Origin of the sequence: Pseudonocardia alni (assembly GCF_002813375.1) — a bacterium.
Lineage (GTDB): Bacteria > Actinomycetota > Actinomycetes > Mycobacteriales > Pseudonocardiaceae > Pseudonocardia > Pseudonocardia alni.
This window is the reverse complement of the sequence record NZ_PHUJ01000003.1, coordinates 5519353-5634695: the sequence shown is the minus strand read 5'-3', so window position 1 is coordinate 5634695 and position 115343 is coordinate 5519353. Positions and strand designations below refer to the sequence as shown.

The window sequence follows — 115343 nt, the reverse complement described above, 5'->3', positions numbered from 1 at the left end:
GTCGAAGCCCTGGTGCCCGGCGATCGACGCGGCGCTGACGATCTTGCCGCCGGTCCCCCGGTCGATCATCACGCGGGCGGCGGCCTGCAGGCAGTAGACGACGCCGAACACGTTGACGTCGAAGATGGTGCGCAGATCGTCGGGTGTCACCTCGAGCAGCGGCTTGACCTGGGCGATACCGGCGTTCGCGACCATCACGTCCAGACCGCCGAGCTCCTCGGCGACCTGGCCGACCATCGCGGTGACCGCGCCGGGGTCGGTGACGTCGGCCGGGTAGGCCACCGCGGTCCCGCCCGCCGCGCGGATCTCCTCGGCGACGGCGGTGGCGCCGTGGGCGTCCCGGTCGTTGACCGCGACGGCGTGCCCGTCCCGTGACAGGCGCAGGGCGATGCCCCGCCCGATCCCGCGTCCGGCTCCGGTCACCACGGCGACACCCATGTCGGCCTCCCAGTTCGCTCGCGCGGGCCGCCGGGGGCGGCGTCCCTGCCGCGGCGGGACGTTCCCGCGACCCCAAGTCCAGCCGGTGACGCGGGTCACGGACAGCGTTGCAGCCGGGTTGCAGCGACGGGGTCGCTCAGTCGCGACGCAGGACGGCCACGCCCGGCGCGGTCGACTCCCGCACGACCCGGCTACCGGCCAGCCCCGTCAGGTCCAGCTCGATCTCGGGGGCGATCCGGTAGGGGCGTGCCAGCAGGATCCCGCCCAGGTTCCGGCGCAGCCGCGACATCTCGGCGCGGACGGTGACCAGGTGCGCCCGGTCGCCGTAGAGCCCCTGGGACAGCGTGGCGGCGTCCAGCCCGCTCGCCCCCGCACGGGCGAGCAGCACCAGGACCTCGGCGTGCCGGGTCGACAGCGGGTGCACCCAGCGGGTCGTGCCCTCGATGACGGCCTGCGGCGGACGGCCGTCCAGGTCCAGGCGCAGCCGCATCCGCCTGCTCCCGCCGGACGCCGGGCGCAGCAGCCAGCCGCCGGGCACCGGCTCGGGCAGGCAGGGCCCCAGCCCGTGGACGGCGATCAGGCGCTCCGGTACCGGTGCGGCGACCCGTTCGACACCGGGCAGCCCGGACGCGGCGGCGACCCAGCCGTGGTCGTCGACCACCAGGCCCGGCCCGGTGTCGCCGGCGAGCATCGGGGCGCCGATGGTGCGCAGCGCGTCGAGGCGGGCCTCGTGACGCTGCCACAGCCCGGCCTCGGCGAGCCGCACCGCAGTGTCGACGAGCGCGACGGTCGTCGGGTGGATGGTCTCGGCGGGCCCGGACAGGTCGACGACGCCGAGCAGCTCGCCGCTGCGCGGGTCGTGCACGGGGGCCGCGGTGCAGGTCCAGCCGTGGTGGCTGCGCACGAAGTGCTCGGCGGAGAAGATCTGCACCGGCCCTCCCTCGGCGAGCGCGGTCCCGATCGCGTTGGTGCCGACCGACTGCTCGGACCACTCCGCGCCCTCGGTGAACCCGAGCGCGTCGGCGCGGCGGCGGACCGCGGTCGAGCCCTCCCGCCACAGCAGGACCCCGTCGGCGTCGCAGACGACCATCACGTGCCGGGCGTCCTCGGCGACCGAGGTCAGCGCGGCACGCAACGCGGGCAGCACCGGCACCAGCGGTGAGGTCGCGCGGCGCTGCTCGACGACGGCGGCGTCCAGCGGGCCGGGCGGCTCACCGGCGTCGGGGTCCACGCCCTGGGCCCGGACCCGGTCCCAGGAGCGGGTGACCAGCCGACGTCCGCGCGCCGTGTCGTCGGGGCGTGCGTCGCCGGACAGCACCGCGTCGTGCAGCCGGGACAGCATCCGGGCGTGCCGACCGAGGTCGGTCCCCGGGCGGACGGCGCACACACCTGCCCGGTTCCGGTCGTCGTCGACTGGCTCCACCGGCACCTCCGGCTCCCACAGTAGGCGGGTGCCCGTGACCCGCGCCATAGTCGCGGGCGGTCGTGCCCGGGCGGCCCCCGCCGGAGGGTCAGGAGCCGACGCGACGCCGTTCGGCGTGCGGGGCCCGCGGACCGCCGGGACGGCCCGGGCCCCGGGTGACGTACCAGCAGCACAGTCCGAGGGTCAGCGCGGCGGGGATGACGTAGCTGGCCCCGAGGAACTGTTCCCAGAGGCTCCACTTCATCTCGACGCCCCACACGTTGGGCATCCACCGGAACGGCGCGATGTAGAAGATCGCGGCGATCACCGCGCCGACCGCGGCCCACCCGGCGCTGCGGTACCGCAGCGCGTGCGCACCGATCCCGATCAGCGCGGGCACCACCCACACCCAGTGGTGCGACCAGGCGGTCGGGGTCGCCATCAGCACGACGGCGGCCGTCGCCGACATCGCGATCACCGGCTCGGAGCGCCGGATGACCGGCACGGCCAGCGCCAGCAGGACGGCGACGATGCCCAGCCACAGGATGTGGAACCAGGGGTCGGGGACCTCCTGGCGGGCGAGCACGGCCTGCACGGTCTCGTTGGAGAAGAACGTCGAGCCGCTGACCCCGGCCGCCGGTCCCCCGACGAACCAGTACCGCACCGAGGAGTCGAGGTCGACGACGAACCCGATGCCGGTCGCGAGGATGCCGGTGACGACGGCGACGCCCGCCGCCTTCCAGTCCCGCCGCACCAGGAAGTACAGGACGAACCCGCCCGGGGTCAGCTTGATCGCCGCGGCCAGGCCGAGCAGCAGCCCGCGCGGCCACCAGGTCCGCGGGGCGAGCAGGTCGACCAGCACGAGCAGCATCAGCACGAGGTTGATCTGGCCGAAGGCGAAGGTCTGCGCGACCGGCTCCGTGAGCAGCGCCGCGGCCAGCACCGGCACGCCCAGCACGAACGGGGCCCGCCGCCCGCCCGCGGGCCACGCGACGCGGATCGTGAGCGCGATGCAGACCGCCAGCGACAGCACCGAGGCGATGAACTGGGCGGTGAACGCGACGGCGTAGGGCACCACGGTCAGCGGCACCATCGTGATCGCCGCGAAGGTCGGGTAGATGAAGGGCAGCTCGGGCCCGTGCAGGGGCAGCGGGAGCCGACCGTACATGTCACCGCCGTCCAGCCAGACCTGCACGCCGATCCGGTAGACGTCGAGGTCGAGTGCGTAGTCGCGCAGCCGGAACCAGGACCAGTACAGCGCCGCGGCCAGCAGCGGCACCGTGACCACGAGTGTCCAGGGGGTGAGCGCCGCCGTCCGCAGCCGTCCGACGAGGACCGCGGCGGCCCCGCCGCGAGCGGCGGGCACGTCGGGGTCGTGCGGGGTGCGGGTGACGGTCACGCGGGCTCCTCCGTGTGCGGCCGGGCCGGACGGGTACGGGCCGCGCGACGGGCGGAGCCCGGCGGCCGCTCGGGGACGACGGTGGACCACGGTAGCGGGGCGCGACCTCGCGCCCCGCCGCGGGACCCGCCTACGACACCCCGGCCGCGTCCATCCCCCGCAGCTCCTTCTTGAGGTCGGCGATCTCGTCACGGAGCCGGGCCGCCAGCTCGAACTGGAGGTCCCGTGCGGCGGTGAGCATCTGGTCGTTCATCTGCTGGATGAGGTCGGCCAGCTCGGCACGCGGCATGCCCGCCGTGTCCTTCGCCGCCACCCCGGAGCTGCCCGCCGCGGCCGGACGGCCCTTCTCCCCCGCCGCCCGCTTGCCGCGCGAGGCGTTGCGGCCCGACCCGCCGACAGGGACGGCCTCGGTGTCCTCGGCCTCGCGGTAGACCTGGTCGAGGATGTCGGCGATCTTCTTGCGCAGCGGCTGCGGGTCGATGCCGTGCTCGGTGTTGTAGGCGACCTGCTTGGCGCGGCGCCGGTCGGTCTCGTCGATGGCGTACCGCATCGAGTCGGTGATCCGGTCGGCGTACATGTGGACCTGGCCGGAGACGTTGCGCGCCGCGCGGCCGATGGTCTGGATCAGTGACGTGCCGGAGCGGAGGAAACCCTCCTTGTCCGCGTCGAGGATCGCCACCAGCGACACCTCGGGCAGGTCGAGGCCCTCGCGGAGCAGGTTGATGCCGACCAGCACGTCGTACTCGCCGGACCGCAGCTGCCGCAGCAGCTCCACCCGGCGCAGGGTGTCGACCTCGGAGTGCAGGTACCGGACCTTGATCCCGAGCTCGAGCAGATAGTCGGTGAGGTCCTCGGCCATCTTCTTGGTCAGCGTGGTGACCAGGACCCGCTCGTCCTTGTCCGTCCGCTCCCGGATCTCGGCGACCAGGTCGTCGATCTGGCCCTTGGTCGGCTTCACGACGACCTCGGGGTCGACCAGGCCGGTGGGGCGGATGACCTGCTCGACGAACTCGCCGCCGGTGCGGTTGAGCTCGTAGGGGCCCGGGGTCGCGGACAGGTAGACGGTCTGGCCGATCCGGTCGGCGAACTCCTCCCAGGTGAGCGGCCGGTTGTCGACCGCCGAGGGGAGGCGGAAGCCGTACTCGACGAGGTTGCGCTTGCGGGACATGTCGCCCTCGTACATGCCGCCGATCTGCGGCACGGTCACGTGCGACTCGTCGATGACCAGCAGGAAGTCGTCCGGGAAGTAGTCGATCAGGGTGGCCGGCGCGGTGCCGGCGCCGCGGCCGTCGATGTGGCGCGAGTAGTTCTCGATGCCCGAGCAGAACCCGACCTGGCGGATCATCTCGATGTCGTACTGGGTCCGCATCCGCAGTCGCTGGGCCTCGAGCAGCTTGCCCTGGTTCTCCAGCTGCGCGAGGCGCTCCTCCAGCTCGGCCTCGATGGCGCGCACGGCGCGTTCCATCGCCTCCGGGCCCGCGACGTAGTGCGTCGCCGGGAAGACCTTGATCTCGTCGACCTGCTCGACCTCCTCCCCTGTCAGCGGGTTGAGGTAGTACAGCGCCTCGATCTCGTCGCCGAAGAACTCGATCCGCAGCGCCAGCTCCTGGTAGGCGGGGATGATCTCGACGGTGTCACCGCGGACCCGGAACGTACCGCGGGTGAAGGACATGTCGTTGCGGGTGTACTGCACGTCGACCAGCAGCCGCAGCAGGCGGTCCCGCTCGACCTCCTCCCCGACCCGCAGCGAGACGGACCGGTCGAGGTAGGACTGCGGGGTGCCGAGGCCGTAGATGCACGACACCGAGGCGACCACGACGACGTCGCGCCGGGACAGCAGGTTCATCGTCGCCGAGTGCCGCAGCCGCTCGACGTCGTCGTTGATCGAGCTGTCCTTCTCGATGTAGGTGTCGGTCTGCGCGATGTAGGCCTCGGGCTGGTAGTAGTCGTAGTACGAGACGAAGTACTCGACCGCGTTGTTCGGGAGCATCTCCCGCAGCTCGTTCGCCAGCTGTGCGGCCAGGGTCTTGTTCGGCGCCATCACCAGCGTCGGGCGCTGCTGCTGCTCGATCAGCCACGCGGTGGTGGCCGACTTGCCGGTGCCGGTGGCGCCCAGCAGGACGACGTCCTGCTCGCCGGCACGGAGGCGCCGGTCCAGCTCGGCGATCGCGGTCGGCTGATCACCGGCCGGGACGTGCTCGCTGACCACCCGGAACGGGGCCGTGCTCCGCTCGACCGCACCCACCGGGCGGTGCTCGGAGTGCGCGCGCGGGGTGTCCGTCGGGGTGGTGCCCGCGTCCGGGTGTGCAGCGTCCTCCCGGGCACGGGAGTCCGCCGCGCTGCCCGGGACCTCGGTCGCGAATGCCATGACACCAGGGTACGAGCGACCCCCGACACTTTCCCCCCGTGCGCCCCGCCGGATCCTCCGGAGGAGGCAGGATGGGCGACCGTGCACCCGCCCAAGACGCAGACCTTCGACCCCGAACGGGGCGTCCAGGTCGACACCAAGGGGACCCACCGCGAGATCGCCACACTGCGCGAGGAGACCTGGGGGCTGTACCTGTCACGGCCCGTCGTCGCCCGGCCGAACGCCTGGTGGATCGAGACCTGGGTGCTCCCGGAGCTGGGCGTGTGCCTGTCGGACTGGCGGTGGCGGCCGGGGCACGAACGCGACCAGGACGTGTACGTCGACGTCGCCGCGATCACCCGCGAGGGCAGGCGGCTGCACATGACCGACCTCTACCTGGACCTCGTGGTGCGCCGCGGCCGCGGGACCGACGTCATCGACGTCGACGAGTTCGTCGCCGCCGTGGCGCAGGGGCTGGTCGGGACCGACCTGGCCGAATACGCCCTGGAGCGGTCGCACGCCGTGCTCGACGGGCTGGTCCGGCACGACCACGACCACGTGGCCTGGCTGGCGTCCCTGGGGATCGACCTGGGGCCGCGGGACCGGCCGGAGGACGCTCGCGACTGACCGTCGCCACCGACCGGCGACGCGGCCGGTCCGTACGGCGCGCCCGGGGCACCGACCGGCCGCGGCCGGGCCGGCCCGGGTGGGTCAGAGCGCGGAGGACTGCGCCGGGCCCAGGCCGACGGCACTGGTCGAGGTCTCCGGCGGCGTGGTCCCGGTGGTGGTCGTCGGGTCGGGCGAGGTGGTGGTCGGCGCGGCCGAGTTGGTCGTCGTCGGGACCGGGTCGGTCGTCGGCTCCGGGGTGCCCTCGTCGGTCGGCTTCGGCGTCGAGGTCTCCGGCGGCGGAGTCGTCGTCACCGGCGGCTTCGTCGTGGTCGGCGGCGCCGTCGTGGTGGGCGGCGGAGGCGTCGTCGGCTCGGGCGAACCCTCGTCGGTCGGCCGCGGCGGGGTCGTGTGCGACGGCGGGGACGGCTGACCGCCGCCGGTGGGCGGCGGCGGGACCACCGGCGCGCCGGGGGTGCCGGGCGCGGGGGCCGGACCGGGCGCGGGGGCGGCGGGCGAGCCGCCACCACCGGGCAGCGCGCCGCCCTGGGTCGCCGCGACGGTGGGGTCGAACGCCGGCGGGAGCCCGCCCTGACCACCGGAGGCCGCGCCACCGGCGTCGCCGGTCCGGACCGGGTCCGGGGCCGGGCCGCTCTCCTGCGGCGCGGCGATGGCGAACGGCGGGCCGACGAAGCTGCCGCCGGGGGCGGCCGCGGTCGCGACAGCGGTGATCCCGCCCAGCGACCCGACGGTGAGCACCGCCGCGGCCGCGGCCGAGGTGGCCCGGCGCGCACCGGCGGCGCGGGAGATCACGTCGTCGACGGCGGGCAGCGGCACCGCCGCGGCCAGGACGTCGTCGAGCCGGTGGAACTCCCGGTCGATGTCGGCGAACCCGTTCATACCCGTCCCCCCTCGGTGGCGGGTGGGTACCCGCCACGCAGGTCGTACTGCGGCGCCCCGTGACCCGGCGGCGGTCCCCCGACCGCGCCACCCGCCGGTCCGATGATCTCCTCCAGCACCTCGGCCATGCCCTCGGTCACGACCTCGCGACCGCGGACGAGCCGGCGCCGCACCTCGTGCTCGGTGACCCGCTCGAGCTCGGCGACCGCGCCGGTCGACAGGCCTGCCATGTGGTGCAGCACCACTGCCCGGCGGTCGACGGGTGCGAGCCTCCCGAGCGCCTCCAGGAGCGCCCCGGTGCGCGGGTCGGTCTCCTCCGGCGACGGCCTGCGACGGCGGCGCAGGATCCGCCCCCGCATCGACGTCCGGATCGCGACCCGCCGGACCCAGCCGACGGCCGCGTCCTCGTGGTCCGGGACCGCGGGCTCGGCGCGCAGCGCGGCCCAGCGTCGCCAGGCCCGCGAGTAGGCGTCCTGCACGGCGTCGTGCGCGTCGTGCGGGTTGAGCGTGATCGCGTAGAGCTGCGCGACCAGCCGCGGGTAGTGCGTCTCGAGGTGTGCGCCGAAGTCCGCACGCAGCTCACCGTGCGGGAGCGTGCGGTGCTGCTGGACGACCGCGCCGCTGATCGGCGGGGCCTCGTACTCGGCGCCGGTCCACGCGTCGTGGTCGATCGCACCCGGCTCGCCCGGCTCCGGCGCACCGCGGTACTCGTCCGTGTGGGGGAACGCGGGCGCGCGCTCGGGCTCGGCGAACTCGCCGTCCGCCCCGAAACGCTGGGCCACTGTGCTCAACCCCGTGTCCTCTCGTCGCCGTCACCGGACCCTCCGGTCCGGTGCCGATCACCCCGGTGACCGGCCCGATCGACGGGTACCCGCAGGTACCGCGGCCGATCCGGGCAGGAGCACCCTCTGCCCCGCCTGATCGACCAACGAGCGTGCGGCGTTACAGAAACGGGTCCGGCGCGACCCGATCGTCACGTTCCGCGTGATCTGCGTCCCGCGACGCTCAACCGTTCGGGTCGGATCGCCACTCCGCCGTGCACGCACGGTAGTCGCGCGGGTCCGGGTCATCGGCGTGCCGTTCCGCCGCCGCACGCTTGTGCGCGGCGTAGCCGGCACGGGCGGTCGCGTCGGCACGCAGCCGGTCCCGCAGCTCGATCGCCTGCCGCCAGGCGGGCGAGCCGTGCACCCGCACGGCCAGCACGGCGGCCCGCCCCGGGTCGGCCGAGCGGTGCACCCGCACCGTGCCCGTGGTCTCCTCCGGGGCGGCGGTGTCGACCGGGAACCCGGCCGCGACCAGGGCTTCGGTGACCGTGCCGGCGTCGGCGGGCGACTCCACGGCGAGCTGCAGATCGAGTACGTCGCGGGCGGGGAGCCCCGGGACGGCCGTCGACCCGACGTGGCCCACCCCGCGGCCGGAACCGCCCGCAGCGACCGCGACCCGCTCGGCGAGCCGGTGGGCCTGCGCCTCCCAGTCCGGGTCGTGCTCGACGAGCAGGGGCGGCCCGTCCGCGGCCGGGCGGCCCGTGCGCAGGTTCTCCTCGAACCCGGCGAGCCGTCCGTCCCACAGCGCGTCCACCCGGCGTCGGGTGTCGTCCGGTTCCCCCGAGTTGTCCAGCCAGACGTCGGCGACGGCGCGGCGCTGCTCGTCACCGGCCTGGGCGGCGATCCGGGCCCGGGCGTCCTGCTCGCTCATCCCGCGCGCGGACACCAGCCGCCGGACCCGCTCCTCGGCGTCCACCCCGACCACGACGACCAGCGGGAACGTCGGAGCCATGCCGCCCTCGACGAGCAGCGGGATGTCCTGCACGACGATCGCGTCCGCCGGGGCGGCGGCGACGATCGCGTCGGACCGGGCCCGCACCAGCGGGTGCACGATGCCGTCGAGGGTGCGCCGTGCCCCGGCGTCGGAGAAGACGACGGCGGCGAGGGCGGGCCGGTCGAGCCGGCCGCCGGCGTCGAGGACGTCCCTGCCGAAGGCCTCGACGATCGCCGCCAGCCCCGCGGTGCCCGGTTCGACGACCTCACGGGCGATCACGTCGGAATCGACCAGCACCGCCCCGCGTTCGACCAGTCGCGTCGCGACCGTCGACTTGCCCGCACCGATTCCGCCGGTCAGCCCTGTCCGCAGCACGTGATCACCGTAGCGGGCCGTGCCGGGGCGCCCCGGCCGCGCTCAGGTGGTGCCGCGTGCGTTGCCCGCGGCACCGGTGCCGGCCTGCGGGGCGGGCGCCGTCGGCGGTGCGGCGGGCGTCGGCCGCGCGGACGGCGGCTGCGTCGGCGTCAGCGCCGGGATGATGCGCTGGGCCAGGTCGGGCAGGGTCTCGGCCGCGGACCGGGTCTGCCCGGGAGCGGCCACCGGCAGGATGAACGTCAGCGTGTCGACGCCGTAGACCAGGGCGAGGGTGGTCTCGTCCGGCCGCTCGACGAGGACGCCGGGGACCGAGCCGACGGTGATGTCACGCGAGGCGGTGGCCGAGCCGCGCTCGGCGTTGGTGTTGAGCTGCCACTGACGGGTCGCGGACGCGGTGTCGCCGTAGCGGCCGATGTTGAGCTGGAACAGCACCGGGCCGGAGTTGCGCGCCCCGCCGAAGGCCTGGGCCTGGCCGCCGGCGCGGTAGGTGCAGGCGGTGCGCTCGGTGCGGTTCACCGACGCCTCGGGGACGCCGCGGACCGACTGGACCGACACCGACCCCAGGACCTGCCCGAACAGCGCTCCGGCCTGCTCGGGGTCCATCAGCTGCACACAGTCGGTGGGCAGCGCGATCGGGATCGGTTCCCGCCCTGCCTGGGCGGCGCCGGACTGCTCGGCCGGGAACGTCGGGACCGCGATCCCGGTGTCCCCGGACGCCGTGCCGCATCCGGCGAGAACCGCGGCGAGCAGGACGCCCGCGAGTGCGGACCGCCCGCGACGCAGGAACGTGCGGTCGTGGGACAGGGACTCGCCGGAACGCGTCCGGCGGACGGTACGGCCGGCCATGCACCCAATCTAGGCCGACCCGAAGATCGACTCCGGACGGCTGCGCGCGCCGTGACCAACCGCAGCCGAACCGTGATCTGCACCTGGCGTGTCCGCTCTGACACGCCGGGCGACGTGAACGGGCGTCGACCGGGGCCCGTAGGGCCCCGGAAACGGGCCGGGCCCCGGTGACCGTGACGGTCACCGGGGCCCGGTGTGGTGCTGGTGGCCGGTCCGCACGGGACCGGCCGGGGGTGATCAGGCCCCGCCGGAGAGCTTCTCCCGCAGCGCGGCGAGCTGCTCGTCGCTGGCGAGCGAACCACCCGACTCGGCCTGGCCACCGCCACCGCCGCCGGTCGACCGGTCCTCGTCACCGCCGGAGGAGTAGTTCGCCGGCGCGATGTCGTTGCCGCCCTCCGCCTCGGCCTCGGCGGCCTTGCGGATCTGCGCCATGTGCTGGTCGTAGCGGGCCTGCGCCTCGGCGTACTGCTTCTCCCAGGCCGCGCGGGCCTCGTCGAAGCCTTCCTTCCAGTCGCCGGAGTCGACGTCGAAGCCCTCGGGGTAGATGTAGTTCCCCTGGTCGTCGTACTCGGCGGCCATGCCGTAGCGGGTCGGGTCGAACTCGGTGTCGACCGTCATGCCCTCGTTGGCCTGCTTCAGCGACAGCGAGATGCGACGGCGGTCGAGGTCGATGTCGATGACCTTGACCATCGCGTCGTCGCCGACCTGGACGACCTGCTCCGGGATCTCGACGTGGCGCTCGGCCAGCTCGGAGATGTGGACCAGGCCCTCGATGCCCTCCTCGACGCGGACGAACGCGCCGAACGGGACGAGCTTGGTGACCTTGCCCGGCACGATCTGACCGATCGCGTGGGTCCGGGCGTACAGGCGCCACGGGTCCTCCTGGGTCGCCTTCAGCGACAGGGAGACGCGCTCGCGGTCCAGGTCGACGTCGAGGACCTCGACGGTGACCTCCTGGCCGACCTCGACGACCTCGCTCGGGTGGTCGATGTGCTTCCAGGACAGCTCGGAGACGTGCACCAGACCGTCGACCCCGCCCAGGTCGACGAACGCACCGAAGTTGACCACCGAGGAGACGACACCCTTGCGGACCTGACCGCGCTGCAGCTGGTTGAGGAACTCGCTGCGGACCTCGGACTGGGTCTGCTCGAGCCAGGCGCGGCGGGACAGGACCACGTTGTTGCGGTTCTTGTCCAGCTCGATGATCTTGGCCTCGATCTTGCGACCGACGTAGGGCTGCAGGTCCCGCACGCGGCGCATCTCGACCAGCGAGGCCGGGAGGAAGCCACGGAGCCCGATGTCCAGGATCAGGCCGCCCTTGACGACCTCGATGACGGTGCCCTCGACCGGCTCGTCGGCCTCCTTGAGCGCCTCGATCGTGCCCCAGGCGCGCTCGTACTGCGCGCGCTTCTTGGACAGGATCAGCCGGCCCTCCTTGTCCTCCTTCTGGAGGACGAGGGCCTCGACGAACTCGCCGACCTCGACGACCTCGGCGGGGTCGACGTCGTGCTTGATCGACAGCTCACGCGAGGGGATGACGCCCTCGGTCTTGTAGCCGATGTCGAGCAGGACCTCGTCACGGTCGACCTTGACGATGGTGCCCTCGACGATGTCGCCATCGTTGAAGTACTTGATCGTCTGGTCGATGGCGGCGAGGAAGTCCTCCTCCGACCCGATGTCGTTGATAGCGACCTGCGGCGTGGTCGGGGCGGCGGTGGTGTCGGTGGACATGTAGTGAGGTGCTCCGATGGATTTCTCTGGCATGGTCGGCCCGGTCGGCTCTGCTGCAGCAGCGCGCCCCGGTTCTGGTACGTGTAGCTGTGACGTTGTAACAGTCACCCTCTGGCGTCGATTCCCGTGGTCGGGAACATCGGTGCACGGACATCCGCGAGATCGGCGCTGGAGTGGCGCCGCGCGGTCGGCCGACACGTTGACCACGGTGCGGGAAGAATGCTACGCGGCCCGCAAACCCCCCGGCAATGCGGGTCCGCCATCCGCGGGAGCGCATGCGCTTGCGACGATCGGGTGGTCATGAGCAGCCGCGACGAGTACTTCTCCGCCGAGGACACCGTGGGGACCGCCGGTGTCGCCCGGCGCCGCGTCGGCAGCGCCGAGTCCGAGGCGGCCGGGCGCCGCTGGTGGGACGCCGACGCCGACGACTACCTGGCCGAGCACGGTTCCGACATCGGCGACGAGGCGTTCGTCTGGTGCCCGGAGAACCTGCACGAGGACGAGGCGGGCCTGCTCGGCCCGCCCGCGGACCTGGTCGGGAAGCGGGTGCTGGAGGTGGGCGCCGGCTCCGCCCCGTGCAGCCGGTGGCTGGCCCGCCGCGGGGCGCACCCGGTCGCGCTCGACGTCTCCGGCGGGATGCTGCGCCACGCGGCCCGGCTGAACGACGCGCTCGGGCTGCCGGTGCCGCTCGTGCAGGCCGGCGCCGAGCACCTGCCGTTCGCCGACGCCACGTTCGACCACGCCTGCTCGGCGTTCGGGGCGATCCCCTTCGTCGCCGACCCGGGTCGGGTCATGCGCGAGGTGCACCGGGTGCTGCGTCCCGGCGGGCGCTGGGTGTTCGCGGTGAACCACCCGATGCGCTGGGTCTTCCCCGACGACCCCGGCGAGCAGGGGCTCACCGTCGTCCAGTCCTACTTCGACCGGACCCCGTACCTGGAGGTCGACGGCGACGGCCGGGCCACCTACGTCGAGCACCACCGCACGCTCGGCGACCGGGTGCGCGATGTCGTCGCCGCCGGCCTGGTGCTCGACGACCTGGTCGAGCCGGAGTGGCCGGAGGGCCACGAGCGGGTGTGGGGACAGTGGTCGCCGCTGCGCGGCGCGCTGTTCCCCGGCACCGCGATCCTCGTGACCCACCGGCCGGGCTGAGCCGTCAGACCTCGAGGACCGCGCCGGTCTCCAGGTCGTAGCGGGCACCGATGATCGTGAGGTGGTTGTTGCAGACCGCCCCCGACAGCGACGGGTCGGACGTCAGCTGCGCGACGACCCGGCGGACGTTGGCGTCGACCGCGCCGGCCACGGCGCCCTCGCCCTCGCCCTCGCACACCGGGACGATGTCGCCGACCAGCGCACCCAGCGTCGACGGCGCCGGCGCGGGCTGCCCGGCGGCGACCGACACGGCCGCCTTCACCGCACCGCACTGGGAGTGGCCGAGCACCACCAGCAGCGGGATGCCCAGCGCCCCGGCGCCGAACGCCAGCGTGCCGAGCACCGCGTCGTCGACGACCTGACCGGCCGTCCGCACCACGAACAGGTCTCCCAGCCCCAGGTCGAACACCAGCTCCGCCGGGACGCGGGAGTCCGAGCAGGACAGGATCATCGCGGCCGGGGTCTGCCCCGCCACGGCGGCGGCGCGCTCCTCGGCGGACCGTCGCGGATCCTCGCGCTCGTCGCGCTGCCAGCGCCCGTTGCCCTCCAGCATCATCTGCCACGCCTGGGCCGCGGTTGGCCTGCTGTCGTTCGCCATAGGGTCTCCCTCGGTCGGCTTTCCACCGACCAAGATCGGCGAACGGGTCCGTGCGGGCAAGCATGCACGCCGCCGCACCCCTCCCGTGTGACGAGACCCGCACGGCCGGCGGCCCGGACCGTCTCGAGCCACTCCGCCCGGCCGGCGGCCGGGTCGTGGCGGGCACCGGCGACCGGGACCACGGGGCGCCACGTCGTCCCGGGCGGCGGCGCGTCGTAGGGTCGGCGGGTGCCGATCACCCCCGACCAGCTGCCGGAGCTGAGCTCCGAGCACGCCGACGAGCAGCTCACCGACCGGATGGGCATCGAGATCCTCGAGGCCGACCTCGACGAGGTCGTCGGCCGAATGCCCGTCGCGGGCAACCGCCAGCCCTACGGGCTGCTCCACGGCGGCGCCAGCGGCGTCCTCGCCGAGACCCTCGGGTCGACCCTGTCCGCGCTGCACGCGCTGCCCGAGCGGTTCCCGGTCGGGCTGGAGCTGGCCTGCACCCACCACCGTTCCGCCACGTCGGGCTGGGTCACCGGGACCGCGCGGCCGATCCATGTCGGACGGTCCACGTCGACCACCGAGATCGTCCTCGTCGACGACGACGGCCGTCGCGTCTGCACCGCGAAGCTGACCTGTCTGCACCGCGACACACGACCGCCGGTGACCTGACGCTCGCCCTGCGGCACCGTCGCGTTACGTCTCGGCTACGTCCTGGTCCGAGACGTCCGTACCAGTTCTCTCCTCGGCTACGTTCGCCCCCATCACCCATCAGGGTGTCGCACAGAGTCGTGTCCGACGACCCCACCGAGGACGAACGTTGTCACCACCCCCGCTCCCGCGCCGACCGCGCGCCGACCGCGCGGCCACCCCGCCCGTCGGTGCGTCCCGGCCCTCCCCGATCCCCACGACCGCACGGTGGCTGGTGGGCCTGCTCATCACCCTGCTGGGCGCGCTCGTCCTGTCCGGGACGGCCGCCGCGGCCACCGCCCCCGCCGGCCCCGTACCGGCCTCCCCCGGTGCCGTCGCCCCGTTCCAGCAGGCGGACGGCATCGACGTCAGCGGCACGCTGCGGAACCAGGACGGTCAGCCGCTGCCGGACGTACGCATCACCGCCGAGCGCGACGGTGCGCCGGCCGGTGAGACCCGCTCGGAGGCCAACGGCCGCTGGACCCTGACGGTCCCCGGCGCGGGCTCGTACCTGTTCCGGCTCGACGAGGCCTCGCTGCCGCCCGGCACCGAGGTCCTGCAGGGCGAGACCACCCGCGAGGTGACCGCCGGATCGCTGAACACCGTGGTGTTCCGCTTCGGCGCCGAGGTCGAGGGCACCGACACCGGCGGGTTCGCGACCTTCCTGCGGCTGCTCGTCGACGGGATCCGGTTCGGCCTGGTCATCGGCATCTCGGCGGTCGGCCTGTCGCTGATCTTCGGCACCACCGGCCTGACGAACTTCGCGCACGGCGAGATGGTCACCATCGGCGCCGTCATCGCCTGGTTCATCAACGTCGGCGGCGGCGTGCAGCTGATCCCCGCGACGATCGTCGCGATGCTCATCGGCGCCCTGCTGGGCGCCGCGAACGAGCTCGGCATCTGGCGGCGGCTGCGCCGGCGGGGCGCCGGGCTGATCGCCCAGCTCGTCGTCTCCATCGGCCTGTCGATCGCGCTGCGCTACCTCGTACTGATCATCTTCGGTGGCCGGTCGGAGTCCTTCGCCGACTACACCGGGCAGACCGTCCGGAACTACGGCCCGGTCGCGCTGACCGACAAGGACCTGTCGGCCATCGTCATCGCGATCGTCGTCCTCGTCGCGGTCGCGCTGCTGCTCCAGAAGACCCGCATCGGCAAGGCCATGCGCGCGGTGTCCGACAACCGGGACCTCGCCGCGTCGTCGGGCATCGACGTCGACCGCGTGGTGCTGTTCGTCTGGATGCTGGGCGGGGCGCTGGCCACCCTCGGCGGCGTGCTGTTCGCGCTGTCGGAGCTGTCCTCCACCGTCCAGTACGAGATGGGCTTCCGTCTGCTGCTGCTCATGTTCGCCGGCGTCATCCTCGGCGGCCTCGGCACCGCCTACGGCGCACTGCTCGGCTGCCTGATCGTCGGCATCCTGGTGCAGCTCTCGACGCTGGTGCTGCCGCTGGATCTCAAGTACCTGGGCGGGCTGGCCGTGCTGATCGTGATCCTCGTGTTCCGGCCGCAGGGCCTGCTCGGGTCCCGGGCACGGATCGGCTGAGGGGGCGGACATGATCGACTTCGGACAGCTCCTCACGGTCGGGCTCTCGCAGCTGATCGGCCCCTCGGCCATCTTCTTCGCGCTGCTGGCCCTCGGCCTCAACATCCACTTCGGCTACACCGGGCTGCTCAACTTCGGCCAGATCGGCTTCGCGCTGGTCGGCGCCTACGGCATGGGCATCTCGGTCGCGAACTACGGCGCCCCGCTCTGGCTGGGCGTCCTCATCGGCATGGCCTGCGGGGTCGCGCTCGCCCTGGTGCTCGGCATCCCGACGCTGCGGCTGCGCGCGGACTACCTGGCGATCGTGACGATCGCGGCGTCGGAGATCCTGCGCCTGATCACCCGGTCGACCTCGCAGACCGGGTTCACCGGCGGCACCCAGGGCCTCACCGGGTTCGCCGACTCCTTCGCCCGCGCCAACCCGTTCGGCACCGGCACCTACGACTTCGGGGTGCTGTCGCTGCGGGGGCCGGACCTCTGGTCGATCCTGGTCGGCTGGACGGTCGTCGGGCTGTGCGTGCTCCTCACCTGGCTGCTCGTGCGCAGCCCGTGGGGCCGCGTGCTCAAGGCGATCCGGGAGGACGAGGACGCCGCCCGCGCGCTGGGCAAGAACGTCTTCGCCTACAAGATGCAGGCGCTCGCCCTCGGCGGGGTGTTCGGCGCGCTGGGCGGCATCGTGTTCGCCCTGGCGACCCAGTCGCTGACGCCGGACTTCTACTCGCCGCCGCAGACCTTCTTCGCCTACGCCGCGCTCATCCTGGGCGGCGCGGGACGGGTCTTCGGCCCGGTGGTCGGCGCGATGGCGTTCTGGTTCCTGCTGTCGGTCGCCGACGCGTTCCTGCGCCAGGCGACGGCCGGGGAGTCGCCGCTGCTGCCGTTCATCTCCTCCCAGGACGTCGGCGCGATCCGCTTCGTGCTCGTCGGCCTGTTCCTGGGCCTCATGATGGTGTTCCGACCACAGGGCATCTTCGGACGCCGCAGGGAGGTGCTGGGCGATGGCCGCTGAGGACACGACCCCCGACCCGACCGTGACCGACCCGGCCCGCACGCTCACCGGCGTCGCCCCGGAGCCGGGCGTCGCCAAACCGGACCCGGTGCTCACCGTGGACGGCGTGACCCGCACGTTCGGCGGCCTGAAGGCCGTCGACGTCGCCCACCTGGAGTTCGAGCGCGGCGCCATCACCGGCCTCATCGGCCCCAACGGCGCCGGGAAGACGACCCTGTTCAACCTGCTGACCGGGTTCGACCGGGCCGACACGGGCTCCTGGATCTACGAGGGCAACCCCCTGCAGAAGCTGCCGCCGCACCGGGTGGCCCGCAAGGGCGTCGTCCGCACGTTCCAGCTCACCAAGGCCCTCGCGGGCATGACGGTGCTGGAGAACATGAAGCTCGGCGCGGTCGGGCAGCGCGGCGAGACCTTCCTCGGCGCGCTGTTCACCGGCTGGGGGGCGCAGGAACGGCGGATCACCGAGCAGGCCCGCGAGCTGCTGGCCCGCTTCAAGCTCGACACCAAGGCCGAGGACCTGGCCGGGTCACTGTCCGGCGGGCAGCGCAAGCTGCTCGAGATGGCGCGGGCCCTGATGATGGACCCGAAGGTCGTCATGCTCGACGAGCCGATGGCCGGGGTGAACCCGGCGCTCACCCAGAGCCTGCTGGGGCACGTGAAGTCGCTGCGCGACGAGGGCATGAGCGTCGTGTTCGTCGAGCACGACATGGACGTCATCCGGGACATCTCCGACTGGGTCGTCGTCATGGCCCAGGGGCAGGTGATCGCGGAGGGGCCGCCCTCGGCGCTGTCGTCGAACCAGGCCGTCGTCGACGCCTACCTCGGTTCGCACCACGACCAGGTCCTCGAGTTCGACGAGCACGGCAACCCGGTCGGGCAGACCGCGGAGATCGTCGCCGAGATGGAGGCCGCCGAGATCGAGGGCTCCCTCGCCGACGACGGCACCGGCACGGCCCACCCGGATCAGGAGGGGAAGCGCACATGAGCGAGCAGGCACCCGGCGCCGACCGGGCCATGACACCGGAGCAGGCCGCCACCCCGGAGGTCCACCGCGAGCTCGCCGAGGGCGCCGTGCTGCGGGTCGACACCCTCGTCGCCGGGTACGTGCCGGGCGTCGACATCCTGACCGGCAGCGACTTCTTCCTCCGCGACGGCGAGATCGTCGGCATCATCGGGCCCAACGGCGCCGGCAAGTCGACGCTGCTCAAGGCCATGTTCGGGCTGATCCCCGTGCGCAGCGGCACGGTCCGGCTGCGCGACGCCGAGATCACCGGGGCCAAGGCGCACGCCCTGGTCACCAAGGGGCTCGGCTACGTCCCGCAGCGCGACAACGTGTTCCCCTCGCTCTCGATCGAGGAGAACATGCAGATGGGTGTGTTCCTCCGGCCGAAGACGTTCGCGACCCGCTTCGACGTCGTCGCGGACCTGTTCCCGATGCTGGGGCAGCGCCGGAAGATCAAGGCGGGGTCGCTGTCCGGCGGCGAGCGCCAGATGGTCGCGATGGGACGGGCCCTGATGATGGAACCGTCGGTGCTGCTGCTCGACGAGCCGTCGGCGGGCCTGTCCCCGATGCTCCAGGACGAGGTGTTCGTCCGCTGCAAGCGCATCAACGCGGCCGGGGTCTCGGTCATCATGGTGGAGCAGAACGCCCGTCGCTGCCTGCAGATCTGCGACCGCGGCTACGTGCTCGACCAGGGCCGCGCGGCCTACACCGCGGGCGGCCGCGACCTGCTGAACGACCCGAAGGTCATCGAGCTGTACCTGGGGACGCTGGCCGGCAGCAGCGAGAAGAAATGACCTGACGCGCCGGTCCCGCGACGGCCCCGTTCCCCCAGCCACGGGGGGCGGGGCCGTCGTGTTCCCGGCGCCGGTCCACCGGGACCACCGGGCCGGTGCGCACCGGGTGCCGCCCGGGCGTGGTGCCCTGCGTCGCGCCGGGTGGCGGGCCGGGGCATCGTCCCGCCGGTGGGGCCCGGCCGGTCCCGAGCACGACGAGGGGGCGGGCCGTGGCGGCCCGCCCCCTCGTGTCGGTGCGTGTGGTGCGGTGTGTCAGCCCTGGGCGCCGACCCGGACGTAGGTGGTCGCCGCCTCGTCGATCTGGTTCTGGCCGTTGAAGGTCTGGACCCCGTACGACCCGGAGCCCGGCTCACCGGCGTCGGTGAAGTCGAGCGTGCCGGTGGCGCCGTCGTAGTCGACGTCACCGCCCCGGTCGAGGATCGCCTTGCAGCCGGCGAAGTCGGTGCACTTCTCGCCGTCCTTGGTGATCCCGTTGATCTGGGTCGCGATGTCCGCACCGTTGGTCGACTTCGCGGCCTCGGCGGCCAGCGCCGAGACCAGGACGGCGTCGTAGGACTCCGCCGCGTAGTTGAAGTCGGTCAGGCTCGGGTCCTGCGCGGTGAGCCGCTGCCGGAAGTCGCCCGACAGCTCGGTGAGCGGCAGAGTGCCCTTCATCCCGTTCAGCAGGCCCGCGGGCAGTCCCTCGCCCAGGGCGTTGCCCATGTTGCCGTCGGTGCCGTACACGGCCTTCTGGGCCGGTCCGATCTGCACCTCGCTCATGCGCGACAGGATCCGCTTGGACTCGTCGAAGCCGATGACCGCGACGGAGTCCGGGTTGAACTGGGCGACCTGGTCGATCTCGGGGTTGAACGACGCCGCGTTCGGGTCGTAGATGATCTTGGTGATCTGGTCCTGCGGGATGCCGGCGGAGACCAGGTTGCGCTCGGCGCTGTCCGCCAGGCCCGAGCCGTACGGGTCGTTGCGGGCGAGCAGCGCGACCCGCTGGCCACCGTCGGAGGTGATCAGCTGCGCGAGCGCCTGCCCCTGCAGGACGTCCGGCGGCGCGGTCCGGAAGTACAGGCCGCGGTCCTGCCAGCAGGTGAACTCGTCGGAGGTGTTGGCCGGCGAGAACTGGACGACACCCGCACCGGTGATCTTGTCGATGACCAGCTTCGACACACCCGACGCGGCCGCACCGACGATGACCTGCGTCCCGGCGCTGAGCTGCCGGTCGACGGTCTGGTTCGCGATGTCGGTGGTGTCGTCACCCGAGTCACCGCGCAGGTGCTGGACCGGGTTGCCGAGGACTCCCCCGGCAGCATTGATCTCCTCGACCGCCACGTCCACCCCCGCGAACTCGGGCGGACCGAGGAACGCCAGGCTCCCGGTCTCCGGCAGCAGGGAGCCGATCTTCAGCGGCGCGGTGCCGGGATTGCCGGTGGCCTGTGCCTGCGGCGGGGTGCATGCCTGCCCCGCGGCGGCGGGCTCCTCCGAGCCGCCGGTGGCCCCGCCGGAACCGGTGTCCCCGCCACCGCATCCGGCCAGTACCAGCGACGCCGCCCCGGCGAGGGCGGCGAGTCGCCACGTCGTTCGCGTCATTCGAATCCCCTTCGGTTCTCCGCCCGCCCGAAGCAGCGCGGGAGGATGGCGGAAAAGTAGTACGCCCGAACCAGGAAAGGGGACACCGTCACCACTCGTGACAGGAATGTGATCCGCCGACACCAGCGTGACACAAGTGGATCTTTTCCGGTGCCCGGACGGGCACATTCGGTAACCGGAATGGTCTCGTGATGCATCGGAACGGTGGCACCGGCCCCGTCGACGGACCGTCGGCCGGCGGGGCCCGGCAGGGTGGCCCGCCGGCCGGCACGGACGACGCCGGCCCCGCCGCGCGGTGCGCGACGGGGCCGGAACGACGGTGCCGGGCGGCGGTGGTCGACCACCGCCTGTGTCTCAGGAGGACTTGGCCGGAGCCAGCCCCTCGACGACCGCCTCGGCGACGGCCTTCATGGTCGTCCGGCGGTCCATCGCGGTGCGCTGGATCCAGCGGAAGGCCTCCGGCTCGGACATCTTCTGTGCGGTCATGAGCAGGCCCTTGGCCCGGTCGACGACCTTGCGGGTCTCGAACCGCTCGTTGAGCGAGGCGACCTCGTCCTCGAGCGCCTTCTTCTCGGCGAACCGGGAGACGGCGAGCTCGATGGCCGGGACCAGCTCGTGCCGGGCGAACGGCTTGACCAGGTAGGCCATGGCGCCGGCGTCGCGGGCGCGCTCGATCAGCTCGCGCTGGCTGAACGCGGTCAGCATGACGACCGGCGCGATCTTCTCCTCGACGATGGTCGACGCCGCCTCGATGCCGTCCTTCTTGGGCATCTTGACGTCCATGATCACCAGGTCGGGCTTCAGCTCGCGGGCCTGGATGATGGCGGCCTCGCCGTCACCGGCCTCACCGGCGATGCGGTAGCCCTCCTCGGAGAGCATCTCGGCCAGGTCCATGCGGATCAGCGCCTCGTCCTCGACGACCAGCACCCGCCACCCGGGCTGCGGGCCGTCCTCGGCCGGCGTCTCTGCGGGAACGTTGTCGGTCACCGGAGAACTCCTTCATCGGTCAGTGGGGTGTCCGGATCGCCCAGGCTACCGGCGGTACGGGTGCACAGCCGAACCACTTCGGCCTTTCGTGTGCGGAAACACGCTCCGCCGGCCGCATTACCCGTCCGATCGGGCAGGGGCGGCGGTGCTCACGCCGCCGGGCCGAGCGCGGCGTCCGGCGCGGCGACGGCGTCACGTCGCGCGACCGACGGCGAGGTCGCGTGCGCCGGCCGGTGCGCGCTCCCCACCCGGTCCGGGGCCGCCTCGGCGAGCGGCATGACGGTCGTCGGAGGTGGTGCCGAGGAACCGGCGCGGAGTGGCGTACTCGCGCACGGAACCGTCGGACGGGCGGGCCCGGACACCGTTCGTGGCGCGGCAGCCGCCGGAAGGGGGCGGGTCGCGCAGGACGCGGTCGGGGCGGGCGCCGACGATGTGGCGCCGCCATTGCCGAGCAGGATCGGGCGGGTGTGCCCCAGCCCGTCCACCCGGAGGAACATGCAGGCCAGGAGGTGGGGGCACCCCGGGACGCGGGGCCCGCAGCCGTGGGCCGACACGTCTCTCAGATCGACGAATGGTGCCCCCGGTGGGATTCGAACCCACACTGTACGGTGTTTGAGACCGCTTTCTCTGCCAGTTGGAATACGAGGGCGAAAGCAATTCGCTGCATTCTGTTGTGAACCGATCCTAGCGGGTTCCGGGCAACCCGCGGCAGCCGACCCGCCTCACACCGGCCAGCTCAGGAACCGGCTGCGCGGCGGCCCGTCCCCGAGCACGTGCAGCACCCCACCCGGTGCCGGGACGGGGTCGCTCCCCCCGGTCCCGGGCACGTCCGGCCAGCGCAGGGCGGGCGCCACCGACGGGGCGACGACGAGCGGGTGCCCGGCGAACGTCGCCGCCAGCGGGGTGTGGACGTGCCCGCACACCACCAGCGTCGGGTCGCTGCGCGCGGCGAGCAGGGCCTCGAACACACCGGCCTCGAGCAGCCGCATCCCGTCGAGGACCGGGTGCCCGACCGCGACCGGCGGGTGGTGCAGGGCGACCAGCAGCGGCGCGGGATCCCGGACGGCCTCGGCGAGCAGGGCGACCGCGGCGTCGGACAGCGCGCCGTGCGGCGCCCCGGGGACGAGGGTGTCGAGCAGCGCGACGGTGGTCCCGCCGGTGCGGTGCAGCCGGTCGCCCACCGGTCCGACGGCGTCGGCCATCGCGGCGCGGTCGTCGTGGTTGCCGGGCACGTGCAGCGCGCCGAGGCCGTCGAGCAGCCGTGCGGCGGAGGAGTAGGCCTCGGGGGCGCCGTCGTCGGCGAGGTCGCCGGTGACGAGCACGACGTCCGGCGCCGGGTCCAGCGCCCGGACCCCCGCGACGGCGCGGGCGGCCCGGCCGTCGGTGTCCGGGTGGCCGAGGTGCAGGTCCGAGAGCTGGACGACGGTGGTCACCGCGGGATCCGCTCCAGCAGGGCGGCCGCCTCCATGTGGTGGGTCATCGGGAACGCGTCGAACGCCCGCAGCGCGGCGGTGCGGTACCCGGCGGCGGCGAACAGGGACAGGTCGCGGGCCAGCGCGGCCGGGTCGCAGGCGATGTGCACGATCCGCTGCGGGGCGCGGGCGGCGAGGTCGCGCACCGCGGCCTTCCCGAGCCCGGCGCGCGGCGGGTCGGTGACCACGACGTCGGGGTCGGGGCCGAGCCGGCTGATCTCGCGCTCGGCGCGGCCGCGGACGAACTGGACCTGCGGCAGGTCGGCGAGCGCGGAGGCGCCGTCGGCGACCGCGGACGCGGCGGACTCGACGACCAGCACGGTCCCCGACTCCCCCACCTGGTCGGCGAGGACCGAGCCGAGCAGCCCGACGCCGCCGTAGAGGTCCCAGGCGACGCCACCGGTGGGGGCGTCGGCCCAGTCGCGCACGACGGACGCGAGGGTGTCCGGCAGTGCCGGGTGGACCTGCCAGAACGTGCCGGCCGACAGCTCCCAGGTGCGGTCCGCGGCGTGCACGGTCGCGCCGGAGCCGACCCGGGCGGCGCCGTCGCCGACGACGGTGACGTCGAGCTCGGAGTCGGGCCGGAAGCGGCGCTCCAGCACCGGCGGCAGCGCACCCGCCGGGACGAGCGGGCAGTCTCCGATCTCGCACACGTCGTGGCTGCGGTGGGCGCGCAGGCCGGGGACGCCGTCGTCGTCGACGGCCAGCCGCACCCGGGTGCGCCAGCCGAGCGGACCGCCGGGGAGCTCCTCGACCTCGACGGCCGCGAGGTCGGCGGTGGCGACGACCGCGGCGCCGGCGCCGAGTCGCTCCAGCTGCTCGCGCAGGACCGTCGTCTTCAGGGCGCGCTGGGTGGCGTGGTCGGTGTGCTGGAAGTCGCAGCCGCCGCAGCCCCCGGGCCCGGCCCACGGGCAGGCGGGCTCGACCCGGTCCGGGGACGCCTCCAGCACGGCGACGGCGTCGGCGCGGCAGAACGCCCCGCCCGGGTCGTCGGTGACCACCGCGCGGACCAGCTCACCGGGCAGTGCGTGCCGGACGAACACGACCCGGCCACCGTCCCCGTCGCGGGCCACGCAGTGGCCGCCGTGCGCGACGGGGCCGACCCGCAGCTCCAGCATGCGGTCGGTCCAGTCGGTCGCCGTGTCGGCGTTCACCGGTTCTCCTTCTTCGTCACCCGGGGCGCGGACGGGGTGCCGCCACCCGTCCCGACGCCCGCGCCGTCGCGGCGTTCGCCGGGTAGCTGCTCCATGCCCGGGTAGCCGCGCCGGGACGCCCCCGGCGCCTGCAGCGGCGACAGCGCCCGTGTGCGCGACGACGACGGCAGCTGCCACGGCACGCTGGTCACCATCACCCCCGGCTGGAACAGCAGCCTCGACTTGAGCCGCAGCGCGCTCTGGTTGTGCAGCACCTGCTCCCACCAGTGTCCGACGACGTACTCCGGGATGTAGACGGTGACGACGTTGCGCGGGGAGTCGCTGCGGATGCGCTTGACGTAGTCCAGCACGGGCCGGGTGATCTCCCGGTAGGGCGACTCGACGACCTTCAGCGGGACCGGCAGGCTCCGCTTGTGCCACTGCTCGACGAGCTTCTTGGTCTCGGAGTCGTCGACGTTGACGGTGACCGCCTCGAGGATGTCCGGGCGGGTCGCGCGGGCGTAGGCCAGCGCCCGCAGGGTCGGCTTGTGCAGCGTCGAGACCAGGACGACGGCGTGGTTGCGCGAGGGCAGGACGTCGTCGGACTCGTCGGCGACCAGCGCGGCGGCGACCCGGTCGTAGTGGAGCTGGATCATCCGCATCAGCACGAAGAACCCGCCCATCGCGACGATCGCGATCCAGGCGCCGAGGGCGAACTTCGTGACGAGCACCGTGACCAGCACGACGCCGGTCATGCAGGCGCCGAACCCGTTGATCGACTGGGCGCGGCGCATCCGGCGGCGTTCGGACGCCGAGGGGTCCAGCGCGAGCTCCCGGTTCCAGTGCCGGACCATCCCGGCCTGGGACAGCGTGAACGACACGAACACGCCGACGGTGTAGAGCGGGATGAGCCGGGTGACCTCGGCCTGGAAGCCGACGACCAGCAGGATCGCGAACAGCGCGAGCGCGACGATGCCGTTGGAGAACGCGAGCCGGTCGCCCCGGGTGTGCAGCTGACGGGGCAGGTAGCGGTCCTGGGACAGGATCGAGCCCAGCACCGGGAAGCCGTTGAACGCGGTGTTCGCGGCGAGGACCAGGATCAGCGCCGTCATCACGATGACGAAGAAGTAGCCCGGCGGGAAGTTGTCGAACACGGCGTCGGCGAGCTGGGCGATCATGGTGTGCTGCTCGTAGCCGGGCGGCGCGTCGGGGAACTGGCGGGCCGGGTCCTCGGCGATCTGGACGTGGGTGAGCTGGGCCAGGGCGATCAGCCCCATGAACAGCGACACCGACATCACGCCGAGCAGCAGCAGCGTGGTGGCCGCGTTCCTCGACTTCGGCTTGCGGAAGGCGGGCACCCCGTTGGAGATCGCCTCGACACCGGTCAGCGCGGCGGCGCCCTGGGTGAAGCTGCGCAGCACGAGCAGCACGAGCGCCAGGCCGGTGAACGCGTCGCCCTCGGCGACCAGGCGCAGGTCGGCACTCTCCGCCCGCACGGAGTCGCCGAGGATCAGCACCCGGGTCAGGCCCCAGATGATCATCGTCGCGACGCCGATGACGAAGGCGTAGACCGGGATCGCGAAGGCCGCGCCGGACTCGCGGATGCCGCGCAGGTTGATCGCGGTCAGCACGACGATCGCCGACACCGCGAACAGCACCTTGTGCTCGGCGACGAACGGCACCAGCGCACCGATGTTGGCCGCGGCCGCGGAGATCGAGACGGCGACGGTGAGGGTGTAGTCGACGAGCAGGGCGCTGGCGACGGTCAGTCCGGCGTTCTTGCCGAGGTTCACCGTCGCGACCTCGTAGTCGCCCCCGCCGGAGGGATAGGCGCGGACGTTCTGCCGGTAGCTGGCCACGACCGTCAGCAGGACGACGACGACCGCGAGACCGATCCACGGCGACATCGCGTACGAGGCGACACCGGCGACCGACAGGGTCAGGAAGATCTCCTCGGGGGCGTAGGCGACCGACGACATGGCGTCGGAGGCGAACACGGGGAGGGCGATCCGCTTGGGGAGCAGGGTGCTGGTCAGGCGGTCGCTGCGCTGCGGTCGTCCGACCACGAGCCGCTTGAGAGCGACGGCGAGCTTGGACACGGGGCGCAGCCTATGCCCCCGCTCCGCTGCGCTTCGCGATAGCGTTCACTCCGCGTCGTCGGCGTCCGCGTCGCCGCGTACAGAAGGAACGAATCGTACATCCCGGGCCCCCCACCCGGCGGAAGGACCCCTGACGCCATGCACGTCGTGATCATGGGATGTGGCCGCGTCGGCGCGTCCCTGGCCTCGGGCCTGGAGCGGCTCGGCCACGAGGTCGCGGTGATCGACCGCGACCCGCAGGCCTTCCGCAGGCTCGGCCCGGACTTCCGCGGGCGCCAGGTCGTCGGTTTCGGCTTCCACCGCAGCGTCCTCGACGAGGCCGGGCTGGAGTCCGCCGACGCGTTCGCCGCCGTCTCCTCCGGGGACAACTCCAACATCATCGCCGCCCGGGTGGCGCGCGAGAGCTACGGCGTCGGCAAGGTCGTCGCCCGGATCTACGACGCCAAGCGCGCCGCGGTGTACGAGCGTCTGGGCATCCCGACGGTCGCGACCGTCCCGTGGACGACCGACCGGCTGCTGCGCATGCTCCTGCCCGACGGCGTCGCCACCGCCTGGCGCGAGCCGACCGGCACCGTGGCCGTCCTGCCGCTGCCGCTGCACGAGGACTGGGTGGGGCGCCCGATCCGGGACCTGGAGCGGGCGACGAACTCGCGGGTCGCGTTCATCGTGCGGTTCGGCACCGGGGTGCTGCCGACCAAGGACACCACCGTGCAGCACGAGGACACCGTCTACGTGGCGGCGGTCTCGGGCACGGTCAGCGACGTGACGGCGGCCGCCGCGGCGCCGCCCGAGGAGGACTGATGCGGGTCGCGATCGCGGGGGCGGGCGCCGTCGGGCGGTCCATCGCGCTGGAGCTGGTCGAGTCCGACCACCGGGTCATGCTGATCGAGCGCGAGCTGACCCACATCGACCCGAACGCCGTCCCCGAGGCCGAGTGGGTGCACGCCGACGCCTGCGAGCTGTCCTCGCTGGAGGACGCCGGCATCGAGGGCTGCGACGTCGTGATCGCCGCGACCGGCGACGACAAGGTCAATCTGGTGGTCTCGCTGCTGGCGAAGACCGAGTTCGGGGTCCGCCGGGTGGTGGCACGGGTGAACGACCCGCGCAACGAGTGGCTGTTCGGGGAGAACTGGGGCGTCGACGTCGCGGTGTCGACGCCGCGGCTGCTGGCGGCGCTGGTCGAGGAGGCCGTCGCCGTGGGTGACCTGGTGCGGTTGCTGACGTTGCGCCAGGGGCAGGCGAACCTCGTCGAGGTGACGCTGCCCGAGGACACCCCGCTGGCCGGGCGGCCGGTGCGGGTGCTGGAGCTGCCGACGGACTCGGCGCTGGTGACGATCCTGCGCGGCGGCCGGGTGATCGTGCCCCAGCCCGACGACGCCCTGGAGGGCGGCGACGAGCTGCTGTTCGTGGCGACGACGGCGGTCGAGGAGGACATCCGCGCCGCCCTCATGTGACCCTGCCCGGCACCGGCGCGCGGACGTCGCGCGCCGGTGCGGGTCAGGCGGTCGCGGTGCGGGCGCGCTCGGCGCGCCGCACGATGAGGATCGTGGCCAGGATCGCGACCCCGGTGAGCGGGTAGCCCATCGCGAGCCGCGCGACGCCCAGCCAGGTCTCGGAGTCGGCCAGGTACAGCCCGCCCTGCACGACGACCTTCGCGAGGAAGGTCGTCGCCCACACCGCGGTGGCCCAGCCGTAGGCGCGGACCAGGTGGGGGTCCCGGCGCCACTCGGTGCCGTGTCCGTTGATGCTGTGCCAGATCACCCCGGCCAGCGGCCAGCGGACGATGATCGAGACCAGTGCGACGATCCCGAGGGCGCCGCTGTAGAGCAGACCGGGCAGGTAGAAGCCGCGGGCCTCGCCGGTCCGGCTCGCGACGAGCGCGCACACCCCGACGCCGAGCAGGCCGGAGATCGCCGGCATCACCGGGTCGCGCCGGACGAGGCGCCATAGCAGCACCAGCGCCCCGGCGCCGATCGCGGCGTACAGCGCGGTCCGCAGGTCGCCGAGGATGTTGGCGACGACGAACACCACGACCGGGATCGTCGAGGCGACGATCCCGGTGACCCCGCCCATCTGCTCGAGCAGGGTGGGGGTCGGAGCCTCGCCGCCCGCGTCCGTCGCCGGTGGCCCCGCGGGGCCGGTCCGGTCCGGGCCGGGCCCGGCGGCGTGTTCCGGTGCCGCCACCGGCCTGCCGAGTGGCGCGGTCCGGTCCTGCGGGTCCACGTCGGGGACACGCGGGATCCGGGTGGTCGGGGCGTCGTGGTGGTGGTCGTTCAAGCCGGTCCGATCCGTCGGCTCAGGAGCAGACCGCGAGGGTCCCGCGGGTCACTGCGCCTGGCAGATCTCGTAGTACGGGTTGTAGAGCACCTTGCGACCGTCGCGGACCGAGATCCGGCCACGGACCCGCATGGTGCGCCCGGCCTCGATACCGGGGATGCTGCGCCGGCCCATCCAGACCAGGGTGACACCGTCGGTGCCGTCGAACAGCTCGGCCTTCAGCGTGGCGTCGGCGCTCTGCGGACAGAGGTCGACGCTGCGGATCCGGCCGAGCATCGTGACCTCCTCGCCGCAGGCGCAGTCGCGGGCCGGGCGTGCCCCGGTCTCCTCGACGTCCTCGGCGAGATCGCGCGCGTCGAGCTCGTCGACGTCGCTGGTGAGTTTGCGGAGCATCCGGCGGAACGCTCCGCCATCCGTGCTGCCCATGTCTCTCCTCGGCCCGCATCCGGTACCGGCCCGGGGTCACCGGACCCTCCGGTGACCCGCACTCGCGTGGCGACCCGACAGGGTGTCGTGGTGGCCCCGAGAGCCTAACGCGCGGACGCTCCGGTTTGTGCCCGTGGCGGCCCTGACCTCCCGGTCACCGCCCCGCCGACCGGTTCCCGGGCCGCGCCCGGTGGTCGGCGGGCAGGCGCGGGCCGGGCGTACCGGACACCCGCGCCCACCGCGCTGCCGCTCAGTCCCGGCGGTGCCGTCCGAGGTCGCGGGGACCGGTGCCGCCCGCGCGCCGACCGGACGACCACTGGCCGGTGAGCCCGGACCCGCCCGCGGCACGGCCGGCGTCGAGCGCGTCGGGGACCTCGTCGGTGTCGTCGTCCGCGGTGCCGGTGCGGGCCGGGTCCGCGTCCGCGGGGTCCTCGGCGGCGCGGGCCGCGGCCCGTCCGGCGGCGGCCCGGCTGGCCCGGTAGTCGGCCAGGCCGGTGACGCCGCCGTGCCCGTTGGCACGGTCGGCCCCCCGCCCGTCGGCGTCGGGTCCGCGGTCGGCCGACGCGCTGCGGAGCAGGTCCTGCAGGGCGCTGCGTGCCTCGTCGGCCGAGGTGGGACCGCCTCCGTGCCAGGGGCGGCCCGCGTCGCCCGCGGCCCGGAACAGGTCGTCCCCGCCCGGGCCCGGCACGGCCCGGCCGTTCGTGCCCGATTCCGCCCGGTCGTCCGTTCCACGGTCGGACGGGCCCGGCGATGCGGGGCCCGTCACCGTGGGGTTCGGCGACGCGGGATTCGGCGACGCAGAGCTGGGTGATGCAGGGGCCGCTTCGGTGCGGTGTCCCACACCGGTCCTCCGGTCCTCGTCGGCGTCCGCGCCGAGCGGTGCGGAACCGGCGAGCGCGGAACCGGCGAGTGCGGGACCCGCGGGCGCGGGACCCGCGGTGCCGCTCCCGGCGTCGGGGACGGCGTCGGGTTCGCGGCGTCGTCCCCCGCCCGCGGGGGCGTCGAGGGCGACGGCGGCGAGCAGGTCGGCCACCGAGGTGCCCGCCCCCGCTCCGTGCCGGCCGGAGCGGCGGCTGGCGGCGATCTCGGCGGACAGCCAGCCGTCGTCGTCCGGGGTGGGGTCGGCGGGTGCCGTGTGGCCGGGCGCGTCCGCGGTGGGGCGGGCGCCCCGCCGACGACGGGTCGCCGCGGGCGCGGCGGGCTCCGGCGGGGCCGGGAGCCGGTCGAGCGTGGCCTCCATCAGCGGCACGTCCGACAGCGGAATGTCCTCGATGGCCCCGGTGGGCTGCGCCGCCGGTTCGGGGGTGGCGGCCGGGGTGTCCCGGGTGCGCCCGGCGAGCAGGTCCGCGGCGTCGACACGGGTGGCGTCGGCCGCGCGGTCACGCCGGGAGCGCCGGCCCGCCCCACCGGTGCCCGGTACGGCCGTGCCCGCGGCACCGCCGGCGGTGGTCGCGCTGCCACGGGTCTCGCGCCCGTCCGCGGCGTCACCGTCCCCGAGGCCGGTACCGGTCCCGATGTCGGTACTGCCGCCGAGGGCCGGGCCGACACCGGGAGCCGTGCCGGGGTCGAGAGCCGTACGGCCGTCGAGGGCGGTGCCGGACAGGGGGGCGCCGTCGTCGAGGGCGGGGGCCGGCACGGGGGTGCCGGTGTCCAGGATGTCGCCGGCCGACGCGCCCCGGCCGAAACCGGCGAGCGGGGTCGCGGACCGGTCCTCCTCGGCGCCCGCGAGCAGGTCGGCGACCGACAGCGTGGTCACCGCCGGGTCCCGGCGGGCCGGGGGCTCCACCGGCTCGGGCTCGACGGCCCGGACCGGGGCGGCTGCGGACGGCGCCGGGTCCGGTGCGTGCAGCGGCGCCGGGGCGTGGGTCGACGCGCGGCCGGGCAGCGGGCGCGCACCGGTGTCGGCCCCGGGCCGGACCGGGCCGGCCGCGGGCGCGACGCCACCCGCCGTCGGGATCGCGCCGGTCGGGCTCGCGCTGCCGGGGACGCCCCCGGCCGGGGCGGCACCGGCCGGGGCGCCGCCGAGCCGGTTCGCGCCGGTCCGGTCGGGCCGGGCCGGACGTCCGCGACGGCGGCCGGGCCGCGCCTCGGGCCCGGGGGTGACCAGCGGGCCGCCGGTCAGCGCGGTGCGCTCGGCGGGCGACTCGTCGGCGCGGACGGCGGGGGTGAGCTCCGTGCGCTCCGCGGGCAGCTCTGCCGGAGCCGCCGCGGCTGGGCGGCGGACCTGCGGCAACGCGCGGGTGCGCGGGTCGGCGTCCTCGACCGACGGGCGGGGCCCCCTCGGCCCCGCGGCGGGCTGCGTGGCCGGTGCCGGGGAGGCGGCGGCGGGCGCGGCGCGGCGCGGACGTGCCGGTCGGGCGGGCTCGACCGGCGTCGCCGGTTCCGCGGAGGCGGCGGCCGGCACCGGGCGGGCGCCGGTCGCCGGGCCGGACGGCACCGGGGTCGCGCCGGTGGTTCCCGACGGCACCGGGGTCGCCCCCGTCGCGCCGGTGGGGGCCGGGACGGAGACGGTGATGCTGGGCTTCTGGGGCCCGACCTCGGGCTGCTGCTCGCGCAGGTGCTCGGGCAGCTCCAGCGGCAGGACCGTCCGCGGCGGGTACGGCGACTTCCCGCGGACGACGATGATCCCCCGCAGCACGCGGCGGAGCTCCACGTCGAGGGCCTCGACGGTCTCCAGCGACGCCGTCGCCACGCCGTAGACCATCCAGCGCGGGCCGTCGCAGCCGACGAACACCGAGGCGGCGTTCTCGGTGCGGGCATGGAGTTCGCGGCCCCAGTCGCCGCGGGCGTTGCGCACCCGGGCGCCGCCCTTGCGCAGGGACTGCTCGATCTCCGCGGACAGGTCCGCCCACAGACCGGACGACCGTGGCGCGGCCAGCGCGCTCACCGCGATCCGGCCCTCGGCCAGCAGCAGGTGCACGGCCTGGGGGCGCTCGGCACCCGCGGGCTCCAGCTTCAGCTCGGCGCCGTAGGGCACCGGGACCTGCAGGGCACCGAGGTCGACGCGGGCGAGCGCGTCGGTCATCGACGGGTCGAGCTCCTCGACGTCGGCCGGGCCCAGTGGGCGGCCGCCGCTGCCGGGCGGCGGGACCGAGAGCGGGGCGTCGCCGACTCCGTACTCGTCCTCGTCGTACTCGTCCTCGTCGTCGTAGTCGTAGTCGTCGTCCTCCTCGTCGTCGAGGTCGTCGGAGGGCGGCGCGGAGCGGCGCCGGCCCCAGGACGGGTCGTCGGGGTCGCCGCCGTCGAAGCCCTGCGGGGTGCGGTCGCGGGCGTAGGCGAGCTCGTCGTCCTCGGCCCGGTGCGACAGCAGCGGCGGCTCCTCGTCGTCCCAGCGGCCGTCGGGGGCGACCCGGTCGTCGTGCCCGGCGGGTGCGGGGCCGGGCAGGCGCCCGGAGGCGCCGGGGGCCGGGGGACCGCCGGTGGTGTCGCGACCGACCGCGCGCACCGCCGTCGTCGCCGCGGCGGAGCCGTCGGGGGCGGGGACGGCACCGGTCCGCGGGCCGGCCGGGCGGCCGTTCCCCGGTACCGGGCGGCCGGCGGCGGGTACGGGGCCGTTGCGCCCCGGCGCGGGCGGCCTGCCGTTCGGCGCACCGGGTCCGGAGCCGTTGCGCGGGGCCGCGCCGTTCACCGGCGGCGCCCCGCGACGGACGTCCTGCTCGGCGTAGTGGTCGGCGTAGTCGTCGAAGTCGTCGATGTCGGAGTCGCCGTAGCCGGGATAGCCCGGATAGGCACCCGTCCCGGTGTCCTCGACCCCGTCCTCGGGACGGATGTCGAACATCCGACCGCGTGCGCGTCCCGGCATCTACTGGTCCCCTCCCCCGGCGACGAGCGCGGCGTTCCCGCCGGTCGAGCCGTGACCGGCGGCGCCGCGTACCGACGCGGGCAGCGCGGTGACCTCCACGAACCGGGCCGTCTCGACCCGCTGCACCACCAGCTGCGCGATGCGGTCCCCCCGGCGCAGCTCCACCGGCGTGTCCGGGTCGGTGTTGACCAGGCACACCGTGATCTCGCCCCGGTACCCGGCGTCCACGGTGCCGGGCGCGTTGACGATCGACAACCCGCAGCGGGCCGCGAGGCCGGACCGCGGGTGCACGAACCCGGCGTAGCCCTCGGGCAGCGCGATCGCCACCCCGGTCCCGACGAGCGCCCGGCGCCCGGGCAGGAGGACCACGTCGGTGGTCGTCACGAGGTCGGCCCCGGCGTCCCCGGGCCGCGCGTACGCGGGGTGGGGGACGTCGGGGTCGAGCCGCGTCAGCAGGACGTCGACGGACGCTGCTGCCGGCGGCTGGTCCGGGGGAGCGGGCACGGAACCGGGCACGGCGGGCGACGCTACCCTGGGCCTCGTGAGCGAACGGGTTCCGGAGACCGACTCTGCGACGGCTGGCCCTGCTGCGTTCGACGAGCGGTTGTCCGTCCCGGTGTGGTGGTACCTGCTCGCCGTCGGGCTCGGTGTCCTGATGGGCGCGCAGATCCACATGGGCTATCCCGGCCTGCGGGCGTGGCTGGGCTATCTGGTCATGGTGCCGCTGTGCGTCGGCGTCCTGTGGTGGATGGGCCGCAGCCGCACCACCGTCCGCGACGGCGTGCTGATCTCGAACGGCCGGGAGCTGCCGCTGTCCGCGGCCGGGGTCACCGACACCGTCGCGCGCGCCGACAAGCAGCAGGCGATGGGCCCCGACCTCGACCCGCAGGCCTACGTGCTGCACCGGGCGTGGGTGGGGCCGCTGGTGCGGGTCCAGGCGACCGGCCGCGACGAGCCCTACTGGGTGCTCAGCACGCGCCGTCCCGACGCGCTGCGGGCGGCGATCGCCGCGCAGGCGCCGCACCCCCAGCAGAGCTGACCCCGCGGACACACGACGGGCCCCGGCGGAATCCGCCGGGGCCCGTCGTCGTGGTCCCGCAGTGCGGGCCCGGTCAGGCCGCGCAGTCGCGGCAGAGGAACTGCCCGCCCGAGGTGCTGGCGAGACGGCTCCGGTGGTGCACCAGGAAGCAGCTCGCACAGGTGAACTCGTCCGCCTGCTTCGGCAGGACGTTCACCGTCAGCTCCTCGCCCGACAGGTCCGCGCCCGGGAGCTCGTAGCTCTCCGCGGTGTCGGTCTCCTCGACGTCGACGACCGCGGACTGCGCCTCGTTGCGGCGCTGCTTGAGCTCGTCGAGCGAGTCCTCGGCCATCTCGTCGGCCTCATTGCGACGTGGGGCGTCGTAGTCGGTCGCCATCAGGTCTCACCCTTGCCTTACGTCCGTGCTGCTCGATTCGGCCCTCGAACAGCGGTACTTCGCATCGGTTGGTCGTCGCGTGCCGCTGAGGAACGTCGCGGGAAGCGGGTTTGTGCCCGGCTCCCGGAGTGACGCCGGTCTCACCTTCCCCGCAGGTCCGGGTGGCTCGTCCGTCGCGCGTCCTGTCGCGGCCGGTCCGGCACCGGCGGCGGGGAGGGTAGCCCAGCGTCCGGCGGGCGTCGCGGCGAGTCCCCCGATCACGCCGGGTGTCGCCCGGGCGCGGGCGCCGCCGGGCGCACTAGTGTCGCCCGGTGTGACGACGAGCGCCCGCACGCCCACGCCCGGTGCCGACCCCGCCACCGTCGGCGCGTGGCTGTCCACGGCCCTCGGCGACGAACGGTGGCGCGAGGCGCAGCTCACCTCGATCGGCGCCGGGCGGTCCAACCTGACCTACCGGGTCTCCTCCCCCGCCGGCGCCGTCGTGCTGCGTCGTCCGCCGGTCGGCGAGGTCGCCGCGACCGCCCACGACATGGGCCGCGAGCAGCGCGTGATCTCCGCTCTCGGGCCGAGCGCCGTGCCCGTCCCCGCGGTGCTGGCCGCCGACGACGGCGACGTGCTCGGCGCCCCCTGCTTCGTGATGGAGCTCGTCGACGGCGTCGTGCCGCTCGACGACCTGCCCGAGGGCTGGGCGTCCACCGAGGCGCAGCGCCGCGCCGCGGGCGACGCGCTGGTGGACGTGCTGGCCGCGCTGCACGCCGTCGACCCGGCCGCGGCGGGGCTGGGTGACTTCGGTCGCCCGGACGGCTTCATGGAGCGCCAGATCCGGCGCTGGGGCACGCAGTGGGCCGCCGCCCGCGACGGCGACGACCCCGTCCCCGTCGACGCCGACGAGGAGTCCGAGCTCACCCGGCTGTCCGAGCGGCTGGCCGCCGACGTCCCCGCCGCGCAGCGGCACACCGTCGTGCACGGTGACTACCGGCTCGACAACTGCGTGTTCGACGCCGAGGACCCCGGCCGTATCCGCGCGGTGCTGGACTGGGAGATGTCCACCCTCGGCGACCCGCTGGCCGACCTCGGGCTGCTGCTCGTCTACTGGAAGCAGGACGGCGACGACGCCGTCTGGTCCGCGGCCCAGCCGCTGCCGAGCCCGACCGGCCTGCCCGGCTTCCCGACGCGGCGCGAGCTCGTCGGGGGCTACACCGCGCGCACCGGCCTCGACGCCGGCCCGCTGCCCTGGTACGTCGGGTTCGGCGCGTTCAAGCTGGCCGTCGTGCTCGCCGGGATCCTGGCCCGGGTCCGGGCCGGGTCGGTGCCCGAGGAGATGGCCGAGGGCCTCGACGGGTCGGTCGGCCCGCTCGTCGCGCTGGGGCACCACGTCCTGGACGGAGGGTCGTTCTGATGCTTCCCACCCGTACCCGCGGCGACCGTCCCTACGAGCGGCGCCGGTCCCGCCCCATCCTGGTCACCACCGCGCTGCTGGCCGTGCTGGCCGTGGCCACGTGGGCGGTCGTGCTGGGCACCGCCTCGGACGGCTCGGCGTCGACGAACTGCCCGGCGCCGTCGTCGGGGACCCTGGCGGGCTCCGAGATCGATCGGGCCGAGCTCGACTCCGCCGCCCCCACCGCCCCGGACGACGTCCGTTTCCAGGTCCTCAACGCCGGCGGGCAGCGCGGGCAGGCGAACCTGGTCTCGGCCGAGCTGAAGGACCTGCAGTTCGGCGAGGCCGGTACGCCGGGCAACGACCCCGCGTTCCCGGAGGGGGACCTGGACTGCATCGGGCAGGTGCGCTTCGGTCCGGCCGGTACGGCGTCGGCGTCGACGCTGGCGCTCGCGCTGCCGTGCGTCGAGCTGATCCGCGACGACCGGCAGGGCGCGGTGGTCGACGTCGTCGTCGGGTCGGCGTTCACCGACGTCGCACCGGGCCGCGCGGCCCGCGACGTGCTGGACCAGCTGTCCGCGCCGGGGACCGAGGGCGGTCCGCGCGCGGACCCGGGCCTGCTGGCCCAGGCCCGCGCCGCGGTCTGCTGAGCCGCGACCGTCCGGGCGGGGGGTCCGGACCGCTCAGACGGTGTCGGCGCCGCTGCGGCGGGCCAGCGCGGCCAGGTCGGCGGCGACCCCGGGCGCGGCGGCGAGGGTGACGTCGGCACCGAGGGCGTCGCCGTCGACGGGACCGCGGACGCCGGGGCTGCCCGCGACGTGCACGACGGCACCGGCCTCGGTCGCGATCAGCGCACCGGCCGCCCAGTCCCACCAGTTGCAGCCGTGCTCGAGGTAGCCGTCGAGCCAGCCGGCCGCGACCGCGCACAGGTCCAGCGACGCCGCGCCGGCCCGGCGCACGTCGCGGACCTCGGGGAGCATCGCGGCGACCATCCGGGCCTGGCGGGCGCGCCGCTCGGCGCGGTAGGCGAACCCGGTACCGACCAGGGACTGGCCCAGCTCGGTCGTCGCCGCGGCGCGCAGGGGGCGCCCGTCGAGGGTCGCGCCGAGACCGCGTCCGGCCGACCAGAGACGCCCGGAGGCGGGCTCGGACACGGCACCGGCGACGCCCTGCCCGTCGAGGACGGCGGCGATCGAGATCCCGTACCAGGGCAACCCGTAGAGGTAGTTCACGGTGCCGTCGATCGGGTCGACCACCCAACGCGCGGCGGCGGCGTCGCCCGCGCCCTCCTCCCCGTACACCGGCTCGCCGGGGCGCAGCTGCGCGAGCCGGTCACGGACGAAGCGCTCCACCGACGCGTCGGAGGCGGTGACGACGTCGGTCGGCGAGGACTTCGTCGTGACGCCGTCGTCGTGCGGTGCGGGCAGGCCGCGCAGGTGCTCCGCGGCCTCGGCCGCGACCTGCTCGGCGACGGCGCGCAGGGTGGCGGGATCGCTGCTCTCGTGCGGGCTCACCACCCCATCCGACCACGTGCGGAGCCACCCGGACGCGCGGGGCGGCGTGAGGTGCGTCCCCCCGGCCGGTACGCAGTTACAATGGAACGCGTACCCCGTCTCCGGGACGCGCGGCGACCACCATCGACGCCGGCGACCGAGGCGGTGGCAGGACAGGACATCCCGGCCGTCGTGGCCTCGTCTCCCCCGACGAGCGCGCCGCGACCGGGCCGCGTAACGACTCCAGCGCACGTAGCGAGAGGGCCCAGGTGGCAGCCGCAGACTCCGCAGCACGCAGCGACTCGACCGTCGAACCGACGTCGGGTACCGCATCCCGCAGCCGCCGTACTTCCGGCACCACGAGCACCGCGTCGGCGACGACCGGCACCGCCAAGAAGCCGGCCGCACGCACCCGCAAGCCCGCCGCGGCGGGTGGCACGGCGACCAAGGCCGCGCCGAAGACCGGCCCGCGCAAGGCCGCCCCGAAGAAGGCCTCCACCAAGAAGGCCGACGGCGACGAGCCGGACGCCGACGGCGACGAGGTCGTCCTCGAGGACTCCGAGATCGACGCCTCGGACATCGAGGCCGACCTCGCCGAGGCCGCGAAGGAGGAGACCGCCGACGAGTCGTCCGACGACGATGACGACGACTCCGACGACGAGACCAACACCGGCAAGAACCGGGTGGCACCGACCACCCGGGCGTCGCAGCAGAAGTCGGCGGACTTCGTCTGGGACGAGGAGGAGTCCGAGGCCCTGCGCCAGGCGCGCAAGGACGCCGAGCTCACCGCCTCGGCCGACTCGGTCCGCGCGTACCTGAAGCAGATCGGCAAGGTCGCGCTCCTCAACGCCGAGGAGGAGGTCGAGCTCGCGAAGCGCATCGAGGCCGGCCTCTACGGCGCCGAGCGCATCCGCAAGGTCTTCGAGTCCAACGAGAAGCTGTCCCCGCAGCTGCGGCGCGACCTGCGCTGGATCGTGCGGGACGGCGAGCGCGCCAAGAACCACCTGCTCGAGGCGAACCTCCGGCTCGTGGTCTCGCTGGCCAAGCGCTACACCGGCCGCGGCATGGCGTTCCTGGACCTGATCCAGGAGGGCAACCTCGGCCTCATCCGTGCGGTCGAGAAGTTCGACTACACCAAGGGCTACAAGTTCTCGACCTACGCCACGTGGTGGATCCGGCAGGCCATCACCCGCGCGATGGCCGACCAGGCCCGCACCATCCGCATCCCGGTGCACATGGTGGAGGTCATCAACAAGCTCGGCCGCATACAGCGTGAGCTGCTCCAGGATCTCGGGCGTGAGCCCACTCCCGAGGAGCTCGCCAAGGAAATGGACATCACCCCGGAGAAGGTGCTGGAGATCCAGCAGTACGCCCGGGAACCCATCTCCCTGGACCAGACCATCGGCGACGAGGGCGACTCGCAGCTCGGTGACTTCATCGAGGACTCCGAGGCCGTCGTCGCGGTCGACGCGGTGAGCTTCACCCTGCTGCAGGACCAGCTGCAGTCGGTGCTGGCGACGCTGTCCGAGCGTGAGGCGGGCGTCGTCCGGCTGCGCTTCGGTCTCACCGACGGCCAGCCGCGCACCCTCGACGAGATCGGCCAGGTCTACGGCGTGACCCGCGAGCGGATCCGCCAGATCGAGTCGAAGACGATGTCGAAGCTGCGGCACCCGTCGCGGTCCCAGGTGCTGCGCGACTACCTGGACTGAGCACCACCCGTTCCACGACGAGGGCCCCGCCGGACGATCCGGCGGGGCCCTCGTCGTCCGCGGTCAGAACAGGTCCGGCGTCGCGGGTGCGACGTCGTCGAGGAACGCGGTGATCGCCGGGACGAGGGTGGCCGTCTCCCCCACCAGGCCGATGTGCGAGGTCGCGGGCAGCACCACCAGGCGCGCACGGGGGACCTCCTGCAGCATCCCGGTCGCCGCGGCCCGTTCGTCACCGCCGCCGAGCAGGCGGAACATCTCCACCGCGTGCTCGGGCCGCACGCCGTCGGCGTCGCCGACGATCACCATGGACCGGGCCGTGATCGCACGCATCCGGTCGTCGGGGATCTCCTGGTCCTCGGCGTTGAGGACCTTCACCTTCTCCACCCAGGCCGCGAACGCGACGGGGTCCGGCGTGTGCTCCAGGAACGCGGACTCGACGGGCGAGCCGGCCAGTGTCGTCGCGTCCATCCCGGTGATCGCGGCGTGCACGGCGGGGTACCAGCCGTCGCGGCGGAACGTCGCGGCCATCACGACCAGCCTGCCGACGAGGTCCGGGTGCCGGAGCGCGAGCTGCAGCGCCACGCCGCCGCCCTGCGAGTAGCCCATCACGTCCGCCCGGTCGACGCCCAGGCCGCGGAGCAGCGCCGCGGCGTCGTCGGCGAACTGCTCGTAGGACAGCGCACGGGGCGCGTCCGGTGTCCGGCCCTGGCCCTGCATGTCGGCGACGACCACGGTGCGGTCGTCGGCGAGCCCATCCGCCCAGGCCGCCATCGAGCCGGCGGCCATGAACGCGCCCGGGAGCAGGAGCAGCGGTGGCGACGTCCCGAGCTCGCCGTACATCTCGTGGTACAGGTCCAGTCCGTTGACCGGCAGGTGCCCGCTCGAGGTCGGCGACGGGGTGGTGGTGGCCGCTCCGGTCATGGTGTCTCCCGCGGTGGGTCGAGGGTCCGTCCCTCTACCGACCGTGCCGGGGCCGCGGACTCATCGGCCCCGGCAGCGCCGTCAGCCCGTCTTGGACAGCTGCCCGCGCACCGCGCCGGTCCGGTACTGCTCGGTGTGGGTGTCGACGAACCAGGCCGCCGGGTTGGCCTCCAGGTCCTTGACCGTGAACCCGGTGCCGGTGTCGACGCCGCCGACGACCACGCCGGTGGTGAACGGCCCCTGCAGGCAGCCCGTGCTGGTCATCGGGCCACCGGGCGGGCCCTGCGGGTCCGGGAAGACCATCCGCGGGTTGCCGGACTCGTTCGGCTGCCCCTCCTGCAGGTGCGTGGCGGTCCGCGCGGGGCTGCTGAACGGCGGGGTGACCCCGGTCATCCGGATGTCGTAGCAGACGATGTCCTGCTGGCTGTTCAGGCGCAGGGTGAACTGTCCGCTCGCGCCCTGCTGGCCGGGCACCGGTGCGCCGTCGTCGGCGCGGACCGCGTCCGGGGTCAGGGTCGCGGTGAGCGTGCTGGTGAACGTGGGGGGCTCCGGTACGGGTGCGTCCTCGGCCAGCGCCGGTGACGCGGTGAATGCCAGTGCCGCCACCGCGCAGAGCGCGCCCCCGGCCCACCTGGTCGACCACGGTCCCATCGGTTCCCCCTCGTGTTCCACGCGTCGCTGCGGGCCAAGCATGCGGACACCGGGGGCCCGGCCGCGCCCCCTCGGGGCGTTGTCGACCGCTTCGTATGGGGCGCCGCCCGATCCGGTTTCGACCGGCCGATCGGGGGCAGGGCCGCCGAAAACCGGGCGATTCTGTCGGGGGTCGCGGTTAACGTCGATCATCGACGGCGCCGGAGATCCCGTAGCGCGGTCTCGTCGGGGGGGTCGGGGGTGCGCGCGCTGTCCTGGCGTCGGCTGGGTGGACCGGTGTCGGTCGTGGCGGTGGGCGCCGCGGTGGTGGCCGCAGTGGCGGAGGCGACGGCGGCGACCGTGGTGGGGGCGGTGGTGAGCGGGCCGACGGCCACCCTGGTCGCCGTGCTGGCCGCGCTGCTGCTGGGCGCCGCCCTGCTGGACACCCTGGGCCGGGTCCTGTTCTCCGGGGTGGTCGGGCGCGCGGAGGGGAGGCTCCGGTCGGACCTCGTGGGGTCCGCGCTGGCGCAGCCGCTGCCCGCGCTGGAGGACCAGGCGGTCGGTGAGCTCCTCGACCGGGTCGACGACGACTGCCGCCAGCTCGCCCAGCTCATCCGGCGGATCGGCTGGGAGACCGGCCGCTCGCTGCTGCGCTCGGTCGTCGCGTGGATCGTCGCCGGGCTGGTGTTCTGGCCGGCGTTCGTCGTGTTCCCGCTGGTCGCCGCCGTGATCGTGCTGGTGGCGCGGCCGTTGACGCCGCAGATCGCGCGGGCCAAGGTCGCCGAGGAGACGGCCTGGTCGGACCACGCGGCGCAGCTGGAGGAGGCGGTTGCCGGGCAGGACGACGTGCGCACCTCGCTGGGCCAGCCGCACGTGGTGGCCGGGTTCGCCCGCCGGGCGGCGACGGTCGTCGCGCGCACCCACGAGGTGTGCCGGATCGCGACCCGGCTCGGGCTGCGGACGGGCACCGTCGCGCACGCGCTGCTCGGGGCGCTCGCGCTCGGCGGGGTGTGGCTGGTCGCCGGCGACCCGGGCGGGATCGCCGCGCTGGTCACGCTGTGGCTGCTGGTCACCGCGTTCGTCGGGCAGATCGACGCGGTCGTCGACCGGATGCCCGACATCCAGGCCGGTCTGGGTGCGCTCACCCGGGTGTCGTCGCTGCTGGAGACCGAGCGGGAGCCCGTGGGCGGCCGTCCGCTGCCGCCGGGGTCCGCGTCGGTGGAGCTGCGCGGGCTGACCGCCGGATACGACGACGGGTTCCGCCTGGGCGGGATCGACCTGACCGTGCCGGCCGGCACGACGTGCGCGCTGCTCGGCCGCACCGGCTCGGGGAAGTCGACGGTCACCAAGGTGCTCTCGCGCGCCGTGGAGCCGCCGCGCGGGCAGGTGTTCCTGGCCGGGGTCGACGTGCGCGACCTGGACCTGGACGGGCTGCGCCGCGGGGTCGGCGTGGTCACCCAGCGCACCGAGATCCTGGCGGCGACGCTCGCGGAGAACGTCACACTGTTCGACCCCGCCGTCCCGCGCGGCGCGGTCGAGGCCGCGACGGCCGCGCTGGGTCTCGACGAGTGGGTCGAGGCCCTGCCCCACGGCCTGGACACCCGCCTCGGCACCGGCGGGATCGCACTGTCCTCCGGCGAGGAGCAGCTGGTGGCCTTCGCCCGGCTGCTGGTGCGCGACGTCGCCGTCGTCGTGCTGGACGAGGCCACCGCGCGGATGGACCCGCGCACCGAGGAGCGGGTGACCCGCGCGTCGCGGGCGCTGCTCGCGGGCCGCACCGGGATCGTCGTGGCGCACCGGCTGTCGACGATCCGCCGCGCCGACGCCGTCGCGGTGCTGTCCGACGGCCGCCTGGTCCAGCACGGTGCGCGGGAGCAGCTGGCCGCCGAGCCGGGCCGCTACGCCGACCTGCTCGCCGCGGACCGGTCCCTGCCCGGGTCCACGGGCGCCACCGGGGCCGTACTGACCGGGCCCGCGGGGGCGCGGCGCGACGGTGCGGTCGCCGACCCGGGGTCGCCGCTGCTGCACCGGGCGGTCCGGCGCGCGGTGCCGCCCGTGGACCCGGTGCCCGCTCCCCCGTTGTGGCGGGTCGTGCTGCGGCTGGCGCTGGCCCACCCGCGCTGGGGGCTGGCCGGCGGGTCGATGTTCACCCTCGCCATCCTGGGCTCGGCCACGGGTGTGCTCACCGGCTGGCTGTGGGGGCTCGTCGTCGCGGGGCTGGAGGGCGGCGGCACGCCGTGGGGGCCCGCCGCCGCGCTGACAATGGTGCTGATGCTGTTCCCGGTGTGGATCGCCGTCGCGTTCCGCACCTACCCGCGCTGGTGGTCCGCGACGACGCTGCGGCTGCGGCTCGGGGTGCTGCGCGGGCAGACCATGCAGCGGCGTGGTCCGCGCTCCCCCGCGGGCGAGGTCGTGGCGCGGGCGCTGGACTCGGATCGGATGATCCTCTACGTGGACCGCTGGGTCGACGTCACCAACTCGGTGGTCGTCGTCGTGGTGGCCGGGCTGGTGGCGGCCGACGTGCGCGCGGCCGGCGTCATCGGCGGGTTCCTGCTGGTCTGCGCGGGCGTCGCGGCGATCGGGGCGCCGTTCGCGGGGCGGTCCGGGCGGATCGCGGCCGATGCACGGGCCCGGTTCGGCACCGCGCTGGGATCGGTCCTGGAGTCGGTGCGCACGGTGAAGCTCGCCGCCGCGACCGGAGCCCTGCGGGCCCACCTCGCCGCCGTCGACGGCGACCGGGTCCGGGCCACGGTCCGCGAGTACCGGGTGCGCACCCTGCTCGACGGTGTCCCCGGCGTGCTGCTGCAGGGCGCGGTGGTGCTCACCTGGTCGCTGTACCTGGCCGGGACCTGGCCGCTGGCGACGGCGCTGCTGGTGTCGACCACGCTGAACGGGGCCGGGTTCCTCGGGCAGGTGTGCGCGGCCGCGGTCACCGAGGCCCCGATCGCACGGCGCTGGCTACGAGCCGTCGCCCCGTTCGCGGGTCCTGCGGACCTGACCCGGCTGCCGCCGGGGGTCGACCTGGCCACCGGGGCCGCGCCGGCCCCGGAGCCGGCGGAGCGCGAGCCGCTGCAGCGGCTGAGCCTGGAGAAGGTCACCGCCGTGCACGACGACGGCACCGTCGGCGTCGAGGGTGTGGACCTCGACATCGACGCGGGCTCGCTGGTGCTGGTCACCGGCCAGGTCGGGTCGGGCAAGTCCAGCCTGCTCGCGGGCCTGGCCGGGCTGGTCGGGCACGAGGGCGTCATCCGGTGGAACGGGCGCGCGGTCGACGATCCGCAGACGTTCCTGCGTCCCGGGCAGGTCGCCTACGTCGGGCAGGTCCCCCGGGTGCTCTCGGGCACGTTCGGCGACAACATCGCCCTCGGGCACGACCGGCCGGTGCAGGACGCGGTCGGCGACGCCCGGCTCGACCGGGACGTGGCCACGGCAGGCGGGCCGGACGCCGTCGTCGGACACCGGGGCATCCGGCTGTCCGGCGGGCAGGTGCAGCGGGTCGCGATGGCCCGGGCGCTGGCGACCGGCGCCGAGCTCATCGTCGCCGACGACGTGTCCTCCGCGCTGGACGTCCGCACCGAGATCGAGCTGTGGGCGGCGCTGCGCCGCCGCGGCAGCACCGTGGTCGGTGCGAGCACGAAGCGGGCGGCGCTGGCCCGGGCCGACCGGGTGGTCGTGCTGGACCGCGGGCGGGTCGCCGACGAGGGCACCTGGGACGAGCTGTCGGCCCGCTGGTCGCACCTGGCGGGCTAGGACCGGTCGCACCTCGTGCCGGGGGCCGGGCACCGGCCCGCGGTGGGTCGCCGCGGCCGACGGCCGGGCCCGCCTGCTGGTCCGGCCGGAGCCCGCCGACGTGGGTGCCGGGTCCGCCGGTCAGCGCAGGGGGTGACGTGCGAGGAAGGTGAGGACCGCGGCGGTCGCACGACCGTCGAGGAAGCAGGCGTGCCGGGCGCCGGGCAGCACGAGCAGCTCTGCCCCGGGGATCCGCGCGGCCAGGCGCCGTCCGTTCCCCGGCGGCGTGAACTCGTCGTCGGCACCGTGCAGGACCAGGGTCGGCGCGGTGATCGTCGCGATCGCGTCCCCGGCGTCGTGGCGGGCGCTCGCCCGGCGGTGCCCCGCCCGGGCCGCCGGGCTCATGGTGTCGTCGCCGAGCACGGTCAGCGGGCCGGTCGTCTCCGGACCGACCATCAGCCGTCGCAGCTCGGCGGCGTTGTCCGCCGGGTCGGCGAGGCGACGCAGAACCTCCGGGGCGGGAGGGACCGCGTCGGGTCCGCCCGCGGTGGTGCACGCGAGGACGAGCGCACCCACCCGGTCCGGGTGGTCGGCGGCGACCCACTGCGCGACCCGGCCGCCCATCGACGTCCCGTAGAGGTGGGCACGGTCGATCCCGGCCGCGTCCAGCACGGCGACGACATCGCGGGCGAGCCGGCGTGTGCTCCAGTCGCGGTCGACGACGTCGTCGCTGCACCCCGTGCCTGCGGTGTCCACGGCGACGGTGCGGTGCCCGACGAGATCCGCACGCACGGTGCTCCACCAGTGCCGCGAGTTCGCCTGTCCGGGCAGCAGCACCAGCGGGTCGCCGGTGCCCCGGACGTCGAAAGCGATGCCGGCGCCGTCCGGCGCGACGGCGCGCGCGGTCACTCCCCCGGCCGCGGCACGGTCACCGGCGACGCCCGCGCCGCGGTCACGCGGGCTCGCCCCCTCGGGCGTGGACGGGCCGGACGCGTGCTCCACGCCCGGAGGCTACCCATGGCGGCCCCGCGGACCATCGGGCGTCTCAGCCGCAGTGGTTCTCGTGCCCGGTGTGCGCTGCGTGCTCGACCTGCAGGGTGGAGTGGTCGAGGCCGAACCGCTCGCGCAGCATGTGCCCGGCCCGGTCGAGGACCGAGGTGTCCCCGCAGTGCGCGGACACCTCCTCGTCGACGACGACGTGCGCCGACATGGCCGGGGTGCGGTCGTTGATCGCCCACACGTGGAGGTCGTGGACGTCGGCCACCCCGTCGACGGCCAGCAGCGCCGCCTTGACCTCCTGGGCGTCGACCCCCTTGGGTGCCCCCTCCAGCAGGACGTGCGCGGCCTCGCGCAGCAGCGCCACGGCACGCGGGAGGATGAGCGCGACGATGAAGAGCGAGGCGATCGTGTCCGCGTAGGGCCAGCCGGTCGTCATCAGGACGACGGCGGCGGCGAGCACGCCCACCGAGCCGAGGGCGTCGCCGAGGACGTGCAGCATGGCACCGCGCAGGTTCATGTTCCCGCGGTCGCCGCCTGCCAGGACGGCGAGCGACACCAGGTTGCCGATCAGGCCGAGCACGCCGATGACCAGCAGCGGCAGGCCCGGGATCTCGGCGGGCACGAACAGCCGCTGCACCGCCTCGATCCCCACCCACACCACGACCGCGACGAGGGTCAGCGCGTTCAGCGCCGCCACGAGCACCTCGGCCCGGCCCATCCCGTAGGTCCGCGACGTCGTCGCCGGTCGGGTGGCGAGCACGCTGGCGATCAGCGCCGCGACCAGCGCCCCTGCGTCGGTGAGCAGGTGGCCGAGGTCGGCCAGCAGCGCGAGCGAGCCGGTGTACACCGCGCCCGCGGCGCCGAGGACCGCCGTGATCAGGGTGACGCCGAGTGCCGTCGCGAGCCGGCGGCGGTCGGTGCCCGCGCCGGCGTGCCCGTGGCCCGACCCGCCGCCGTGTCCGTGTCCGTGCCCCATGCGGCCACCATACATGCACACATTCGCATGTGAACCCCGCGAGGTCGGGTTCAGCCGGTGGGGACCGCCACCGCCTCGATGCTCAACGCCCCGTCCTCGACGCCGACCCGGGCGGTGCGGCCCGCGCCGATCCGCCCGTCGAGCAGCATCGACGACAGCGGGTTGTCGAGCTCGCGGCGGATGGTGCGGCGCAGCGGACGCGCCCCGAACTCGGGGGCGTGCCCGTGCTCGGCGAGCAGCGCGACGGCGTCGTCGCTGATCTCGAAGCCGATGTCCATCCGGCCGAGCCGGTCGCGGGTGTCGTCGAGCAGCAGCCGGGTGATCCGGGTGAGCTGCTCGGCCTCGAGCCGGCGGAAGACGATGGTCTCGTCGATCCGGTTCAGGAACTCGGGCCGGAAGACCTCCCGCAGCCGCGGCATCAGCCGGTCGCGCAGCACCGCGTCCTCCCGCTCGGCGGGGGTGGTGTCCGGGCCGGCGGCCGGGCCGAAGCCGAGCGTGGTCCCGTGCCCGGTGATCAGCTCCGACCCCACGTTCGAGGTCATGATGATCACCGTGTGCCGGAAGTCGACGGTACGGCCCTGACCGTCGGTCAGCCGGCCGTCGTCGAGGACCTGCAGCAGCGTGTTGAACACGTCCGGGTGCGCCTTCTCGATCTCGTCGAGCAGCAGCACCGAGTACGGCCGCCGGCGCACCGCCTCGGTCAGCTCGCCGGACTCGCCGTAGCCGACGTAGCCGGGCGGGGCGCCGACCATCCGCGCGACGGTGTGCTTCTCGCCGTACTCGCTCATGTCCAGGCGGACCATGCGGTCCTCCTCGCCGAACAGCGCGACGGCCAGGGCGCGGGCCAGCTCGGTCTTGCCGACCCCGGTGGGGCCGAGGAACAGGAAGCTGCCCACCGGGCGGTTCTCGTCGCCGAGCCCGGAGCGCGAGCGGCGGATGGCCTCGGCCACGGCGGTGACCGCGGCGTCCTGCCCGATGACGCGCTGGTGCAGCTCGTCCTCCAGCTTGAGCAGCCGGTCCCGTTCGGCCTCGGTGAGCTGGGCGACCGGGATGCCGGTGGAGCGCGCGACGACCTCGGCGATCTCCTCGACGCCGACGACGGGTGCGCGACCGTCGGGGTCGGTGGGGTCGGCGGTCAGCTCCTCGCGGGCAGCGGTGATCTCGTCGCGCAGCTGGGAGGCCTTCTCGTAGTCCTCGTGCGCGACGGCCTGGTCCTTGTCGCGCTGCAGCGCGTCGAGACGCTGCTCGACGGCCCGCCGGTCCACGGTGGGGGTGCGGGTACGCAACCGGACCCGGGCGCCGGCCTGGTCGAGCAGGTCGATCGCCTTGTCCGGCAGGAACCGGTCGGTGACGTAGCGGTCGGACAGCTCCACCGCCGCGCGCAGCGCGTCCGGGGTGTAGCGGACCTGGTGGTGGGCCTCGTAGCGGTCGGCGAGGCCGCGCAGGATCGTGACGGCGTCCTCCACCGACGGCTCGGGCACCAGCACCGGCTGGAAGCGGCGGGCCAGCGCGCTGTCGGACTCGATGTGGCGGCGGTACTCGTCGAGCGTGGTGGCGCCGATGACGTGCAGCTCGCCGCGGGCCAGCGCGGGCTTGAGCAGGTTCCCGGCGTCCATCGCACCGCCGCCGTCCCCTCCCCCGGTGCCCGCGCCGACCATCGTGTGCAGCTCGTCGATGAACACGATCAGCGCGTCGCTGTGCGACCGGATCTCCTCGATCAGCGTGCGCATGCGTTCCTCGAAGTCGCCGCGGTACTTGGTGCCGGCGACGACACCGGCCAGATCCAGCTGCACGACGCGGCGCCCGCGCAGGGTGTCGGGCACCTCGCCGTCGGCGATGCGCTGGGCGATCCCCTCGACGACGGCGGTCTTCCCGACCCCGGCCTCCCCGATCAGCACCGGGTTGTTCTTGGTCCGGCGGGACAGGACCTCGACGGTCTGCTCGATCTCGTCGGCGCGGCCGATGACCGGGTCCAACCCGCCGCCGCGGGCGGCCTCCGTGAGGTCCTGACCGTACTGGTCCAGGGTCGGGGTGCCGGTGTCCGCGACCGCGCCCGGGTCCGGGGTGCCCGTCGCGCCCGGCCCGGCGGGGGCCTGCGGGGTCATCGCGCCGGGGCTGAACCGGGAGCGGGCGAGCAGCCGGCCCGCGGCGGAGTCCTCGTTGGCGGCGAGCGCGAGCAGCAGGTGCTCGGGCCCGATGTAGCTCGACCCGAGCGAGCGGGAGATCTGGTGCGCGTCGAGCAGCGCGCGCTTGGCCGACGGCGTCAGCGACGGCGGCCGCCCCGCGTCGTGGCCACCGCCGGGGCGTGGCAGGCGCTCCTCCAGGATGCGGGCGATCGTGTCCGGGTCGCCGCCGGCCCGGGCGATCCAGCCGCGGGTGGTGTCGGTGCGGGCGCAGGCCAGCAGGATGTGCGTGGCGTCGAGGTCGGTGTCACCGCGTTCCGCGGCCTCCTGGGCGGCCCGGGCCATGATCTCGCGGGCACCGCCGCTCAGCAGCCGGGTCAGGTCGATCCGGTGCACCGGGCCGCGGGGGTCGCCGGGGCCGAAGAAGCCGGTCATCGTCCACCTCTCGTCGGGTCGGGGCGATCGATCGCATTCCCGGTGCCGGACCCGTCGAAACCGTCCGCCTCAGGACGCGGCGAGCACGTCCGCGGCGACGTCGCGGCAGACCTGCCAGCCGTGCTCGACGCCGAGCCCGCCCGGATAGGTGGTGAGGACGGCCAGCGCGCGGTCCTCCCAGGCCAGCACGCAGTGCACGTTCCAGCCGTCCGCGCCGTGCAGGGTCCAGCCGTTCTTCTCCGCGACGGCGCCGGGGAGCACGGGCCGGATCCCGGACCGCCCGTCCGGGGTGACGGCGTCGAGGTCGGCGAGCAGTGCGGGTCCGCCGGGCAGGCCGGGGGCGCGCTCGCGCACGCAGGCGAGGACGCGGGCGGCGTCGAGCGCGCTGACCTGCGTGTAGGACCACCACCCGGGCCGCGACGTCGACACCGCCACCCCGCACTCCGGTCCGAGCCGGGCGGTGCTCGCGTCGCCGCCGAGCGCGCGGTAGAGCCGTTCGGCCGCGCCGTCGTCGGAGGCGCGGACGGCGGCGGCGATGTCGGCACGTACGGCGGGCGGGACCGGGCGGCCCCGCTGCGCGGCGGCCCGCAGGGTGTCCAGGGCCAGCCAGGCCTTGATCGTCGACTCGGCCTCGCTGCGGCGGGTCGCGGCGTCCGCGGAGCCGGTCCAGCGGCCGTCGTCGGTGTCGAGCAGCGCCCAGGACACGGCGAGCCCTTCCTCCCCCTCCCGGTCGACGGCGAGCGTGCCGGGCGCGAGGTCGAGCGGGTCGGCCGTCGCCGACCCGGTGATCGCCGCGAGGAGCTCGCGCAGGGTGCCGGGCGGCTCCGCGTCGGCCGCGGGGGCGTGCTGCAGCCGGGCGGCGGGTGGGGGTGGCACGGCAGGGCCGGCCAGGGCCGTCGGCACCGGCCCGGCCGCCCCGGCGGCCCCGGCGGCCAGCACGAGCGCGGCGACGACGGCGAGCCCCGCCCCCCGGGCCGCCCGGGACCGTCGGCGTCCCGGCCTGCGCTCCGCCACGGCTCCTCCGGTCGCGGGCACCCGGTCGGTTGCCCACGACCGACATCGTGCCCCGATCGTGGCCGACTCGGACAGGGAGAACAGAACGTTCACACGGGATTATCAGGATCGTCGTCGCACCTCGTGCGGCGCGTCGTCACCCGGCGTCATACCGTCACGCAACGACCGGTCGACCGACGACGAGTGGGGGTGGCGGAGTGGGCTGGACGCGCACGATGCCGGTGGAACGGATCCTGGCCCGGAGCGAGCACGGCGACGGGGGTGCCGACGGACACGGGACACCCCTCAAGCGCACGCTGAAGGCCCGCGACCTGGTCGGATTCGGTGTCGGCATCATCATCGGCACCGGCATCTTCACCCTCGCCGGGGTCGAGGCCCAGCAGCACGCGGGCCCCGCCGTCACGCTGTCGTTCCTCATCGGCGCGGTCGTCGCCGGGCTCGCCGCCGTCTGCTACGCCGAGCTGGCCTCCTCGGTACCGACGGCGGGCTCGGCCTACACCTACGCCTTCGCCACCCTCGGCGAGGTCTTCGCCTGGATCATCGGCTGGGACCTGCTGCTGGAGTTCGGCCTCGGCCTCGCCGTCGTCTCGCGCAGCTGGTCCGGCTACCTGGCGTCACTGTTCGGGCTGCCGACGGCGTGGTTCGGGGAGGACGCGACGGTCAACATCGGCGCGGTGCTGATCATCGCGGTGCTGACGGTCGTCGCGGTCGCGGGCATCCAGCAGTCGGCGCGGCTGACGAACCTGCTGGTCCTGGTGAAGCTCGCGGTCTGCGTGCTGATCCTGGCCGTGGGCGTGTTCTACATCGACCCGGCCAACCTGCAGCCGTTCATCCCGCCGGCGCAGGCGCCCGAGGACGGCGGCTCGGTGTTCACCCAGCCGATCATCTCCGGGGTGTTCGGGCTCGCGCCGACCGTGTTCGGCGTGGGCGGCATGCTCACCGCGGCCGCGGTGGTGTTCTTCGCCTACACCGGGTTCGAGGCGCTGGCCAACCTCGGCGAGGAGGCGGAGCGTCCCGACCGCGACCTGAAGATCGGCCTGCTCGGCGCGCTCGCCATCTGCGCGGTGCTCTACGTCGGCGTCTCGATCGTGCTCACCGGGATGGTCCCCTACACCGAGATCGACACCGGCGCCCCGCTGGCGTCGGCGTTCGCCGGGGTCGGGCTGCCGTGGGTGGGCGCGCTGATCGCGCTCGGCGCGGTCACCGGGCTGACCTCGGTGATGATGGTGGAGCTCGTGACGATCGGCCGGATCGGCTTCGCGATGGGTCGCGACGGCCTGCTGCCGAAGGCCATCGGCACCGCGCACCCGACGTGGGGTACCCCGCACCGGATGACGATCGTCGGTGGTGTCGTCTGCGCGGTGATCGCGGCGTTCACCCCGATCACCGCACTGGCCGACATGGTGTCGATCGGCGCGCTCTCGGCGATGATCATCGTGGCGATCGCGGTGCCGGTGCTGCGCCGGACCCGCCCCGACCTCGACCGGCCGTTCACGGTGCCGTTCTCGCCGGTGGTGCCGGCGATCACCGCGATCGCGTGCCTCTACCTGATGCTGAACCTGAACCTGGACACGTGGATCCGGTTCGTCGGCTGGCTGCTGCTCGGCCTGGTCGTCTACGCCGTCTACGGGCGGAAGCACTCGTTCCTCGCACGCGAGGAACGGGAGGGTTCCGGGGCCGGGCGGGGCCGGGACTGAGCCGGCCCCGCCGGGCCGCGGGTCAGCGCTGCAGGGCCTCGCGGGGGGTGATCTCGCCGCGGGCCAGCGCCCGGCGGACCCGGCGGGCCGCGGTCAGCCTGCGACGGACCTGACGGACCGGCTCCACCTGCGTCGCGCGGTGCAGACGCTCGTTGAGCCGGCCCTGGTCGTGCCGGCGGTCGAGCAGCGACCAGGAGAAGGCCAGCGCGTCGTCGGCGCCCTCGAGGCTCTCCGGGACGGTCTCGAACCACTCCATGCTGGCCCGGGCCATCCGCTGGATGGGCGCCATCGCGGCGCGGCGACGCGCGTCGTACCCGGCGAGGGCGGCCTCGACGTCGTCGGTGCCGCGGGTCCCACGCGGGTACAGCTCCTCGGCCAGCGCGATCGAATCGGCGACCGCGAGCACGGTGCCCGAGCCGATGGCGAAGTGCGTGGTGTGCGCCGCGTCGCCGGCGAGAACGATGTTGCCGTCGCGCCAGGACATGTTCCGGACCTCGCGGAACTGCAGCCAGGGCGAGGACCCCATGCCGGGCGGGGCGATCAGCGAGTGCCCGTCGAGCGAGCGGGCGAAGACGCCCTCGAGCATCCGCATGGCCTCGTCGGGCGCCATCGTGTCGAGCCCCAGGCCCGTCCACGTCTCCGGCGTGCACTCCACGATGCAGGTGCTGACGCAGTCCGCCGCAGGGTAGGCGTGGAACCAGATCCAGCCGGCGTGGGTCTTCTCGAACGCGAAGGTGAACGGCCGGAACGGCTTGCTCGTCCCGAACCACACGTAGCGGTTCGCGCCGTGGGCGACCCGGGTGCCGAAGACGTCGGCCCGGGCGGCGCGGATCGCGGACCCGACCCCGTCCGCCGCGACGACGACGTCCGCGTCCGCGGTCAGCGGGTCGCGTGCGGTGTCACCGTCGGCGGCGACGGCGGTGTCGAACATGAGCTTCACGCCGACCTGGCGGGCCCGCTCCGCCAGCACCTCCAGCAGTCGCGCACGGCCGATGGAGTAGCCGTAGCGCCCGCCGAGGTGCACCGGGCGCCCGGACACCTCCACGACCTGGGAGTCCCACACGTGCGCCGCGGCCCGCACCTTCTCGGCACCGAGGGGGTCGGTGCGGAAGAGCTCGTCGAGGATGTCCTCACCGAGTGTGACCGCGAAGCCGGAGGCCGTGCCGGGACCGTTGCGCTCCGCGAGGACGACCTCGTCCTGACCGCCCGACCGCAGCCGGGCCAGGATCGAGAAGTACAGACCGGCCGGTCCACCACCGACGACCACGATCTTCACACCGGACCTCCATCGGATGTCATCGATCTGGGACGCGACGACCCTACGAACGTGGCGGGCCTGTGTGGACACCGGGTCCGACCACGATCGGTGACGGCGCCGACACCATCGGCGAACGGTGTCGGCCCGGAACGTCAGTCGTGCCGGCCGCGTAGGGCGGACCTCCGGACGCGCCGGGCGGTGGTCAGACCGCGCCGCACCTGACGCAGCGCGGGCACCTGGGTGGCGCGGTGCAGGGTGCGGTGGATGCGGCCCATGTCGCCCCGGCGGTCGGTGAGCGACCACGCGAACTCGACGGGGTCGGTGACCTGTTCGAGCTGGCGTCCGGCCTGCTCGAACCACTGCATGTTGCGCCGGGCGGCGTCCTGGATCGGGCCGATCTCGGCACGCCGGCGGGCGTCGTAGGCCGACAGCGCGGCGCCGCGGCCGTTCGGGCAGGTCAGGTCGGCCGCAGCCGTCTGACCGGCGACGCCGTAGAGGGCGTCGACCAGACCCATCGAGTCCTGCATGGCCAGCACGGTGCCCGAGCCGATCCCGAAGTGCGTGGTGTGCGCGGCGTCGCCGGCCAGCACGAGGTCGCCGTCGCGCCAGGTCCGGTTGCGGACCTCGCGGAAGCGCAGCCACGGCTTGTCCCCGAGCCCGCCGAGGGGCTCGATGAGCCGGCGGCCGGCCAGCGTGCGGTGGAAGACCGACTCGACGAGCCGGACGGCCTCGGCCCCGGACATGTGGTCCAGGCCCAGCGCCTCCCAGGTGTCGGGCTCGCACTCGACGATGCAGGTGCTGACCCCGTTCGACGAGGGGTAGAGGTGGATCCACATCCAGCCCGCGTCGGTCGGCTGGAAGTCCCAGACGAAGGTGTCGGAGTCACTGTCGGCGCCGAGCCAGACGTAGGGGTTCGTCCCCTCGTCGACGGTGGTGCCGAAGTGCTCGGCGCGCGCGGTGCGGATCCGGCTGCCGACGCCGTCGGAGGCGACGACCAGGTCGGCGTCGAGGTCCGCGCGGTCCACCGGGGAGCCGTACTCGATCGTCACGCCCAGCTGCTCGGCCCGGCGCGCCAGCACGTCGAGCAGGTCGACGCGGGCGATCGCGTAGCCGTACTTGCCGCCGACGTGCACCGGGCGGTGGTCGCCGACCCGGATCTCCTGTGCGTTCCACAGCCGGGACGCACGGCGCAGCGCCTCGCCTCCCGCCGGATCGTTGCGGAACGCGTCGTCGAGCATGTCCTCGCCGTAGGTGACGGCGAACCCGTGGGTCCGCCCCGCCTCGTTGCGTTCGTGCACGACGACCTCGTCGCGTCCACCGGACCGGAGCCTGGCGAGGACCGCCAGATACAGACCGGCCGGCCCCCCACCCGCGCAGGCGATACGCACGCGAGCCCCCTTCGGTTCATCAGGTCACCGGAAAGGATGCACCGTAGCGCAGCGATTGCGCGCCACGACGGGGTGTGTATGTCCGGGAGGTCCGACCCCGGCCGGTGACGGGCCGTCCGGGGCCCCTCCCCCTGGCACCCGGGTGGTCGACACCTGGTTAGCGTGGTGGTGTGCACGCACTCAGCGGGACGTCCCGCGCCGCCGTCCGGTGGTGCGCGCGATGAGCGTCGGGGAGATGGTCGCCGGCCGGGTCCGATCGGTCCGCCGCGAGATGGGCAACCCGCTCTACCGCAACGCCTACGCCCTGATGCTCAACACCGTCGTCAACTCCGGCTTCGGGTTGCTCTACTGGGTCTTCGCCGCCCGCGTGTTCAGCACCGAGGACGTCGGCCGTGGCAACGCCATGGTCAACCTGATGATGCTGATATCGGTCCTGACCTCGCTCAACTTCGGTCAGGCCCTCATCCGCTTCCTCCCGACGGCCGGACGCGACTCACGGTCGCTGGTGCGGCTCGCGTACGGGATCAGCGCCGCCATGGCGGTCGTCGGCTCGGCCGCGGTCATGACCTACTGCCACGTCGCCTACGCCCCCGGCGACCCGCTGCACGTCTCCCCCGGCTTCGCCGCGTGGTTCGTGGTCTCGACCGCCGCGTGGTCCATCTTCAACCTGCAGGACCAGGTCCTGACCGGGCTGCGCTCGGCGATGTGGGTGGTGCTGGAGAACGGCGTCTACGGCGTCGTGAAGCTCGGGCTGCTCGTGGTCGTCGCGTTCACCTCGGTGTCCGACGGCGTGTTCACCTCCTGGAGCGCGCCGGTCATCGCGCTGCTGGTGCCGTTCACCCTCCTGATCTCGCGGCGGCTGCTCCCCCGGCACACCGCCGAGACCGCGGACCGCGACGACGCGGGCGCCCCGGACCGCGCCACGCTCGCCCGCTACATGGGCGGCGACTACCTCGGCCAGGTGTTCAACCAGGCCATGTCGTCATTCCTGCCGGTGCTGGTGGTCATGACGATCAGCCAGGCGGCCAGTGCCTACCTGCTGCCGGCCCAGACGGTCTTCCTCGCGATGAGCATGCTGTCGATGGCGATCACCTCGGCGCTGGTCGTGGAGGGCTCCCGGAACCCGGCGCACGCGCACGTGTTCGCCCGGGCGGTGCTGCGGCGGATCTGCCTGCTGGTGTGGCCCGCCTCGCTGGTCATCGCGCTCGCCGCCCCGCTGCTGCTGTGGTTCTACGGGCCGCAGTACGTCGAGAACTCCACGACGCTGCTGCAGCTGCTGATGGTGTCCATGTTCCCGCGCGTGATCGTGACGATGTGGATGACCAAGTCCCGGCTCGCGAACCGCACCTTCCCCCTGGCCGTGCAGCAGCTCGTGCACTGCGTGATCGTGCTCGGCGGGATCCCGCTGCTCGCCCCGATGCTCGGGGTCGACGCCGTCGGCTGGATGTGGCTCGCGGGCGAGCTGGTCCTGGCGATCGTCTTCCTGCCGTCGGTGGTGCGCTGGCTGCGTCAGCCGGTCCCGCCGCACCCGCCCGGCGACGGCGGCACCGCCGGCCCGGACGGCCCGCACGGCCCGGACGGCCCGGACGGCCCGGATCCCCTCGCCCGGGACGACGACACCCGGCCCATCGGTGGGCCGGAGGCACGGACCCACGAGTTCCCCCGCGTCCGCGACTGATCCGCGGTCCTGCCGGCTCCGGCGCTCCCTCCGGCTCAGGGGGCTCGGAGCCTCGGGGCTCCGGAGGTCCCGGGGCACGGATCCACCGAGCTCCGGGGCTCCGATTCACCCGACCTTCCGGCTTCCGGAGGTCCGGTCCAGCGAACTCCGGGCTTCCGGGCGACAGACCGGCCCACGGTCCGCCGGCCACCCGAGGCAATGGCCACCAGCGCTTCTACTCGCGGGCGACCACAGCTGCGAGGCCGCGCCGCGGCACAGCACGGCACGCCGGCCCCCGGCCCACACCTGCCCCCGGCCCGGCGGTCCTGTCGCACCTCGGACGAGGTCGTCGCACCCGCCGCACGGGGTGCGACGACCTCGTCCGAGGTGCGACAGGTCGCGTGGGGGACCTCGTCGGCTGCAGCGATGCGGCCGTGCGCCCTGCCGAACCCCGCAGTCGTCCGCACCCCACGGAATCGCACCCCGCGCGACGAGGGTGGTCCTCGCCCACGCGCCGAGGAGCGCCCCACCGGACGACGTGCGAGACAGACCTGTCGATCAGTACGTGAGCGCTGTCCGACCAGGCGTCGGCAACGCTCAGGTACTGATCGATCGGCGGCGGGCGCCGTCCTCGCACGCTCTCCGCGGCCCGCATACCGGTTCCGCTCCGACGACCGCCAGGAAGGCACCTCGGGACCGGCGTGGGCGGCACACCGTCCCGACGCCACACCCCGTCGCGGGCGACCACACCTGTTGCCGAGGGTGTGGCCGCCCGCGACGGGGTGTGGATGGGGGCGGCGACCCGCGACGACGCACGGCGGCCGTCGCGTGGGGTGCCGCGGCCGGCGGCGGGTCGCCACGGGGTCGTCGGGGCTCGGCGCGGCGGACAGGTCGGGCGGAGGGTGTGCGGCGGCGAGGGCGGCGCAGGACGAGGGGCTGCGCGAGAGCTCGATGAGTGGACGAGCCGGGTGCATGGACGAGGCCGGTCCGCGCACGCCCGGCGGGTGCGGGGACCCGGCGCAGGGATGGACCCGGGTGGGTGCGCGCCCGGTGGAACGCACGGGCCGGGACGCACGCGAGGCCCGGCGGGTGCACGAGTCCGGGCGTACGCGGAGCCCGGTGGGCGCGCGGGCCCTCCGGGTGCACCGGCCCGGGGATACGCGCGAAGGCCCCGGTGGAGGCGAAGTCCGGGGCCCGTACGAGAGCCGGGGAGAGACGCGAGCCCGGGTGCGCCCGAGAGCCCGGTCAGGAGCGCCCGGTCAGGAGCGCTGGATGAACTTCTCCGGGATCGGGGTCCCGTTGCGCCACAGGTTCCCCAGCGCCCGGTCGAAGGCGCGGGGCCGCAGCCGGACGAGCCCGCCGCCCGGGTTGTGGGTGATCTCGCCGAAGTAGACGTGCCCGTCGACGTCGTAGAGGTCGACGCGGGCGAAGGTGAAGTCCTTGCCCAGCGCGCGGGCGATCTCCAGCATCCGCTCGTAGGACGCGGGCTTCTCGGGCAACGCGTCGGCCTGGGAGAAGCGCCCCGAGATCCGGAACGGCACCCAGTCCGGGTGCAGCATCGTCGAGGTGTGGGCGACGAAGCGGTCCTGGTCGATGACGACCATCGCCGGCTCGCCGTGGAAGACGAAGAACTTGTAGTCGGCGGGTGGCTTGGTGCCGTCCCCGATCATCTCCTCGACGACGGCGCGTGGGGTGAGCCCCTCGTAGGGGCGCTCGCGCCAGCCGTGGGTGAAGAAGTCGGTGCGCAGCCAGCGGGCGACCGTCGAGCGGATCTTCGCGTGGTCGGCGGCGGCCGGGTGGCGCACCAGGATCGTCATGTCGCAGCCGTGGGTGCCCTTGACGACGTAGGGACCCGCGGGGGCCTCCAGGTCGAGGTCCTCGGGCCGCTCGACCACCTGGATGAGCGGGATGAGGTGCTCGGCCCCGATCCGCTCGGCGACGTGGTCCCGGACGGCGTACTTGTCCGCGGTGACGTGCACCAGCTCGGGCTGGTCGTCGAGGTTCTTCTTCGCGAGCAGCTGGGACCAGGTCCGCGGCCGCCGGAACGTCGTCAGCTCACCCTGGAACAGGGCGTGGTGGGCGATCGCGAAGGCGCGGTGCGGCAGGAACCGGAGCCGCCGGGACAGCATCACCCGTGCGTCGAACGACATTCTCCGGACGATAGCGACCCTCTCCCACCACCCGGCTCACCGGCCCCGGACCGGGTGGCCCGGCGCCCGGGGCAACCTCGGATGCCGCACGGACGTCACCAACAGTGCGCACGCTCGTTGCCATTCGCGAGGAATGCCCGCAGCACGGCCTCGGTCGAGGGCGTGCCGAATGCTCTGCGTCACCCCCTACGGTGAATGCGGGGCCGACGGCGCCGAAGACCGGCGCACCCCGGAAGGAGCTGGCGACTGTGCCGATCGTGCGGAACCCTCACGTCCTCGTCACCGTGATCACCCCCGCCTACAACGTCGGTCCCTGGATCGGTGAGGCCATCGACTCGGTGCTCGCGCAGACCGAGTCCCGGTTCGAGTACCTCGTCGTCGACGACGGGTCGACCGACGACACCGCCGACGTCGTCCGCTCGCGCGCCGAGCGCGACCCGCGGGTGCGGCTGATCCAGGTGGAGAACGGCGGCTCGGGTGCCGCGCGCAACCGTGCCCTGGCCGAGAGCGCCGCCCCCTTCGTCGCGTTCCTGGACGGCGACGACCGCTGGCACCCCGAGTTCCTCTCGCACATGCTCGAGACCATGCACACCGCCCCGCCCGGGGTCGGGATGGCGTACTGCCACACCCGCGTGATGCTGGAGTCCGGGCAGGTCGTGGCGCTGCGCTGGCAGCCGTCGGGCAAGGTCGACATCGACAAGCAGCTGGTGGAGAACAACCCGCCGCACAACGGCAGCTCGCTGATGATCCGCCGGGCCTGCTTCGACCAGGTCGGCGGCTTCGACTGCTCGCTGCCCTCCGCGGTGGACTTCGAGATGTGGCTGCGGATCGCCGCCGGCTCGAACTACCCGCTGATGTGGGGCACCCGCCGCTGGCTGCTCGACATGCGCCTGATGCGCACCGGGTCGATCAGCTCCAACCGGCAGCGCCGGTTCGAGTGCCTGGACAAGGTCATCGCCGACTACGCCCCCCGGATGGGCCGCCGGCACCCGGGCATGGCCTACGTCCGGCCCGCGGTGTTCGCCTACCGCGACGGGCTGGACGACTTCGGCGACCGGTGGGCGCTGCTCGCCCGCGAGGCCGGGGCGACGGAACTCGCGAAGGACTCGTGGGGCCGGTCGCTGCTGGCCTGGAGCGGCGCGGGCCGCGAGCGTCGCGCGCAGCTGCGCAACGTCCGTGACACCGCCCGCAACGGTGCCTACAAGGGCATGTCCGGAGCGCTGCGGACCGCGGTGAGGATCAACTCGCTGCGGGGATGATCCCGGCGCGCGGCGGGTGTCCCCCGGCGTGCGACCGACCAGGGCGATCCCGTACCGCGGCGGCCTCACCCGCCGTCGTCGGGGACGGGGGTTCAGCTACCACGACGCGACCGGCGCCGCCGTCGCCGCGCCGGTGCGGGCCCGGATCGAGGAACTGGTGATCCCGCCCGCCTGGCGGGAGGTATGGATCTCCGAGCGGGACCGCGACCGCGCCGGAGCGGGCCGAGGCCGCCACGACGTGCCGGGTCGCCCGGGCACTGGGCAACACCCCGGCCGTCCAGCTACGTCGACCCGCGCGTGGTGCGGGCCTTCGAGGAGGGCCACACGGTCGCGGCCGGGCTGCGCCGCATCTCGCGCGGCGCCGGCGAGCACCGCACCCGGGTCGCCGTCGGACGGGCGGTGCTGCGGCTGCTGGAACGCCACAGCTGACCCGCGGCCCGCCGGTGCCGGCCGGTCGGCGCATGATGGGGCCGTGGTGGCAGTCGAGGCGGGCCGGACGGAACGACGGGCCCGGGCGGCGGTGGCCCTGGTCTTCCTCACCAACGGCCTGGTCTACGCGAACCTGCTGCCCCGCTTCCCGCAGATCAAGGCCGATCTCGGCCTGTCCAACACCCAGCTCGGGCTGGCGGTGGCCGCGATGCCGTTCGCGGCGCTGCTGGCCGGTCTGACCGCGGGCCCGCTCATCGCCCGGTTCACGTCGGCGAAGGTGGCCTCGTTCGGGATGGCGGTGATCGCGCTCGGCGTCGTGCTGGTGGGGTTCGCACCGTCCTGGGCGCTGTTCGCCACGGCCATGCTGCTGGTCGGGGCGTCCGACGCCGTCGTCGACGTCGCGCAGAACGCGCACGGGCTGCGGGTGCAGCGCCGCTACGGCCGGTCCATCCTCAACGGGTTCCACGCGCTCTGGTCGGTCGGAGCCGTCGCGGGCGGGCTGATGGGCTCGGCCGCCGCCGGGACCGGGCTGGCGCTGCCGGTGCACCTGGGGCTCTCGTCGCTGCTGTCGGTGGTGATCGCCGTCGCGGTGTACCCCCTGCTGCTGAGCGGCGCCGACGGCGACGACCGCCCGGCCCCCGACGCGGCCGACGGTGCACCGCCGCGGCGGCCGTGGACCGGGCTCGGCCCCCGCACCGTGGCGCTGCTCGCCGTGTTCGGGCTGGTCGCGATCTCCGGCACCCTGGTCGAGGACTCCGGCGCCACCTGGGCGGCGGTGTACCTGCAGGGGCTCGGGGCCGGTGCGGCCGTCGCCGGCCTCGGGTTCGTGGCGCTGCAGGGCTGCCAGTTCGTCGGCAGGCTCATCGGTGACCGGATGGTCGACCGGTTCGGCCAGCGCGCGGTGGCCCGCGCCGGCGGTGGGCTGGTGCTCGCCGGGATGGGGCTCGCGCTGGCGTTCCCGACGGTGCCCGGGACCGTCGCCGGGTTCGGTCTTGCCGGGTTCGGGGTGGCGACGCTCGTCCCGGCCGCGATGACCGCCGCCGACCACCTGCCGGGGCTGGCCCCCGGGACCGGGCTGACGATCGTCACCTGGCTGATGCGGGTGGGGTTCCTGGTGTCGCCGCCGGTGGTCGGGCTGGTCGCCGACGCGACGTCGCTGCGGGCCGGGCTGCTGGTCGTCCCGGTGGCCGGGCTGGTCGTCGTGCTCGTCGCGGGGGTGCTCTCCACCCGTCGCACCCGGGCCTGAGCACCGCCAGATCGGATCACTCGTGCGTCTCGACACGAATCGGACGACCCCTTAGCGTCAGGGCGCATGTCCTCCACCGTCCCGCCGGCGTCGCCGGGACCCGCACTCCGGTCCTCCCGCAAGGTCGCCACCGCCAGCCTGGTCGGCACCACCATCGAGTGGTACGACTTCTTCATCTTCGGCACGGCCGCGGCCCTGGTGTTCAACCAGGTGTTCTTCCCGTCGGTCGACCCCGTCACCGGCACCCTGTCCGCGTTCGGCGCGTTCGCCGTCGGGTTCATCGCCCGCCCGCTCGGCGGGGCGGTGTTCGCGCACTTCGGCGACAGGGTCGGCCGGAAACCGATGCTCGTCTACTCGCTGCTCATGATGGGCGCGGCGACCGTCGGGATGGGTCTGCTGCCCGGCTACGACACGCTCGGGGTCTGGGCTCCGGTCCTGCTGGTGACGCTGCGGTTCCTGCAGGGATTCGGCGTCGGCGGCGAGTGGGGCGGTGCGGCGCTGATGGCCGTCGAGCACGCCCCGTCGCACCGGCGCGGGTTCTACGGCAGCTGGCCGCAGGTCGGTGTGCCGCTGGGCCTGGTGCTGGGGACGGCGACGTTCGCGGTGCTGTCCGCGACCCTGACCGACGAGCAGTTCCTGGCGTGGGGCTGGCGGGTGCCGTTCCTCGCCAGCATCGCGCTGATCGGGGTCGGGATGTGGATCCGGCTCGGCGTCCACGAGTCGCCGGTGTTCCGGAAGGCGATGGACGAGAAGGCCGCGAACCGGATGCCGGTGCTGGAGGCGCTGCGCACCTACCCGAAGGAGATCCTGCTCGCCGCCGGGTCGTTCCTGGCGACGAACTCGACGTTCTACGTCTCCTCGGTCTGGCTGGTCACCTACGCGACGCAGTCCCTGTCCTACGACCGCACGACGATCCTCGCGGCGAACTCGGTGCTGTCGCTGTCGGACATCCCGCTGATCATGGCGTTCGGTCTGCTGTCGGACCGGATCGGGCGTCGTCCGATGTTCGTCGGTGGGATGGCGCTGCTCGCGGTGTTCGCGGTGCCGTACTTCTGGCTCGTGTCGACCGGCAGCATCTGGCTGTTCCTGCTGGGCGGGCTGGTCGTGCAGGTGGCGCGCTCGGCGGTGTACGGGCCGCAGTCGGCGTTCTTCGCCGAGCAGTTCTCCACCAGCATGCGGTACTCGGGGGCGTCGCTGGCCTACCAGATCGCGTCGATCCTGGGCGGCCTCGCGCCGCTGCTGTGCACCGCGCTCGTCGCGCTGACCGGGTCGCTCTACGCCGTCGCCGGCTACGTCGTCGGGATCGCGCTGGTGTCGATGGTCTGCTCGTGGCTGATGACCGAGACGCTGCGGTCGGGCCTGCGCGAGGACACCGCCGCCGGCGCCCGGACCTGACCCCTACCGTCCGCCGGTCGCGGTCACCGGCGTGCCCCGTCCGCGGGCACGCCGGGCCGCGACCAGGTCGGTGACCCCGAGCACGAGGGCCAGCGCCACCAGCCCGACGGTGATGAGCAGGCCGTGCGAGATGGCGTCCGCCCAGTCCCCGCCGGACGCGGTGAGCCTGCCGAAGAACACCGCGCCGACCGCGGACAGCCCGATCGCCGTCCCGATCCGCTGCCCGGTCTGCAGCACCCCGCCCGCGGTGCCGCCGGAGGTGTGCGGGATCTCCGACAGCGCGAGGGTCTGGTTCGGCGCGATCACCAGCCCGCCGCCCGCCCCGGCGAGCAGCAGCGGCCCGGCGATCGCGAGCCCGGTCCACGGGCTGTGCGCGGTCGCGGCCAGGACGAGGTCGGTGACGCCGAGCCCGACCATCACCGTCGCCAGCCCGACGACGATCATCGGCTGCCCGAACCGCGCCACCAGGCGCCCGCTGAGTGCGGAGGTGACGGCCGAGCCGAGCGCGAACGCCGTCATCGTCAGCCCGGTCTGCAGCGGGGTGTAGCCCAGCCCGTTCTGCAGGTAGAGGGTGAGCACGAAGAAGATCGAGGTGAACCCGGCGAAGTAGACGGTGCCCAGCGAGGCCCCGACGGCGTAGCTGCGGGTCCGCAGCAGCGCGAAGTCGATCAGCGGGTGACCGTGGACGCGCTTGGCCCGACGCTCCCAGGCCACGAACGCCACCAGCGCCGCGACCGAGACCGCGACCAGCCACCACGGCGCCGACGCCGGGTCCCGCTCGGCGAGCACCAGCGGCAGCATCAGCGCGACGACGGCGACGCCGAGCAGCACCGAGCCGCCCAGGTCCAGCGGGCGCCGCTCCCCCGTGGTCACGGTGTCGGCGGGCAGCAGCCGGAACGCCGCGACCAGCGCCGCGACGCCGATCGGGATGTTGACGAAGAAGACCCAGCGCCAGCCGTCGGCGTCGCCGGCCCAGGACAGCAGCAGCCCGCCCAGCAGCGGGCCGACCGCGGTCGAGATCCCGACGACGGCGCCGAACATGCCGAACGCGGTGCCCCGCTCCGGGCCGCGGAACAGGTCCTGGATGAACCCGACGACCTGCGGGGACAGCAGCCCGGCCGCGACGCCCTGCACCAGCCGGACCGCGACGAGCACCTCCGGGTTCGGCGCGAACCCGGCGACCGCGCTGGTCAGGGTGAACAGGGCGAGGCCGGTGACGAACATGCGACGGCGGCCGCGGTCGTCGCCGAGACGCCCGGACGCGACCAGGACCAGGCCGAACGTCAGCGCGTAGCCGGACACGATCCAGGACAGCTGCGCCGCCGAGGCCCGCAGGCCGGCCTGCATGGCGGGCAGCGCGACGTTGACGATGCTGACGTCGAGCAGGCTCATGAACCCGGCGACCAGGCAGACCGACAGCGCCCGCCAACGCCGCGGGTCAGGGGTGTAGGCCTCGGGCGCGGTGCGGTCGTCGCTCACAGTCCTCCATTCCGCGTCCTGGCGATGCGGGCCGCAACTCGAACCCGGGTCCTGCGGACACGCGTCACATCGTGTGGACTCACCGACCATGTGGACCGTAGAGATCGGGAACCGGTCGTGAGGGGCGCCGAGGCGCTGGTCGGGTCGCTCACCGCGGCCGGGGTCGACGTGTGCTTCATGAACCCGGGGACATCGGAGATGCACTTCGTGCAGGCGCTCGACGCGGTACCGGAGATGCGCGGGGTGCTGGCCCTGTTCGAGGGCGTCGCGACCGGCGCCGCCGACGCCTACGCGCGGATCGCCGGGAAGCCGGCGGCGGTGCTGCTGCACCTCGGGCCGGGGCTGGGCAACGGGCTGGCGAACCTGCACAACGCACGCCGGGCCGGGACGCCGCTGCTGTGCGTGGTCGGCGGGCACGCGACCGACCACGTCCGCTTCGACGCTCCGCTGGAGTCCGACATCACCGCGGTGGCGCGGACCGTGTCCGGGTGGGTGCACACCAGCGGTGACGTCCGCGACGTCGCCGCCGACGCGATGCGCGCCCTCGCCGCGACCGGCGAGCGCGGCGGGCAGGTCGCGACGCTGGTGCTGCCGGCCGACGTGTCCTGGTCGGAGAGCGCGTCGCCCGCCCCGCCGCTGCCGGCCGCCGGGCCGTTCCCCCCGGATCCCTCGCGGGTCGCCGCGGCCGCCGACGCCGTCCGCGCGCCCGGCGCGACGCTGCTGCTGGGCGGGCCGGCGCTGAGCGCGGCGGGGGTCGACGCCGCCGGGCGGATCGCCGCGGCCACCGGGACCCGGCTGCTCGTGGAGACCTTCCCCCGGTGCTGGGAGACCGGCGCCGGCCGGACCCGCATCGACAAGCTCGCCTACTTCGCCGAGCAGGCGATCGCGCAGCTGGACGGCACATCGTCGCTGGTGCTGGCCGGGGCGCGGTCGCCGGTGTCGTTCTTCGGCTACCCGGGGGTGCCCGGGGACCTGGTGCCCGAGGGGGCCGCCGTGGTGGGACTGGCCGACCCGGCCACCGACGCGACGGCCGCGCTGGAAGCCCTCGCCGACGCCGTCGCCGGCGACGCCGACCCCGCGCTCGCCCCGCACGAGGCGCCGGAGCCCGCGCCGGGGGCGCTCGACGTGCGGGGGCTGTGCGCCGCCGTCGCCGCGACGCTGCCGCAGGACGCGATCGTGGTCGACGAGGCGCTGACCGCGGCGGCGTCGCTGGCGATGTCGTTGCAGACCGCGCCGCGACACACCCAGATCGCGCTGACCGGTGGCGCGATCGGGATGGGGCTGCCCGCCGCGGTGGGTGCCGCGGTCGCCGCGCCGGACCGTCCGGTGGTGGCGGTGCAGGCCGACGGCAGCGCGCTCTACACCGCCCAGGCGCTGTGGACGATGGCCCGCGAGCGGCTCGACGTCACCGTCGTGCTGATCAACAACGCGGCGTACTCGATCCTGCGGGTGGAGCTGGCCCGCACGGGGGCCGGGGAGGCGGCGCACTCCGGGCGGGCGGGCCGGATGCTGGACCTGTCCGACCCGACGCCGGACTTCACCGCACTCGCGACCGGGCTCGGGGTGCCCGCCGAGCGGGTCACCACCACCGAGGGTCTGCTCGACGCGCTGCGTCGGGCACAGGCCGAGCCGGGTCCGCACCTGGTCGAGGCGATCGTCCCCGCCCTGGGCTGAGCCCCCTCGTCCGGAGGGCGCAGCCGGACGCTGCACGGGCCCGCGGTGCGCCGCACAGGTTCTTCCCTGTGCGGCGCACCCGGAGCTCGTGCGGCGCGGCGTCAGAGGGACAGCAGGCGGTCGAAGAACTCGCGGTAGCGGGTGAGCGCCTGGCGCAGGTCCTCGGTCGAGGCGTCGTCGCGGGAGAACTGGGCCTCCAGGTCGTCGCGCTGGCGACGGAACAGCGACTCCATCTCGTCGAGGATCTCCCCCACCAGGGCGTTCGCCCCGTGGACGGCGCGGCGGGGCTCGTCGACGAACTCGCCCTTCAGCGTCGACCAGCGGTCCTGGTACTCGCGGGCCCGGTCGGCCGGGAGCAGCGACGAGCCGCCGGTGGCGGGGTCGGTCGCCGCCGGGCCGGCCCCGGGTCCGGTCGTGCCGCCCCGCGGGTCACCGGGGTCGCGCAGATCGTCGTGCCCGCGGCCCGGTGTCGCGTCGTGGTGACGGCCGCCGGGCGCGCCGTCCTCCCGTACGGGTGCGCCACGGGTGGTCGCCGCGGCGGCCACGCCGGCCGCGGTCCCGCCTGCGGCCGCGGCGGTCCCGGCACCGCCCGCGGAGCCGGGCGCCGCGTCGTGGGGCGGTGCGCCCGTCCCCGGTGCGCCGTTCCCGACACCGCCACCGGGCGGGACCCCGCCCGCGTCGGCCGGTCCGCGGACGCCCGCCGCCGCGGGGTCGCCGAGGGTGTCCCGCCGTCCGGCCGGGCCGGCGTCGCGCGGGTCGGCACCCGGTGCGCCCGGGCCGCTGTGGGGGTCGCCGCCGGGCAGGTGCCCGCCACGGGGGTCGACACCACGCGGGTCCCCGCCCCGTACGTCCCCGCCACGCGGGTCGCCACCGCGCACGTCGACGCCCCGCGGGTCCCCACCTCGGAGGTCCCCGCCGCGCGGGTCGCCGCCCCGTACGTCCCCGCCACGCGGGTCGCCACCGCGCACGTCGACGCCCCGCGGGTCCCCACCTCGGAGGTCCCCGCCGCGCGGGTCGCCGTCCCGGGGGCCCGCGCCGCGGGGCCCACCGGCACCCGGGTCGGTGCCGAGCGGGGCGGCGACGCGGGGATCACCGGCACGCGGGTCGCCGCCGGGGTCGCCGGCCCGTGGGTCCCCGCCGGCCGCACGGTCCTCGGCCAGCCGTCCGCCGGGGGCGTCGCCCGGCCCGGCCCCGGGGCCCGCCAGCGGCGGGGCGTCCGGGTCACCGTGGCGCCGGCCCGGGACGCCCGCGTCCTGCTCGGCGGTGCCCGCCGCCTCGCGGCGCTCCCAGCCGGCGTCACGCTCGTCCTCGCTGCGGCCGGTGAACGCGTCCTTGATCGAGTCGGCCAGTCGGGCCGCCCTGCTGCTGCCCTGGTGCTCGCTCATGCCCTGGTCTCCCGTCGGGTGTCCTGGTCCGGTCCGCCCTGGCGGTGGCGGCCGTCGTTCTCGGGACGGCCACCGGAACCGGTGCCGTCGCCGTCGTCGAGCAGCGCGTCGATCAGTGCGCGGTAGCTCGTCACCGCGTGCCGGAGGTCCTCGGTCCCGGCTCGCCCGGCGGAGTGCTCACGGGAGATGGCCCGTGCCTCGCGGTAGCGCTGCGTGACGACCGGGTAGGCGACGGACAGGTCCTCCTCGCGGCGGTCGACGTCCTCGGCGGGGTACCCGCGGGCCGCCATGACGTCGGCGACGAGCGCGTCGGCGTCGTGCACCGCCCGCGACGGATCGTCGACGAACCCCTCCTGCACCTGCTGCCACCGGCGGCGGTAGCCGTCGCGCTCCTGCGGGTCGAGGGATCGCAAGGTCAGCGCGTCGTGGCGCTTGCGGCGCTGCGCGAGCTCCTTCTCCGCGTCGCGGGGGTCGTCCGCGTCGCGCACGGTGCGCTCGTACTCGGGTCCGAACTGGTCGCGGAGCTCGGCGGAGCGACGACGGCGCAGCATCGTCGCGGCGACCACGGCGAGTACGGCGACGACGATCACCACCACGGCGACGACGATGATCGTTGTGATGTCGGTCATAACGCGGTGTACCCGACTGCGCGGGCCGGAAACACGGAGCGTGGTTGTTGATCACGACAGGTGGTCACTGAATCGACTTGACCTGCACCGGGGTTCAGGGCGGGGCTGCTGCCGGGCCGGCTCGCCGTCGGGTTCCGGGGCGTGTCGGGGCTCGGGATGGGTGGGGCGTTCTCCGCGATCGCCTACCTGACCCTCGCCCACTCCGACGCCCACGACGTCGGCTCGCACTCCTCGGCGGCCCAGCTGCTCGACCAGCCGGCGACGGCGGCGTTCGGCGGTTCCGGCGGCGCACTGCTGGTGGCGCCGGCGTCACCGGCCGTCGCGCTGCCGGTGCTGCTGGTCGTGGTCGCGGTGCCCGCGGTCGCCGGTGCGCCGACCGCGTCGCGGACGCGGGTACGGGGCGCTGAGCCTCAGATCCCGGACGGGCGGGCGAGCAGCTCGGCCACGGCGGCGTCGATGAAGGCCGTGTCGACCGGGTTCTTACCGCCGCCGGCGAAGTGGCCCCACACCCCGGGGATCACCCGCAGCTCGGTGCCGGCCCGCATGTGCGACACCGCCCAGGCCTCGTCCTCGGGCGGGAAGTACAGGTCCTTCTCCGCGGGCATGACGATCGCCGTCGCCCGGATCGAGGCCAGCGCCTCCTCGGTCGAGCCGGCGCCCGGGGTCGCGCCGACATCGCCGTGCCACCAGGTGTCGAGCATGGTCAGCAGGTTGTTCGGGTCCCGACCGTCGAGGAAGAAGCCCTCCCAGAAGTCGACGACGAAGTCCTCGAGCGAGGTGTTGCCCAGCCGGCGCCACTCCTCGTCCCGGTAGAACGCCTGGGAGAAGCCCCAGCCGGCGTAGATCCGGGCGAACGCGCGCAGCCCCTGCGCCGGCGGGACCGTGTAGCGGCCGCCGTCGAACCCGACCGCGGCCTGGAGCGCGGCACGCAGCGAGTCGAGGAACACCTGGTTGTGCGGCGCGGTCCGCGGCGATCCGCAGAACGGCAGGATGCGCTGCACCATCTCGGGGTGGCTGACCGCCCACTGGTAGGTCTGGCCCGCGCCCATCGACCACCCGAGCACCAGCGGCAGCGTGCTGATCCCGAAGCGTTCGGTGACGAGCCGGTACTGGGCCTCGACGTTGTCGCGCACCCGGATCGGCGGGAACGACGGGCCGTCGTGCGGCACCGGGGCGTTCGACGGCGAGGTGGACAGCCCGTTGCCCAGCATGTTCGGCACGATGACGAACCAGCGGTCCGGGTCGAGCGCCATCCCCTCACCGATCAGCCACTCGTTGTCCCAGTGCCGCCCGGAGTACCAGGTCGGGTAGACGATCGCGTTGTCCTTCTCCGCGTTCAGCTCGCCGTAGGTGCGGTAGGCGATCCGGGCCGGGCGCAGCGTCCGCCCGCAGTCGAGCGTGAGGTCGTCGATCTCGAAGACCTCGTAGGGCTCGTCGCGGCCGAAGCGGGGCCGGGCGGTGGGCTCGGGGTCGGGCACGGGGGTCCTCCGGGGCTCGCGACGGTCGACCGATGGTTTCCCAGGAAATATGTTCCTGGGAAACCATCGGTGTCAAGGCCGGAGGGTCCCGCGGCTCAGCCGTCGCCCTCGATGTCGCCCTCGGACTCCAGGTAGGCCTGGCGCAGCGCGTCCAGCGTCGCGGACTCCGGACTCTCCCAGAGACCACGGTCGACGGCCTCCAGCAGCCGCTCGGCCATGCCGTGCAGCGCCCACGGGTTCGACTCGGCGAGGAACTTCCGGTTGTCCGGGTCCAGCACGTACTCGGCGGTCAGCGTCTCGTACTGCCAGTCCGCGATGACGCCGGTGGTGGCGTCCCAGCCGAACAGGTAGTCGACGGTCGCGGCCATCTCGAACGCGCCCTTGTAGCCGTGCCGCCGCATCGCGGCGATCCAGCGCGGGTTGACCACGCGGGCACGGAAGACCCGGGCGGTCTCCTCGTGCAGGCTGCGGGTACGCACCGCCTCCGGACGGGTCGAGTCCCCGACGTAGGCGGCCGGCGCGGTGCCGGTCAGCGCGCGCACCGTGGCGACCATGCCGCCGTGGTACTGGTAGTAGTCGTCGGAGTCGGCGATGTCGTGCTCGCGGGTGTCGATGTTCTTCGCCGCCACCGCGATCCGCCGGTAGGCGTTCTCCATGTCGTCCCGTGCGGGGACGCCGTCGAGGCCGCGGCCGTAGGCGTAGCCGCCCCAGGTGGAGTAGACCTCGGCGAGGTCGGCGTCGCCGCGCCAGTCACGGGAGTCGACGAGCTGCAGCAGCCCGGCGCCGTAGGTGCCCGGCTTGGAGCCGAAGATCCGGGTACGGGCGCGACGGTCGTCGCCGGTGCGCTCGCGGTCGGCCTCGACATGGGCGCGGACGTAGTTCTGCTCCGGGGTCTCGTCGAGCTCGGAGACAAGCTTCACCGCGTCGTCGAGCAGGGCCAGGACGTGCGGGAACGCGTCGCGGAAGAACCCGGAGATCCGAACCGTGACGTCGACGCGCGGGCGGCCGAGCTCCGCGAGGTCGATGACCTCCAGGCTGCGCACGCGACGGCTCGCGTCGTCCCACACCGGGCGGACGCCGAGCAGGGCGAACACCTCGGCGACGTCGTCGCCGGAGGTCCGCATCGCGCTGGTCCCCCACACCGAGAGGCCGACGCTGCGCGGGTACTCGCCGTGGTCGGCCCGGTAGCGCTCGACCAGCGACTCGGCCATCGCCTGCCCGGTCTCCCAGGCCAGCTTCGACGGGACCGCCTTGGGGTCGACGGAGTAGAAGTTCCGCCCGGTCGGGAGCACGTTGACCAGCCCGCGCAGCGGCGAGCCGGACGGGCCGGCCGGGATGAAGCCGCCGTCGAGGGCGTGCAGCACCCGGTCCAGCTCGTGCGCGGTGGCGTCGAGCCTGGGCACGACCTCGTCGGCGGCGAAGCGCAGCACCGCCGTGACCGCGTCCACGTCGACGCCCGGGAGCCCCCCACCGGTGCCCCCAGGGGAACTCTCGTGGCCTAGAGCGCTACGAGAGTTCCCCTGGGGGCCACCGGGGACGGGGGCCAGGTGCTCGGCGACCACCGCGGGGACGGCGGCGGGGTCCCAGGAGCAGGTCTCCATCGCCGAGCACAGGGCACGGGCGACGGTCTCGACGGCGTCGGTGCGGGTGTTCGACTCCGAGCCGTCCTCGACCAGGCCGAGCGCCTGGCGCAGACCCGGCACGGACTGCTCGCCGCCCCACATCTGCCGGGCGCGCAGCACCGCGAGCACCAGGTCGACGCGCTGCTCCCCGGCCGGTGCCTGGGCGAGCACGTGCAGGCCGTCGCGGATCTGGACGTCCTTGATCTCGCAGAGCCAGCCGTCGACGTGCATCAGCATGTCGTCGAAGACGTCCTCGTCGGGGCGCTGCTCCAGCCCGAGGTCCTGGTGCATCTGGGCCGCGGTCATCAGCGTCCAGATCTGCTGGCGGATCGCGGGCAGCTTCGCCGGGTCGAGCGCGGAGATGTTCGCGTGCTCGTCGAGCAGCTGCTCCAGCCGGGCGATGTCGCCGTAGGACTCGGCGCGCGCCATCGGCGGGATGAGGTGGTCGACCAGGGTGGCGTGCGCCCGGCGCTTGGCCTGGGTGCCCTCCCCCGGGTCGTTGACGAGGAACGGGTAGACCAGCGGCAGGTCGCCGAGGACGGCGTCGGTGCCGCAGGAGGCCGACATGCCCAGCGTCTTGCCGGGCAGCCACTCCAGGTTGCCGTGCTTGCCGATGTGCACGATCGCGTGCGCGCCGAACCCGCCCTCGGACTCGGGCGCGGCCAGCCAGCGGTAGGCGCCCAGGTAGTGGTGCGACGGCGGCAGGTCCGGGTCGTGGTAGATCGCGACCGGGTTCTCCCCGAACCCGCGGGGCGGCTGCACGATCAGCGTGACGTTGCCGCGGCGCAGTGCCGCGACGACGATGTCGCCGTCCGGGTTCTGCGAGCGGTCGACGTAGTGCTCGCCCGGCGCCTCGCCCCAGTGCTCCTCGACGCCGGACCGGAAGTCCTCGGGCAGCGTGTCGAACCAGCTGCGGTACGTCGCGGCGGAGATCCGGACCGGGTTGCCGGCCAGCTTCTCCTCGGTCAGCCAGTCCGGGTCCTGCCCGCCGGCCTCGATCAGGGCGTGCATGAGCGCGTCGCCGTCGCCGGCCTCGACGCCCGGGAACGCCGCCTCGCCCTCGGTGGCGACCGCGTAGCCCGCCGCGGCCATCGTCCGCAGGAGCGCCACCGTGGACGCAGGGGTGTCCAGCCCGACCGCGTTGCCGATCCGCGCGTGCTTGGTCGGGTACGCCGACAGCATCAGCACGATCTTCTTGTCCGCGTTCGGGACGCGGCGCAGCGTCGCGTGCTTCACCGCGATCCCGGCGACCCGGGCGGCCCGCTCGTCGTCGGGGACGTAGACGGACAGGCCGTCGGCGTCGGTCTCCTTGAACGAGAACGGGACGGTGATCAGCCGGCCGTCGAACTCCGGCACGGCGACCTGGGTGGCGACGTCGAGCGGGGACATCCCGTCGTCGTTGGCCTCCCAGGTGGCGCGGGAGCTGGTCAGGCACAGGCCCTGCAGGATCGGGACGTCGAGCGCGGCCAGCTCGGTGACGTCCCACTCCTCGTCCTCGCCGCCGGCCTGCGCGCCTGCGGGCTTGGTGCCGCCCGCGGCGAGCACGGTGACGACCATGGCGTCGGCCTCGCGCAGCCGCTCCAGCAGCGCGGCCGGGGCCTGGCGCAGCGACGCGCACCAGATCGGCAGCGCGCGGGCGCCCGTCGCCGCGATCTGCTCGCAGAGCGCCTCGATGTAGCGAGTGTTCCCGGCCAGGAACTGGGCGCGGTAGAACAGCACCGCCACCGTCGGCCCGTCGACCTCCGTGTCGGGCAGGGACAGCTCGCCCCACTCGGGCAGCTCCACCGGCGGCGCGAACCCCTCGCCGGTGAGCAGCACGGTGTCGGACAGGAACGCGTGCAGCTGCGCCAGGTTCTCCGTGCCGCCCTGCGCCAGATAGGTGTGGGCCTCGGCCGCGACGCCCGCGGGCACCGAGGACAGCTCCATCATCTCCGCGTCCGGGGCCATCTCCCCGCCCAGGCAGACCAGCGGCGTCGCGCGGGCCCGCAGCAGGTCCAGCCCCTCCTCGAAGTAGCGGTACCCGCCGAGGACGCGGACGACGACGACGTCGGCCGCGTCGGCCATCTCCGCCAGCTCGTCGTGGGTGACCCGGTTCGGGTTCGCGAGGCGGTAGTCCGCGCCCGAGGACCGGGCCGAGAGGAGATCGGTGTCCGAGGTGGACAGCAGCAGGATCACCGGACGGCTCCGGGGGCGGTGTGGGCGCGCGTCATCGACGTACCTTCCTCGGGATCCTCGTCCCGGGTGGGGTGGCGCGGCGAACGGGCGCAGTGTCTGGCTCCCCCTCGCCGGGGCGAGGGGTCACAGTGGCGGGACCGCGCCGGACTCGCACCGGCTTCCTGGGGTTCCGCTCGCCGTCTTCGGTTGTCGTGAGTCACCATCGGTGGCGCCACCGGGTCACGTCAAGGAGCGCTCGACCAGGGTGGTGATCCGCACGTGCGACGGTGTGGCGGGGGCCGAGCCGAAGCCGAACCGGACCGGCGGGACGACCGGGGCCAGCCCGCCGCAGTCGCCGTCGTCCCAGCGGGCCGAGGCGGCGAGGACCCGGTGCAGGTCACGGGCCCCGTAGTACTCGCGACGGCCGTTGCCCGCAGTGCCGACGGTCCGCACCCCGGGCATCACCCGGCGGGCGATCGGGTCGATCGCCCGCAGCCACCACGGGTGCACGGCGAGCGCACCGGGAACCGCACGCAGGAGCCGGCCCAGCGGCGGGCGACCACCGACCCGCCAGCCGACCTGCAGCGGCCCGGCGACGACCCGGCGCCGGTCGTCGTGGGCGGTGTGGGTCACCGGGACGATCCGGACCTCGTCGAAGGTGTAGGTGGCCGCGACGAACTCCGCGACCCGCTCCGAGGGCGCGAGCAGGGTGCGGTGCCCGTCGGCGGACTCGGTCATCACGTCGGTGAACGGCCCCAGCGAGGTGTCCGGCCAGTGGCCCACGACGATCCGTCGGCCGGAGGTGGTGCCCAGGCCGGAGATCCAGCCGTCGAAACGATCGGTCACCGGGCCGGGTACCCCCGCCCTCGCCGGTCCTACACCGGCAGCCGGTCCCGGCCGGTCTCCCGCAGCGTCAGCACCGTCGCCACGCCGACCACGGCCACGCCCAGCACCCAGAACGCCGGGGACATGGGGTCGCCGGTGGACTGCACGAGCTGCGCGGCCACGTACGGCGCCGTGCCGCCCGCGAGGATCGTGCCGATGTTGAAGCCCAGCGCGACGCCGGTGTAGCGGATCCGGCGCGGGAACAGCTCGGTGAACTGCGGGAACGCGGGGACCTGGGCCAGGCCGTTCACCGCCATGTAGACGACGTAGACCAGCGTGACCACCACGATGCTCGACGTGGCCCCCAGCAGCGCGAAGGCCGGCCAGGCGATCACCAGGTACAGCGCGTAGGCCGACAGGAGCACCGGCCGTCGTCCGAACCGGTCGGTCAGCATGCCCGCGAGCGGGTAGGTCGTGCAGGCCAGGGCGATGCCGATCGCCGACGCCCAGTAGACCGCCTCCTTGTCGAAGCCCTGGGTCTGGATGAGATAGGTGCTGAAGTACGTCAGGCCGATGTAGCCGGTGCCGTTCATGGCGATCGCGATGCCCACGACCCGCAGCACCGCGCCCGGCCGCTCGCGGACCACGGTGAGCAACGGGCTGCGGACGACCTCACGCTGCTCGGCCATCGCCTCGAACTCGGCGGTGTCCTCGAGCGCGACCCGCACCCAGAGGCAGACGGCGGCGAGCGGGACGGCGATCAGGAACGGGATCCGCCAGCCCCAGGCCGCCATCTGCTCGGCGGAGGTGACGGCGGTGACGAGCCCGACGACCGCGGCGGCCACGGAGAAGCCCAGCGTCGACCCGATCGGCGTGAGCGAGCCGTAGAGCCCACGCCTGCCCGGGGGCGCCGACTCGGCGACGTAGGTGGCGGCCCCGCCGATCTCCCCGCCCGCGGAGAACCCCTGGGCGAGCCGCACCAGCACCAGCAGCACCGGGGCCAGCACCCCGGCGGTCGCGAAGTCCGGGAGCAGGCCGAGCAGCCCGGAGAACACACCCATCGTCACGACCGTGACGACCAGGGCGTGTTTACGGCCGCGCCGATCACCGAGTCGGCCGAAGAACCAGCCGCCGAGCGGACGCATCACGTAGGCCGACCCGAACACGGCCAGGGTCAGGAGGACCGAGACGGCGGGTTCCTCGCTCGGGAAGAACAACGGTCCGAGGGTGACGGCGAGGAAGGCGTAGACGCTGAAGTCGTAGTACTCGATGAGCGTCCCGACGCCGCCGGCGATCGCGGCGCGGCGGGCGGACAGGGTGGAGGTCGGGGCGGGGGTGGCCCCGGTCCCGGTGCCGGGCGGCGAGGTCGTCTCGGACACGTGTGCTCCTGATCGGCGTCGATCGGCGGGGAACGGGTGTTAGGTGCGGGAGTGTTCGGCCAGCAGCAGCTTCAGCGAGCCGCCGGCCTCGACGACCCGGACGACGCGGTCGCTGGGCGGGACGCCGCGCAGGGTGCGGCCGTCGTCGAGGGTCACGGCGGCGGTCCGCCAGTCCAGACGCAGGGCGTCGCCGGTCACGACGGCCCCGGCGATCCCGGGGACGGTGATCAGCGGCATGCCGTTGTGGGTCTCCCCACGCCAGAACCCCGGGGAGAAGGACTCGGCGAGCACCGCGGCCACCCCGAGGTCGCGCAACGCCACCATCGGCGGGTAGTGCGGGTGGCCGTAGCCGAAGTTCCGTCCGCCCACGATCACGTCGCCGGGCCGGACGCGGTCGGCGAACCCGGGGTCGTAGGCCTGCATGACGACGCCGCGCAGGAAGTCCGCGTCGTAGGACTTGATGTTCTCGACGCCGACGACGAGGTCGATGTCGAAGTCGTCGCCGAACACCCAGGCGACCCGGCCGGTGATCACGTCGGGCGGCGGCGGATACTCGCGGGCGGCGCTCACCGGCCGGTCACCTCCTGTGCGGGGACGATCGTCCCGGCCACGGCGCTGGCGGCCACCGTCGAGGCGGAGCCCATGTAGATGTTGGCGCCGGTGCTGCCCATCCGGCCCGAGATGTTCAGCACCCCGGTGGAGATGCAGTTCTCCTCGGGCTGCAGCGGCTTCTGGTAGCCGAAACAGAAGTCGCAGCTGGACCGAGCGATGTGCGCGCCGGCCGCGCGCAGCACGTCGAGCAGCCCCTCCTGCTCGGCCTGCCGGTGCACGGCGTCCGAGGTCGGGACGACGTTCAGCTCCACCCCGGGCGCGACGTTGCGGCCGTCGAGCACCAGCGCGGCCGCGCGGATGTCCTCGATCCGCCCGGACGCGCAGGACCCGATGAACGCCCGTGTCACGGCGGTGCCGTCGAGGTCGGCGGCGTCGCGGGTGTTCGCCGAGCGGGCCGACCCCGGCAGGACGACCTGCGGGACGATCGAGGCGAGGTCGTAGTGGTGGACGGCACGGTAGTCGGCGTCGGGGTCGGGGTACTGCGGGACGAACCCGTCGCCTGCCACCCGGCGGGCGTACTCGAGCGCGGTGCTGTCCGGCTCGAACACCGCGGAGACGGCCCCGGTGAACATCGCCATCCCGCACAGGCCCTGCCGGTGGTCGATCGCCATCGCCCGCGCCCCGGGCCCGCCGAACTCCATCACCTGGTGCGCGCACCCGTCGGCGCCGTGGTCGCCGATGATGCGGTGCACGAGGTCGCGGCTGTCCACCCCGGGCCGGAACTCCCCCGTCAGCTCGAACCGGGTGCTGGCCGGCACGTCCAGGAAGATCTCGCCGGTGACCCAGGCCTCGAGCAGGTCGCGGCGCACCCCCCAGCCGAGCGCGCCGAACGCGCCGGCGCCGGAGACGTGCCCGTCGAAGTGCACCAGGAAGTTGCCGGGCCGGGCGTAGCCGAGCTCGGCCATCACCTGGTGACCGATGCCGCGGGCCTCGTGCAGGGTGATCCCGTAGAAGGCGCACCAGTCACGGGTGACCTGGTGGACCTCCTCCTCACGGGCGTCGCCGCGGGTGAGCATGTGGTCGATGAACACGACGTAGCGCCCGGGGTCGGCCAGCTCACGGATCCCGAAGTCGTCGTGCATCTGCCGGAACATGACGTCGGTGTAGCCCGGGAAGTCGTAGGCGATCATGTGGTCGGGCCGGACCGGGAGGTTCTCCCCGGCCCGCACGTGCTCCACGCCCGCCGCGCGGGCAAGGATCTTCTCCGCCATCGTCGCGCCCATCGTCACACCACCGCCGCGGGCAGGTAGGCGTGCTGCTGGCGCTCGATCTCGTCCATCCCGATCAGGTCGACGAAGTCGTGGTGGGCCAGCCCGTCGGCGCTCACGGCCGCCGGTGCCTCCCCCTCGGCCAGGCGCCGCAGGCAGTGCCGTGCCGCGCCGGTGACGGCCATCAGCACCTGGGTCGGCAGCAGGGCGAGCCTGATGCCGATCTGCTCCATGACCTCGGGGGTGAACTCCCGCTCGGTCCACGCCGACGCGGTCAGGGTCGCGGTGAGCGGGACGCCCGCGACCTCCCGGCAGCGGGCCCACTCCTCGGCCGTGGAGAACGTCCGGGTGACGGGCATGATCATGTCCGCACCGGCCCGGACGTAGGACTCGGCGCGGCGCAGCGCCTCGTCCCCCTTCGCGTCGGTGCGCGCGATGACGATCATGTCGCCGGCCGCGTCGCGCACCGCCCGGACCTTGCCTTCCGCCTCGGCGAGGTCCACGAGCTCGACCTCGGCTCCCGGGATGAGCGGACACCGCTTCGGTGAGCGCTGGTCCTCCATGAACACCGCGGCCACCCCGGCGTCGGCGAACCGGCGCGCGGTGCGGGCCGCATTGATCGCGTTGCCGTAGCCGGTGTCGATGTCGGCGACCACGGGCAGTCGGCTGGCCTCACGCACGGTACGGACGGCCTGCAGGTTCTCCGACATCGTGTAGAGCTCGGCGTCGGGGTAGCCGAGCGCCGCCGAGATGGCGAAGCCGGACGCGCACAGCGCGGGGAACCCGGCCTGCTCCGCCAGCCGGGCGGTCAGCCCGTCCCAGACCCCCGGGGCCCGGACGAGTCCTGTCGAGATCATCTCGCGCAGATCCACTGAACACCTCTCTGTGTATCGTGATGCGATACGCGTTTCGAGAATGTGCCTCGAGGCGAGTTGTGTCAAGACATGCCGGAGCGGCGGTCACTACCCTGACGCCGGTAGGACGCGACGAATGAGGTGACCGTGGGCGGTGGCGCCCCTGCCGAGGGCCCGGAGACGACGAGTCGGGAGACCGTGGGGTCGGTGCTGCGCGCGTGCCGGCTGCTCGAGCACTTCGGAGCCGACCGGCCGGTGATCACCCTCGCCGAGCTGACCGCGGCGAGCGGACTGAACAAGCCGACCGTGCACCGGCTGATGACCTCGTTCGTCGAGGCGGGGTGGGTGCACCGCGATGCCGTGGGCGCCTACCGGATCCGGATGCCGGTGTTCGCGGTCGGAGCCGCGGCGCTGGCGGAGTTCGATCTGCGCACCGAGGCGCGCCCCGTGCTGGAGGGCCTGGCGGCGCGCTTCGGCGACACCGCGTTCCTGATGGTCCCGGCCGACGCCGGAGCGGTCTGCATCGACCGGGTCGAGGGCGGCAAGCCGCTCGTCGTGGCCGGCATCGGGATCGGCACCGTGCTGCCGTTCCATGCCGCGGCGGCGCCGGTGGTCATGGCGGCGTTCGACCCCGCCGTCCGCGAGCGGCTGCTGGCCCACGAGCTGCCCGCGTTCACCGACTCCACCCACACCGACCCGTCCGGGCTGGTCGCCCACCTCGACGAGGTACGGGCCACCGGCGTCGCGATCAGCCGCGACGACTACCTCGGGGGGGTGTCCGCGGTCGCGGCGCCGGTCCTCGGCGTCGACGGCGCACTCGTGGCCACCGTCAGCCTGGGCGGTCGGAGCGAGGACTTCACCGGTGCCGAGGGGGAGCAGCGCGCCGCCGCCGTCGTCGAGGCGGGGCGGGGGCTCAGCACGACGGTCGGCGCCCGCCCGGCCTGAGACCGGGCACTCTCAGTCCAGCCGGCGCCCGTCCGCCCCGAACAGGTGGACGCGATCCGGGTCCGGCGCGAGGTGCACACCCGCCCCCCGCGCCGGCGGCCGCCGCCCGTCCACCCGGGCGACCATCGGGTGTTCGACGCCGTCGACGCGGGTGCGCCCGTAGACGTAGGCGTCCGCGCCGAGCTCCTCGACCAGGTCGATCTCCAGCGGGATGCCATCGTCGGCGAGGTGCAGGTCCTCGGGGCGGACCCCGAGGGTGACCGCGTCCCCCGCCCCGCGCGGCACGGCGACGTCGACGCCGCCCAGCCGGACGCCGTCGGCGGTCACCGGCAGGCTCACCAGGTTCATCGCCGGCGAGCCGATGAAGCCGGCGACGAAGGCGTTCGCGGGCCGCTGGTAGAGCTCGCCGGGGGCGGCGCACTGCTGCAGCACGCCGTCGCGGAGCACGGCGACCCGGTCCCCCATGGTCATGGCCTCGACCTGGTCGTGGGTGACGTAAACGGTGGTGACGCCGAGCCGGCGCTGCAGCGACGCGATCTGGGTGCGGGTCTGCACCCGCAGCTTGGCGTCGAGGTTGGACAGGGGCTCGTCCATCAGGAAGACCTGCGGCTGGCGGACGATGGCGCGCCCCATCGCGACCCGCTGGCGCTGCCCGCCCGACAGCGCCTTCGGGCGTCGCCCGAGGTACTGCTCGAGATCGAGGATCCGGGCGGCCTCGGCGACCCGGCCGGTGATCTCGGCTTTCGGGACGCCTGCCATCTTGAGCGCGAAGCCCATGTTGTCGGCGACGGTCATGTGCGGGTAGAGCGCATAGTTCTGGAACACCATCGCGATGTCGCGTTCCTTGGGCGCGACACCGGTGACGTCGCGATCGCCGATGCGGATGTGGCCGTCGTCGACGCCCTCGAGCCCCGCGAGCATCCGCAGCGAGGTGGTCTTGCCGCAGCCGGACGGTCCGACCAGGACGAGGAACTCGCCGTCGGCGATCTCGAGGTCGAGTGCGTCCACCGCGGCCCGGGGGGACCCCGGGTAGCGGCGGGTCACCGCGTCGTAGGTCACGCCGGCCATGGTGGTGCTCCTTCGGTGTCGGAGTCGGTGTCGGTCTCGCGGTAGAGCTCGGGCCTGCGGTCGTGCAGGACGTGGTTGTGCGGGGTGAGGCGCTTGTCGCGGGCGGCGGCCGGGTCGAGCGTGGCCAGCAGCACGCCGGGCTCCCCCGGCGGCGGACCGCCGGGGCCGGCGAGCAGGTTCCCGTCGGCGTCGGCGATCACCGGCGCACCGAACCAGGCGACCCCGCGCTCGGTGCCGCAGCGGTCCGCGACCACGATGTGCACCCGGTAGGCCCCGGCGACGGCCCGGACCTTGGCGACCTCCAGCGGGTCCTGCCCGGCGGGGGTCGGGCGCCACGGCCAGTTCACCGGCACGGCGACGATCTCGGCGCCGTCCTGCGCGACCCGGCGCACCCACTCGGGGAACTCCAGGTCGTAGCAGACCATCGGGGCGATCCGGCCGGCCGCGGTCGCGACCACCGGAGCCGGCGCCTGGCCGGGGGTGAACAGCTCCTTCTCCCGGTCCCAGAGGTGCGCCTTGCGGTAGACCGCGCGGCGCACCCCGTTCTCGACGACGACGGCGCTGTTATACACGCGGCCGTCGGCCCCGAGCTCGGCGAACCCGGCGACGACGACGCAGCGCAGCTCCGCCGACAGGGCCGCGAAGCGGGCGACGGTGGGACCGTCGGCGGGTTCGGCGGCGGACCGCGCCTCCGCGGCGTCGGCGAAGGCGTACCCGCAGACGGTGAGCTCCGGCAGGACGACGAGCCGGGCCCCGCCGGCGACCGCCTCGCGCACCGCGCGCTCGGCGATCGCCGGGTCCGGGGCGTCGATCCACGCCGGGATCCGGCACGCCGCCGCCGTCACCGCACCGGCGGCACCCGGCACCACCGGTCCGGGCGCCGCCCCCGTCGGCCCCGTGGGTCCCGTCCCCGGCATCGGCCCGGCCTCAGTCGTCCTCGGCCGCGAAGGCCAGCACCGCGGCCGGTGCGAGGTAGCCGTCGGCGTCGAGCACCCGGCCCCGGTCCCGGGCGCCGGCCACGACCTCGCGCGCCCACTCGTGCCGGACCCGGCCGTCGCCACCGGTGACGACCAGCAGCTCACCGGTGCCGGGGGTGGCGATCCGGCCGCCGTCGGCGTCGAGCGCCGTCATCGACCGCCAGGCACCGGGCGGCACCGACAGGGTGTCCCGCGGGCCGAGCTCGACGGTGCGCGCGTCCTCGCCGGTGTTGAGGGTGACCGCCCAGTGGCCGGCCTTCACCGTCAGCACCTGGGTCGCGTCGTGCCGGTGGGTGAGCACGCCGTCCCCGGGCAGGGCACGCAGCCACGCCAGCGCGAACCCGTGCGGGTCGAGCAGCCGCGGTGCCGCGGCCCGGCTCTCCGCGGTGCCCCAGCCGATGACCGGGGCGAGCTCGGCGCCACCGCCGGGCAGCCGCGAGCACAAATAGGGCTCGGCCACCCACGGCCGGTCGGCGACGTGCACGACCCGGCTGCGGAACTGCTCGGGGGTGTAGACGTCGAGCCGGTCGATCTCGGCCTGCTCCATCGGCCGGATCAGCGCGACGTCGTCGGGCAGCGGGTCCCCGGCGACGGTGTCGATGAGCCGGTTGTCCGCCGTGAGGTGCAGGCCGTGACCGGCCGCCTCGGTCAGGACCGTGGGGCCCCAGATGATGCCGCCGGTGTCGTCGCGGCCCAGGACCGTGAGCAGGATGCCGTCGTCGTCGCCGACGTTGGTGAAGCCGCGGAAGATCCACGGCGGGACGGAGACGACGTCGCCGTCGACGCTGCGGTAGCCGCCCTGGGTGCCGTCGGGTCCCCACCGCAGCTGGTAGTCGCCGTCGAAGTTGATGAAGACCTCGGCGGTGAAGTGCAGGTGCAGGCTGTTCGTGGTGCCGTGCGGCATACCCGCCGCACCGAGGTTGAAGCCGTGCGGCTCGCGGAGGTTGACGTGCTGGGACGCGTTCTGCGTGACCCCGGGGCCGATGAAGGAGTAGTTGTCCTTCCGGTCCGAGCCGGGGGTGCGGCAGTCGATGAACGCGGCCTTGCACGGGACCCAGTCCGCGTGCCGGACGGTGCGGCGGGCGAGCTCGTCCGCGCTGACCACCGTGTCGTGCATGTCGGTGCTCCGGTCAGTAGATGTTGGTGTCGGTGAACGCCTCGGTCCGGCCGGCGTCGATCTGCGCACGCAGCGCGATCTCGTCGAACACCCGGACCTCCTTGACGATGCGGCCGTCCTGGACCAGGAACTGCGAGACGCCGAGCAGCTCCACCTCGCCCCCGGTGAGCGGACCGAACGCCGGTGTCCCGCGGTAGGTCCCGCGCATCACCCAGGTCACCGCGATCCGCAGGCCGGCGTAGCGCTCGGCGTGGTTCGTCTGGACGTCGCGGACCTCGAACCGGGCGTCGGGGAACGGTGCGACGAGCGCGAGCAGGTCGCGCTGGTAGCCGTCCGGACGCACGACGGTCTGGTCCCCGACGGTGTGCAGGAACAGGTCACGGTGCATGTAGTCGGTGACCTTCTGGTAGCGCCGGGAGTTCCAGACCTCGTCGAGGAACTCGAGCACCATCTCGCACTCGGGCCGGAAGTCGTCCGGCCGCGGCCCGCTGTCGCCGACGGCGAGCACGTCCTTCGGCGGCTCCTCGGTCATCGAGCCCTGGTAGCCGCGGAAACGCTGCCCCCGGGCCGCCTCCGCCGGGTCGATGCCCCGCTGCAGGCACTCGGCGAGCTCGTCGCGGACCACCCACTCCTCGACCATGCGGCCGCGGCGGTAGAGGCAGTTGGCGATGGTGCGCTTGCGGATCCGCTTCACGACGCCGTCGACGAGGATCTCGTCGGCCGAGAAGACCAGGTGCGAGCTCAGGAACGCGTCGTCGCCGCGGGCCTCCCACACCACGTCCTCCGCCTGACCGACGTGCTGCGGGGTGCCCGCGATGCGCATCAGGCTGCCCTCGATCACCCCGTCGCGGCCGATCACGGTGCCGAGCCCGCCGTGGACGATCGAGTCCGGCTCGTAGTTGTCGACGATGTAGGACACGTCCCGCTGGACCCAGATCCGGTCGGTCACCTCGCGGATGAAGTCGTCCGGGTCGTTGTAGGGCTCGTACGCGACCGGGTCGAGCGTCATGGTGGTCCTTCCTCGTCGATTCCGTCACCTCGCACTGTATGCGTATGCACAACCGACGGGCAAGGGTCCCGCGGGGATTTCCGGCGACGGGAGCGGCTACGCCCGGGGCGCGGCCACGGTGGCACGGGCGACGTAGTGCGTCGGGTACACGACGTGCCGCGGCGCGGCCCCGGGGTCGGTCAGCCGGGCGACGACCAGCCGCGCGGACTCCCGGGCGACCTCGTCGAGGTCGTAGGCGACGGTGCTGAGCCGGACCAGGGCCCAGCGTGAGGTGGGCAGGTCGTCGAAGCCGACCACCGAGGTGTGGCCGGGCACCGGGACGCCGGCCTCGGCGGCCGCGTCGAGCGCCCCGAGCGCGACGACGTCGTTGCCGCACAGCAGCAGGGTCGGACCACCGGCCCGCTCGTGCAGCGTACGGAACCCCTCGCGACCGGTCGCGAAGTCGAACGGACCGTGCAGGACGTCGCGCTGGGCGAGCGCCAGCCCGTGCTCGTCGAGCACCGTGCGGACGACCTGCTCGCGCAGCTCACCGGTACTGGTGTTGCGCGGCCCGAAGATGGCCCCGACCCGGGTGTGACCCAGGCGGACGGCCTCCGCGACCACCTCGCGCACGCCCTGCTCGGGGTCGACGGTCACCGCATCGGCGGCCACGCTGGGCGCGGTCCGGTTCAGGTAGACGAACGGCACGCCGCGGTCGCGCAGCCGGGCGGGCTGGATGGAGTCCACCGTCGTCGTCGAGAGCACCACCCCGGCCAGGCCGTGCGCGGCGACCCGCTCGGGCAGCGGCGCGGTCCCGGCCGACTCGGTGATCAGCACGAGCTCGTGGCCGAGGGCCTCCAGCTCGTGGTGCAGCGGGCCGATCATGTTCGCGTAGAACTGGTTCTCCAGGTCGGCGACGACCAGCCCGATCCGGTTCGAGCGGCCCACCGACAGCGCGCGCCCGATCGCGTTGGTCGAGTAGCCCAGCGCCAGGGCCGCCTCACGGACCCTGCGTTTGGTCGCCTCGGAGACCCGGGGGTGATCGGTGAGCGCGCGCGACACCGTCGGCTGCGAGACCCCGGCGAGCCTCGCCACGTCGCGACTGGTGACCATGTCCGCCCTTCCCCCGACCGCGCGTCGAGCCTAGTGCGCCCCGGGACACACCCTTGACAGCGGCGCGTCACCGCCGTTCACTGCGGAGCCGTAGCGCATACGTATGTTATGTCAGGGAGGACGGAATGTCGCAGGAACTGAAGAGCGCGACGGGGTCGGCCCCGCGCCGCAGCGACGAGGGCGTCGCCGCACGGGTGCGGGCGATCGTGGACGGCGTGCGGACGCGCGGCGACGCGGCGGTGCGGGAGTACGCGGACCGGTTCGACGGCCGCGCGCCGGAGCGCCTGACCCCCGCGCGGGTCGACGAGCTGGTCGCGTCGCTGCCGCAGCAGGTCGTCGACGACATCCGGTTCGTGCAGGACCAGGTCCGGAACTTCGCGCGGGTCCAGCGGGAGTCCCTGCACGACGTCGAGGTCGAGACGCTGCCCGGGGTGGTCCTCGGGCACCGGCACGTGCCGGTCGGCTCGGCGGGCGCGTACGTACCCGGCGGGCGGTACCCGCTGACCGCCTCGGCGCACATGACGATCGTGACCGCGAAGGCCGCGGGGGTGCCGCACGTGGTCGCGGCCACGCCTCCGATCCGCGGCGAGGTCCCGGCGGCGACGGTGGCGGCGATGCACCTGGCCGGCGCCGACGAGATCCACGTCCTCGGCGGGGTCCAGGCCGTCGCGGCGATGGCGCTGGGCACCGGGTCGGTCTCCCCGGTCGACATGCTGGCCGGTCCGGGCAACGCCTATGTCGCGGAGGCGAAGCGGCAGCTCTTCGGCGAGGTCGGCATCGACCTGTTCGCCGGCCCCACCGAGATCCTCGTCGTCGCCGACGGGACCGCGGACCCGCTGACCGTCGCCGTCGACCTGCTGTCACAGGCCGAGCACGGCCCGGACTCCCCCGCCGTGCTCGTCACGACCTCCGAGACGCTGGGCCGGGCCGTGCTCGACCTGGTCGGGCGGCTGCTGCCGGGCCTGCCCACGAACGACCTGGCCGGGCCCGCGTGGCACGACCACGGCCGGATCGTCGTGTGCGACGACGCCGACGAGATGTGGCGGGTCGCCGACGACCTCGCCGCCGAGCACGTCCAGGTCCTCACCGCCGAGCCCCGCGACGCCCTGGAGCGGATGCGCAACTACGGTGCGCTGTTCCTCGGGGAGAACACCTGCGTGTCCTACGGAGACAAGGTGATCGGGACGAACCACGTGCTCCCGACGCTCGGTGCCGCGCGCTACACGGGCGGGCTGTGGGTCGGGAAGTACCTCAAGACCTGCACCTACCAGGAGGTCCGCGACCCCGCGACGAGCGCCGAGCTCGGCCGGGTGTGCGGGCGCGCGTCGCGGGTGGAGCTGTTCGAGGGGCACGCCCGCTCCGGGGACCTGCGGGCCTGGCGGCACGGTGGGGACCGCATCGACTGGCTGGACGAGATCGCGCCGCTCGGGAGCCCGGCACCGGTGGCCGGGTCGTGAGCACGCCGGTCACGGGACGCACCGCGCTGGTGACCGGCGGCGGCAGCGGGCTGGGTGCGGCGATCGCGTCGCACCTGGCCCGTGCCGGGGCGCGGGTCGTGCTGGCCGGGCGGCGTGCCGACGCCCTCACCGCGACCGCGGCCCGGATCGGGCCCGCCGCCCGGGCCGAGGTGTGCGACGTCGCCGACCCGGACTCCGTCGCGGACCTGGCGGTCCGGCTCGCCGACGAGGAGGTCTCGATCGTCGTCAACAACGCCGGGATCGCCGGGCCGGTGGCCCCGCTGGTCGAGGTGAGCCCGCAGGAGTGGGACGAGGTGTTCGCGGTCAACGTGCGCGGCACCTACCTGGTGTGCCGGGCGTTCCTGCCGCCGATGCTCGACCGCGGGGACGGCGACGTGGTCAACGTGGCCTCGGTGTCGGGGAAGCGGCCGCTGGCCCGGCGCACGCCCTACTGCGCGTCGAAGACCGCGGTGCTCGGCCTGACCTCGACGCTCGCGTTCGAGGCGGGCCCGGCCGGGGTGCGGGTCAACGCGCTGTCCCCCGGCCCCGTCGAGGGCGACCGGATGGACCGGAACTTCGCGCTGGAGGCGCAGCGGACCGGCACCGACGTCGCCGCGGCGCGTGCGGCGTTCGTCGGGCGGGCCGCGCTCGGCCGGATGATCACCGCCGACGAGGTGGGCGCGGCCGTCGTCGCGATGCTCGCCATGCCGGGGCTGTCCGGCGCCGACGTCGACCTGTCCGCCGGGATGATCGCGTGAGGACGCGGGTCGCCGCCGGGGAGCGGCTCGCCGGGGCGCTGGTGCGGATGCCCTGCGAGGAGATCGTGGAGATGCTCGCCGTCGCCGGTCTGGACTTCGTACTGATCGACTGCGAGCACGGGCCGGCCGACGTGTCGATGCTGCGCGCCCACATCGCGTTCGCCGACGCGCACGGCCTGCCGGTGCTCGTCCGCCCCGGGGAGGACGAACACCACCTCGCCCAGCGGGCGCTCGACCAGGGCGCCCGCGGGATCGTCGCCCCGCACGTGGAGGACGCCGCACAGGCCACGGCACTGGTGCGGGCGCTGCGCTACCCCCCACACGGCACACGGGGGTTCGCGACCTACCCGCGGGCGGGGAGGTTCGGCAGCGTCACCGCCGAGGAGCATCGCGCGGCGGCCGAGGACGTGCTGGTCGTGGCGATGCTGGAGTCGCCCGGCGCCCTCGCGCGCGCCGGGGAGATCGTCGGCGTGGACGGGATCGACGGCTGGCTCGTCGGCGTCGCGGACCTGGGTGCATCCCGCACGGGCACCGACGCGTCCGTCGCCGGGATGCTGGAGTCGGTGCGCGCCGACCCGGCGGTCCGGGACGCCGTACGGGCCGACCTGGCGGGTTCGGCGGACGCGGCCGCGGCGTCGTTCGCGGGTGGCGCGCAGCTGGTGGTCTACAACCTGGCCGCGGTCATGATGGCGTCGTTCCGGGAGCTGGCCGCGGCGACGGGGTGAGCGCCGCCGCCGGAACCGGCGGCTCCGACCGTGATCACCACGAGCGAGGGTGCCGGTGCCACGAACGGCACCGGCACCCTCGCTCGTGTCGATCGTGCGCCCGGGCCGATCGGCGCCGGGCGCGGGCGGCCCGACCGCGCGACGCCCCGGAGCCGGCGCTCGGCACGTCCCCTGCCCCCGGGGGCACGTCCCCTGCCGCCGGGCACCTCGGCTCCCCCGCGTGCCGACGGCCGCGCGGTGATCCGCGGTGCGCGCGCAGAGCCGGTCCTCGCGCGCGTCCCGACACGCGCGAACAGCCGATCACCGCGCGGGCTTCGGATCAGCGGGTCCCGAGCCCGGTCCGCGCCGTGATCACGAGTTCGCGTGCAGTGCCTGCCCCATCACTGCCGGCCCGATCACTGCCCGCCCATCTCCCGAGCCCGCTCCCGGGCGTGCACCGTGGCCGTCCACCCGGCCACCAGTGTCGCCACGGTGTCCGGGGCCTCGACCGGGAGCAGGTGACCGGCGCCCGGCAGCACGTGCAGCCGGGCGTCCGGCACCAGCCCGGCGATCTCGGTGTGTCGCTCGACCGGGCACAGCCGGTCGAGCGCACCGGCCAGCACCAGGGTCGGCACCGCGACGGCGGGCAGGGCTGGGCGCTCGTCGACGCGGGTGCCCTGCAGCCGCAGCTGGGACGCGAGGCGCCGCTCCCCCGTCTCGTCGGCCATCCGCAGGGCGGTGGCGTCGAGCGACCGGTCGTGCAGCAGCAGCTCCAGGGGCTGCAGGGCGCGGGCGGGGGCGCCGTCGTCGAGCCGCGTGAGCGCCGCGTCCCAGCCGGCGCGCTGTTCGGGGGTCGGCGGGCGGGCGTTGGTCGCCATCAGGCACAGCCCGGCGACCCGGTCCGGGGCCCGCCGGGTCAGCGCCATCGCGACGATGCCCCCCAGGCTGAGCCCGGCGAGGGCGAACCGGGCGGGCAGCGCGTCGAGCAGCGCCTCGACCTGGTCGTCGAGCGTCGGCCGGTCGAGGACCGGGTGCTGCGCCCCGGCCCCCGCCGGGCCCCACAGCCGGGCCGAGCAGTTCATGCCCGGCAGCAGGACCAGCGGCGGGGACGGGACGGCGGGCACCGCTCAGCCCTTGACCGAGCCCGCGCCCAGACCGGCGACGAGGTAGCGCTGGGCGATGAACGCGAACCCGATCACCGGCAGCGTCAGCAGGATCGCGGCGGCGCCGGCCTGCTGCAGCATCGGCAGCGTCTGCCCGAGCTGGGTGGCGATGAAGACCGGGACGGTGCGGGCGACGACGTCGGTGAGCACGTTCGCCGTCAGGTACTCCTGGAACGCGAACAGGAACATGAAGATCCCCGCGGTCAGGATCCCCGGCCCCATCAGCGGCACCATCACCCGCCACAGGATCTGGAAGCGGCTGCAACCGTCGAGCATCGCGGCCTCGTCGAGCTCCTTGGGGATCTCGGCGAAGAAGTTGCGCAGCAGCCAGATCGAGAACGGCTGGTTGATCGCCACGAGTGCCGCGGCGACGGCGAAGGTCGTGTCGTAGATCCCCAGCGAACGCGACAGCTCGTACATCGGCAGCACCACGGCGAACCGGGGCAGCGCGCGGAAGATCAGCGCCGCGATGAGCAGCGCGACCGACACCCAGCCCGGGTAGCGCGACAGCGCGTACGCGGCGGGGATGCCGATCAGCAGCGCGATCACCGTGCTGATCAGCGCGACGACCAGGGTGTTGAGCAGGTACCGGTAGAACTCGGTCGTCTGCCAGAGGTCGACGAACGCGGTGAAGGTGGGCTCCCAGGTGAACACCGGCGGATCGAGGAAGGCGACGTCGGTCGGCTTGGTGACCGACATGGCCGTCCACAGCACCGGGCTCAGCATCACCCAGCAGATCACCAGCAGCAGGCCGCCGACCAGCACGGTCCGCCCGCGTGGGCGGCGGCGGGCCGGGGCGGGGCCGGTGTCGTCGGACGGGCCGGGGGTGGTCGCCGGTGGGGCGGTCTGCACGCTGCTCACTGGCGGGCCTCCTTGGCCATGTCCCGGATGAACGGGGAGAGCAACAGCACGATCAGGACGATGAGCAGCACGTTGATCGCGCTGCCGAGCCCCAGCTGCTGGCCGCCGTCCTGGAAGGCGATGTTGTAGATGTAGAGCATGATCGACTCGTTGCCGATCTGCGGTGCCTGCGGCGAGAGCGGGACGAGTTGGTCGAACGTCCGCAGCACGTCCATGATCGAGATGATCGAGACGAAGGTGAGGACGCCCCGGATGCTCGGCACGATCACGTGCCAGTGCACCCGCCAGCCGGTGGCGCCGTCGATCCGGGCGGCCTCGACGATCTCCCCCGGGACGCCCTGCAGCCCGGCGAGGATCACCAGCATGGCGAACGGCAGCATGAACCAGACCGTGTTGAGACCGATCATCACCCGGTTCGCCCAGGGCTCGGTGAACCAGAGGATCTCGGCCCCGGTGAGCTCGGTGATCAGGTAGTTGACGACGCCGCCGAAGTTGGAGTCGAACAGCCAGGAGAACATCGTCGCGCCGACGACGTTGGGCACGACGTAGGACACCAGGAGCACGCCGAGCACCCAGGGGCGGGACCGGCCGAGCCCGTTGACCAGCACGGCGAGCAGGTAGCCCCCGACCAGCAGGACGGCGACGACGGCGACGGTCAGGCCGACGGTGAACAGCACCGCCCGCCCGAGCCGGGGGTCGGACAGGGCCTGGGTGTAGTTGTCCAGGCCGAGGAAGGTGCCGGGTTCGCCGTAGTTGACCCGCTGCAGGCTCCACTCCACGGTCTTGTAGAGCGGGAACAGCAGCAGGCCGAGCATCACCAGCAGGCTCGGGGAGACCAGTCCCAGGAACTCGCGCCTGCGCATGGTCGCCTCACCTCGCTCTCGTGGGTGGTGGGAAGGGGGTCAGCGCCGGTACTCGGCGACGATCGCGGTCGCGATCTCCTGCATCTGCCGCTGGCCGTCCGGGATCGTCGTCCGGCCGGCCAGCACGTCGGCGACGACCGGGCGGGTCTCGTTGCTGATCCGCGACGTCCACGGGTAGGGCTCCGGTGGGGAGGCCCTGCCGATCGACTCCAGCTGGGCCCGCGCGAACGGGCTGCTGTCCGGGGTCACCATGCCCTCCCGGGCCGGGAACGCGCCGGGCACCGCGGCCCTCGACGACTCCGGCCCGACCGAGGCGGCGACGAGGTGGAACAGCAGGTCCCTGTCGACATCGGTGTTCTCCGGGATCGCCCAGCCGTCGACCGACAGCGTGTTGTAGAGCACGTCGCCGCCGGCCACCGACGGCGGCGGGGCGAACGCGAAGTCCGCGGCGAACCGGCTGTTGTCCGCCTCGGTGAGGTCCTTCATCCGGCCGCTGAACATGATCGCGATCGCGGCCGAGCCGTTGTACATCTGCTGCTGCACCGCGGGCTGGGCGAACGTCGTCACCTGCGGGTCCATGTAGGGCACGAGCGAGCGCAGCTGCTCGAACGCCTCCGCGGCCTGCGGGGTGTCGAAGTTCGGGCGGCCGGTGTGCCGGTCCACGTAGTCGGTGCCCAGCGAGCCCAGCGCGGCGTCGTAGGCGGTGGCGAGGTCCGAGCTCGCCAGCAGCGGCAGCGCCAGCGGGTAGCGGATGCCGCCGTCGCGCTGGATGCGCTCGGAGACCTGCCGCAGCTCGGCGAAGGTGCGCGGCGGCGTCAGCCCGAGCCGGTCGAAGACGTCGCGGCGGTAGGCCATGACGAACATCTGGGCCTGCATCGGGATGCCGTAGAGGGTGCCGTCGTAGGACATCGCCTCGCGCATCGCCGGGTTGAGCCGGTCCAGGTCGAACTGCGCGCCGTAGCGGGCCACCAGGTCGTCGAGCGGGTGGAGCTTGCCGGTCGAGGCCTGCTGCGGGACGACGAAGCCGTAGGTCTCGAGGATGTCGTAGGTGCCGAAGCGGCCGGCCAGTGTCGCGATCGTCTTCTGGGCCTGGCCCGCGTAGTCGATCGGCTCGTGGTGCAGCGTGACCCCGTCGCGCGAGCAGCTGCGCACCATCGAGTTGGTGAACGGGTCGATCGCCGAGGAGTTGTAGGCCAGGACGTTCACGTCCACCGGCGACGGTGGCGGTGGGAAGTCGCACGGGACGAGCGTGGCGGTGGCGGCGGGGGTCCGCGACCCGGCGCCGCATCCGGCCAGCAGCAGCACCACGGCGAGCCCCAGCGCCACCACGAGCGGGCGGCTGCCACGGCCCGCCGACCCACCTCCGACATACATACGCATGCGCGATCAGTCCCGGAGTGCGTCGAGCCGGATGCGGGCGCTGTCGCGGTGCCCGACGAGCTGCTCGAAGTCGGACACGGTCACGGTCGGCTCGGCCTGGGCGCGGGTCGCCTCGCGGGTCGCCCGCTGGTAGGTCAGCTGCTTGAGGAACCCGGCCACCGACAGTCCGCCGGTGTAGCGCGCGCCCCGGGTCGTCGGCAAGACGTGGTTGGTGCCGGACATGCCCTTGTCGGCGTAGGCCACCGTCGAGTGCGGACCGAGGAACAGCGATCCGTAGTTGCGCAGCCGGCCCAGCCACCAGTCGAGGTCCTCGGCGATCACCTCGAGGTGCTCCGGAGCGAGGGTGTCCATGACCCGGGCGACCGTCTCCCGGTCCGGTGCCAGGTAGACCGTGCCGTGGTCGCGCCAGGCCGCCCCGGCGATCGGGGCGGTCGCCAGGCCCGCGAGCTGCTTCTCGATCTCCTGCGGCACCTCCTCGGCCAGCCGCCCGGAGGTCGTGACCAGGGATGCGGGCGAGGTCGGCCCGTGCTCGGCCTGGGCCAGCAGGTCCGCGGCGACGGTCGCGGCGTCGGCGGTGTCGTCGGCGATCACGGCGACCTCCGACGGCCCGGCCAGCACGTCGATGCCCACCTGCCCGTAGAGCTGGCGCTTGGCCTCGGCCACGTAGGCGTTGCCGGCGCCGACGATCATGTCCGAGGGCGTCCCGTCGAGCAGCCCGAACGCCATGGCCGCGAGCGCCTGCACACCGCCGACGGCGTAGACCGCGTCGGCACCGCTGATGTGCGCCGCGTAGAGCACGGCCGGGTGCGGGCGGCCGTCGCGCGAGGGCGGGGTGGCCGCGACGATGTTCGGCACGCCCGCGACCCCGGCCACGCCGACGGTCATGAACGCGCCGGCCAGCAGCGGGAACCGGCCCGCGGGGAGGTAGGCACCGACGTTCTGCACGGGAACCAGGCGCTGTCCGCACACGACCCCGGGCAGCACCTCGGACTCGAAGTCCTGCAGCCGCGCCCGCTGCATCCCGGCGAACCGGCGGGTCCGGTCGGCGCCCGCGTCGAGCGCCGAACGCAGGTCCGCGGGCAGCTCGTCCCCGGCCCGGGCGAGCTCGGCGGGACCGACGAGCAGGTCGGAGCCGGTGAACCCGTCGAGGTCACGGGCGTAGCGCAGCACGGCGTCCATCCCGTCCGCGGAGATGGTGCGCAGCATCTCCGAGACGGTGGCGACCACGGCCGGGTCGCGCAGGTCTGCGCTGTCGGCGACGGCCGGCGCCTTCGCCACGGTGACGGGTGAGCCGATCCGCCGCATGTCCGCTTCAGTGAGGTGCATACGCATACACTAGAAGTCGCGGGCCGGACCTGACAAGGGCCGGACGACGTCCGGGCGGCTCAGCCCACCTCCCGGTACTCGGCGACGATCGCCGTCGCGATGTCCTGCATCCGCTGCTGCCCCTGCTCCACGGGGACCCGCCCGGCCAGCACGTCGGCCACCACCGGACGCGTCGCGACCGAGATGCGCGAGGTCCACGGGAAGGGCTCGGGCGGCGGGGCCTTCCCCAGCGCCTCCAGCTGCGCCGGCGCGAACGGGCTGCTGGCCGGCGTCACGCTGCCCAGCCGCGACGGGAACGCCGCCGGCACCGCCGCGCGCGCCGACTCCGGCCCCACCGACGCGGCCAGGAACCGGAACAGCAGGTCCGGGTCGACCTCGGTGTTGGCCGGGATCGCCCAGCCGTCGACCGACAGCGAGTTGTAGAGCACGTCGCCACCGGCGACCGACGGCGGCGGGGCGAACGCGAACTCCCGGGAGAAGCGGCTGTTGCGCTCCTGGACCAGGTCGAACATCCGGCCGCTGTACATGATCGCGATCGCGGCCGAGCCGTTGTACATCTGCTGCTGCACCGCGGGCTGGGCGAACGTCGTCACCTGCGGGTCCATGAACGGCAGCAGCGACCGCAGCTCGGTGAACGCCCGCGCCGCCGCCGGGGTCGTGAAGTTCGGGCGGCCGGTGTCGCGGTCGACGTAGTCGGTGCCGAGCGAGCCGAGGGCGGCGTCGTAGGCGGTGGCGATGTCGGCGCTCGCGAGCAGCGGCAGCGCCAGCGGGTAGCGGATCCCGCCGTCGCGCTGCACCCGGGCCGCGACCTCGCGCAGCTCGGCGAAGGTCCGGGGTGGGGCCAGGCCGAGCCGGTCGAACACGTCGCGGCGGTAGACGAGCGTGAACGGCTGGGCCATGGTCGGCAGCCCGTAGAGCTTCCCGTCGTAGGACAGCGCCGCCAGCATCTCCGGGCTCAGCCGGTCCAGGCCGTACTCCTCGCGGTACCGGGCGACGAGGTCGTCGAGCGGGCGCAGCTTCCCGGTCGAGGCGAACTGCGGCACGACCAGCCCGTAGGTCTCGACGATGTCGTAGGTGCCGTAGCGCCCGGACAGCGTCGCGATGGTCTTCTGGGTCTGCCCGGCGAAGTCGATCGGCTCGTGGCGCAGCGTCACGCCGTCCCTCGAGCAGCTGCGGACCATCGTGTTCGTGAACGGGTCGACGGCCGAGGAGTTGTAGGCCAGCACCCGCACGTCGAGGCCCTGTGCGGGCGGCGGGAACCCGCACGGCACGAGTGTCGCCGTCGCGGCCGGGGTGCGTGAGCCCGCGCCGCAGCCGGCCAGGAACAGGGCCAGCACCGTCACGACGGCCGCGGTGATCCGGTGGGGGCGCACCGCACCATGAGAACCCACCCGTGTGGGCGGGGCCACTCCACCCGTCGTGGTGACCCGGCGGTGTGGCTGCTTGCCCCGGCCCATCCGGCTGTCGAGAGTCCCCGCCGTGCCCCGTGTCCTGTCCGTCCTGTTCGCCGCGGTGCTCGGCTGCGCCGTCCTGCCCGCGGTCGCCCTGCCCGCGGCCGCCGACGGACCGGGGCGCACGTTCGTCGCCGTGTCGGTCGCGACCGTGTGGACCTCACCGGACAGCCCGCGCCCGCGGGACCGGGCCGCCGTCGCCGCCCCGGCCGACCCGGCCGCGTGGATGGGGTCGATGAGCAGCGCGGACCGCCGCGAGCTCACCACCGCCTCGCGGACCCAGACCCAGGCGCTGCTCGGCGCCCCGGTGACCGTGACCGAGCGCCGCGACGGGTGGGCGCGGGTCGTCGTTCCCGGCCAGCCGTCGGGCAAGGACGGCCGCGGCTACCCCGGCTGGGTCCCCGCGGCCCAGCTCGTCGACGACCCCGCGTTCGGTGCACTCGCCGCGGGGGCACCCACCGGCACCGTCGACGGCGTCGCGACGGCCTGGCTGTACCGCGACCCGGCACGCACCGAGCGGCTGCGCGAGGTCAGCGTCGGCACCCGGCTGCCGGTCGTCGGCGAGGCGGGCGACGCGGTCCGGGTCGCGCTGCCCGGCGGCGACCAGGCGTGGCTGGCGGCGGGTGAGCTGCGCGGAGGGGCCCCGCCCTCCCCGACCGGAGAGGGTCTGGTCACGACGGCGCGACTGTTCCTGGACCGCCCCTACCTGTGGGGCGGGCGTTCCGGGTTCGGCCCGGACTGCTCGGGGCTGACCGGGCTGTCCTACGCCCTGCACGGGATCACCGTCGGGCGCGACGCCTCCGACCAGTCCCGCGGCGGGCGCCCGGTCGACGACCCCGCCGACCTGCGTCCCGGTGACCTGCTGTTCTGGAACTCCCCGGCGACGCACGTCGCGATGTACGCCGGCGACGGCACGATGATCGAGGCCTTCGACGCGGCCACCCCCGTCCGGGTGACCCCGGTGCGGTTCGACGCGACCTACTCCGGTGCCCGCCGGTACCTGCCGTGACCTGAACACCTGACGAGGTGTGACCGCCGCCCCGGGCGGGTCCCCCCACCGGTCGCGGATGCCTACAGTGTCCGGCGTGCCGTCGCCGACCACCCGTACCCGCGCCGACGCCTGCCCCGGCGTCGTCTCGCCGCACGCGGCGGCGGACGGGGCCCTGGCGCGGGTCCGGCTTCCCGGCGGGACGGTCAGCGCGGCGGCGCTGCGTGCGGTCGCGGCGCTGGCCCGCGACGCCGGCGACGGCGCCGTCCACCTGACCTCGCGCGGGAACCTGCAGCTGCGCGGCCTCGACCCGGCCGACCCACGCCCGGTGGAGCGGCTGACGGCGGCCGGGCTGCTGCCGTCGACGACCCACGAGCGGGTCCGCAACGTGCTGGCCTCCCCGCTGTCGGGGATCGACGGCGGCCTCGCCGACGTCCGCGGCCTGGCCACCGCGCTCGACCGCGGCCTGTGCGCGCGCCCCACGCTGTCGGCGCTGCCCGGCCGGTTCCTGTTCGCCCTCGACGACGGCCGCGGCGACGTCGCCGCCGAGCGTCCCGACCTGTGCTGGCGGGCGCGGGGCTCCGACGAGGGCGAGCTGGTCGTGGCGGGCGCCGCGACCGGCCTCTCCTGTCCCCCCGCCGAGGCCCCCGTGCTGCTGCTCGACGCGGCCGCGGCGTTCCTCGACCTGCGGGCCGCCCACAGCGCCGACCCGGCCGCGCGGGCCTGGCGCGCCGCGGAGCTGCCCGGGGCCGCGACCGGGATCCCGGCCCGGCTCTCCGGCCGCAGGACGATGCCCGCGCCGGGACCCGGAGCCCGGTCCGCGGGCGACACCGGTGGTCGATCAGCACGTTCCCGCCGCGCGGAGGGCGGGAACGTGCTCGTCGGCGTGTCCGACGGCGGAGCACTGGGCGTCGCGCCCCTGCTCGGGCAGCTCTCGGCCGCGCAGCTCGACGTGCTGGCCGGTGAGGCCCCGGGGCTGCTGGTCACCCCGTGGCGCACCCTCGTGCTGCCCACCCCGGCAGCCGGTGCCGCCGACCGGCTGGCCGGGGCGGGACTCGTCGTCGACCCCGGGCACCCCGCGCTGCGGGTGAGCGCCTGCGCCGGATCGCCGGGCTGCGCGAAGTCGCTGGCCGACGTGCGTGCCCATGCTCTCGACCTGATCGGCCGGGGCGGCCCGCGGACGGGCGCGGGGCCGGACATGCTGCACGTCGTCGGCTGCGCCCGCCGCTGCGGCGCCCCGCACACCGCGCACCGCGACGCCGTGGCCATCGGGCCGGGCACCTACGTCATCGACGGACACACGATCACGACCGAGGAGCTCCGCTGAGCGGGTACGACTACATCACCGACGGCAACGAGATCTACCGCCGCTCGTTCGCGACGATCCGCGCGGAGACCGACCTCTCCGGGCTCCCGCCCGGCGTCGACGACATCGCCGTCCGCATGATCCATGCCTGCGGCCAGGTCGACCTCGTCGACGACATCGCCGCCTCCGACGGCGTCGTCGCGGCCGCACGCGCCGCGCTGCGGGCCGGTGCCCCGATCCTGTGCGACGCGATGATGGTCGCCTCCGGGGTGACCGCCGCCCGGCTGCCCGCGGACAACGAGGTGCTCTGCCTGCTGCGCGACGCCCGGGTGCCCGACCACGCGCGGCGGATCGGCAACACCCGGTCCGCGGCCGCGCTGGAGCTGCTCGCCGACCGCTTCGAGGGCGCGGTGCTCGCGATCGGGAACGCCCCGACCGCGCTGTTCCACGTGCTGGACCTCATCGACCGCGGCGACGCACCCCGCCCGGCCGCGGTCATCGGCATCCCGGTGGGGTTCATCGGCGCCGCCGAGTCCAAGGCCGCCCTCGCCGAGCGGACCGACCTGGAGCACCTCGTCGTCCACGGCCGTCGTGGCGGGTCGGCGATCACCGCGGCGGCGCTGAACGCGCTGGCCCACGAGCAGGAGATCATCGCGTGAACGAGCGTGCGAGTGCCGCGCAGCAGCACAGCGTGACAGGCACCCTCTACGGCGTCGGCCTCGGTCCGGGCGACCCCGAGCTGACCACGATCAAGGCCGCCCGGCTCGTCCGCGACGCCGACGTGATCGCCTACCACTCGGCCCGGCACGGCCGCTCAATCGCGCGCCGGATCGCCGAACCGCACCTGTCGGGCACCGCGATCGAGGAGGCGCTGGTCTACCCGGTCACCACCGAGGCCACCGACCACCCCGGCGGCTACCAGGGTGCGATCGACGCGTTCTACACCGAGGCCGCCGCCCGGCTCGCCGCGCACCTCGACGCGGGCCGCGACGTCGTGCTGCTCGCCGAGGGCGACCCGCTCTTCTACGGCTCCTACATGCACATGCACAAGCGGCTGGCCGGGCGCTACCCGACCGAGGTCGTCCCGGGCGTCACCTCGATCAGCGGCGCCGCCGCGGCGATCGGGCAGCCGCTGGTGGAGCGCGACGAGGTGCTCACCGTGCTGCCGGGCACGCTGCCCCGCGAGGAGCTCGCAAGGCGGCTCGCGGGCACCGACTCGGCGGCGGTGATGAAGCTCGGGCGCACCTTCACCACGGTCCGCGGGGCGATGGCCGACGCCGGCGTGCTCGACCGGGCCCGCTACGTCGAGCGGGCCACGATGGAGGGCCAGCGGACCGGCTCGCTGTCCGACGTGGATCCCTCGGACGTGCCCTACTTCGCGATCGCCCTGGTCCCCGGTGAGGTCGCCGCCTCGGTGCCCGAGGAGGCCGTCGGGTCCGTCGCGGAGCCCGGAGGCGCGGCGGCCGAGGAGCGGTCGGTGCGCGGGCCGGGTGAGGTCGTCGTGGTCGGGACCGGTCCCGCCGGGCGGGACTGGCTGACCCCGCAGGTCGCCCGCGCCCTGTCGGAGGTGGACGACCTCGTCGGCTACGGCCCCTACCTGGACCGGGTGCCGCCGAACCCGCGTCAGACCCGGCACGCCTCGGACAACAAGGTCGAGTCCGAGCGGGCGGCGCACGCGCTGGACCTGGCCGCCTCGGGGCGGCGGGTCGCGGTCGTCTCCGCCGGGGACCCGGGGGTGTTCGCGATGGCGACCGCGGTGCTGGAGGTGGCGGCGGAGCCGAAGTACCACGACGTCCCGGTCCGGGTGCTGCCCGGCATGTCCGCGGCGCAGGCCGTGGCGGCCGCCGTCGGTGCCCCGCTGGGGCACGACCACGCCCTGATCTCGTTGTCCGACCGGCTCAAACCGTGGGACGTGGTCGCGGACCGGCTGCGTGCCGTGGCCGCGGCGGACCTGGCGATCGCGATCTACAACCCGCGCTCGAAGGCCCGGCCGTGGCAGGTCGGCGCGGCCCGTGACGTGCTGCTGGAGCACCGTGCACCGGAGACCCCGGTGGTGCTGGGCCGCGACGTCGGCGGCGCCGGGCAGCGGATCGTCGTCACCACGCTGGGCGAGCTGGACCCGGAGCAGGTCGACATGCGCACCCTGGTGGTGGTCGGCTCGTCGACGACCCGGTCGGTCGAGCGCGGCGGCGCGACCGTCGTGTTCACGCCCCGGCACTACGGCCCCGGCGGCACGACGACCGACTGACCACATCCGCCGGTTGTCGACATCCTGACGGATGCCGGTTCCGCGCTAGCGTCACGCCGTGCAACTGCAGGTGCGGCGCTTCGGGCCCGACGACTGGGAGCCGGCCCGCGCAGCCCGGCTCGCCTCGGTACGGGACGGCTTCGGTGAGGACAGCGACTTCTACCGCGAGCAGGCGGCCATGGAACCGGCCGCCTGGCGGGCGGTCCTGGCCGAGCACGTCCGTTTCGGCGCCTTCGACGGCGACCGGCCGGTCGGCACCGCCTGCTGGCGGACCGGTGACGACGGCGACGGGCAGCTCTACGGCATGTGGGTCCATCCCGACGCGCGCGGGACCGGGCTGGCCGACGCGCTCGTCGACGCCGTCGTCGCGGCCGCGCGCGAACTCGGCTCGGCCACCCTGTCGCTGAAGGTGGAGCCGGGCAACGCCCGGGCGATCGCCTTCTACGTCCGTACCGGGTTCGTCGCCGACGGCGACCCCGGCCCGGGGCTGGTCGTCATGACCCGCCCGGTCTGACCGCGGCGGCGAGCCCCAGCAGGGCCGTCAGCCCGGTCAGGCCGGCGGGCCGCAGGTCCCCGTCGAGGCCCCGCAGCGCCGCGGTCGCCGCGCCGGCGGCCCGGCCGCGGCGAGCCCGGCCTCGGCGTCCTCCACGACCAGGCAGGCGGCCGGGTCCACCCCGAGCGCGGCCGCGGCGGCGCGGTAGCCCTCCGGGTCCGGCTTGCCGTGCCGCACGTCGTCGCGGGCGACGAGCACCGGCGCGACGATCCCGGCGGCGCCGAGGCGGGCGGCGGCGAGCCGCCGGTCGGCGCTGGTCACGACGGCCCACGGGACCCGCGCCGCGTCGAGGGCGGCGAGCAGGGCGTGTGCCCCGGGCAGCGCGTCGACGTCGTCGAGGTCGTCGTACTGCAGCTCCAGCTGGCGGGCCGCGGCGGCGTCGAGTGCCGCGCCGGACAGGTCCGGGCGCAGCAGCCGGATCGTGCCGTCGCTGGGCACCCCGTGCGCGACGCGGACCAGGTCGGCCCCGGCGACGCCGTACTCGCGCGCCCAGGCGGCCCAGGAGCGGGCGACCGCGGCGTCGGACCCGACCAGCGTGCCGTCCATGTCGAACAGGATCGCGGCGTACACACCGCACCTCCCTTTCCCTCGGATGGCGAGCCTATCGGCCTGGGAGGATCGCCCCATGCGAGCAGTACGGATCACCGCGTTCGGCGCACCGCCCGAGGTCGTGGACCTGCCGGACCCCACCCCGCCCGTGGGTGGGGTGGTCGTGCGGGTGGAGGCGACCGGGCTGTGCGCCAGCGACCGGTTCGCCTGGGCCGGGCACGACGATGACGTGACGCTCCCCCACGTGCCCGGCCACGAACTGGTCGGGCGCGTGGTCGCGACCGGCGCCGGGGTCACCCGGTTCCGGGCCGGTGACCGGGTCACGACGCCGTTCGTCTGCGGCTGCGGTGTCTGCCCGGACTGCCGGGCGGGCCGCGCGCAGGTCTGCCCGCACCAGCAGCAACCCGGGTTCACCCACGACGGGTCCTTCGCCGAGCTCGTCGCGCTGCACCACGCCGACCACAACCTGGTGCCGGTCCCCGACGACGCCGACGCCGCCGGCGCCGCACTGCTCGGCTGCCGGGTCGCCACCGCACACCGGGCGCTCGTCGGGCGCGGCGGACTGACCTCCGGGGAGCGGGTCCTCGTGCTCGGAGCGGGCGGGGTCGGGCTGGCCGCGGTGCTGATCGCGTCGGCGCTGGGCGCCGAGGCGGTCGTCGCGGACCCCTCGCCCGCGGCGCGGGACCGGGCGGTCGGGCTGGGCGCGGTCGCGGCGGTGGACACCGCGGACGGCCCGGACGCGGTGCGCGAGGCCGTCGGCGAGGGCGGCGCCCGCCTCGCGGTGGAGGCCGCGGGCCGCGCGGACGCCCTGGACCTCGGGGTCCGGTCGCTGCGCAGGCAGGGAACGCTCGTGCAGGTCGGTCTGCTCACCCGGGAGCCGGTGGTGCCGGTGCCGCTGATGATCGCGCACGAGCTGACCGTCACCGGCAGCCACGGGATGGCCGCAGCGGACTACCCGGAGCTGATGGCACTCGTCGCCGACGGGCGGCTCGACCCGGGCCGGCTGGTCACCCGGCGGACCGGGCTGGACGCGCTCGCCGGGGCGCTGGCCGCGGCTCCCGAGCCGGGCGGGATCCTCGTCGGTCTGCCCTGAGACCCGGCCGCGGACCGCTCGGCCCTCCCGGTGGAGCCGGCTGTGCCCTCCCGACTGGCGACGCGCACCGTCGTCCGCCGGACGGGCGACCGGTCCCCTGGTGATCAGTCCCCGAGCAGCCGGGCCAGCGCCGCGTCCACCGTGGGCTCCACCGCGACCCCGCCGGGCAGCGGCGGCCGGTCGACGACGAGGACCGGCACCCCGCGCTCCCGGGCCGCGGTGAGCTTCGGCGCGGTCGCCGCACCGCCGGAGTCCTTGGTGACCAGCACGTGCGGGACCACGGCCTCGAACAGGGCGCGCTCGCCGTCGAGGGCGAACGGGCCCCGGTCGAGCAGCAGCTCGTGCCGGGCGGGCAGCGGGCCGTCGGGCGGGTCGACCGCACGGATCCAGAACGCCGCGTCGACAGCCGCGAAGTGCGCCAGTCCCCCGCGGCCGGTCGTCAGCAGGACCCGCCCGGCCGGGCCGGGGAGCAGGCCGGGCAGCGCGGCCGCGGCGGCGGCGACCGAGGCGACCCGGTGCCACCGGTCCCCCGGCGCGGGCGACCAGCCCGGCCGGCGCAGCACGACCAGCGGCACCCCCGTCCCCGCGCAGGCGGCGGCCGCGTTCGCGGTCATCGTCGAGGCGAACGGATGGGTGGCGTCGAGCACCGCCGCGACCCGCTCGGCGCGCAGGTGCGCGGCCAGCCCCTCGGCACCGCCGAACCCACCGATGCGGACCTCGCCGTCGGGCAGGGCCGGGCTGCGCACCGCCCCGGCCAGGGACGACACGACCCGGACATCGTCCCGGCCTGCCAGCGCGGCGGCCGCGGCCCGGCCCTCGGTCGTTCCTCCGAGGACCAGCACCGTGCGGGGAGCGCTCACACCTGTGAGGGTAGGGGGATGGCGATCACGACCGTGGTGTTCGACGTCAACGAGACCCTGTCGGACCTGACCCCGATGGGGGCCCGGTTCGCCGCGCTGGGCGCTCCGGAGGGGCTCGGGCCGCTGTGGTTCGCCGCGACCCTGCGCGAGGGCATGGCGCAGGCCGCCGGTGGGGAGCTGACGCCCTTCGCCGAGCTGGCGAGGGCGACCGCGGCCGGGCTGCTGCGCCGGCACGGGGTCGCCGACCCCGACGCGGGCGCGCGGCACGTCGTCGACGGGTTCCTGGAGCTGCCGGTGCACGACGACGTCCACGGCGGGGTCGCGGCACTGCGGTCCGCGGGGCTGCGGCTGGTGACGCTGTCGAACGGCGCCGCGTCGGTGGCCGAGCGGCTGCTCGGCGACCACGGCCTGCGCGAGCAGTTCGACGCGGTGCTGTCGGTGGAGGACGCCGGGATCTGGAAGCCGGCTCCCGCCTCCTACGCGTATGCGCTGCGGACCTGCGGGGTCGACGCGGCCGAGTCGGTGATGGTCGCGGTGCACCCGTGGGACCTCCACGGCGCCGCCCGGGCCGGAATGGCGACGGCCTGGCTGGACCGCCACGGCGACACCTGGCCCGGGTACCTCAGCCCACCGACCTTCACCGTCGGCGCGCTGCCCGAGCTGGCCGGCCACCTGGCCTGAGCCCGCCGGGACGCCGGGAGCGGTGCCGTCCGGCCCGCTCTCCGTCAGACCGCCGCCAGCACCGGCTCGAACGCGATCTCGGCCGCGCCGACCAGCGCGCCGTCGCGGCCGAGCGGAGAGACCGCGAGCCGGGTCCCGCCCGCGGCCCGGCTCACCAGGCTGCGCCGGCGCAGCTCGGACCCGATCCGCTCGACCACCGAGGGCGGCAGCGCGCCAAACAGGTCGCCCAGCACGACGAGCTCGGGGGCCAGCATGTTCACCACTGTCACCAGCCCGGCGGTCATCCACCCGGCGTAACCCTCCAGCAGCCGGTCGGCCCGGCCCGGCACGACGGCCAGGTCGCGCAGCTCCGCGACGAGCACCCCGCGCGGGGTGTCCTCGGGCAGGCCGAGCGCGCGGCACAGCGCGGGCTCGCCCACCTCGGTCTCCCAGCAGCCGTGCGAGCCGCAGAAGCACTCCCGCCCGTCCGGGCGGACCATGAGGTGACCGAGCTCGCCGACGTAGCCGCCGGTGCCGCGCAGCGGCTGCCCGCCGGACACCACGCCGCCGCCGACGCCGACGTCGGCCGAGAGGTAGACCATGTCGGCGACGTCCCGGCCGATCCCGCGCAGGTGCTCGGCGAGTGCGCCGGCCTCCGCGTCGTTGGCGACCTGCACCGGCCGGGCGAGGACGGCGGCGAGCCGGGCCCCCAGCTCGACGTCGCGCCAGCCGAGGTTGGGCGCCTCGTGCACGAAGCCGTCGGAGCGCCGCACGACGCCGGGCACCGAGACCCCGACCGCCTGCTCGGCGACGCCCAGCTCGTCGCGCAGCAGGGCGGCGGACTCGGCGAGGTGGGTGATCACCTCGCCGGGCAGCCGGGTGGTGCGGTGCAGGTTCCAGCTGTGCCGGCCCAGGATCTGGCCGCCGATGCCGACCATCGCCAGCGCGACCTGCTCGACCCGGATGTCGACGGCGAGCACCACCGCCGCCTGCGGGTCGGGCAGCACCAGCAGCGACGGCCGCCCGGCCCCGGAGCGCTGGGCCGGGACGGCCTCGGTGACGACGCCCGCCTCGGCGAGCCCGTCCACCACCGCCTTGATCGTGCTGCGGTTGAGGCCGAGCTCGCCGGCCAGCGTCGCGCGGGTGCAGGGACCCTCGACGTGCAGCCGGCGCAATAGGACGGCCCGGTTGTGCCGGCGCGCGTCGTCGGGCCGGGTCCCCGATCCGGGCTGGGTCATGTCACCGGCCGCTGGCCGCCGCCCGGCGCCGTGACGCCACGTCGACACCGGCCGCGAGCAGCAGCACCAGGCCGGTCACCACGAACACGACGGCGGCGGGCTGCTTGAGCAGGCCCAGACCGTTCTGCACCGTGGCGAGCACCGTGCCGCCGATGACGGCGTTGCTGATGCGGCCGCGGCCGCCGAACAGCGACGTGCCCCCGATGACCGCGGCGCCGACCGCGAACAACAGGGTGTTGCCGCCACCGGCCGCCGGGTTCACCGACCCGATCTTCGACGAGTAGACGATCGCGCCGATCGCGGCGAAGGCGGTGGAGATGACGAACACCGACGCCCGGATGCGGGCGACGTCGATCCCGGCCCGGCGCGCGGCCTCCCGGTTGCCGCCGACGGCGTAGACGTGCCGGCCGAACCGGGTCCGGTCGAGCACCCAGGTGCCCGCGACGAGCAGCACCAGCACCACCGGGACGACGTAGGGGATCCCGGCGATCGCGATGACGCCGGGCGAGCGGTCCTGCACGAGTGCGAACGTCACCAGCCCGCCGAGCACCACCACCGCTCCGATCTTGAGTGCGACCAGCCCCGTCGGCGGCGCGACCAGTCCGCCGCGGCGCCGGGTCCGCAGGCGCACCACCTGGACGGCCGCGTAGCCGCCGGCGACGACCACGAACAGCACCCAGGACGCCGTGACCGAGAGATTGCCGTTCGCCACGGCGTTGATCAAGGGGTCGCGCAGCGCGATGGTGCCGCCGTCGCCGATGAGCTGCAGGATCACGCCCTGCCACGTGATGAACAACGCCAGCGTCACGACGAACGACGGCATCCCGATCCGGGCCACGAGGAACCCGGTGAGGCAGCCGATCACCACCCCGACGCCGACGGCGAGCCCCATCACGGTGAACGCGTTCGCCGGGACCCCGATCACGAGCACGACCGCGGTGAGCAGGCTGATCACCGACCCGGCCCACACCCGGACCAGCGCGGCGAGCACGGCACCGGCCAGCATCACCGCCACGAGGAGCACGAACACGGTGGTGCCGGTGGCGCCGAGCACGTTGCCGTCGCTCATCAGGTGCAGTGCCATCAATGCCGCCGCCAGCCCGGACGCCGTACCGGCGGCCAGGTCGATCTCCCCGGTGAGCAGCACGAACACCAGACCCATCGCGATGATGGTCGGGCCGGCGCCCTGCTGGAGCAGGTTCGCCAGGTTGAGCAGGCTCGGGAAGGTGCCGCCCGAGTCCAGCACGCTGAACAGCACGAACAGCGCGGCCAGGCCGAGCAGCGCCGGCAGCGAGCCCAGGTCACCGCCACGCAGGCCGCGCAAGTACGTCGTGATCGCCTCGCGGGTGGTGCGGGCGGTGGTGTCGATGCCGAAGTCGGCGGCCCGGTTACCGGGGTTCGCCCGGCGGGCCGCGCTCTGCTCCTGCTCGGGCGCGGGCGTCCGTTCGGTCACGGTGTCTCCTCCCGGGCCGGCGGGGCCGGACGGATCGGGGTGGGGGGCCATCAGGTCACCGCCTGCTCGGGCCGCGGCAGCCCGAGCTCGCCGGAGCGGCCCGCGGTGATGAGCTGGACGACGTCGGAGTGGGTGACCTCGCGGGTCGGGACCTGCGCGACCATCCGGCCGAGGTAGAGGCAGGCGATCCGGTCGGACACCTCGAACACGTCGGCCATGTTGTGGCTGATGAGCACGACGCCGAGGCCCTGCTCGGCCAGGCGTCGCACGAGGTCGAGCACCTGGCGGGTCTGGGCGACGCCGAGCGCCGCGGTCGGCTCGTCGAGCAGCACGACGCGCGAGTCCCAGAGCACCGCCTTGGCGATGGCGACGGTCTGGCGCTGCCCGCCGGACAGCGACGCGACCGGGGTCCGGACCGAGGTGACGGTGCGGACCGAGAGCGACGCGAGGGTGTCGCGCGCGGCCTGCTCCATCGAGCCCTCGTCGAGCATCCAGGAGCGGCCGCGCTCGCGACCGAGGAACATGTTCTGGACGATGTCGAGGTTGTCGGCCAGCGCGAGGTCCTGGTAGACGACCTCGATGCCGAGCCGGGAGGCGTCCGACGGCCCGGCGACGGTCACCGGCGCCCCTTCGAACAGGACCTCGCCGGAGTCGATCGGGTGGATACCCGCGACGCACTTGACCAGGGTGGACTTACCCGCGCCGTTGTCGCCGACGAGCGCGGTGACCTCGCCGGCGCGCACGGTCAGGTCGACGTCGTGCAGGACCTGCACGGCGCCGAAGCTCTTCGACACACCGCGCAGGGAGAGGATGGGGTCGGCCACTTTCGGGCACCTTCCACGTGGGCGTCGGCCGGGCCGCGGCGGGGTCTCCGCCGCGGCCCGGTCCGGCTGCGGGTCCTACTTGATGCCGAGCTGGCCGCAGGCGGCCTGGGTCTCGGCGTTGCAGATCTCCGAAGCCTTGACGTAGCCGGCGTCGGTGACCTTCTTGACCGAGTCCTTGGTGATGAGCTGCGGCTCGAGCAGCACCGACTTGACGTCGCGGTCGCCCTTCGGGTCCTCGACCGTCTGGGTGGCGACGCCGTCGGCGGCCGCGGTGTCGCCCTTGGCCAGGGCACCGGCGAGCTTCGCGGCGGCCTCGGCCTCCTGCTCGATCGGCTTGAACACCGTCATGTACTGGTCCCCGCGCAGGATCGCGGCGAGCCCGTCGGCGGTGGCGTCCTGGCCGGTGACCACGACCTTGCCGTTCAGGCCGTACTTGGCCAGCACCGTGACGATGGCGCCGGCGAGGCCGTCGTTGGCGGCGACGACGCCGTCGACCTTGCCGCCGTTACCGGTGAGGATCTGCTCGAAGGTGGTGCCGCCGACCTGGTTGTCCCACTTGTCGATCTTCTGGCTCTGCACCAGCTTCAGCGCCCCGGACTCGTACTTGGGCTTCAGCACGGTCTGCTGGCCGTTGTAGAACAGGGTCGCGTTGTTGTCGGTCGGCGCGCCCTCGATCTCGATGACCTGGGCGCCCGGCTTGTCGCCGATGCCCTGGACCAGGCCCTCGCCCTGCAGGGCGCCGACCTTCTCGTTGTCGAAGGAGACGTAGTAGTCGCTGACGCCGCCGAGGTTGAGCCGGTCGTAGTCGATGACCGGGATGCCCTGGGCCTTGGCCTTCTGGGCGACGGCGGTCCCGCCGTCGCTGCTGATCGATGCGATGATCATGACCTTGACGCCGCTGGAGATCATCCCGTCGGCCAGGGTGGAGAACTTCTGCTCGTCGCCCTGGGCGTTCTGGATGTCGGGGTCCATGCCCTCGGCGCGCAGCGCCTTGTCCAGCATGGGCTTGTCGAAGCCCTCCCAGCGTGCCGAGGAGTCGGTCTCGGGGAGGATCACCCCGACCTTCACCCCGCCGCCGGAGTCGCCGGAGCCGCCCGCGGACTCCCCGCCGCCGCCCGCGCTGTTCTGTCCGCAGCCCGCGACGGCCAGCAGCAGGCCGAGACCCGCCGCCGCGACCGCCCGACGCAGCCGGGGACCGCGCCCCGTGTTCCGTGCCCCCATCGGGGTCTCCCTCCACCACGTTGTGGACCGCTCGCATGATCACGAACGGGTGAATGTTGCGAGCGCCAACGTATTGGGCGGAACAGGGTCCGCGACAGCCTTCTGAATCGAGAGAGTTCCCCTTTCGTCATCACGATCCGGTCACGAACATCGACTTTGTTGCCCTGCGGCACGATCCGGACGGCCGCAACGGCACCGGAACGCCGTGGCGGGCGGCGACCACCGGTCCCCGCCCCCGGGGTCGATCCCCCTCAGCCGCGCAGGGTCTCCAGCAGGTCCGCCTCGACCGCGGCCAGGGTCGGGTCGGTACGGCTGCGCGGCCGCCCGGCGTCGACGACGACCTCCCGCACCACGGTCGCCGGGCGCGGCGAGAAGACCAGCACCCGGTCCGACAGCAGGGCCGCCTCCCGCACGTCGTGGGTGATCAGGACCGTCGTCCAGCCGTAGCGGGCGCGCACCGACTCCAGCCAGTCCTGCATCGCGGTCCGGGTGAGCGCGTCCAGCGCACCGAACGGCTCGTCGAGCAGCAGCACCTCGCGCCCCCCGACGACGGTGCGCAGGAGCGCCGCGCGCTGGCGCATGCCGCCCGACAGCGCACCCGGGCGGACGTCCTCGAAGCCGGCCAGCCCGAACGGCTCGAACAGCGCGCGGGCACGCTCGCGGGCCTCGCGGCGCCCCACGCCGGCGACCTCCAGCCCGAGGGTGGTGTTGTCGAGCACGGTGCGCCACGGGAACAGCAGGTCCTGCTGGGGCATCAGGCCGAACGGGGCGCCGCGCACCGGGCCGCCGTCGACCTCGATCCCGCCGGTCACCGTCGCCCCGTCGAGGATGCCCGCCAGGGCCCCGAACAGCGTCGACTTGCCGCACCCCGACGGCCCGACGAGCGTCACGAACTCCCCCGGCGCGACGTCCAGGTTCACCCCGGACAGCACCGGCAGGTAGCCGTAGGAGACCGACAGGTCACTCACCACGACCTTCACCGCGCACCGTGTCCGTCGTGGTCGGCCACGTACCAGGGCGTGACCAGGCGCTGCAGCAGGAAGGTCAGCGCGAACAGCGTCACCGACAGCACCGCGGTCACGCCGACGGCCGCGAGCACCAGGTCGGTGCGGAACTGGTTCTTCTGCAGCTGCATGAAGATCCCCAGGCCGGCCCGGGCGCCGACGTACTCGGCGAAGATCGCCCCGGTGACGGCGTAGGTGATCGCGATCCGCAGCGCCGTGAAGAACGACGGCAGCGCCCCGGGCAGCCGCACGTAGCGGAACCGCTGCCAGCGCGAGGCCCCCATCGACCGCAGCAGCGCGGTCGCGGACCGGTCGGTCGCGGCGAAGCCCTCGATCAGCCCGACCGCCACCGGGAAGAACGTCACCAGCGCGATGACCAGCACCTTCGGCAGCAGGCCGAACCCGAACCAGATGATGAGCAGCGGGGCGATCGCGACCACCGGCAGCGTCTGCGAGGCCACCAGCAGCGGGGTCAGCGCCCGGCGCAGCCACGGCGAGAAGTCCACCGCGACCGCGGCCGCCCAGGCCAGCACCATCGAGACGGTGAACCCGATCAGCGTCACCTGGACCGTCGGCAGCGTGTTCGCCCACAGCTCGGCCCGGAACGCCCAGCCCTGCTCGACCACCCGCAGCGGCGAGGGCAGCACCTGGGGGCGGGCGCCGTCGACGGTGACCGCGACCTGCCAGGCGACCAGCAGGACGGTGACCAGCGCCGCGGCCGGCCACAGCCGGCGGATCACGGTGCCAGGTAGTCGTTGGTGAACCAGGTCGAGAAGTCCGGCTTCTGCCGCACCGGGGCGCCGTCCGGCCCCGCGACGGTGCCCGTGTCGTAGAGGAACCCGGAGAACCCGGCCCACTGCTGCGGGGTCTGGAACCCGACGCGGCCCTGCGTGTCGCGCAGGAAACGCTCGCTGAGCATCTGTGCGCCCCGGTCGACCAGCGCGTCGGAGGTGAACGCGCCGGGGTTGGCCTCCTTCAGCATCCGGGCCGCGGTCGCCGGATCCTGCGCGGCCAGCGCGTAGCCCTTCTGGACGGCCTGCACGAACGCACGGGCCCGGTCGGGGTGGTCGCGCAGCCAGGTCGAGTTGCCCAGCAGCAGCACGTTGTAGGAGTCCGGGAAGCCGTAGTCGGTGTAACGGAAGGTGCGGATCGGCTCGCCCCGCAGCTGCGCCTCGATGCCCTCGACGTTGACGAACGGCTCGGTGAAGTCGGCCTGGCCGGAGTAGAGCGCCTCGTAGGCCGCGGTGGACAGGACCTCGGTGCGGAAGTCGCCGCGCCCGCCGTCGGCCCGGATCACGGCCTGCATCTTCTGGTTCTCACCGGGCCCGCCGAATCCGGCGTAGATCTTGCCGTCGAGGTCGCGCGGGCGCCGGATGTCGGTGCGGTCGGAGCGCACCGCGATCTCGGTCGCCCAGTGCTGCAGGATCGCCATCACCGAGGTGATGTCGGCGCCCGCGGCCTTCGAGAACGTGAAGGAGTCCTGGAAGCCCACGCCGAAGTCCGCGGCGCCGGAACCGACCAGGGTGTCCGGCGAGGTCTGGTTGTAGGGCAGGAACTCGACGTCGAGGCCGGCGTCGCGGAAGTAGCCCGCCTGCTGGGCGGCGAACAGCCCGATGTGGTTGGTGTTCGGCGTCCAGTCCAGCGCGACGCGGATCGGCCCGCCCCCGGCGGAGCCGCCGGAGCCGTCCTCCGCGGCGCAGCCGGACAGGGCCAGCGCGAGCGCCAGCGCGACGGCGAGTGGACGGAGAGCACGTGACAGCACGGGGCGGCCTCCCTACGCCGGTGTGACCCGGATCAGGTTCGAACGGTCGGCGGCCGGTCCTGCCGCCCTCTCAGCCTCGGTGCGCGGGCTCCCGCGGTACGACCGTGAACCCTACGCGGTCCGCCGGGTCCTGCCGGGACGACGTCCGCCACACCGGACCGGCCGGACACCCGCAGTCACCGTGGCCGTCCGATCCGATCACCTGCGGTGATCGTCGGGACGGCCGGGCGAGCCGCCGTCCGCGGCGCGGACCACGATCGTTATCCTCGCCACCACACCCGCGACGCTGTGTCACGAACCCCGCTCGCGGGAGCTGACGCGGAAGGGACGAGATGGCGGCCTCGCTCTGGACCTCCGGCACGACCGGGCGGCCGACGCCCGACCCGGCCCCCGCCCTGGTGCGGGTCGCGTTGCAGGCCGGCGCCACCTCCGTGGCGCACGCCGACATCGCCGCGATGCTGTCCGGGATCTGTGTCGCGCTGGTGCCCGCCGCCCGGGTCGGGGGTGCGGCGCTGCTGCTGCGCGAGCCCGCCGACCCCCGCGACCCCGAGGCCCGGCGGGTGTTCGGCTCCGACACCGCCGCGCTGCGCCTGGGTGAGCTGCAGCGCCGGGCCGACGCCGGGCCGGGCCCCGCCGCCGAGCGCGGCGACCGCACGCTGACCACCCCGGACCTGACCCGGTCCGGACCGCCCGAGCTGGCCGCCGCCGCGGCCGACTGCGGCCTGGTCCGCTCGCTGTCGGTGCCGGTCCCGGTCGCCGGGCGCACCGCGGGCGTCCTGCAGCTGTTCGCCCGCGGCGGGCCCGACGACCCGCTCGGCGAGCGTCTGGTCGTCGCGCTGGCGCCGGTGGTGACCGCGCTGGCGGCCCGGCTCACCGACGTCCGCGAGCTGGCCCGGCTGCAGCTGCGCGCCGCGCCGCCGTCGGTGCCGGAACAGCCCGACGCGCTCGACCGCACCGCGCTGATCCCGGCGGCCCGCCGCTCCCCCGTGGTGCCGGTGGCGCCGCGAGTGCCCGCCCAGCGGCAGGCGCGGCACCGCAGGAACGACCAGGGCTGACCCGGGGTCAGGCTTCCGGCCGGTCCTGGCGGTCCGCACACCGTTCGAGGAGCTGCTGGTGTTCCTGCAGGTAGGCCGACACGCGCTGGCGGCTGACCCCGAACAGCCTGCCGATCCCGGCGATCGTCTCGCCCTCGCCGTGCAGCGCGACGGCCTCCTCGCGGCGGAACCGGCCACCGACGGCGCCCAGGCCGTCGAGGGTGCGGGTGAGGGTCTCCACGATCAGCGGCCGTGCCTCGCGCGGGACGATCGCCCGCCAGCTCAACCCCTGAGACCGCAGCTCCTGCAGCTCGGCCACCCGTTCACGGGCCGAGGACAGCTCGGCGACCGACGCCTCCAGCTGGGCGGCGAGGGCGGCCAGAGCGGCGTCGGCGTCGTCCGCGGCGGCGTCGCGGAGGTCCGCTCCGTCCTCGGCGTCACGCTCGGTCGTCGTCACACCATCGAGCCTACGGGGGTGGCGGCGACGGCCGGTGGGCGCGGCGTACCGTGATCCACGCAAGGGGGGTTGCTCCCTCGAACAGGGCAATCCCGACAGTGGGTGTGGAGGGCGCGCATGGGCCGGTACGACGTCGTCATCGTCGGCGGGGGATCCGCGGGGGCGGTGCTGGCCTCCCGGCTCACCGAGGATCCCACGCGGCGGGTGCTGATGCTCGAGGCGGGCCGGCCCGACCACCGCTGGGACCCGATCATCCGGATGCCCGCCGCGCTGTCGAAGGCGTGGGGCAACCCCCGCTACGACTGGTGCTACGTCACCGAGCCCGAGGCCGGTCTGGCCGGACGCCGGATCGCCGTCCCGCGCGGGAAGGTGCTGGGCGGCAGCAGCAGCATCAACGGGATGGTCTACCAGCGGGCCCACCCGGGCGACTACGACCGCTGGTCCCGCCTGCCCGGCTGCGAGCAGTGGAGCTCGGCCCACCTGCTGCCCTACTTCCGCCGCCTGGAGCGGCGGATGTCCGAGCGCGGCACCCCGCTGCCCGACGGCGGTCACGGGCCGCAGGTCCTCGAGCGCGCCCCGGCCGCGGGCCCGCTGAACGCGGCGTTCCTGGCCGCGGCGCAGCAGGCCGGGCACGCGCTGCTCGACTCCACGAACGGCCCGGTCCAGGAGGGCTTCTCCCGCACCGAGCGCACGATCTCGCGCGGGCGCCGCTTCTCGGCGACCGACGCCTGGCTGCACCCGGTCGCCGACTCACGGCCCAACCTGACCGTCCGCACCGGCGCCCTGGTCCGCGCGCTGCGCACCGACGCCCGCGGTACCCGGGTCATCGGCGTCCGCTACCGCGCCGCCGACGGCACCCTCCGCGACGTCGACGCCGGCGAGACCCTGCTCGCCGCCGGCTCCGTCGCCACCCCGCAGCTGCTCCAGGTGTCCGGCTTCGGCGACCCGGAGCACCTTGCCGGGATCGGCGTCGGGACCCGGGTGGCGCTGCCCGGGGTCGGCGCGAACCTGCAGGACCACCTCGCGGTGCACCTGCAGCACGCCTGCTCCCGGCCCATCTCGCTGGCCCCGCACCGGGCCCCGCACCGGCTGCCCGCCGCGGCGGCCCGCTGGCTCGTCTCGGGCACCGGGATCGGGGCCAGCAACCACTTCGAGATCGGCGGGTTCGCCTCCACCTCGATGGCCGGGGGCATCCCCGACGTCATGATGCTGTTCGCGCCGGTCGCGATGCGCTTCGCGCCGGACGTCCCGCCGGTCGGGCACGGCTACGAGATGCACGTCTCGGTGATGGCGGGCGACGTCCGCGGGACGGTGCGGGCGGTGTCCCGCGACACCGCCGTCCCACCGCGCCTGGTGCAGAACTACCTGGTCACCGACGGCGACCGGCGTCGCTGGGTGGAGGCCGTCGGCCTGGCCCGGGAGATCCTCACCCAGCCGGCGTTCGCGGGCCTCGACGCCGGGGAGACCTTCCCCGGCGAGGGTGTCCGCTCCGACGCCGAGATCCTCGCCTGGGTGTCCCGGCGCGCCCAGAACGGGCTGCACCCGACCAGCACCGCGCGGATGGGTACCGACGCCGACGCCGTCGTGGACCCGTCGACGCTGCGCGTGCACGGCACCGAGGGTCTGCGGGTCGTCGACGCGTCGATCTTCCCGGACGTGCCCAACGCCAACACCTACGGCCCGGTGGTGGTGGTGGCCGAGCGGGCCGCCGACATCGTCACCGGCGCCACCCCGCTGCCCGCCGACCCGGCGCCGTCGCGGCCGGCCGGGGCACGCGGGGCCCCGGGCACCGGCCCGGAGCCGCTCGCACCGGTGTCCTGAGCACCCCCGGACATACCGAACGGGGCGGGGATCCGATCGGATCCCCGCCCCGTTCGAGGGTCTGTGTGGGGGCGCGGGTGGCGCCCCGGGTGTCACTCCCCGGTCTGCACCTGCACCCCGGACTCACGCAGCTTGGCGGCGTGGGCGTTGCCGTGGTGGTTGCAGAACAGGAGTTCCCCACCGGAGGGCAGGATCGCGCGCACCTTGGCAGCCGCACCGCAGCGGTCGCAACGGTCGGCAAGGGTCAGTTCGGGCCGGGTCAGCGTTTCGGGCTGCATAGCGGTCTCCCTCCGTCGCGGCGGCGGGCTTCGGGCGCTCGCCGCCGTATCACTGTGACGACCGCACGAGCGGTTCGCCCACACCTGTACAGACGCTCGAGGCCCCTGCACGTGTTCCCGGGATGCGTCGCGACGTCCGTCACGTGTGGCGTGCGCCGCACGGTTCGGTGGCGCCGCGATGTACCCGCGGTGACCGGTTGCGTATGAAGTTGACTGCGTGTGAATCATGCGGGCAACTCGCCCGACGTGCAAGCGCGCCACGGTAAATACGGTGTGTCGCGGTCTACGGTGGCCGGGTGAGTCCCCGCCCGTCGCCCGATCGTGTTCCCGCTCCGTTGCTGTTCCTGGCCGGTGGGACCTCGATGTACGTGGGGGCCGCGCTGGCCGTCGGGCTGTTCGACCGGCTCGCGCCGTCGGCGGTCGCCGAGCTGCGCCTCATCGGTGCCGCGCTGGTCCTGCTGGCGTGGCGCCGCCCCGGCCGCGACTCGTGGCGCGGCGTCCGGCTCGTCCGCGCGGGGACGTTCGGGCTGGCCACGGCGCTGATGAACGTCGCCTACTACGAGGCGATCGCGCGGCTGCCGCTCGGCACCGCGGTGGCGGTCGAGTTCACCGGCCCGGTCGTGGTCGCGGCGCTCGCCTCGCGCCGGTTCCGCGACGTCGGCGCGGTCGGCCTCGCCGCGGCGGGCGTGCTCCTCATCGCCGACGTGCGCTGGTCCGGCAGTCCCGCCGGGGTGCTGTGGGCGCTGGGCGCGGCGGCGATGTGGGCGGCCTACATCGTGCTGGGCAAGCGGGTCGCGCGGGCCGGTTCCGGCATCGACGACCTGGCGACCGGGTTCACCGTGGCCGCCGTCGTCCTGGTCCCGCTGCTGTTCACCGGGGGTACGGGTGCCGCGACCGGGTTCGGGCTCGCGAACCTCGCGCCGCTCGCCGATCCGGTGGTGCTCGGCCTGTCCGTCGGGCTGGGTGTGCTCAGCTCGGTGATCCCCTACGTGCTGGACCAGGTCGTGCTGCGCCGGGTCGGGCAGGCCCGATTCGCGGTCCTGCTGGCGCTGCTGCCCGCCACCGCGACGCTGGTCGGGCTCGTCGTGCTCGGTCAGCTGCCGGGGCCGCTGGAGGCCGTGGGGATCGCGCTGGTCGTCGCCGCGGTGGCCCTGCGGTCCCGCGACGGCGACGAACCCGTCCCCGTTCCCGCCACGTACGTCCGGGATCGGTCCGCCCCGTCCTGACCGCTCCGGCGGCGCGACGTCCGCACGGTGATCCGGAGCTCGCGCGCTGATCCGCGGTCCGCGCGTGTCCGGACGCGCGCCCCGAGCGGATCAGCGCGCGCGGAGTGGATCACCGCGTGCCGGCCGTGGTGGCTCTCCGGTCCCCCGACGGTGCCGGGCCGGCCCCCACCGCGCCCGCACGGGCGGCGTCGTCCTCCGGCCCGCCGGCGACACGGCGGCCCGCCAGGGCGGCTCTCAGCGCCAGGACCGCAGGGTCGCGATGCGTTCCTCGAGCTGCTCGATGGTCGCCATCGCCACCGGCGGGCCGCCGCAGTGCGCCCGCAGCTCGTTATGGATCTTCCCGTGCGGCTTACGGGTCTTGTGGTTGTGCAGCGCGACCAGGGTGTTGAGCTCCTTGCGCAGCGTCTGCAGCCGCTCCCGCACGCTCTGCCCGCGCTCGGCGGCCGGCGGCGGGGTGGGCTCGGTCGCCGGGGTGGCGCGGGCCTGGGCGCCGGTGCGCGGCGAGCCCTTCGCGATCCAGTCGGCCTGCCGCTGGGACAGCAGGGTGCGCACCTGGTCGGGCTCCAGCAGCCCGGGCAGCCCGAGGTAGTCCTCCTCGTCGGCGGAGTAGGTGGCGCCCTCATAGATCAGCTGGTCCAGCTCGGCGTCGGCGCCGAGGGAGGTGAACGCCTTCTCCTGCTCGCCGGGCTCGTCCTTGACCGTGTTGGCCTCGTTGAGCTCGGCGTCGTTCCAGACCTCCTCGGGCCGCTGCGGCTTGCCGAGGACGTGGTCGCGCTGGGCCTCCAGCTCGCTGGCCAGGCCGAGCAGCACCGGGACGCTGGGGACGAACACCGACGCGGTCTCGCCCTGCCGCCGCGACCGCACGAACCGGCCGATGGCCTGGGCGAAGTACAGCGGGGTCGAGGCGCTGGTGGCGTAGACGCCGACGGCGAGGCGCGGCACGTCGACACCCTCGGACACCATCCGGACCGCGACCATCCACCGCTCGGTGGAGCGGGAGAACTCCGCGATCCGGTCCGAGCCGCCCGCCTCGTCGGACAGGACGACCGCGGGCCGGACCCCGGTGATGCCGGTGAGCAGCGCGGCGTAGGCACGGGCGGCCGTCTGGTCGGTGGCGATGACGAGGCCTCCCGCGTCGGGCATGCCGCCGTCGCGGTGGCTCTGCAGGCGGCGGTCGGCCGCGGCGAGCACCGCGGGCATCCAGTCCCCGGACGGGTCCAGCGCGGTGCGCCAGGCCATCGCGGTCTGCTCGCGGGTCAGCGGCTCCCCCAGCCGGGCCGAGATCTCCTCGCCCGCGCTGGTGCGCCAGTTGGACGTACCGGAGTAGGCCAGGAAGACGACCGGCCGGACCACGTTGTCGGCGAGCGCCTCGGCGTAGCCGTACTGGTGGTCGGCCCGGCTGCGCGGGGCGCCCTCGGCGTCGGGGACGTACTCGACGAACGGGATCGGGTTGTCGTCGGAGCGGAACGGCGTCCCGGTCAGGGCGAGGCGGCGGGTGGCGGGCTCGAACGCCTCGTAGACGCCCTCGCCCCAGCTCTTGGCGTCGCCCGCGTGGTGGATCTCGTCGAGGATCACCAGCATCCGGCGGTTCTCGGTGCGGTTGCGGTGCAGCATCGGGTGCGCGGCGACGCCGGCGTAGGTGATCGCGATGCCCTG

The 115343-nt window shown here is 74.5% G+C and carries 98 protein-coding genes, 1 tRNA gene, 2 pseudogenes and 1 riboswitch (2 of these 102 only partly in view); of the genes and pseudogenes, 36 read left to right on the top strand and 65 right to left on the bottom strand.

Features of this window, described 5'->3' with window-relative positions; all coding sequences use genetic code 11:
• From ATL51_RS27580 to uvrB, 4 genes are all read right to left on the bottom strand, one after another.
• Positions 1-438, bottom strand: partial view of an acetoin reductase gene (locus tag ATL51_RS27580; RefSeq protein WP_100880383.1) — the 5' portion only. It extends 330 nt beyond the left edge of the window; the window shows 438 of its 768 coding nt (coding positions 1-438); the start codon lies at positions 436-438; the stop codon falls past the left edge of the window.
• A gap of 136 nt (positions 439-574) precedes the next feature.
• A complete protein-coding gene (locus ATL51_RS27575) occupies positions 575-1861 on the bottom strand; it encodes a GAF domain-containing protein (RefSeq protein WP_301549223.1) in 1287 nt (428 codons plus the stop codon).
• Between the two features lie 88 nt (positions 1862-1949).
• Entirely contained in the window at positions 1950-3239 is a 1290-nt protein-coding gene (locus ATL51_RS27570; RefSeq protein ID WP_301549222.1) for a glycosyltransferase 87 family protein, read from the bottom strand.
• A gap of 130 nt (positions 3240-3369) precedes the next feature.
• Positions 3370-5607 carry an excinuclease ABC subunit UvrB gene (gene uvrB, locus ATL51_RS27565; protein ID WP_208623089.1) on the bottom strand — a complete coding sequence of 746 codons (2238 nt, stop codon included), beginning with the start codon at positions 5605-5607 and terminating at the stop codon, positions 3370-3372.
• 81 nt (positions 5608-5688) lie between these two features.
• Between uvrB and ATL51_RS27560 the strand changes: the two genes are divergently transcribed.
• Positions 5689-6213, top strand: coding sequence for a DUF402 domain-containing protein (locus ATL51_RS27560; RefSeq protein WP_100880381.1), 525 nt, complete (start codon positions 5689-5691; stop codon positions 6211-6213).
• An 84-nt stretch (positions 6214-6297) separates the two neighbouring features.
• On the opposite strand, the gene ATL51_RS27555 is transcribed toward ATL51_RS27560, so the two are convergent.
• The 5 genes from ATL51_RS27555 to rpsA all read right to left on the bottom strand — a co-directional run bounded on the left by ATL51_RS27555 (position 6298) and on the right by rpsA (position 11802).
• Positions 6298-7092, bottom strand: coding sequence for a hypothetical protein (locus ATL51_RS27555; RefSeq protein ID WP_100880380.1), 795 nt, complete (start codon positions 7090-7092; stop codon positions 6298-6300).
• Positions 7089-7874 carry an RNA polymerase sigma factor gene (locus tag ATL51_RS27550; protein ID WP_301549280.1) on the bottom strand — a complete coding sequence of 262 codons (786 nt, stop codon included), beginning with the start codon at positions 7872-7874 and terminating at the stop codon, positions 7089-7091. Before ATL51_RS27550 ends, ATL51_RS27555 begins: the two co-directional genes overlap by 4 nt.
• 223 nt (positions 7875-8097) lie before the next feature.
• Positions 8098-9225 (bottom strand): dephospho-CoA kinase, encoded by a 1128-nt coding sequence (gene coaE / locus ATL51_RS27545; RefSeq protein WP_100880378.1) that lies wholly within the window; start codon positions 9223-9225, stop codon positions 8098-8100.
• A 42-nt stretch (positions 9226-9267) separates the two neighbouring features.
• Positions 9268-10071, bottom strand: coding sequence for a hypothetical protein (locus ATL51_RS27540; protein ID WP_100880377.1), 804 nt, complete (start codon positions 10069-10071; stop codon positions 9268-9270).
• A 237-nt stretch (positions 10072-10308) separates the two neighbouring features.
• Entirely contained in the window at positions 10309-11802 is a 1494-nt protein-coding gene (rpsA, locus tag ATL51_RS27535) for a 30S ribosomal protein S1 (RefSeq protein ID WP_073576983.1), read from the bottom strand.
• Between the two features lie 300 nt (positions 11803-12102).
• On the opposite strand from rpsA, the gene ATL51_RS27530 reads away from it, so the two are divergent.
• On the top strand, positions 12103-12951 hold the full coding sequence (locus tag ATL51_RS27530; protein ID WP_073577126.1) for a class I SAM-dependent methyltransferase: 849 nt from the start codon (positions 12103-12105) through the stop codon (positions 12949-12951).
• Positions 12952-12955: 4 nt separating this feature from the next.
• Here ATL51_RS27530 and ATL51_RS27525 read toward each other — a convergent pair whose 3' ends face one another.
• Positions 12956-13549: a carbonic anhydrase gene (locus tag ATL51_RS27525; protein WP_073576984.1), complete on the bottom strand. Its 594-nt coding sequence runs from the start codon at positions 13547-13549 to the stop codon at positions 12956-12958.
• Positions 13550-13777: 228 nt separating this feature from the next.
• Here ATL51_RS27525 and ATL51_RS27520 point away from each other — a divergent pair, with 228 nt between their 5' ends.
• From ATL51_RS27520 to ATL51_RS27500, 5 genes are all read left to right on the top strand, one after another.
• The gene (locus tag ATL51_RS27520; protein WP_073576985.1) at positions 13778-14206 is read left to right on the top strand and encodes a PaaI family thioesterase; all 429 of its coding nucleotides are present in this window, start codon (positions 13778-13780) and stop codon (positions 14204-14206) included.
• 253 nt (positions 14207-14459) lie between these two features.
• On the top strand, positions 14460-15764 hold the full coding sequence (locus tag ATL51_RS27515; RefSeq protein ID WP_253068015.1) for a branched-chain amino acid ABC transporter permease: 1305 nt from the start codon (positions 14460-14462) through the stop codon (positions 15762-15764).
• A gap of 10 nt (positions 15765-15774) precedes the next feature.
• Positions 15775-16770 carry a branched-chain amino acid ABC transporter permease gene (locus tag ATL51_RS27510; protein ID WP_062402727.1) on the top strand — a complete coding sequence of 332 codons (996 nt, stop codon included), beginning with the start codon at positions 15775-15777 and terminating at the stop codon, positions 16768-16770.
• Complete coding sequence (locus tag ATL51_RS27505; protein WP_100880376.1) at positions 16760-17755, top strand: ABC transporter ATP-binding protein; 996 nt, start codon at positions 16760-16762, stop codon at positions 17753-17755. Before ATL51_RS27510 ends, ATL51_RS27505 begins: the two co-directional genes overlap by 11 nt.
• On the top strand, positions 17752-18567 hold the full coding sequence (locus tag ATL51_RS27500; RefSeq protein WP_062402724.1) for an ABC transporter ATP-binding protein: 816 nt from the start codon (positions 17752-17754) through the stop codon (positions 18565-18567). The genes ATL51_RS27505 and ATL51_RS27500 overlap by 4 nt, the downstream gene beginning before the upstream one ends.
• 252 nt (positions 18568-18819) lie before the next feature.
• On the opposite strand, the gene ATL51_RS27495 is transcribed toward ATL51_RS27500, so the two are convergent.
• From ATL51_RS27495 to ATL51_RS27470, 7 genes are all read right to left on the bottom strand, one after another.
• Positions 18820-20145 carry an ABC transporter substrate-binding protein gene (locus ATL51_RS27495; protein ID WP_100880375.1) on the bottom strand — a complete coding sequence of 442 codons (1326 nt, stop codon included), beginning with the start codon at positions 20143-20145 and terminating at the stop codon, positions 18820-18822.
• A gap of 354 nt (positions 20146-20499) precedes the next feature.
• Positions 20500-21132: an ANTAR domain-containing response regulator gene (locus tag ATL51_RS27490; RefSeq protein ID WP_100880374.1), complete on the bottom strand. Its 633-nt coding sequence runs from the start codon at positions 21130-21132 to the stop codon at positions 20500-20502.
• Positions 21133-21281: 149 nt separating this feature from the next.
• A complete protein-coding gene (locus ATL51_RS29650) occupies positions 21282-21410 on the bottom strand; it encodes a hypothetical protein (protein WP_255497756.1) in 129 nt (42 codons plus the stop codon).
• 294 nt (positions 21411-21704) lie between these two features.
• Positions 21705-21781: transfer RNA gene (locus ATL51_RS27485), tRNA-Leu, on the bottom strand.
• A gap of 73 nt (positions 21782-21854) precedes the next feature.
• Positions 21855-22565: a metallophosphoesterase gene (locus tag ATL51_RS27480; RefSeq protein WP_100880373.1), complete on the bottom strand. Its 711-nt coding sequence runs from the start codon at positions 22563-22565 to the stop codon at positions 21855-21857.
• On the bottom strand, positions 22562-23722 hold the full coding sequence (locus ATL51_RS27475; protein ID WP_100880981.1) for a class I SAM-dependent RNA methyltransferase: 1161 nt from the start codon (positions 23720-23722) through the stop codon (positions 22562-22564). The genes ATL51_RS27480 and ATL51_RS27475 overlap by 4 nt, the downstream gene beginning before the upstream one ends.
• A gap of 32 nt (positions 23723-23754) precedes the next feature.
• The gene (locus tag ATL51_RS27470) at positions 23755-25836 is read right to left on the bottom strand and encodes an APC family permease (RefSeq protein ID WP_167410063.1); all 2082 of its coding nucleotides are present in this window, start codon (positions 25834-25836) and stop codon (positions 23755-23757) included.
• A 138-nt stretch (positions 25837-25974) separates the two neighbouring features.
• On the opposite strand from ATL51_RS27470, the gene ATL51_RS27465 reads away from it, so the two are divergent.
• Together ATL51_RS27465 and ATL51_RS27460 are read left to right on the top strand one after the other, a co-directional pair.
• Positions 25975-26637 (top strand): potassium channel family protein, encoded by a 663-nt coding sequence (locus ATL51_RS27465; protein WP_073576989.1) that lies wholly within the window; start codon positions 25975-25977, stop codon positions 26635-26637.
• A complete protein-coding gene (locus tag ATL51_RS27460) occupies positions 26637-27290 on the top strand; it encodes a potassium channel family protein (RefSeq protein ID WP_073576990.1) in 654 nt (217 codons plus the stop codon). Before ATL51_RS27465 ends, ATL51_RS27460 begins: the two co-directional genes overlap by 1 nt.
• A 43-nt stretch (positions 27291-27333) precedes the next feature.
• Here the strand turns inward: ATL51_RS27460 and ATL51_RS27455 are convergent, their stop codons facing one another.
• The 4 genes from ATL51_RS27455 to dut form a co-directional block, all read right to left on the bottom strand.
• Positions 27334-28113: a DUF3159 domain-containing protein gene (locus ATL51_RS27455; RefSeq protein WP_100880372.1), complete on the bottom strand. Its 780-nt coding sequence runs from the start codon at positions 28111-28113 to the stop codon at positions 27334-27336.
• A gap of 48 nt (positions 28114-28161) precedes the next feature.
• Positions 28162-28539 (bottom strand): OB-fold nucleic acid binding domain-containing protein, encoded by a 378-nt coding sequence (locus ATL51_RS27450; RefSeq protein ID WP_020622832.1) that lies wholly within the window; start codon positions 28537-28539, stop codon positions 28162-28164.
• A 250-nt stretch (positions 28540-28789) separates the two neighbouring features.
• Complete coding sequence (locus tag ATL51_RS27445; RefSeq protein ID WP_100880371.1) at positions 28790-32341, bottom strand: DUF3710 domain-containing protein; 3552 nt, start codon at positions 32339-32341, stop codon at positions 28790-28792.
• Positions 32342-32857, bottom strand: coding sequence for a dUTP diphosphatase (gene dut / locus ATL51_RS27440; RefSeq protein WP_100880370.1), 516 nt, complete (start codon positions 32855-32857; stop codon positions 32342-32344).
• Positions 32858-32882: 25 nt separating this feature from the next.
• On the opposite strand from dut, the gene ATL51_RS27435 reads away from it, so the two are divergent.
• Positions 32883-33380 carry a DUF3093 domain-containing protein gene (locus tag ATL51_RS27435; RefSeq protein WP_073576993.1) on the top strand — a complete coding sequence of 166 codons (498 nt, stop codon included), beginning with the start codon at positions 32883-32885 and terminating at the stop codon, positions 33378-33380.
• A 73-nt stretch (positions 33381-33453) separates the two neighbouring features.
• Here ATL51_RS27435 and ATL51_RS27430 read toward each other — a convergent pair whose 3' ends face one another.
• On the bottom strand, positions 33454-33756 hold the full coding sequence (locus ATL51_RS27430) for a DUF4193 domain-containing protein (RefSeq protein ID WP_010223990.1): 303 nt from the start codon (positions 33754-33756) through the stop codon (positions 33454-33456).
• Positions 33757-34069: 313 nt separating this feature from the next.
• Between ATL51_RS27430 and ATL51_RS27425 the strand changes: the two genes are divergently transcribed.
• Together ATL51_RS27425 and cei are read left to right on the top strand one after the other, a co-directional pair.
• Positions 34070-35155 carry a phosphotransferase family protein gene (locus tag ATL51_RS27425; protein WP_100880369.1) on the top strand — a complete coding sequence of 362 codons (1086 nt, stop codon included), beginning with the start codon at positions 34070-34072 and terminating at the stop codon, positions 35153-35155.
• The gene (gene cei / locus ATL51_RS27420; RefSeq protein WP_301549221.1) at positions 35155-35784 is read left to right on the top strand and encodes an envelope integrity protein Cei; all 630 of its coding nucleotides are present in this window, start codon (positions 35155-35157) and stop codon (positions 35782-35784) included. Before ATL51_RS27425 ends, cei begins: the two co-directional genes overlap by 1 nt.
• A 33-nt stretch (positions 35785-35817) precedes the next feature.
• Here the strand turns inward: cei and ATL51_RS27415 are convergent, their stop codons facing one another.
• Positions 35818-36648 (bottom strand): inositol monophosphatase family protein, encoded by an 831-nt coding sequence (locus tag ATL51_RS27415; protein WP_100880980.1) that lies wholly within the window; start codon positions 36646-36648, stop codon positions 35818-35820.
• A gap of 230 nt (positions 36649-36878) precedes the next feature.
• Between ATL51_RS27415 and ATL51_RS27410 the strand changes: the two are divergent.
• Positions 36879-38336 (top strand): annotated as a pseudogene (locus ATL51_RS27410) (RNA polymerase sigma factor); the annotation flags it as partial.
• 63 nt (positions 38337-38399) lie between these two features.
• Here the strand turns inward: ATL51_RS27410 and ATL51_RS27405 are convergent.
• Complete coding sequence (locus ATL51_RS27405; RefSeq protein ID WP_100880367.1) at positions 38400-39257, bottom strand: alpha/beta fold hydrolase; 858 nt, start codon at positions 39255-39257, stop codon at positions 38400-38402.
• A gap of 81 nt (positions 39258-39338) precedes the next feature.
• Positions 39339-39863, bottom strand: a complete 525-nt coding sequence (locus ATL51_RS27400; protein WP_157818548.1) for a CHRD domain-containing protein — start codon at positions 39861-39863, stop codon at positions 39339-39341.
• A gap of 321 nt (positions 39864-40184) precedes the next feature.
• On the opposite strand from ATL51_RS27400, the gene ATL51_RS27395 reads away from it, so the two are divergent.
• On the top strand, positions 40185-43637 hold the full coding sequence (locus ATL51_RS27395) for an ATP-binding cassette domain-containing protein (protein WP_208623088.1): 3453 nt from the start codon (positions 40185-40187) through the stop codon (positions 43635-43637).
• A 120-nt stretch (positions 43638-43757) separates the two neighbouring features.
• Here the strand turns inward: ATL51_RS27395 and ATL51_RS27390 are convergent, their stop codons facing one another.
• From ATL51_RS27390 to ATL51_RS27375, 4 genes are all read right to left on the bottom strand, one after another.
• A complete protein-coding gene (locus ATL51_RS27390; RefSeq protein WP_301549220.1) occupies positions 43758-44618 on the bottom strand; it encodes an alpha/beta fold hydrolase in 861 nt (286 codons plus the stop codon).
• Positions 44619-44661: 43 nt separating this feature from the next.
• Positions 44662-45591, bottom strand: coding sequence for a cation diffusion facilitator family transporter (locus ATL51_RS27385; protein WP_100880364.1), 930 nt, complete (start codon positions 45589-45591; stop codon positions 44662-44664).
• A gap of 50 nt (positions 45592-45641) precedes the next feature.
• Positions 45642-48149 carry an ATP-dependent Clp protease ATP-binding subunit gene (locus ATL51_RS27380; protein WP_100880363.1) on the bottom strand — a complete coding sequence of 836 codons (2508 nt, stop codon included), beginning with the start codon at positions 48147-48149 and terminating at the stop codon, positions 45642-45644.
• 69 nt (positions 48150-48218) lie between these two features.
• Positions 48219-49163, bottom strand: a complete 945-nt coding sequence (locus tag ATL51_RS27375; protein WP_100880362.1) for a hypothetical protein — start codon at positions 49161-49163, stop codon at positions 48219-48221.
• A 197-nt stretch (positions 49164-49360) separates the two neighbouring features.
• Between ATL51_RS27375 and ATL51_RS27370 the strand changes: the two genes are divergently transcribed.
• Positions 49361-50860, top strand: coding sequence for an APC family permease (locus ATL51_RS27370; RefSeq protein WP_301549219.1), 1500 nt, complete (start codon positions 49361-49363; stop codon positions 50858-50860).
• A 22-nt stretch (positions 50861-50882) separates the two neighbouring features.
• Here the strand turns inward: ATL51_RS27370 and ATL51_RS27365 are convergent, their stop codons facing one another.
• On the bottom strand, positions 50883-52136 hold the full coding sequence (locus tag ATL51_RS27365; protein ID WP_073577003.1) for an FAD-dependent monooxygenase: 1254 nt from the start codon (positions 52134-52136) through the stop codon (positions 50883-50885).
• 134 nt (positions 52137-52270) lie between these two features.
• A complete protein-coding gene (locus ATL51_RS27360; protein ID WP_301549218.1) occupies positions 52271-53506 on the bottom strand; it encodes an FAD-dependent monooxygenase in 1236 nt (411 codons plus the stop codon).
• 220 nt (positions 53507-53726) lie between these two features.
• Here ATL51_RS27360 and ATL51_RS27355 point away from each other — a divergent pair, with 220 nt between their 5' ends.
• Complete coding sequence (locus ATL51_RS27355; RefSeq protein ID WP_157818547.1) at positions 53727-55184, top strand: lipopolysaccharide biosynthesis protein; 1458 nt, start codon at positions 53727-53729, stop codon at positions 55182-55184.
• Between the two features lie 1238 nt (positions 55185-56422).
• On the opposite strand, the gene ATL51_RS27350 is transcribed toward ATL51_RS27355, so the two are convergent.
• Positions 56423-57313, bottom strand: coding sequence for an ATP-grasp fold amidoligase family protein (locus tag ATL51_RS27350; protein WP_073577007.1), 891 nt, complete (start codon positions 57311-57313; stop codon positions 56423-56425).
• Between the two features lie 257 nt (positions 57314-57570).
• Between ATL51_RS27350 and ATL51_RS27345 the strand changes: the two genes are divergently transcribed.
• The 5 genes and pseudogenes from ATL51_RS27345 (at position 57571) to ATL51_RS27335 (ending at position 61642) form a co-directional block, all read left to right on the top strand.
• A complete protein-coding gene (locus ATL51_RS27345) occupies positions 57571-58572 on the top strand; it encodes a glycosyltransferase family 2 protein (protein WP_167410062.1) in 1002 nt (333 codons plus the stop codon).
• 16 nt (positions 58573-58588) lie between these two features.
• Positions 58589-58762, top strand: a pseudogene (locus tag ATL51_RS29970) (DNA topoisomerase IB); the annotation flags it as partial.
• Between the two features lie 110 nt (positions 58763-58872).
• A complete protein-coding gene (locus ATL51_RS29645; protein ID WP_301549217.1) occupies positions 58873-59001 on the top strand; it encodes a hypothetical protein in 129 nt (42 codons plus the stop codon).
• Between the two features lie 43 nt (positions 59002-59044).
• Entirely contained in the window at positions 59045-60247 is a 1203-nt protein-coding gene (locus tag ATL51_RS27340; protein WP_100880359.1) for an MFS transporter, read from the top strand.
• 66 nt (positions 60248-60313) lie between these two features.
• Positions 60314-61642 (top strand): MFS transporter, encoded by a 1329-nt coding sequence (locus ATL51_RS27335; protein ID WP_100880358.1) that lies wholly within the window; start codon positions 60314-60316, stop codon positions 61640-61642.
• A gap of 3 nt (positions 61643-61645) precedes the next feature.
• Here ATL51_RS27335 and ATL51_RS27330 read toward each other — a convergent pair whose 3' ends face one another.
• A complete protein-coding gene (locus ATL51_RS27330; RefSeq protein ID WP_100880357.1) occupies positions 61646-63121 on the bottom strand; it encodes an MFS transporter in 1476 nt (491 codons plus the stop codon).
• A 117-nt stretch (positions 63122-63238) separates the two neighbouring features.
• Here ATL51_RS27330 and ATL51_RS27325 point away from each other — a divergent pair, with 117 nt between their 5' ends.
• Complete coding sequence (locus ATL51_RS27325; RefSeq protein WP_100880356.1) at positions 63239-64795, top strand: acetolactate synthase large subunit; 1557 nt, start codon at positions 63239-63241, stop codon at positions 64793-64795.
• Positions 64796-64896: 101 nt separating this feature from the next.
• Here the strand turns inward: ATL51_RS27325 and ATL51_RS27320 are convergent, their stop codons facing one another.
• The 9 genes from ATL51_RS27320 to ATL51_RS27280 form a co-directional block, all read right to left on the bottom strand.
• Positions 64897-66180 (bottom strand): hypothetical protein, encoded by a 1284-nt coding sequence (locus tag ATL51_RS27320; protein ID WP_100880355.1) that lies wholly within the window; start codon positions 66178-66180, stop codon positions 64897-64899.
• Positions 66177-66809, bottom strand: coding sequence for a hypothetical protein (locus tag ATL51_RS27315; RefSeq protein WP_100880354.1), 633 nt, complete (start codon positions 66807-66809; stop codon positions 66177-66179). The genes ATL51_RS27320 and ATL51_RS27315 overlap by 4 nt, the downstream gene beginning before the upstream one ends.
• 410 nt (positions 66810-67219) lie before the next feature.
• On the bottom strand, positions 67220-68287 hold the full coding sequence (locus ATL51_RS27310) for an alpha/beta fold hydrolase (RefSeq protein ID WP_100880353.1): 1068 nt from the start codon (positions 68285-68287) through the stop codon (positions 67220-67222).
• 95 nt (positions 68288-68382) lie between these two features.
• Positions 68383-72084, bottom strand: coding sequence for a cobaltochelatase subunit CobN (gene cobN / locus ATL51_RS27305; protein WP_100880352.1), 3702 nt, complete (start codon positions 72082-72084; stop codon positions 68383-68385).
• A 90-nt stretch (positions 72085-72174) separates the two neighbouring features.
• Positions 72175-72248: riboswitch (cobalamin riboswitch) on the bottom strand.
• 55 nt (positions 72249-72303) lie between these two features.
• Positions 72304-72909 carry a hypothetical protein gene (locus tag ATL51_RS27300; RefSeq protein WP_100880351.1) on the bottom strand — a complete coding sequence of 202 codons (606 nt, stop codon included), beginning with the start codon at positions 72907-72909 and terminating at the stop codon, positions 72304-72306.
• Positions 72910-72938: 29 nt separating this feature from the next.
• Positions 72939-74267, bottom strand: coding sequence for an MFS transporter (locus ATL51_RS27295; RefSeq protein ID WP_100880350.1), 1329 nt, complete (start codon positions 74265-74267; stop codon positions 72939-72941).
• A gap of 39 nt (positions 74268-74306) precedes the next feature.
• Positions 74307-74837, bottom strand: coding sequence for a 3-isopropylmalate dehydratase small subunit (locus ATL51_RS27290; protein ID WP_100880349.1), 531 nt, complete (start codon positions 74835-74837; stop codon positions 74307-74309).
• Positions 74834-76102 (bottom strand): 3-isopropylmalate dehydratase large subunit, encoded by a 1269-nt coding sequence (locus ATL51_RS27285; RefSeq protein ID WP_208623086.1) that lies wholly within the window; start codon positions 76100-76102, stop codon positions 74834-74836. Before ATL51_RS27285 ends, ATL51_RS27290 begins: the two co-directional genes overlap by 4 nt.
• 2 nt (positions 76103-76104) lie before the next feature.
• Entirely contained in the window at positions 76105-76959 is an 855-nt protein-coding gene (locus ATL51_RS27280; protein ID WP_208623085.1) for an isocitrate lyase/PEP mutase family protein, read from the bottom strand.
• Positions 76960-77148: 189 nt separating this feature from the next.
• On the opposite strand from ATL51_RS27280, the gene ATL51_RS27275 reads away from it, so the two are divergent.
• Positions 77149-77886 carry an IclR family transcriptional regulator gene (locus ATL51_RS27275; protein WP_301549216.1) on the top strand — a complete coding sequence of 246 codons (738 nt, stop codon included), beginning with the start codon at positions 77149-77151 and terminating at the stop codon, positions 77884-77886.
• Positions 77887-77898: 12 nt separating this feature from the next.
• On the opposite strand, the gene ATL51_RS27270 is transcribed toward ATL51_RS27275, so the two are convergent.
• The 5 genes from ATL51_RS27270 to ATL51_RS27250 form a co-directional block, all read right to left on the bottom strand.
• Complete coding sequence (locus tag ATL51_RS27270) at positions 77899-78954, bottom strand: ABC transporter ATP-binding protein (protein WP_100880348.1); 1056 nt, start codon at positions 78952-78954, stop codon at positions 77899-77901.
• Positions 78942-79820, bottom strand: coding sequence for a nitrilase-related carbon-nitrogen hydrolase (locus ATL51_RS27265; protein ID WP_208623084.1), 879 nt, complete (start codon positions 79818-79820; stop codon positions 78942-78944). The genes ATL51_RS27270 and ATL51_RS27265 overlap by 13 nt, the downstream gene beginning before the upstream one ends.
• A gap of 61 nt (positions 79821-79881) precedes the next feature.
• Positions 79882-81048 (bottom strand): cupin domain-containing protein, encoded by a 1167-nt coding sequence (locus tag ATL51_RS27260; protein ID WP_100880346.1) that lies wholly within the window; start codon positions 81046-81048, stop codon positions 79882-79884.
• 13 nt (positions 81049-81061) lie between these two features.
• Entirely contained in the window at positions 81062-82057 is a 996-nt protein-coding gene (locus tag ATL51_RS27255) for a nuclear transport factor 2 family protein (protein WP_073577022.1), read from the bottom strand.
• Positions 82058-82153: 96 nt separating this feature from the next.
• Positions 82154-83149 carry a LacI family DNA-binding transcriptional regulator gene (locus ATL51_RS27250; RefSeq protein ID WP_100880345.1) on the bottom strand — a complete coding sequence of 332 codons (996 nt, stop codon included), beginning with the start codon at positions 83147-83149 and terminating at the stop codon, positions 82154-82156.
• Between the two features lie 125 nt (positions 83150-83274).
• On the opposite strand from ATL51_RS27250, the gene hisD (ATL51_RS27245) reads away from it, so the two are divergent.
• From hisD (ATL51_RS27245) to ATL51_RS27235, 3 genes are read left to right on the top strand one after another with little or no spacing between them, the layout of a single operon-like run.
• Positions 83275-84606, top strand: a complete 1332-nt coding sequence (gene hisD / locus ATL51_RS27245; protein WP_073577024.1) for a histidinol dehydrogenase — start codon at positions 83275-83277, stop codon at positions 84604-84606.
• Entirely contained in the window at positions 84603-85364 is a 762-nt protein-coding gene (locus ATL51_RS27240) for an SDR family NAD(P)-dependent oxidoreductase (RefSeq protein WP_073577025.1), read from the top strand. Before hisD (ATL51_RS27245) ends, ATL51_RS27240 begins: the two co-directional genes overlap by 4 nt.
• Positions 85361-86089 (top strand): HpcH/HpaI aldolase family protein, encoded by a 729-nt coding sequence (locus ATL51_RS27235; protein WP_208623083.1) that lies wholly within the window; start codon positions 85361-85363, stop codon positions 86087-86089. Before ATL51_RS27240 ends, ATL51_RS27235 begins: the two co-directional genes overlap by 4 nt.
• A gap of 395 nt (positions 86090-86484) precedes the next feature.
• Here the strand turns inward: ATL51_RS27235 and ATL51_RS27230 are convergent, their stop codons facing one another.
• Genes ATL51_RS27230 through ATL51_RS27205 form a run of 6 tightly spaced genes read right to left on the bottom strand, consistent with a single transcriptional unit; the run spans position 86485 to position 93034 of the window.
• Positions 86485-87192, bottom strand: a complete 708-nt coding sequence (locus tag ATL51_RS27230) for an alpha/beta fold hydrolase (protein WP_100880344.1) — start codon at positions 87190-87192, stop codon at positions 86485-86487.
• Between the two features lie 3 nt (positions 87193-87195).
• Positions 87196-88092 carry a carbohydrate ABC transporter permease gene (locus ATL51_RS27225; RefSeq protein ID WP_062402604.1) on the bottom strand — a complete coding sequence of 299 codons (897 nt, stop codon included), beginning with the start codon at positions 88090-88092 and terminating at the stop codon, positions 87196-87198.
• Positions 88089-88955, bottom strand: coding sequence for a carbohydrate ABC transporter permease (locus ATL51_RS27220; protein WP_073577027.1), 867 nt, complete (start codon positions 88953-88955; stop codon positions 88089-88091). The genes ATL51_RS27225 and ATL51_RS27220 overlap by 4 nt, the downstream gene beginning before the upstream one ends.
• Before the next feature lie 39 nt (positions 88956-88994).
• Positions 88995-90335: an ABC transporter substrate-binding protein gene (locus tag ATL51_RS27215; protein ID WP_083658873.1), complete on the bottom strand. Its 1341-nt coding sequence runs from the start codon at positions 90333-90335 to the stop codon at positions 88995-88997.
• A gap of 6 nt (positions 90336-90341) precedes the next feature.
• Positions 90342-91661 carry a histidinol dehydrogenase gene (gene hisD, locus ATL51_RS27210; RefSeq protein ID WP_073577029.1) on the bottom strand — a complete coding sequence of 440 codons (1320 nt, stop codon included), beginning with the start codon at positions 91659-91661 and terminating at the stop codon, positions 90342-90344.
• A gap of 59 nt (positions 91662-91720) precedes the next feature.
• Positions 91721-93034, bottom strand: coding sequence for an ABC transporter substrate-binding protein (locus ATL51_RS27205; protein ID WP_167410060.1), 1314 nt, complete (start codon positions 93032-93034; stop codon positions 91721-91723).
• 106 nt (positions 93035-93140) lie between these two features.
• Here ATL51_RS27205 and ATL51_RS27200 point away from each other — a divergent pair, with 106 nt between their 5' ends.
• The 5 genes from ATL51_RS27200 (at position 93141) to ATL51_RS27180 (ending at position 98168) form a co-directional block, all read left to right on the top strand.
• Positions 93141-94121, top strand: coding sequence for a C40 family peptidase (locus ATL51_RS27200; RefSeq protein ID WP_100880342.1), 981 nt, complete (start codon positions 93141-93143; stop codon positions 94119-94121).
• 76 nt (positions 94122-94197) lie between these two features.
• Positions 94198-95427 carry a precorrin-3B synthase gene (locus ATL51_RS27195; protein WP_100880971.1) on the top strand — a complete coding sequence of 410 codons (1230 nt, stop codon included), beginning with the start codon at positions 94198-94200 and terminating at the stop codon, positions 95425-95427.
• Positions 95424-96065, top strand: a complete 642-nt coding sequence (locus ATL51_RS27190) for a precorrin-8X methylmutase (RefSeq protein ID WP_073577137.1) — start codon at positions 95424-95426, stop codon at positions 96063-96065. Before ATL51_RS27195 ends, ATL51_RS27190 begins: the two co-directional genes overlap by 4 nt.
• A 32-nt stretch (positions 96066-96097) precedes the next feature.
• The gene (locus tag ATL51_RS27185; RefSeq protein ID WP_100880970.1) at positions 96098-97654 is read left to right on the top strand and encodes a precorrin-2 C(20)-methyltransferase; all 1557 of its coding nucleotides are present in this window, start codon (positions 96098-96100) and stop codon (positions 97652-97654) included.
• 58 nt (positions 97655-97712) lie between these two features.
• Entirely contained in the window at positions 97713-98168 is a 456-nt protein-coding gene (locus ATL51_RS27180) for a GNAT family N-acetyltransferase (RefSeq protein WP_100880341.1), read from the top strand.
• Positions 98169-98204: 36 nt separating this feature from the next.
• Here the strand turns inward: ATL51_RS27180 and ATL51_RS27175 are convergent, their stop codons facing one another.
• A complete protein-coding gene (locus tag ATL51_RS27175; RefSeq protein WP_208623082.1) occupies positions 98205-98777 on the bottom strand; it encodes an HAD-IA family hydrolase in 573 nt (190 codons plus the stop codon).
• Positions 98778-98832: 55 nt separating this feature from the next.
• Here ATL51_RS27175 and ATL51_RS27170 point away from each other — a divergent pair, with 55 nt between their 5' ends.
• Entirely contained in the window at positions 98833-99849 is a 1017-nt protein-coding gene (locus ATL51_RS27170) for an alcohol dehydrogenase catalytic domain-containing protein (protein ID WP_100880340.1), read from the top strand.
• A 104-nt stretch (positions 99850-99953) separates the two neighbouring features.
• Here the strand turns inward: ATL51_RS27170 and ATL51_RS27165 are convergent, their stop codons facing one another.
• Positions 99954-100709: a cobalt-precorrin-6A reductase gene (locus ATL51_RS27165; protein WP_100880339.1), complete on the bottom strand. Its 756-nt coding sequence runs from the start codon at positions 100707-100709 to the stop codon at positions 99954-99956.
• A gap of 18 nt (positions 100710-100727) precedes the next feature.
• Here ATL51_RS27165 and ATL51_RS27160 point away from each other — a divergent pair, with 18 nt between their 5' ends.
• On the top strand, positions 100728-101390 hold the full coding sequence (locus ATL51_RS27160) for a haloacid dehalogenase type II (protein ID WP_100880338.1): 663 nt from the start codon (positions 100728-100730) through the stop codon (positions 101388-101390).
• 44 nt (positions 101391-101434) lie between these two features.
• Here the strand turns inward: ATL51_RS27160 and ATL51_RS27155 are convergent, their stop codons facing one another.
• The 7 genes from ATL51_RS27155 to ATL51_RS27125 all read right to left on the bottom strand — a co-directional run bounded on the left by ATL51_RS27155 (position 101435) and on the right by ATL51_RS27125 (position 108871).
• Entirely contained in the window at positions 101435-102607 is a 1173-nt protein-coding gene (locus ATL51_RS27155) for an ROK family protein (protein ID WP_062404671.1), read from the bottom strand.
• A gap of 1 nt (position 102608) precedes the next feature.
• On the bottom strand, positions 102609-104111 hold the full coding sequence (locus ATL51_RS27150) for a sugar ABC transporter permease (RefSeq protein WP_208623081.1): 1503 nt from the start codon (positions 104109-104111) through the stop codon (positions 102609-102611).
• Positions 104111-104884: an ATP-binding cassette domain-containing protein gene (locus ATL51_RS27145; protein ID WP_100880336.1), complete on the bottom strand. Its 774-nt coding sequence runs from the start codon at positions 104882-104884 to the stop codon at positions 104111-104113. Before ATL51_RS27145 ends, ATL51_RS27150 begins: the two co-directional genes overlap by 1 nt.
• Before the next feature lie 75 nt (positions 104885-104959).
• Positions 104960-106105, bottom strand: a complete 1146-nt coding sequence (locus ATL51_RS27140) for a sugar ABC transporter substrate-binding protein (RefSeq protein ID WP_100880335.1) — start codon at positions 106103-106105, stop codon at positions 104960-104962.
• A 251-nt stretch (positions 106106-106356) separates the two neighbouring features.
• Positions 106357-107073 (bottom strand): ABC transporter ATP-binding protein, encoded by a 717-nt coding sequence (locus ATL51_RS27135; protein ID WP_301549215.1) that lies wholly within the window; start codon positions 107071-107073, stop codon positions 106357-106359.
• An 8-nt stretch (positions 107074-107081) separates the two neighbouring features.
• A complete protein-coding gene (locus ATL51_RS27130) occupies positions 107082-107849 on the bottom strand; it encodes an ABC transporter permease (protein ID WP_208623080.1) in 768 nt (255 codons plus the stop codon).
• Positions 107846-108871 (bottom strand): ABC transporter substrate-binding protein, encoded by a 1026-nt coding sequence (locus ATL51_RS27125; protein WP_100880333.1) that lies wholly within the window; start codon positions 108869-108871, stop codon positions 107846-107848. The genes ATL51_RS27130 and ATL51_RS27125 overlap by 4 nt, the downstream gene beginning before the upstream one ends.
• 332 nt (positions 108872-109203) lie before the next feature.
• On the opposite strand from ATL51_RS27125, the gene ATL51_RS27120 reads away from it, so the two are divergent.
• Positions 109204-109926: a hypothetical protein gene (locus ATL51_RS27120; RefSeq protein ID WP_100880332.1), complete on the top strand. Its 723-nt coding sequence runs from the start codon at positions 109204-109206 to the stop codon at positions 109924-109926.
• Positions 109927-109933: 7 nt separating this feature from the next.
• Here ATL51_RS27120 and ATL51_RS27115 read toward each other — a convergent pair whose 3' ends face one another.
• Complete coding sequence (locus ATL51_RS27115; protein WP_073577041.1) at positions 109934-110362, bottom strand: helix-turn-helix domain-containing protein; 429 nt, start codon at positions 110360-110362, stop codon at positions 109934-109936.
• 117 nt (positions 110363-110479) lie between these two features.
• Between ATL51_RS27115 and ATL51_RS27110 the strand changes: the two genes are divergently transcribed.
• The gene (locus tag ATL51_RS27110) at positions 110480-112183 is read left to right on the top strand and encodes a choline dehydrogenase (protein ID WP_100880331.1); all 1704 of its coding nucleotides are present in this window, start codon (positions 110480-110482) and stop codon (positions 112181-112183) included.
• A 92-nt stretch (positions 112184-112275) separates the two neighbouring features.
• Here ATL51_RS27110 and ATL51_RS27105 read toward each other — a convergent pair whose 3' ends face one another.
• A complete protein-coding gene (locus ATL51_RS27105; RefSeq protein WP_062402550.1) occupies positions 112276-112461 on the bottom strand; it encodes a DUF7455 domain-containing protein in 186 nt (61 codons plus the stop codon).
• A gap of 362 nt (positions 112462-112823) precedes the next feature.
• On the opposite strand from ATL51_RS27105, the gene ATL51_RS27100 reads away from it, so the two are divergent.
• Positions 112824-113687 carry an EamA family transporter gene (locus ATL51_RS27100; RefSeq protein ID WP_073577142.1) on the top strand — a complete coding sequence of 288 codons (864 nt, stop codon included), beginning with the start codon at positions 112824-112826 and terminating at the stop codon, positions 113685-113687.
• Between the two features lie 234 nt (positions 113688-113921).
• Here ATL51_RS27100 and ATL51_RS27095 read toward each other — a convergent pair whose 3' ends face one another.
• Positions 113922-115343, bottom strand: the 3' portion of a protein-coding gene (locus ATL51_RS27095) for a DEAD/DEAH box helicase (RefSeq protein ID WP_073577043.1). Its footprint extends 306 nt past the window's final position; the window shows 1422 of its 1728 coding nt (coding positions 307-1728); its start codon lies beyond the right edge, outside the window; it ends in the stop codon at positions 113922-113924.

Bases quoted from the DNA above. Each gene is read 5' to 3' on its own strand.
- ATL51_RS27160 (WP_100880338.1), top strand. From the start codon at position 100,728: ATGGCGATCACGACCGTGGTGTTCGACGTCAACGAGACCCTGTCGGAC.
- hisD (WP_073577029.1), bottom strand. From the start codon at position 91,661: ATGCACCTCACTGAAGCGGACATGCGGCGGATCGGCTCACCCGTCACC.
- ATL51_RS27270 (WP_100880348.1), bottom strand. From the start codon at position 78,954: ATGGCCGGCGTGACCTACGACGCGGTGACCCGCCGCTACCCGGGGTCC.
- ATL51_RS27380 (WP_100880363.1), bottom strand. From the start codon at position 48,149: ATGACCGGCTTCTTCGGCCCCGGCGACCCCCGCGGCCCGGTGCACCGG.
- uvrB (WP_208623089.1), bottom strand. From the start codon at position 5,607: ATGGCATTCGCGACCGAGGTCCCGGGCAGCGCGGCGGACTCCCGTGCC.
- ATL51_RS27555 (WP_100880380.1), bottom strand. From the start codon at position 7,092: ATGAACGGGTTCGCCGACATCGACCGGGAGTTCCACCGGCTCGACGAC.
- cei (WP_301549221.1), top strand. From the start codon at position 35,155: ATGCTTCCCACCCGTACCCGCGGCGACCGTCCCTACGAGCGGCGCCGG.
- ATL51_RS27405 (WP_100880367.1), bottom strand. From the start codon at position 39,257: ATGACCGGAGCGGCCACCACCACCCCGTCGCCGACCTCGAGCGGGCAC.
- hisD (WP_073577024.1), top strand. From the start codon at position 83,275: ATGTCGCAGGAACTGAAGAGCGCGACGGGGTCGGCCCCGCGCCGCAGC.
- ATL51_RS27170 (WP_100880340.1), top strand. From the start codon at position 98,833: ATGCGAGCAGTACGGATCACCGCGTTCGGCGCACCGCCCGAGGTCGTG.
- ATL51_RS27355 (WP_157818547.1), top strand. From the start codon at position 53,727: ATGAGCGTCGGGGAGATGGTCGCCGGCCGGGTCCGATCGGTCCGCCGC.
- ATL51_RS27430 (WP_010223990.1), bottom strand. From the start codon at position 33,756: ATGGCGACCGACTACGACGCCCCACGTCGCAATGAGGCCGACGAGATG.
- ATL51_RS29650 (WP_255497756.1), bottom strand. From the start codon at position 21,410: ATGCCGCTCGCCGAGGCGGCCCCGGACCGGGTGGGGAGCGCGCACCGG.
- ATL51_RS27525 (WP_073576984.1), bottom strand. From the start codon at position 13,549: ATGGCGAACGACAGCAGGCCAACCGCGGCCCAGGCGTGGCAGATGATG.
- ATL51_RS27335 (WP_100880358.1), top strand. From the start codon at position 60,314: ATGTCCTCCACCGTCCCGCCGGCGTCGCCGGGACCCGCACTCCGGTCC.
- ATL51_RS27105 (WP_062402550.1), bottom strand. From the start codon at position 112,461: ATGCAGCCCGAAACGCTGACCCGGCCCGAACTGACCCTTGCCGACCGT.
- rpsA (WP_073576983.1), bottom strand. From the start codon at position 11,802: ATGTCCACCGACACCACCGCCGCCCCGACCACGCCGCAGGTCGCTATC.
- ATL51_RS27385 (WP_100880364.1), bottom strand. From the start codon at position 45,591: ATGGGGCACGGACACGGACACGGCGGCGGGTCGGGCCACGGGCACGCC.
- ATL51_RS27315 (WP_100880354.1), bottom strand. From the start codon at position 66,809: ATGACCGACATCACAACGATCATCGTCGTCGCCGTGGTGGTGATCGTC.
- ATL51_RS27120 (WP_100880332.1), top strand. From the start codon at position 109,204: ATGGCGGCCTCGCTCTGGACCTCCGGCACGACCGGGCGGCCGACGCCC.
- ATL51_RS27260 (WP_100880346.1), bottom strand. From the start codon at position 81,048: ATGCACGACACGGTGGTCAGCGCGGACGAGCTCGCCCGCCGCACCGTC.
- ATL51_RS27215 (WP_083658873.1), bottom strand. From the start codon at position 90,335: ATGCGTATGTATGTCGGAGGTGGGTCGGCGGGCCGTGGCAGCCGCCCG.
- ATL51_RS27460 (WP_073576990.1), top strand. From the start codon at position 26,637: ATGCGGGTCGCGATCGCGGGGGCGGGCGCCGTCGGGCGGTCCATCGCG.
- ATL51_RS27350 (WP_073577007.1), bottom strand. From the start codon at position 57,313: ATGTCGTTCGACGCACGGGTGATGCTGTCCCGGCGGCTCCGGTTCCTG.
- ATL51_RS27475 (WP_100880981.1), bottom strand. From the start codon at position 23,722: ATGCTGGAGCTGCGGGTCGGCCCCGTCGCGCACGGCGGCCACTGCGTG.
- ATL51_RS27285 (WP_208623086.1), bottom strand. From the start codon at position 76,102: ATGGGCGCGACGATGGCGGAGAAGATCCTTGCCCGCGCGGCGGGCGTG.
- ATL51_RS27450 (WP_020622832.1), bottom strand. From the start codon at position 28,539: ATGGGCAGCACGGATGGCGGAGCGTTCCGCCGGATGCTCCGCAAACTC.
- ATL51_RS27100 (WP_073577142.1), top strand. From the start codon at position 112,824: ATGTACGTGGGGGCCGCGCTGGCCGTCGGGCTGTTCGACCGGCTCGCG.
- ATL51_RS27495 (WP_100880375.1), bottom strand. From the start codon at position 20,145: ATGACGCGAACGACGTGGCGACTCGCCGCCCTCGCCGGGGCGGCGTCG.
- ATL51_RS27250 (WP_100880345.1), bottom strand. From the start codon at position 83,149: ATGGTCACCAGTCGCGACGTGGCGAGGCTCGCCGGGGTCTCGCAGCCG.
- ATL51_RS27510 (WP_062402727.1), top strand. From the start codon at position 15,775: ATGATCGACTTCGGACAGCTCCTCACGGTCGGGCTCTCGCAGCTGATC.
- ATL51_RS27445 (WP_100880371.1), bottom strand. From the start codon at position 32,341: ATGCCGGGACGCGCACGCGGTCGGATGTTCGACATCCGTCCCGAGGAC.
- ATL51_RS27530 (WP_073577126.1), top strand. From the start codon at position 12,103: ATGAGCAGCCGCGACGAGTACTTCTCCGCCGAGGACACCGTGGGGACC.
- ATL51_RS27500 (WP_062402724.1), top strand. From the start codon at position 17,752: ATGAGCGAGCAGGCACCCGGCGCCGACCGGGCCATGACACCGGAGCAG.
- ATL51_RS27320 (WP_100880355.1), bottom strand. From the start codon at position 66,180: ATGAGCGAGCACCAGGGCAGCAGCAGGGCGGCCCGACTGGCCGACTCG.
- ATL51_RS27540 (WP_100880377.1), bottom strand. From the start codon at position 10,071: ATGGCCGGCCGTACCGTCCGCCGGACGCGTTCCGGCGAGTCCCTGTCC.
- ATL51_RS27155 (WP_062404671.1), bottom strand. From the start codon at position 102,607: ATGACCCAGCCCGGATCGGGGACCCGGCCCGACGACGCGCGCCGGCAC.
- ATL51_RS27505 (WP_100880376.1), top strand. From the start codon at position 16,760: ATGGCCGCTGAGGACACGACCCCCGACCCGACCGTGACCGACCCGGCC.
- ATL51_RS27255 (WP_073577022.1), bottom strand. From the start codon at position 82,057: ATGACGCTCGACCCGGTCGCGTACGAGCCCTACAACGACCCGGACGAC.
- ATL51_RS27150 (WP_208623081.1), bottom strand. From the start codon at position 104,111: ATGGCCCCCCACCCCGATCCGTCCGGCCCCGCCGGCCCGGGAGGAGAC.
- ATL51_RS27465 (WP_073576989.1), top strand. From the start codon at position 25,975: ATGCACGTCGTGATCATGGGATGTGGCCGCGTCGGCGCGTCCCTGGCC.
- ATL51_RS27220 (WP_073577027.1), bottom strand. From the start codon at position 88,955: ATGCGCAGGCGCGAGTTCCTGGGACTGGTCTCCCCGAGCCTGCTGGTG.
- ATL51_RS27110 (WP_100880331.1), top strand. From the start codon at position 110,480: ATGGGCCGGTACGACGTCGTCATCGTCGGCGGGGGATCCGCGGGGGCG.
- ATL51_RS27140 (WP_100880335.1), bottom strand. From the start codon at position 106,105: ATGGGGGCACGGAACACGGGGCGCGGTCCCCGGCTGCGTCGGGCGGTC.